A 110,509-nucleotide genomic window follows, 5' to 3' on the forward strand; every position below is an offset into this window, starting at 1 on the left:
CCCCAACGCGGCATCGCGGCTCGATGATTATCCGCACCAGTTCTCCGGCGGCATGCGCCAGCGCGTGCTGATCGCGATGGCGCTGATCGGCCGTCCCTCGCTCCTCATCGCGGACGAACCCACCACGGCGCTGGATGTCTCGGTCCAGGCGCAGGTCCTGGCGCTGCTGAAGGGCATGGTGGCGGAGACGGGGATGGCGGTGATGCTCATCACCCACAACCTCGGCGTGGTGGCGCAGAGCTGCACGCATGTCGCGGTGATGTATGCCGGCAACATCGTGGAATCCGGCCGCGTGGCGCAGGTGATCCGCGCGCCGCGGCACCCCTATACCCAGGCGCTGCTGGCGGCGATCCCGACGCGGCATGTGGTGCGCGGTGCGCTTCAGGGCCTGGCCGGCAGCGTGCCGGATCTGCTGGCGCCGCCACCAGGCTGCCGCTTCGCACCGCGCTGCGCTCTTGCTCGGGCGGAATGCGCGGTGCTGCCCCGGAGCAGAACGGTGGAGGAGGGGCACCGCGTGGCCTGCGTGCTCGCCGATGCTTGAGATCGAGGGCCTGACCAAGGTTTTCGTCCGTGCCGGCCTGCTGCGACGCACGCCGCCGGTGACGGCGCTGAGCGACGTCTCGCTTTCCGTCGCGAAGGGCGAGAGCTTCGGCCTGGTCGGTGAATCCGGTTCCGGTAAATCGACGCTGGCGCGCTGCATCCTACGCCTCGATCAGCCCAGCAGCGGCCGCATCCTGTTCGAGGGCGAGGACATGGCGCGCCTGACGCCCGCCGCCATGCGGCACCTCCGCGCCCGCATCCAGGTGGTGTGGCAGGACCCCTATGCCTCGCTCAACCCGCGCATGTCGGTGCATGACATCGTGACGGAGCCGCTGGTCGTGCATCGCGCGGCCATCGGCCTCGATTCGCGCGGGCGGACGGAACGGGCTGCGCACATCCTGGCGCAGGTGGGGCTCGGCCCGCAGCACCTGCACCGCTACCCCCATGAATTCAGCGGTGGCCAGCGGCAGCGCATCGGCATCGCGCGGGCCCTGGTGACGGAACCGTCGCTGCTGCTGCTGGATGAACCGACCAGTGCGCTGGATGTCTCCGTCCAGGCGCAGGTGCTGAACCTGCTGGTGGACCTCCAGGCCAGGCTCGGCCTGACCTACTTCTTCATCAGCCACGATCTTTCCGTCATCCGCTACATCTGCGACCGTGTCGCCCTGCTGCACCGGGGCGTGATCGTCGAACAGGGGTCGACCGCCGCGATCTTCGATGCCCCGCAACACGCAATCACGCGCACCCTGCTGGCGGCGATGCCGGAGGTGGTGGTGCCGGGCTGAAAGGGCCAGGGAATGAAGCTGCTGAGGTTCTCGACTGGGGGCGCCGCGCGCTACGGGCTGCTGGAAGGGGCGGAGGTCGTCGCCCTGCCGGCGGAGACGATGGCCGAAGCCATGGCCTGCACCGACGCCAACGGCCCGCGCTACCGGCTTTCCGCCATCACGCTGCTGAACCCTCTGCCCGATGCGCGGCTGTTCTGCATCGGCCTCAACTACCCGAAACCGCACCCGCTGGGGGGCGAGGTGAAGGGGCCGGCCAACATCTCCTACTTCCTGAAGCACCAGGCGGCCCTCGTCGGGCCCGGCCAGGCACTGCGGCTGCCTGGCGTGTCGGAGCAGTTCGACTATGAATGCGAACTGGCCGTGGTGATCGGCCGCGGCGGCCATCGCATCGCGGAAGCGGATGCGATGGATCATGTCGGCGGCTACACTATCCTGAACGATGGATCGGTGCGCGACTGGCAGGCGCACAGCGTCACCGCCGGCAAGAACTTTTTCGAATCTGGCAGCATCGGGCCCTGGGTCGTGACCTCCGACGAGGTTTCTGAGTGGCAGGACCTCACGCTGCGCACGCGGCTCAACGGGAAGGTGGTGCAGGACAGCAAGGCGGGGGCGATGTTCTTCGGCATCCCCGCGCTGATCGCCTACCTCTCTACCATCACGCCGCTGCTGCCTGGTGACGTGATCGCGACCGGTTCGCCGGAAGGCACCGGCGCCACGCAGAAGCCGCCGCGTTTCCTCCGCAGCGGCGATGCCCTGGAATTCGAGGTCGATGCCATCGGCGTGCTGCGCAACGCGGTGGGGTAGCCGCTACTCCGCATCCGGCTGCCGGTCGGGCGCTGATTGCTCGAAAGCGGGCAGCGCCATGCAGGCGGCTTCGATGCGAAGGATGGTGGGGTAGGGTGACAGGTCCGTGCCGAAGCGCCGCGCATTGCCGAGTTGCGGCACGAGGCACAGATCTGCCAGCCCGGGCGCATCGCCATGGCAGAAGATACCTGTTTCGGCTTCCGTCGCCAGGCGTTGCTCCAGCGCGGCCAGGCCGCCCGTGATCCAGTGGCGCGCGAAGGCGTCCACCGTCGGCCCTTCCTGCCCCAGTTCGCGCTTGAGATAGGCCAGCACGCGAAGGTTCTGGATGGGATGGATGTCGCAGGCGATGATCTGCGCCAGCGATCGCACGCGGGCGCGCGCCCAGGGATCGGCGGGCAGCAGCGCCGCGCCCGGCTGCGTCTCCTCCAGCCATTCGATGATGGCCAGCGATTGCGTCAGCACGCCCTGTCCTGGCACTTCCAGCGCCGGCACCAGACCCTGCGGATTCTTGGCCATGAAATCCGGTGACCGCTGTTCACCGCGCCGCAGGTGCCGCGCCACCTGCGCGTAGCCGACCCCCTTCAGGTTGAGCGCGATGCGCACGCGCCAGGCGGCGGAGGAACGGAAGAAACCCTGCAGCAACAGCCCATCCATCCCGGCATCCCCCTTGTGTGCCCACAACCTCCCACGGAATGCCGCGGCCCCGTCAAGAGGGGCGAGCGAGCATGAGGCGGATGTCGATGCCCTCCACTGGCGGGCGGTCCAGCCGCAGGCCGCGCTCGATGTCGCTCAGGTGCTTCTGCATCAACGTCACGGCGGCGCGATGACGCCGGGCGCGCATCAGCGCCACCAGCTCCCCATGGTCGTCATGCCAGCAGGCAAGGCCGGTGCGGTCCTCATACAGCGCCACCACCAGGCTGGTGCGCGCGACCAGCAGATGGACCTGTTCCTCCAGGATCGGGTTGCCGGACAGGCGGGCGAGCAGGGTGTGGAAGCCACCGGACAGGCGGATCGCCTCCCGCATTTTGCCCGCACGGCGCAGGCGGTGCTCCTCGGCCAGGTTCTCCAGCAGCAGGGCGGCGTCGCCTGGGTCGCCGCGCCGGGCCACGGCCTCCACGCAGCCGCCCTCGATCGCGCGGCGGGCGGCGAAGATGGCGCGGGCTTCCTCCGCATCCGGGGCGGCGACGAAGACGCCGCGGTTGGGGGGCGCCACCGCCAGGCGTTCCCAGACCAGGCGCTTCAGCGCGTCATTGATGGCGCGGCGACCGATATCGAAGGTCTCGACCAGCGATTGCTCGGTCAGCTTGGCGCCGGGTGGCAGGCGCTGGTCCACGATCGCCTCGAACAGATAGGCGTGGACGGCCTCGGCATCGTCCGCCTTCGGGCGGTTGGCGGCGTGGATGACGCCCACCAGGCGATGCGGGTCGCCGGCCATCTGCCGCTCCTTCGCGCAGGGGATTGCGCACAATCCTGCGCGGGATCGGGTTTTGGGGCAATCCGGGAGCCATCGGGGGCTGGCATGGCGGTTGCTGAACGATCCTCGCCATCCCGAGGAGCATCCGCCATGACGACCCGCCGTTCCCTGCTGCTCGCCACCCCCGCCATCCTGGCCGCCGGCACCGTCCGCGCGCAGGCGCCGCTGGAGGTGAAGGTCTCCCTCGCCGCGCCCTTTGATGGATCGAACGCCGCCTTCTTCCTGGCGGAGGAACGCGGGTGGTTCCGCGAGGCCGGGCTGCGCTGCAGCTTCGACAGTAGCGGTGGATCGGGTGAGGCGGTGACGCGCGTCGGTTCCGGCACCTATGAATTCGGCATCGGCGACATCAACGTGCTGCTGGAATTCAACGCCCGGAACCCGGCCTCCGCCGCGCGCTGCGTCTACATGGTCTATTACCGCAGCCCGCTTTCCGCGGCATCCTTCCCGCGCGCCGGCATCAATGAGGCGCGGGACCTCGCGGGCAAGCGCATCGGCGCGGCGCTGACGGACGGCGCCTTCCGCATCTTCCCCGCCTTCGCGGCGACCGCGGGCATCGATGCGAGCACGGTGCGCTGGCAGTATGGCGACCTGCGCCTGCGGGAAGCCTTCCTGATGCGGGGCGACGTGGACGCCATCCTCGGCTTCGACAGCACCATGTATTTCGGCCTGGTCCGCGCGGGCGCGAGGCCGGAGGACATCCGCTTCCAGTATTTCGCCGATAGCGGCCTGCCGCTCTATGGCAACGGCATCCTGGCGTCGAAGCGGATGCTGGAGACGAACCCCGAGGCCGTGCGCCGCTTCACCGCCGCGGCCGCCCGTGGCTGGCAGGCCGCCGCCGCCGATCCCGCCGCCGCCATCGCCGCGCTGCGCCGGAGGGAGCCGCTGACCGATGTGGCGCTGGAGACGGAGAAGCTGCGCTGGCTCATCACCAAGCAGATGACGACGGAGGAAAGCCGCGCCGATGGCATGGGCGGCGTGCGCGCGGACCGGTTCGCAACCTCCGTCGCCACCGTCTCCCGCGCCTTCGGCCTGACCGCGCTGATCGCGCCGGGTGATGTCTTCGATCCGTCCTTCCTGCCCTCGATGGACATCCGCCGCCTGCCGGCATAGCCAAGCGCATGACCCGCTTCGATACCGTGATCCGCGGTGGTACCGTTGCCACCGCGGCCGATGTCTTCCGCGCCGATATCGGCATCCTCGATGGCCGCATCGCCGCCATTGCGGAGCGCCTGGGCGATGCGGAGCGCAGCATCGATGCCACCGGCCGCCTGGTACTGCCCGGTGGCATCGACGCGCATGTGCATATCGACCAGGTCCAGGCACCTGGCCTTGCTTCCGCCGGTGCGCGCATGGCGGATGGGTTCCTGTCCGGCACGCGCAGCGCGGCCTTCGGGGGCACCACCTGCACGCTATCCTTCGCCGTGCAGCATCGCGGCGCGTCGCTGCGCGCGGCGGTGGAGGATTACCACCGCCGGGCGGAGGGCAACGCCTTCCTCGACTACAGCTTCCACCTGGTGCTGGCGGACCCGCGGGCGGAGGTGCTGGGCCAGGAACTGCCCGCGCTGGTGGCGCGGGGGCACCGCAGCCTCAAGGTCTACATGACCTATGAGGCGATGCGGCTGTCCGATACGCAGATCCTGGATGTGCTGGAGGTCGCCCGCGAACAGCGCGCGGTGGTGCTGGTGCATGCGGAGAATCACGAGATCATCGGCTGGCTGGCGGATCGGTTGGAGCGGCGCGGCCAGACGGCGCCGCGCTTCCACGCCACCTCGCGCCCGCTGCCCGTCGAACGCGAAGCGACCCATCGCGCGCTGACGCTGGGCGAAATCGCCGGCGTCCCCCTCGTCATCGTCCATGTATCCGGCGCCGAGCCACTCGAGGAAATCCGGAGAGCGCGGGCGCGGGGCGTAACGGTGATCGCGGAGACCTGCCCCCAGTATCTCACGCTGACGGAACAGGACCTCGACCAGCCGGACATGCTGGGCGCCAAGGTCATGTGCAGTCCGCCGCCGCGCGATACCGCATCCCAGGCCGCCTGCTGGCGGGGGATCGAGGACGGAACCTTCGAGCTGTTCAACAGCGACCACGCGCCCTACCGCTTCGACGGGGAGGGCAAGCTGCGCGCGGGGCCGTCCGCGCCCTTCCGCAAGGTCTCCAACGGTGTGCCGGGGCTGGCCACGCGCCTGCCGATCCTGTTCAGCGAGGGCGTGGTCACCGGCCGCATCAGCCTGCCGCGCTTCGTGGCGCTGACGGCGGCGAACAACGCCGCTGTCTATGGCCTCGACCGCAAGGGGCGGATCGCGATCGGCGCCGATGCCGACATCGCCATCTGGGACCCGGAGCGCCGCGTGACCATCACCAACGACCTGCTGCACCACGATGTCGACTATACGCCGTGGGAGGGCATGTCCGTGACGGGATGGCCCGAACGGGTGCTGTCCCGGGGGGAGATGATCGTGGAGCACGGCGAGTTGCGGGCGAAGCCAGGGCGAGGGCGCTTCATCGAACAATCCGTCTCCTCCGCCTTCGGACCCCGGTCATGGACCTAGGCATCCGGGGGCGTCGGGCGCTGGTGCTCGGCGGCAATCGCGGCATGGGGCTGGCGATCGCGCAGGCCCTGGCGGCGGAGGGGGCGCGCATCGCCATCGCGGCGCGGGACCCGGCGGCCACCGCGCAGGCCGTGGCGGCGCTGGGGGAGGGCGCGGCAGGCTTCGCGCTGGATCTGATGGACACCGCGGGCCTCGACGCCTTCGCGGCGCGGGTGAACGCCGATTTCGGCGCGCCGGAGATCCTGGTGAACAATACCGGCGGCCCGGCCTATGGCGGCGCCGCGGGGCGCGATCCGAAGGACTGGACGGAAGCCTTCCAGGGCATGGCGCTGGCGGTCTATCGGCTGACGGATCTGTTCCTGCCCGCGATGCGCGACGCGGGATGGGGGCGCGTGCTGACCGTTGTCTCCACCGGGGCGGTGCAGCCGCTGCCGGTTCTCGGCATCTCCAACGCCATCCGTGCCGGCATCATCGCCTGGTCCAAGACGCTGTCGGCGGAGGTCGCCAGGCAGGGTGTCACGGTGAACATCCTGATGCCCGGCCGCGTCGGCACCGAACGCGTCCACCTGACCGATGCCGCGGCCGCGGCGCGGGAAGGGATCAGCCAGGATGAGGTCCGCTCCCGGTCCTGGGCGCAGATACCGATGGGCCGCTATGCGCGGCCGGAGGAGGTCGCGGCCATGGCGGCCTTTGCTTGTTCCGCCTCCGCATCCTATGTCACGGGCACGGTGTTGCGCGTGGATGGGGGCTTCGTAAGACATGTCTGAATCCGGGCTGGCCTTTCGCCAGCTTGTGCGGGGCGGGTATCGCGGTCTCAGCGTGGGCCGCGCCCGTGGTCATGTTCAGGCCAATCTGGTGGTGCTGCCGGCGGATGCGGCGAAGGAATTCGTTCGCTTCTGCGAGGAGAATCCGGCGGCCTGCCCGCTGCTGGCCGTCAGCAGGAAGGGTGATCCGCGGCTGCCGGAACTGGGCCTGGACCTCGATGTGCGGACCGACCTGCCGGGCTACATGCTCTACCGCGACGGCGTGGCGACGCCGGTCGAGCATCTGATGGCGGCCTGGCGCAAGGACATGGTGGCGGTCGCCATCGGCTGCTGGTTCGGCGCGGAAGCCGCGCTGGTCCGCGCCGGCATCCGGATGCGGCATGTCGAGCTCGGCATCCAGGGGCCGCTGTTCCGGACCTGGATCCCGGCCGTGCCGGCGGGGCGCTTCGGCGGCAACCTCGTCGTCTCCATGCGGCCCTTTGCGCAGGAGGATGTGCGCCGCGTCTCCTTCATCACGGGGCGGCTGCCGCGCAGCCATGGCGCGCCGGTGCATCGCGGCCACGCCGCCCATCTCGGCATCCTCGATGTCCAGAAGCCGGATTGGGGGGAGGTGCTGCTGCCCGAACCCGGGGAGGAATGCCTGTTCTGGGCCTGCGGGCTGACGGCGCTGACGGCGCTCGAAGCCTCCGGCCTGCCCTACTACGCCACCCATGCGCCGGGCTGCATGCTGGTGACGGATCTGCCCGAGGGATAGACGATGGGAGAGAATTCATGGCGCTGACCCGCACCGCGACGAAGCTGACGCATGAGGCCGCGATCGCGCTGATCCGCGCCGCCGCGGACCACGCGACCTCGATGGGCCAGCCGCAATGCATCGCGGTGGTGGATGAGGGCTGCAACCTGCTGTCCTTCATCCGCATGGACGGCGCCCGCGTGCTGTCCATCGAATCCGCGCGCCGCAAGGCGGAGACCGCGGCCTCCACCGGGCGGGCCACGGGCGGGATGGGGCCGGACCTGGAGATCAAGCTGGCCATCGCGACGGATGGACGGATGACGAACCTAAAGGGTGGCGTGCCGATCATCATCGATGGCGCGGTGGTGGGCGGCATCGGCGTGGGCTCGGGCACCGGGGACCAGGACAAGGAAGTGGCCGAGGCCGCCATCAAGGCCGTGTTCGGGTAGCCCTTGCGGGCGCGGCGCGGCTTCGCCAGGGTGCGGCCCAACGCCAATCCCCGGGAGGAACCATGCTGTCGCGCCGCCGCCTGATCGCCGGAACGGGCCTCGCCGCCCTTGCTTGTCCGCCCTTGGCTACGCCTGCCCTGGCCCAGGGCGCCTGGGTGCCGCCGCGGCCCGTGACGCTGGTGGTACCCTATCCCGCCGGCGGGCCGACCGACCTGATCGCCCGCATGATGGCGCAGGAATTCTCGGCCGATCTCGGCCAGCCCATGGTGGTGGAGAATGTGGGCGGCGGCGCCGGTTCCATCGGCACCAGGCGCGTGGCGCAGGGGGTGAAGGACGGCACGCAGCTGGTCTTCGGCACCAACCAGACGCACGCCACCAACATCTCCCTCATCCCGCAGGGCGGCGGCTACCACCCCATCAATGACTTCACGCCGATCGCGCTGCTGGTGGACCTTCAGCACATCCTGGTGGTGAAGAACGACCTGCCGGCGCGGACCATGCCAGAGTTTCTCGACCTGCTGCGGGCCCAGCCGGGGAAGCTGAGCTGCGGATCGACGGGCCAGGGATCGGCGGCGCATCTGGCGCTGGAACTGTTCCGCGCGCGGACGGGCCTGCAGATGAACCACGTCGCCTACCGGGGCTCTGCGCCGCTGATGCAGGACCTGCTCGGCGGGCATATCGACGCCAGCTTCGCCACCACCCCCACGGTGCTGGCCCAGGTGCAGGCCGGGCGGGTGCGGGCGCTGGCCGTCGCCTCCCCCAACCGGTCGCCGCACCTCCCCGAACTGCCGACCCTGGCGCAGGCCGGCGTGCAGGGCGTGGAGGCCGATGCCTGGCTCGCCTTCTTCGCCCCCACGGGCGTGCCGGAGGCCGCGGTCGCGCGCTACCGGGCGCTGGCCGCCCAGGCCATGCGGAAGGAGAGCGTGCGCGCGGAGTGCATCCGGCTCGGCATGTCGCCCAATCTGAGGGAGGGCGCGGCCTTCGTTGCCTTCCTGGCGGAGGATGTGCAGCGCTGGGCGGAGGTCGTGCGCAGCGCGAATGTCACGGCCGAATAGCGTCCTCGTCACCGGCGGCGCCGGCTTCCTTGGCGGCTGCATCGCGCAGGCGCTGGAGCGATCCGGCGCCCGCGTGACGCGCTTCGACCGGGCGGCCGCGCCGGGTGTCGTGGCGGGCGATGTCGGCCGCATCGCGGAGGCCTTCCCGCCCGGCACGCGCTTCGACGCCGTCATCCACGCCGCCGCCATCACCACCCAGGCGAGCGAGGCCGATCCCGACGCGGCCTGGGCCATCAATGTGGAGGGCACGCGCGCCGCGCTGCGCTTCGCGGGCGGCGCGCGCTTCGTGCTGCTCTCCTCCATCGGCGTCTTCGGGGGCGGGGAGGCCGAGCCGGATGAGGCCAGCCCGCCGCGCCCGGCCTCCACCTACGGCATGACCAAGACGGTGGCGGAGGCGCTGCTGGCGGACACCACCCGGCGTGGCGATGCCGATGCGGTGGTGCTGCGGCTGCCGATCTCCGTCCTGCGCACGACGCGGATCGGCCCGCCCGGCGCGGGCTTCATCAGCGACCTGGTGGCCCATGCCAGGCGGGGCGCGCGCTTCACGGCGCCGCTGGCCCCGGACCACGCGCTGCCGATCGCGAGCGTGCGGGCCGGGGTGGCGCTGGCCCGCCGCGCCGCGCTGGCGGCGGACCTGCCGGCGCGGCTGCTGCATGTGCCGTCCCTGGCCGTCAGCGCCGCTGTGGCGATCGCGGCGCTGGAAGCCGAGGACGTGGCGGCAAGCGGCCTGGTGGATTTCGCGCCCGATCCGGTGGTGGAGCGCCTGGTGGCGGGGTGGCCGCGACGGCTGGCGACGCGGTTTCCGGACTTCTCCGCTGACCTGGCGGATGCGGATTTCGGCGCCATCCTGCGGAGTGTGACTTTTTAGACACTAAAGACGTTGAGCGTTTTCCTAATTTTTGAGGAAATCCGCATGAGTCCCGCAATAAATTGATATCATTAGATTTGTTGCCGGCCGCCTAAAGTGCATTTAGGTCTTTTAGTCGTTTTAGCACCTTTAGAAGGGTCTCTTCCGCCCCCGGCGCTGGCCGGATCGCGCAGCGCATGGACGTGGCGCTTTATATATGGAACATAACACGAACATAGAGGCTGATCCAGCGCTTTTGCGGTCACGCCCATTCCGCCAGCGGTCGCCGCACCGCCGCCAGCCGGTCCTCCGCCATCGGTTCCCCCGGCGCGAAGGCCACCACGATTCGCGGGGCGCCCGTCGCCTCCACCGCGAGGCGCTGCACCCCCGTATTCGGGTTCTCCGGCGGGGGGCGGGCGGCGCTATCCAGGGTGAAGGTCGCGCCGGCGGGTTCCAGGATGCGGGCATGCAGCACGGCGGCGCCTTGGCGCAGCACCGCCGCCCCGCCGGCCAGTTCCACCGTCGCCCTGGTGTGCATCTGCCAACGCAGCCGCCTGCCGGCGCTGCCCGTCACCTCATCCGCCACCACCATCACCCGCCGGTCCAGCAGCGCGATGCCGCGCCGCGCCGTCCCCAGCGCGGGATAGCCGGCGGAGAGGTCCACGACGGCCGCCGCGAAGCCCGGCGTCGACCGGAAGCTGGTGATCGCGGCGCGCGCTGCCACAGGCTGGTCCGCACCATCCACCAGCAGCGTGTTCTGCCCCGCCGTCGCGTTCCGGTAGTAGGTGAAGCGCCGGGCCGCGCTGAAATAGCCGGGCAGGGCGTAGTCATCGGCACCGAGGTCGATGGCGAAGCGCTCGCCGCCGGCCTCCATCACGAAGGTCCCGAGGTCGAGGTTCCCGTGATTGGCGGCGTTGTCGCCGCCCTTGAAGGCGATCCAGCTTGCCGCCCGGTCGCCCCAGGCGCCGCGAAGGCTTGCGACCTCGACATGGCGGAACCGGGCATCGAGGGGCAGGCCGAGCGCCGCCGGCGATTGCCCGCCCGGCTGGTACCACAGCAGCCCGGTGCCGGTGACGGCGGGCGCGCGGCCGATGAGCCAGGCATTGGCGGGGGCCTGGTAGCGCCGCGCCAGCCACATCAGGGCGGGCGTGTTGCGGACCGCCTCGCCCCCATCGGCGAAGTTGAAGACGCGCCCCGTCGGACTTTCCAGGTGCAGGCGGAACTGCCCGGCCTCCGCCAGGCCGGGCAGGGCGGAAAGCCCCTGGTCCGCCCCCAGCGCCGTGTCCAGCGCCGCCAGCAGGAACACCGCGTATTGGGTGGCGTAGTCCCAATAGGCAACGCCTTCGTCCCAGGCGCCATCGGGGGCGTAGGAAGCCAGCGCCGGCCGGGCGGCGGGCAGGGCGAGGGTGAGGATCTCGGCCGCCAGCATCGGCGCATCCTCCGCCACCGCCAGGGCGCCGCAAACCAGGCCCCCCATGCAGACCAGGGCCCAGTTGTGGGTGACGCGCGTCCAGAAGGCGCGGCCGCGGAAGCCGTCCAGCCCGGGGCGCAGGCCCTTGGTGATGATGGCGTCGCGCGCCATGGCGCGGTCGGCCTCGCTCCAGGCGGCGTGGCACCAGTCCAGCGCCAGGGCGAAGGCGGTGGTCATTTCCGCCACATCGAGGAAGTGGCTGGGGTTCCAGTCGGGATAGGCGGCCGCGGCGCGCATCTCGCCCGCCAGGCGGGCGGCGTAGCGGGGATCGGCGGTGAGGAGGAAGGCGACGCCCAGCGCTTCCGTCCGCCGCAGGATTTCCCGCGATGTCGGCAGCAGCACGGGGCGCCGGGCCTCGAAGCGGCGTTCGACGACGGGGCGGGAGAGAAGGCCATCGGCATCGCGCAACAGGGCGGCGCGCCAGCGGCGGCCCGTCTCCTCCGCCGCCAGGCTAGCGGGCAGGGTGGCGAGTTGTTCCGGCGTGGTGAGCAGGCGCGGATGGCCGGGGCGGAGCGTGGCGAGCAGCGCGCTGCCCTGGGCGCAGGCGGGGAGGATCGAGAAGGCTGGCACGGCGAGGGCCGCACGGCGGGTCAGGGCCATGCGGACAGGCTACTCCGGCCGCAGCCCCGCCGCACGAACGGAGTCGCGCCAGCGCTCCAGATCCTCCGCCATCATGGCGGCGAAGGTTTCGGGGCTTTCGGAGGGGGCGGGTTCGTTGCCGGCCTCCACCATCGCGCGGGTGACGGATGGGGTGCGCACCGCGGCGGCGGCGTCCCGGTGCAGCCGCTGGATGATGGCGCGCGGCGTGCCGATCGGCGCCAGGATGCCGTACCAGTTGTCCGCCTGGAAACCGGGATAGGTCTCCGCCACCGTCGGCACATCGGGCATGGCGGCGGCGCGACGGAGGTTGCCGACGGCCAGCGCCCTTGCATTGCCTTGCGTCACCAGCGGCAGCGCGACGCCGATGCCGAGGAAGGCCATGTCGATGCGCCCGGCGATGAGGTCCGTCAGCAGGGGCGCGGCGCCCTGGTAGGGGATGTGCAGCATCTCCACCCCGCCCCGTGCCGCGAGCGTCGCGGCGCTGAGGTGGTTGATGCTGGCGGGGCCGGCGGAGCCGTAGGTCAGCGCGCCGGGGCGGGCTTTTGCCAGCGCGATGAGGGCGGCGAGGTCGCGCGCCGGCAGGTCCTTCCGCACCACCAGCGCGGAGGGCGAGGAGACGAGCTGGCAGACCGGCGCGAAAAGCCGCTGCGGTTCCTGCGCCGCCAACCCCCGCGCCAGCGGGCTGATGGAGACGGGGCCGGGGGAGGCCACCAGCAGCGTGTAGCCATCCGGCGCGGCCTGGCTGACATGCAGCGCACCGATGGTGCCGTTGGCGCCGCCGCGGTTCTCGATGACCACGGGCTGGCCGAGGAGTTCGGCCATGCGGGCGGCGATGGGCCGCGCCGCCAGATCGATCGGCCCGCCCGGCGGCCAGGGAACCACCAGGCGGATGGGGCGGGTGGGGAAGCCATCCTGCGCGCGGGCGATGGATGGTACGAGGATCGCGCTGGCGAGGAGCGCGCGGCGCGGCGTGTTCATTCCAACGCCCCGATGGCCTTCCAGGCCTTGTCCATGCCGTAGAAGCGCATGACGTCCGCCACGCGCGCCGGCGGCGGGCGCCAGTTCTTCTGGCCGTGGCGGCTGCGCGTCAGGCCGAATTGCCGCTTCATGTCCACCATCATCTCCGCCAGCTTGTAGGTGGCGGCGATGCCGTCGATGACGGGGATGTCGTCCACGCGATGGACGCCGTTGGTGGTGAGGAAGACGTTCTGCGGCATCTCGCCGGGGATGATCACATCGCATCCCGTATTCTTCGAGAAGTCGCGTACCGTTTCCTTGAAGCGGCTGATCACCGCATCGGGCGTCGCGAAGCCGCCGAAGATCTCCTTGTAGGAGTATCCCGAGGCGACGGTGCCCGCGAAGCAGGCACCGAGGCCGATGCTGTCGAGAAAATCCTTGATCTCATTACCCAGCTGCGGCGCGAAGCGGGTGATGCCGAAGCGGTAGCCATACATGGTGGCGAGGTGCGCGGCGGCTTCGAGGTAGTTGGCGACGGGGATGTCCACCAGCGCGCGGATTTCCGGCAGCATGACGCCGGACAGGTAGCTCATCACGAAGGCGTCGTAGCCCTGCTGTTCCGCGGCATAGGCCGCCGCCATGGGCTGCGCGCGATGCATCAGCGCCAGCGGGCGGAACTGCAATTCATCGATCGGGTAGTCGGTGGCGTAGGTGCCCTTCAGGATGCCGTGCATCACGATTTCCGTGTCGGGCCGCACGACGGAGGCGAGGTGCTTCTTCGTTGCCGCCGCGTATTCCGGCAGATCCTCGAAGATCACCAGGCCCTGATGCCAGATCTTCATCGCCATGGGATTCTTCCTTTGAAGAACCATCCTGTTCACGCCTCCGGGTGCTCGGCGGCTTCGCCGCCTGCGCCCTGCGGCGACCGGATGGTTATCCGACTTTGATGCCGGTGGCGCGTGCAAGTTCGCCCCAGCGTTGGAGGTCGCTGCGGATCTTCGCGGCGTATTGCGCGGGGGTCGTTGCCTCGATGTCGAAGCCCTGGGCGCGCAGCGTGGCGGTCAGGTCGGGCGCGTGGAGCGCCGCGGCGATGTCCCGGTGCAGGCGATCCACGATGGCGGCCGGTGTGTTGGCGGGGGCCATGACGCCGTACCAGGAATTGACCTCGAAGCCCGGCAGCGTTTCCGCCACCGTCGGCAAATTGGGCAGGCCGCTGGACCGGCGTTCGGTGGAGACGGCGATGGCGCGCAGCGTGCCGGCCTGCATCTGCGCGACGGCACCGGCGAAGTTGATGAAGGCGAAGTGCAGCCGGCCGCCGAGCAGGTCCGTCACCACCGGCGCGGCACCCTGATAGGGCACGTGCAGCAACTGCACGCCGCCCATCATGGCCAGCATCTCACCGGCCAGGTGGGTGGTGCTGGCGGGGCCAACGGAGCCGTAGGAGAGCGCGCCGGGCTGCGCGCGGGCCAGCGCCAGCAATTCCGTCACGCTGTTCGCCGGCACGTCGGGCCGCACCACCAGCACGATGGGGCCGGAGACGAGCTGCGTAACCGGCGCGAAATCGCGCACCGGGTCGAAGGGGACACTCGAGGAAAAATTCGGGCTGATGGCGATGGGCCCGACATGGCTGAAGAACAGCGTGTAGCCATCCGGCGCGGCGCGGGCGACGGCGGCGGCGCCGATGGTGCCGTTGGCGCCGGGGCGGTTTTCCATGACCACGGGCTGGCCGAGGGATTCCGACAGCCGCTGCGCGACGGGCCGCGCCACCACATCCGCGGGCCCGCCCGGCGTCCAGGGATTGATCAGGCGGATGGGGCGGGCGGGCCAGGGGGCCTGCGCCCGGGCGAGGCTGGGCAGGGCGAGCGCGGCGCCCGCGCCGAGCATGAGCCTGCGTGTCGGTCCTGGCATTGCTTTGTTCCTCCCCATTGTCGCCGGCGATTCAGCGGCCGGTGAATTGCGGTTTTCGTTTTTCGCGGAAGGCCCGCGCGGCTTCGAGCCGGTCTTCGGTGTTCAGCAGATGCGTGAGAAGATCGACCTCCAGCCGCATGCCGTCGCGCAGCGGCAGGTCCTGCGCGGCGCGCACGGCTTCCTTGGCGAAGGCCATGGCGGTGGGGGGACGGGCGGCGAGGCGCATCGCCAGCGCCTCCGTCTCCGCCGCCAGGTCGGCGCGGGGCACGACGCGGGTGACGAGGCCGATTTCCCGCGCGCGCCTTCCATCGATGCGGTCGCCCGTGAGGATCATGTCCAGCGCCTGGGCCAGCCCAACCATGCGCGGCAGGCGCTGCGAACCGCCCACGCCGGTCATGATGCCGAGGCCGGTTTCCGGCAGGCCGAAGCTCGCATCCTCCGCCGCGATGCGGATGTCGCAGGCGAGCGCGACTTCGAGGCCGCCGCCCAGGCAGTGGCCATGGATGCTGGCGATGATCGGCTTCTTCGTGTGGTCGAAGGGGCTGATCCAGCTTTCCGGCACGCGGGCCTGGCGGTAGGCGGGTGGGGAGGGAACCTCGACGAATTCCTTGATGTCCGCGCCGGCGCAGAAGGCGCGGTCGCCGGCGCCGCGCACGACCACCACGCGCACATCGGGGTCGGCTTCCGCCGCGCGCATCGCGGCGGCGAGGTCGGCGCGGAGCTGGATGCTCAGGGCGTTCATCGCCTCCGGCCGGTTCAGCGTGATCCAGGCGATGTGGCCGCGGGTCTCCGTGAGGACGGTGCTCATTTCAGCAGATCCCGGGCGATGAGCATGCGCAGCACCTCCGACGCGCCTTCGCCGACGCGGTAGTGGCGGATGTCGCGGTAGAAGCGTTCCACCGGCACGCCGCGCATCAGCCCGGCACCGCCATGGATCTGCACGGCGCGATCGGCGACGCGGCCCACCATCTCACTGCATTGCAGCTTGCAGATGGCCGCCATGGTGCCGAGGTCCTCGCCCGCTGCGGCCTTGCGGAGCGTCTCGTAGAGGAAGGCACGGGAGACCTCGATCTCCGCGTGGCTGTCGGCCAGCATCCACTGGATGGCCTGGCGGTCCGCCAGGCGCTGGCCGAAGGTGCTGCGCTGCTTCGCGTGCTCCATCGACATGGCCAGCAGCCGGTCCGCCGCGCCGACGCAGGCGGCGGAAACGCCGAGGCGACCGTTGCTCAGCGATCCCATCGCGATGGCGAAGCCCTGGCCGGGATCGCCGAGCAGCGCATCATCCGGCACCACGCAGTCGGTGAAGGTGAGTTCGCCGAGCTTGATCGCTTCCGACCCGATGGTGGTGTCGATGCGCGTGACGTCGAAGCCTGGCGTGCCGCGGGGCACGAGGAAGGCGCCGATGCCGCCGCGGGCGCGCTTCGCGGGATCGGTGACGGCCATCACCATGACCACGTCGGCGGCATGGCCGCCGCTGATCCATTGCTTGCGGCCTTCGATCTTCCAGCCGCCTTCGACCTTCGTCGCACGGGTGGTGATGGCGGCGGCGTCCGAACCGGCGCCGGGCTCAGTCAGGCCGAAGGCGGCGCGGAGGCGGCCGGTGGCCAGGCCCTTCAGCCAGCGGTCCTTCTGTGCCGCCGTGCCGTGGCGGGCGATGGCGATGGGCGTCAGGCCGCTGGTCGCGTCCAGCAGCAGGGTGAAGCACCGGTGGCTGCGCGCCACTTCCTCCATCACCAGGCAGTAGGTGGGCAGGTCGGCGCCGCCGCCACCATCCTCCTCCGCCAGCAGCATGCCGAGCCATCCCTGGCCGCGCATCAGGTCCCAGGCGGCGTCGGGGATCTCCCCTTCCGCATCGATGCGGGCGGCGAGGGGTTCGAGCTGGTCGGTGACGAAGCGGCGGATCGGGCCGCGGAGCTCGGCGAGTTCGGGGGAGAGTTCAGTGCGCATCATGGGGACCTGTGGCATGGGCGGCTTCGGCGGCCTGCGCGGCGGCGATGATGCGCGCGCGCAGCGGGGCGTTCAGCCAGCGCTTGTTGGTGGCATAGGCGGTGGCGTCCATCGCGCCGAGCGCGGCGGCGCGGGATTGCGCGGCCTCATCCAGCGCGGCATCGCCATGGACCGCATCGGCGAGGCCCGCGGCTTGCGCGGCCTGCGCATCCATTGGCTGGTTCGCCTGCATCAGCCGATGCGCGGCCTGGCGGCCACCGCGCGCGCCGATGATGGTGATGCCAAGTGGCGAGGGCATGGCCAGCGCGATTTCCGGCATGGCGATGGAGGCGCCGGATTCGAGGAGCACCTCATCCGCCATCAGCGCCAGCATGGCGCCGCCGCCGACGCATTTGCCACGCACCATCGCCACCACGGGCTTCGGGCAATCCAGCACGGCGAGGATGCTGCGGAGCAGGAGGGCGCGGCGGAGCTTCTTCGCCTCCGGCACCGGCAGGCCAAGGTCTTCTCGAAGATCGGCGCCGGCGCTGAAGACGCGGCCGCCGGCGCCCGTCAGCAGCACGGCGCGCGTGGCGCTGTCCGCCGCCGCATCGGCAAGGGAAGCGACCAGCGCATCCTGCATGGCGCGGGATAGCGCGTTGGCGGCCTGGGGGCGGTTGAGGGTGAGGCGGAGGATGCCGGGATCGGCATGGTCGATGAGCAGGGTCATGCCGCAGGGTCCCGCTTCACGACCAGCGCGTCCAGCACCCGGATGCCGGAAGGCAGCGCGGCGATGGGGTTGACGTCGATTTCCTCGACCAGGTCGCCAAGGTCCGTGGCGAGCCAGGAGAAGCGGGCGATGGCCTCCGCCAGCGAAGCGATGTCGCAGGCGGGGGCGCCGCGATGGCCGTGCAGCAGGGGGGCGAGGCGGAGGGTTTCCAGCGCCTCCCGCGCATCTGCCGCGGACAAGGGTGGCAGGCGGAAGGTCACGTCGCGCAGCACCTCCACCAGCGTGCCGCCAAAGCCGATGGTGAGCACGGGGCCGAAGGTGATGTCGCGTGTCAGGCCGAGCAGCATCTCCTGCCCGCCCGACACCATCTCCTGCACCAGCACGCCCTCGATCCGGGCCTGCGGCGCGTGGGCGCGGGCATTGGCGATGATGGTGGCGAAGGCAGCGCGCACGGCATCCGCGCCCCGCAGGCCGAGCAGGACGCCGCCGGCTTCCGTCTTATGGGGGATGTCGGGGGAGAGGATCTTCAGCGCGACAGGGCCACCGATGCGGGCGGCCTGCGCCACCGCTTCATCCGCCGTCGTCGCCACGGCCTCCGCAGGGCCGTGCAGGCCGTAGCAGGCGAGGATGGCGCGGGAGGCTGATTCCGTCAGCGTGCCGCTGGGCGTGGCCTCCAGCAGGCGGCGCGCGGCAGCCTGGTCCATGGCCGCGGGGCGCGCGGGTGGCGCGGTGCGGTCGCGCAGGAAGGCGGCCCAGTCCATGCTGCGCGCCAGCGCCTGGGCGCAGGGAAGGGCGTCGCGGAAGACGGCGTGGCCTTCGCGGATCAGGCCCTCCGGCGTCAGCGTGGGATCGGCGGCGGAGCGGCCGGTCCAGAGGATGGCGACGGGCTTGTCGGAGGCCTCCGACAATGCGGTGACGGAGCGGATGTCGTCATTCGGCGCGATGGTGATGACGGGCACCAGCGCATCCACGGCCGGATCGTCCAGGATCATGGCGGCCGCCTTGGCGAAGGTGTCCTTGGTGCCGATGGCGCCGGCACTGAGGTCGGTCGGGTTGTTCACCGCGGCGAAGCCGGGGATCAGCGTCCGCAGCTTCGCCGCCGTCTCCGTCGCGTAGTCTGGGAAGGCGATGCCGACGCTGGCGGCCTGGTCCGTCAGCGCCACCAGGTTGCCGCCGGAAATCGCCAGGGCGGCGGCGCCATGGCCGGCGGGGCGCTGGCGGCGGCGGAGCAGCATCGCGACCTCATAGAGTTCGCGCGCATCATTCACGCGGATCAGGCCGAGCTGCCGTGCGGCGGCATCGAAGACCGCATCCGATCCGGTGATCGCGCCGGTGTGGGACGCGGCGGCGCGGGCACCGGCCTCCGTCCGGCCGAACTTGATCAGTGCGATGGGCTTTTCCAGCTCCGCCGCGCGCGCTGCCAGAAGGCGGAGCCGCGCGCCGTCGCGGATGCGCTCCGCCAGCATCAGCACCACCTTCGTGTGCGGGTCCTCCAGCATGAAGGCGGCGTAGTCCAGCAGGTCCATATCCGCGTCATTGCCGCTGCTGACCTGGTAGGAGATGCCGAGGCCCATCTCCTGCGCGCGCCACATGACATTGACCTGCGCGGCGCCACCGCTCTGCCCCACCACGCCGATATCGCCGGCGGCGCGGCGCGGGCCGCTGATGGTGGCCGTCGAGGTGAGGGCGAAGCCATCGACGAAGTTGATCATGCCGTTGCAATTCGGCCCCATGATCCGCACGCCGCCCGCGCGCGCCACCCGCACCAGTTCCGCCTGCGCGGCCAGCGTCGCCTCCGTGCCCAGTTCGCCGAAGCCGGAGGAGAAGACGGTGGCGTAGGGGATGCCGAGGCGGCCGCATTCGGCCACCGCATCGATGCAGGCCTTGGCCGGCAGCACGATGCCGACATGGTCGGGGCGCGCGGGCAGGGCGGACAGGTTGGGGAAGCAGGGGCGGCCGAAGACCGTCGGCCGGTTCGGGTTCACCGGGAAGACATCGCCGGCGAAGCCGAAATCCAGCATCTGCCGCAGGCATCGCCCGCCGAACTTGGCCAGATCCTCCGTCGCGCCCAGCAGGGCCACCGCTTTCGGCGCGAAGAAGGGCCGCAGGTCCGGGAAGCCATGCGCGGTCAGGGCGCCGGGTTTGAATTCGCTATGCGGATTGGCTATTTGCATCGTGGGTGGAGCGTCGCGCCGTGGCCGGCCGGCGTCAACCGGCTGCCCATGCGGTGCAGCATTACGGAACGGGGGCGTGGTGGAGGACGGGAAGGACCGGCAATTCGTGACGGCTCTGGCGCGTGGCGTGCAGGTGTTGCGCTGCTTCACCGCGGCAAGGCCGGAACTCGGCACGACGGAAATCGCGGCGATGACGGGGCTCGCGCAGTCCACGGTCTGGCGGCTGTGCCACACGCTGCAGCGGATGGGCGTGCTGGTGGCGGGGCGGGACCCCGGGCGGCTGCGGCCGGGCTTCGGGCTGCTCTCGCTCGGCTATGCCGCGCTTGCCAAGGGCGGCATGGCGGAGGCCGCGCAGCCCGGGATGCAGCGCATCGCGGATCGCTTCGGGGTGCAGCTGTCGCTCGCCACGCGGCAGGACGACATGATGCTGATCGTGGCGCGGGCGGAGGCCCCGACCATCCTGCGCCTGTCCTTCACCGTTGGCGCCACGCTGCCCATTGCCACCACGGCGCTGGGCTGGGCCTGGCTGGCGGGTGTGGACGCGGGCAGGCGCGATGCCGTGCTGGCGCGGCTGGATGCGGGCATGCGGGCGGAGATCGAGGCGGCGCTGGCCCATCATGCGCGGCACGGCTTCGTGCTGAATCTGCGGCGCGCGCATCCCGATGTGAACTCCATCGGCGTGCCGGTGGTATCGCCGGACGGCTCCCGCGTGATGGCGCTGAATTGCGGGGGGGCGGTGTCGGTGGTCACGCCGGACCTGCTGGCGGGGCCGGTGGCGGAGGCGGTGCGGGCGCTGGCGGCGAGCCTGGCGCCGGCGCTGGGGGATGCCTGACGGCATCCCCCGCGCGCGTCAGGCGGCGCGCAGCCCGCTGACCAGCGTGTTCAGTTCCTGCCGCAGCGCCTGGCCCTGATGCGCCACGCGGGCGGTGCTTTCGCGCAGGCTGACCAGCGCGCTGCCGGTTTCATGCACCCCCTCGCCGAGGCGCGTGATGTTGGCCGAAACCTCCTGCGTGCCCTGGGCGGCCTGGGTGACGTTGCGCGCGATTTCCTGCGTCGCGGCGCCCTGTTCCTCCACCGCCGCGGCGATGGCGGTCGCGATCTGGTCCACATCGCCCACGACGCTGGAGATGCCGCGGATGGTGCCGACCGCGCGTTCCGTCGCCGTCTGGATGGCCCCGATCTGGGCGCCGATCTCCTCCGTCGCCTTCGCGGTCTGTGTCGCGAGGGTCTTCACCTCGCTCGCCACCACGGCGAAGCCCTTGCCGGCTTCCCCGGCGCGGGCCGCTTCGATGGTGGCGTTCAGCGCCAGCAGGTTGGTCTGCCCGGCGATGCTGCCGATCAGGCGCACCACGTCGCCGATGCGGATGGCCGCGTCGGACAGGCCGGCGACCTCCCCGTTCGCTGCATCCACATCGTCGGAGGCGCGGCGCGCGGTCTGCGCGGCGCGTGCCACCTGCTGCGCAATTTCATCCACCGAGACCGATAGTTCCTCGGCCGCCGCCGCCACGGCCTGGACATTGGTGGTGGCCTGTTCGGCACCGGCCGCGGCCATGGTGGCGCGCTGGCTGGTCTCATCCGCCGTGGTGGACAGGCGGGCGATGCCCTGTTCCAGCACGGTGGAGGCGCCGGCGAGTTCCTGCATCACCGCACCCAGCTGGCGCTCGACGCGTTCCGCCAGGTCCACTTGCGTCTGCCGGCGCTGCACGTCGGCGGCCAGGCGCGCGGCCTCTGCCTCCTGCTCCAGCGCTCGGGCGCGGAGCGCGGTCAGGCGCAATTCGTCCAACGCGCGGGACATGGCGCCGATCTCGTCGCGCCGGTCGCGGTGCGGCACCTCGATGTCGAGTTCGCCTTTGGCGACCCGGCCCATCAGGGCCGCCGCCGCGTTGACGGGACGCGCGACGCCGATGGTGAGCGTGGCGGCCAGCAGCGCCGCGAGCAGCGCCGCGACCGTCATGCCCGCGACGATGGCGATGCGGGCAGCGTCATGCACCGCATCCGCCCGGGCCGCCGCCTGGTTGCCGCCCTGGAGGTTGTAGTCCGCCACGGCCTGCAGCGCCTGGCGCAGGCGGCCGGAGGCGGCCCGCATCTCCCCGGCATAGAGTGCGGCGGCCTGGGGATCGCCCGAGCGGGATGCGGCGAACAGCCGGTCCTGATAGCCGCGATACTGGCGCCAGGCGGCGATCGCCGTATCGGTCAGGCGCCGGTCTTCCGCATCAATGATGGTGGCTTCGTAGGCGCGCCAGGCGGTGTCGATATCGGCCGCCACGCGCGCCAGGGTCTGTTCCTCACGCTGTTTGTCCGCTGGCGTCTGGGCCAGGACATGCGCGCCTTCGAGCTGCCGGAAGCGGGTGACGGCCTCGGCGATCTGGCCGACATAGCGCGTGCCGGGCAGCCAGTTCTCCCGCAGCTCCGCTGCGGCTTCGTTGACGACGGTCAGGCGGTTCAGGGACCCGAGGCCCAGTCCAATGGTCAGGACAAGCAGCAATCCGAAGGCGGCGGCGAGTTTGCCGCGGATCGACCAGTGAACCAGGAATCGCATCAACGTTTCTCCTACAGGCGAGGCGCGTACCGGTTCCCTCGCCCGCCGCGGAAGGCCGCGACGTCCTGGCCGAACCGGAGCATGGGCCAGCGGCGGCGCCGCGTGACGGGTAAACATACTGTGCTGTTTGTTGTCGAACCGTTAGCGTCCGCCATGCGGTGCCTTCTCCGGCGGGCGCCCGTCCGGGCCTGGCCGGCATCTCCATCGTCGCGGCTGGGAGGAAAAGCGGAAGGCGGAACCGATCCTTCCCGGGTCACGAAGCGCCCTTTGCCCCGCGGATCCGGCAGCGCCGCGACGGTTGACCCAGATCAATGTTGGGTTGTGCCGCACCCGGCAGTCTGCCGCGCATAACGAAGGGCAGGTCAACGAGCCGAGCCCCATAAGCCCGGGAGACTACGATGACGACATCGATGATCACGACGATCGCCGCGCATATCCAGCCCGCGGGTGCGGCGGCGCTGGACGCGATGCTGGAAGCACCCTTCGCGCTGGCTGCTGCGCATGACGCGCATCTCACTATCCTGCTGTTCCAGGGCGACCCCCTGGCGGCGGGGGATGCCGGCGCGGCCGGGGATGAGCGGGAGGAGCAGGCGGCAGCTGGGCATGTGCGCGCCGCCGCCGCGCGCCGCGGCATCCGCTGCGAGGTGCGGTCGCGCAGCAGTTTCGCCTATGGCGTTGGTGAGGTGATGGCGGACCATCTCCGCGTCAGCGACATCGGCCTGCTGTCCCTCGCGGGTTCGACCGGGCCCGGGCGGCGCATGCTGATCGATGCCGCCGTCTTCGAGGGCGGGCGCCCGGTGCTGCTGGTGCCGGCCCAGGCGCGGCTGGCGGTGCCACCCGCGCGGGTCGTCGTGGGTTGGGACGCGACGCCGGCCGCGGTCCGCGCGGTGCAGGGCGCGATGCCCTTCATCCGGGCGGCGGCGGAGACCATCGTCGTCACCGTCAGCGACGACAAGGCGTTGCGGCCGGGCCAGTCGGGCACGGAGCTCTGCCACCTGCTCGCACGCCATGGCGCGCGCGCCAGCGTGGCCAATGTGCCGATGGCCGACCGCGGCGTGCTCCACGCGCTGGCGGCGAAGGCGGCGGAGGTCGAGGGTGCGCTCCTCGTCATGGGCGCCGTCCGCCATGCGCCGATCCGGACCATCCTGTTCGGCAGCGCGACGAGCGAATTGCTGGATTCGGGGCCGCGAGTGCCGGTGCTGATTTCGGCCTGACGGCATCGCGCCAGAATTCATCGTTGCCGGCGCGATGCGCCGGAACGCTTCGCGGACAGGATCGAAACGAGGGAGGTTTGGCCATGCGCGCCAGGGACCTGATGACCACGAATGTCGTGACGGTGACGCCGGAGGCGCGGCTCGCCGATGTCGCGGCGCTGCTGGCGGATCGCGGCATCTCCGCCGTGCCCGTGCTGGGCCCGGCGGGGACGCTGGAAGGCATCGTCACGGAGGCGGACTTGGTGCGCCGCCTGGCGGGGGAAGCCGCGGCAAGGCCGCGGGGCTGGCTGCGCGCGCTGCTGGCCGGCCGTGCGGACGATACCGCGAAGGGCTTCGCCCGGCTGCATGGCCAGCGCGCCGGCGACGTCATGACCACCAATGTCGTCGCGGTGGGGGAGGAGGCGCCGGCGGAGGAAATCGCTGCCATGATGGAAACGCGCGGTGTCAAGCGCGTACCGGTGCTGCGGGATGGCATGCTGGTCGGCATCGTCTCCCGCGCCGACCTGCTCGGGCTCGTCTTCGGCGCGGCCAAGGCGCAGGAAGTCGCGGTATCCGACGCGCGGCTACTGAAGGAGGTGCAGCGTGCGCTGCGTGGCCAGCCCTGGGCGGATGCCTATCTCGTCTTTCCCTCGGTTGAGGAAGGCGTGGTGACCTTCCATGGCTGGTGCCGTTCCAGCGACGTGCCGCGCGCGCTGCGCGTGTTGGCGGAGGGGCTGCCCGGGGTCAGGGGCGTGGAGATGGAGTTGCGCGCTCCGCCGGCCTTCATGCTGGGCGTGCCCTGACGGCGGCGACGTCCTGGGCGGGCGCCCCGCGTCCGACCCGCTGACGGCGTTCGATCGCCGGCAGGAAGTCCGGTGTGAAGACCTCCGCCACGCCTGGCTTGCGCGGCAGGTCCAGCGCCTCCGCCAGCAGCGTGATGCCCTGCGCGAGCCGGGCCGGGTGGGCGTCCCCGATGCCGAGCGACGCGGCCTCGGGGTGCCCCATTTCCCGCGCGATGGTGCCGCGCCAGCGCTTCGTCTCGATGCGGAGGTCGATCCCGGGGGCGACGCGCCGCACGGCCTCCACCCCGCGGTCCGGGTCCGCCACCGCGGCGGCGAAGCCGCGGGCGATGGCATCCACCAGCGCGCGCAGTACCTCCGGCTCCCGCTCCACCAAATGGCGGGACGCGATCAGGGCATTGCCGTAGAGGTCCGGCAGCCATTCGGCATAGTCCAGGAAGCGCAGCGATCCCGCGAGGTTGAGCCCGGCGCCCTCGAGCGCGGCGATGATGGTGTTGGCGAAGCCGAAGACGCCGTCGGAGGCATCGCCCAGGATCATCTGCCGCACCTGTTCCGCGAGCGACGCCTCCGACGGCTGGATGCGGACGCTGCGGGCATCGAGGCCGACGGCGCGGGCGAGGGCCGGGAAGGCCAGCAGCGCGGCATCCCGCGCATGGCCCGTCAGGATGCGGCCTCCGAGGTCCACGGGATGCTGCGCGGTGCCGGCGATGGGCACGGCGATGGTCAGCGGCGTGCGGTTGAAGCCGACGAACACCGCCTGCGGCCCGCTGCCCGGCGTGCTGTGGCCGAGGCGCATGACGAGGGCGGAGAGATCCCCATAGGCGAGGTCGCAGACATCTTCCGCCATGTCCGCCACCACGGCGGCGGCCCCGTTGCCCGGCATCCACTGCACCGCGATGCCCGCTTCCGCCAGCAGCCCATCGGCCTCCGCCAGCAGGAAGCCGGCATGGGGGCCGGAGAAGCCGGCATTGAGGCGGATGCGGAGGCGTCTCATCGGGCGGCTCCCAGGAAGCGGGGGGGTCAACAGGGCAGCGGGATCGGGGCGGCGTGGCAGCGGATTGTCATGCAAGGCCCGTACCGACCGGGACGGACCCCGGCTGCATGCCCCGACGCCGCCACGCTGGCGCGACCCGCCCGCTTGCAGCCGACGTGGCCGATGCGGCCGGCGCGCATGATCAACTCCTTCCCCTCCGCGCCGCTCATCGTGCCGGAGATGGCGGAGATGTTCGGTCAGAGCCTCGTCCTGGAGGATCGCCGCGGGGCGGCAAGACGCTGGCGGCGGAGGCGGTGCGGCGCGAGCCGCCGGATGGCCCCGCGCATCGCCGACAGCCCGGTGCGGGATTTCGCGCATATCGCCTATATCGGCAGCAGCTTCGGGCGCCGCGTCGCGGATCGCTTGCTGACCCTGGCGGTGCTGGTGGCCAGGGCGAAGCCCGGGACGCTCAACGCATCGACCTGACCAAGGGCGTGGTGGGGCTGAGCTTCGACGGGATCCTGGGCCTCCGGCCCACCATGGCCGCAGGGCAGTTGCCGGGCGTGTCCGTGGCGGCCGAGGAGCGGATCCCGGCGGCGCTCGACCTGCCCACCCTCCGGGAACCTGGCCATGACCCGGTCATCAGGAACCGGCACGGGCTGAGCGGGCGGGCAGGGGTTCCGCCTGCCATCAGGCAACGGCCGCAGCACGGCCGGGCGGAGAACTGCGCGGGACCTGGCGGCCGATGACCATCGCCGCCTATGCCGTGCGGCAGTGAGCCTCAGCCCACCCGCCGCACGCCCTGGTCCGCGCCCATCTTCTTCTCCAGCCAGCGCACGGCGAAGGAGATGCAGAGGATCAGCACCAGGTATTCGAGGATGAGGATGGTGTAGAGTTCCAGCGGGCGGAACACCGTCACCACCAGCTCATTCGTCTTTCGCGTCAGCTCCTGGTAGCCGATGACACTAGCGAGGGAGGACATCTTCACGACGTAGATGAACTGGTTGGCGATGGGCGGCAGCACGCGGCGGATGGCCTGGGGCAGGATGACGAAGCGCATGCGCTGCCAGGGCGACAGGCCGAGCGCCATGGCCGCTTCGCGCTGGCCCTGTTCCACGGATTGGATACCGGCGCGGAAGATCTCCGCCTCGAACGCGCTGTCGCAGATGGCGATCGCCAGCATGGCGGCGACGAAGACATCGAGCCGGATGTCGAGCACGACGGGCAGGCCGTAGAAGACCCAGAGGATCATGACCAGGATGGGGATGGAGCGGAACAGCTCCACATAGACGCGGTTGGTCCAGCGCAGCACCCGCAGCCGCGCCATGCCCAGCATGGCGACGGCGAGGCCGAGCACGACCGACAGCAGCATGGTCGCCAGGCTGAGGGAGATGGTGGCCCAGAAGCCCGACAGCATGAAGGAGAGGTTGGCCTGGCCGCGGGCGTCGCGGGGGTCCACGACGTGCCATCCCCAATTGCCGCCGCAGGCCGAAAGCAGGGGCAGCGCCACCACCAGCAGCAGGAAGGCGCGCGCCTTGAGTGTCATGCGAAGCCCTGCCATTCGAATCCCACCGCCGCGCCGAGGTGCACCCGTTGCACCTGTTCAACCGTTGTCGCACCCTTACCTGTCAAAGCAAGTCCCGACCGATCGTCTGAGGAGAACCCCATGCAACGCCGCTTCCTTCCTGCCGCCGCCGCGGCTGCCGCCGCCGTGGCCATCCCCGGCCAGGCCCTGGCCCAGGCGGCGGGATCCTCCCGCCTCCAGGCCATCCAGTCCTCCGGCCGAATCCGCTTCGGCACCACGGGCGATTTCAACCCGATGAGCTTCCGCGATCCGGCCAGCCGCGAATACCGCGGCCACCAGATCGATTGCGGCCAGCGCCTGGCGCGGGACATGGGCGTGCGGGCGGAATTCATCGCCACGGATTGGCGCACCCTCATCAACGGTCTGGTGGCGGACCAGTATGACGTCGTGTGCACCGGCACCTCCATGTCCGTTGCCCGCGCCATGGCGGCCAGCTTCACCATCCCCTGGGGTCGCAACGCCTTCGTGCCGCTGGTGCATCGCCGCAACGCCAACCGCTTCGCCAATTGGGATGCGATGAACCAGCGCGGCGTCACGATCGGCACCAACCTGGGCACTACCATGGAGCAGTTCGTGCAGCAGGGGCTGCCCAACGCGACGCTGCGCCGCGTGGAAAGCCCGGCACGGGACTGGCAGGAATTGCTCGGCGGCCGGGTGGACGCGACCATGTCCTCGATGATCGAGGCGGCGTTCCTGACCAAGGAATACCCCGACCTCGTCGCCATCTTCCAGGACAATCCCCGCAACCCCATCCCGATGGCCTTCCTGAGCCCGCTGAACGACCAGGTCTTCACCAACTTCCTGAATGCCTGGATCACGATCAGCACGGCGAATGGCTTCTTCGCCGAGACCAACGCGAAGTGGGGGATCGTGCAGGGGTGAGCCATCGGCAAAGCCACAGCACTGACCGGCCCTGGGAGGTCGCCTGCGGCTACAGCCGGGCGGTGCGTGTGGGGCCCTATGCCGAGACGGCGCTGTGCAGCCCCTGCGCGCCGGATGGCACGGTGCTGCACCCCGGCGATGTCTACCGGCAGACGCTGGTGTGCCTCGACATCATCCGGGAGAGCCTGGCGGCGGTGGGGATGACGATGGCGGATGTGGTGAAGACCCGCATCTACGTCGTCGATCCCCAGCACTGGAAGGACAGCGGCCGCGCGCATGGGGAGGTCTTCGCGGGCATCCGGCCTGCGCTGGGCTGGGTGTACATGAGCAGCTTCTTCGCCCCCGGCATCACGGTGGAGGTGGAGGCGACGGCCTACCGCGCGGGGTGATCGGGCGCGGCCTCGAAGGCCGTGAACACCTCCGCCACATCGGCCGTCGCAGCTTCCAGCAGGGCATCGCCATGTTCGGGGCGGGCGAGCGACGGATCGCTGCCGATCAGGCCGTCCGGGAACATCGCGCGGTGCCGGGCGGCGTCCAGGTGGCGGTCCCCGCCGGGGTCATGCAGCGGGTCCGCGGCCAGGGGGCGCCAGGCGGGCCAGGCTGCGGGCGGGGCGGCGAGGAGGGGGTGCAGCGCCATCGTCAGCGCGACCTCGGACGGCGTGGCGTGGAAGCCTTCCCGGTCTCCGTAGAACTCGCGCCGCAGGGCGCCGACGCGCGGGCCTTCCCACCAGGCGCGCAGCTTGATGGTGAGGGGATGCGGCGGGACGAGGCGGCCGAGCGAGATTTCCGCCATCACCTCCTGCATCGCCGCCTGGGCTGGGGCGATGTTGCCGCCATGGCCGGTCAGCAGCAGCACGCGGGTGAAGCCGCCGAGCGCCAGGCTGGTGACGATATCCGCCAGCACGGCGACCAGGGTGGAGGGACGGAGGCTCGCCGCGCCCGGACGGCCAAGGTGAAACTGTGCCTGGCCATAGGCGAGGACGGGGGCGCTGACGCCGCCGGCGCGGTCGGCCGCGCGGTCCGCCACCGCTTCCGCGCAGATCGTGTCCGTGCCGACCAGGCCGGGCGCGCCATGCTGTTCCAGGCTGCCCAGCGGCAGGATGATGCCGCGCCGGCCCTCCGCGAATCGGGTTTCGAGGGCCGAGAGGCTCATTTCGGCGAGGCGCATCGATGACTTCCCTGACGGCGCGAATCGCCGCCCTAATCGAGGATCGCACGGACCGGCCGCGGCGCATCGCCGTGGTGGGCGCCGGGGTGCTGGGTCTCACCACCGCCTGGGCGCTGGCGCGGCGCGGCCATGCGGTGACGGTGCTGGATGCCGGGCCGATCCCGAATCCGGAGGGGTCGTCCTTCGATGAGGGACGCATCATCCGCCACGCCTATGGGACTATGGAGGGCTATGCCGCGCTGATGCCCGCGGCCTTTTCCACCTGGCGCGCCCTGTTCGCGGAGACGGGGGCGGACCGCCTGGTGCCGGCGCGGGCGATCTATGCGCTGCGGGAGGAGACGCCCTGGCAGGGGGCGGTGGCGCGGACGCAGGCGCGGCTCGGGCTGGGCTTCACGGAGGTGGACCCGTCGACGATCCAGGTCCTCAACCCCGATGGCGTGATCCGCGCCATGGAGGTGGCTGGTTCGGGCATGCTGCTGGCGGCGCCGATCCTGGCCGATCTGGTCGCGCTGCTGCCGCGCCTCGGTGTGGTGCTGCGGCCGGGCAGCGCGGTGGCGGGCTGCCCGGAGGGCGGGCCCGTGCTGGCGGATGGCACGCGCGTGCCCGCCGATGCCACGCTGGTCGCGGCGGGGGCGGGGGTGCTGCGCCTGATGCCGGAGGCCGCCCGGCGATTCGGGCTGCGGGCGTCGCTGCAGACGGTCGCCTATCTGGAGCCACCGCCGGGGCTGTGGGACGACGCGCCGATGCTGCTTTGCCGGCTGCCGGGGCACCCGACGGGGGGTGTCTATGTTCTGCCGCCGCGGGCGGGCACGCGCCTGAAGATCGGGGATTACGCGACCGACGTGACCGTGGCCCCGGAGGCGCCGCGCCACCCGCCCAGCGCCCGGCGGGTGGCGGCGCTGCTGGATGCCGGGGCGCGGGCCATCGCGGGTTTCGAGGCCCATCGCGTGATCGGGGCGCGGCACTGCCTCTACACCATGGCGCCGGGGGATCGCTTCGTGCTGCGGCCCGTGGCGCCGGGCGTGACGCTCGCCAGCGCCTGTTCCGGCCATGGGTTCAAGCTGGCGCCGCTGATGGCGCTGGGACTGGCGGCGGCGGTGGAGGGGCGGGTGACGGCGGATGAACTCGCTTTCTGGGCGAGCGGGCGAGAGGGCGAGGCTTCCGCTGCAACCGCATCCGCATGATGATGCGGCGACAGGAGAAGCACCCCATGGCCTATGCGACCGCGAAGCAGATCGCCGTCAGCGAGATACCCGTCATCGACATCGCCGCGCTGGTCGCGGGCGATGCCGCCGGCAGCGAGGCCGCGGGCCGCGCCATGCGGGAGGCGAGCGAGCGGATCGGCTTCTTCTACGTCGCCAATCACGGCATCCCCCAGGCGCTGATCGACGGCGTCTTCGCCCGCGCGCGCGACTTCTTCGCGCTGCCGGAGGACGCCAAGGCCAGCGTGAAGGTCAACAAGCGGCATCGCGGCTGGATCGGCCATGGCGGCGCCAAGATGTATACGGGTGCCAAGGTCGATCTGAAGGAGAGCTTCGTCTTTGGCCTCGAACTGCCGGAGGACGACCCCGATGTCGCCGCCGGCACGCCGCTGATGGGGCCGAACCAGTGGCCGGAGGCGCTGCCCGCGCTGCAGGAGACGGTCTATCCCTATTACGAGGCGGTGCTCGGACTGGGGCAGAGCGTGCTGCGCGGGCTCGCGCTTAGTCTCGGCCGCGATGCCGGGTTCTTCGCGCAGCGCTTCGCGCGGCCCTTGGCGCGCGGATCGCTGATCTGGTACCCGCCGCAACCGCCGGACCTCGGCCAGGACCAGTTCGGCGTGGCGCCGCACACGGATTACGGCGGGCTGACCTTCCTGTATCAGGACATGACGGGCGGGTTGCAGGTTCGCAGCGCCAGCGGCGACTGGGTGATGGCGCACCCGATCGAGGGCACCTTCGTCGTGAATATCGGCGACCTGATGCATCGCTGGACGAATGACCGCTTCCATTCCAACCCGCATCGCGTGGTGAACACATCCGGCCATGCGCGCCAGAGCATCGCGGTGTTCTATGACCCGGGCTTCCATACCGTGGTCGATCCGCGCGACCTGCTGGATGATCCGGGCCAGGCAAAGCATCCGCCGGTGGCCTGCGGGGAATGGGTGGTGGGGCGCTTCGACAAGGCGTTCCGCTACCGGGCGCCGACGGGCTGAGGCGTGCCGTGGAGGAAGGGCGCACCCCGCTTCTCAAGCCGGATTTCCGTTATGTCGAGGCCCCGCGCCTGGACGCCTTCCAGCGGGAGGATTGGCAGCTGCTCGGCCGGCAGCGCCGGGTCTTCGACGCCGAATGCCAGGCGGCGCACGCGCTGCGCCTGCTGGAAGCGACCGCGGCCGATCCCGCCTTCGGCTACCAGGTGAACAACTACCGCCACAGCATCCAGGCCGCGACGGCGGCGATGCAGGATGGGCGGGACGAGGAATACATCGTCGTCACGCTGTTCCATGATGTCGGTTTCACCGTCTGCCCCGGCAGCCATGGCGCCTTCGCCGCCGCCATGCTGTCCCCCTATGTCAGCGACGCCAGCCGCTGGATCCTGGAACGCCACCAGATATTCCAGTCCCACCACTGCCACGACCATCCGGATGAGGCGGTGGACCCCGATGGCCGCGAACGCTGGCGGGGGCATGAACACTTCGCCGCCACGGCGGAATTCGTGGAGCGCTACGACATCACCACCATCGCCGCCGGGCTGCCGGAAGCGCCGCTGGCGGTCTTCGCCCCTATGGTGCGGCGCTTGCTCGCCCGGCCGCCCCGCCTGATCGCCCCGGCGTGAGGCCGCCGCCCGCCGCGGCGCGGTGGCAGGCGCGGCGCCGCGCCCTGCTCGACGTCGCGCAATTTGCCGTCTTCGCGGCGGCGCTGGTCTGGCTGGTGGTCTCCGGCGCGGCGGGGATGGGCTACAACTGGCAGTGGCACCGCGTGCCGCGGCACCTGTTCCAGGTCTTCGAGGGCGAGTTCTTCGCAGGCCCCCTGCTGAAGGGCCTGGTAGTGACGCTGGAGATCAGCGCCATCGCGTTGGTGCTGACCATCATCATTGGCCTCGGCGCCGCGATCCTGCGGCTGTCGGGATCGGTCGCTGGGCGGTGGATGGTGCTGGCCTATGTGGAGGCCATCCGGAACACGCCGCTGCTGGTGCAGCTCTATATCGTCTATTTCATCCTGGCGCCGATCCTGGGCCTGGACCGCTTCTGGGCGGGGGTGCTGGCACTGGCGATCTTCGAAGGCGCCTTCGCCGCCGAGATCTTCCGGGGTGGCATCCAGGCGGTGCGACTTGGCCAATGGGAAGCCGCCTGGACGCTGGGATTGTCCCGTGCCCAGGCCTACCGGTTGATCGTGTTGCCGCAGGCGCTGCGCGTCATCCTGCCGCCGCTCGCGGGGCTCGGCGTGTCGCTGATCAAGCATTCCGCCATCGTCAGCGTCATCGCCATCTTCGACCTGACGAATGAAGGCCGGAACGTCATCAGCGACACCTTCATGACCTTCGAGATCTGGCTGACCGTCGCGGCGCTCTATCTATGTGTCACGGTCACGCTATCGCTTGCCGTGCAGGGGCTGGAACGCCGGCTGCGCGGTGGTGCCGCCTGAACGAACCCGAAGAAGGAGAAAGAGAACCATGGGCTGGATCACGAGACGCTTCCTGGCACCCGCCGCCGCCGCCGGCGCGGCCGTTTCCATCACCGGCGCCGCGCAGGCGCAGACGGCCGATGCGCGGGCGGCGCTGGCGGCGAGTTCCGTCATCGAGGAAATCAAGCGCCGCAATTCGCTGCGCGTCGGCATGTCCACCTTCGTGCCCTGGGCCTTCCGCAACCGCGCGGGCGAGTTGATCGGCTATGAGATCGATGTCGCGACTAGGCTGGCGCAGGATATGGGCGTGCGCGTGGAATTCGTGCCCACCGCCTGGGACGGCATCGTGCCCGCGCTGTTGGCGGGACGCTTCGACATGATCATCGGCGGCATGACGGTGACGGCGGCGCGCAACCTCTCCGCCAACTTCACCAATTCCTACTCCGCCTCCGGCGTCGATCTCGCGGCCAGCCGGCGCCTGGCGGAGGGGATGACGACGATGGAGGCCTGGAACCGGCCCAACGTCACCATCAGCGGCCGTCGCGGCACCTCCGCCCTCGCCGCCGCGCAGCGCCTGTTCCCGCGCGCGACCTTCCGGCAGTTCGATGATGATGCGCAATCGGTGCTGGAAGTGGTGAATGGCCGCGCGCATGGCATGGTGGGGTCGATGCCGCGGCCGCGCTTCGCGGTGCTGGAGAATGAGGCGGCGCTGTTTAGCCCCTTCCCCCAGCCTCTCGCGCGCCAGATCGACAGCATGGCGCTGCGCAAGGGCGACCCGGATGCGCTGAACTTCCTCAACAACTGGATCGCGTCGCGGCAGCTGGATGGCTTCCTGGAGGAACGCCAGGCTTACTGGTTCCAGAACCGCGAATGGCGGGATCAGGTTCCGGGCTGATGCAGCGACCCGGTGGACCTTATGCGCGGGGCAACCCGCGCTTCGGCCTGCTGGACGCGGCTCTGCTGGCTGTCGTGGCCGGTGCGCTGGGCTGGCTGGCCTGGCGTGCCGGTACGGCGCTGGATTATCGCTGGAACTTCTGGCCTGTGCTGGGCTTCGTCGCGCGGCAGGATGCGTCAGGCGCCTGGGTCGCGAACCTGCTGCTGCAGGGCGTGATGACGACGATCCGCGTGTCCTTCTGGGCGGCGATCGTGGCGGCGGTGGTGGGAACGCTGATGGGTATCGCGCGCTGCGCGACCGCCCTGCTGCCGCGCCTCATCGCCGGTGCCTATGTGGAGACCATCCGTAACATTCCTCCGCTGGTCTTCATCTTCGTCTTCTACTTCTTCGTCACCGCGCAGATCGTGCCGGCACTGGGCATCGAGGACTGGATCAGGCGGCAGGACGACGACACGCTGCGCGTCATCGGCTGGCTCTTCGGCCCGCCGCAGCAGGCCGCGGGGGTCATCGCCGCCATCCTCTGCCTTGGCCTGTTCGAGGGCGCCTATGTCGCGGAGATCGTGCGCGGTGGCATCCAGTCCCTGCCGCGGGGGCAGTGGGAGGCCGGGCAGGCTCTGGGCCTGTCTCGCCTCAAGCTGTTCCGCCTGGTGATCCTGCCGCAGGCCGTGGCGCGGGTGGTGCCGCCGCTGGCGGGGCAGGGGATCAGCCTGGTGAAGGACAGTTCCATCATCTCCCTCGTCTCCATACAGGATCTGTCTTTCCTGGGGGCCGAGGTCGCCGCCACCACCAATCGGGTCTTCGAGACCTGGCTGCTGGTGGCACTGTTCTACTTCATCATCTGCGCCGTGCTCTCCGCCGCCGCCGCGCGGCTGGAACGGCGATTCGCCCAGAGGACATCATGAACGACGACGAGAACCCCGCCTGGATCCGCCTGGTGCCCTACGATGAGAGCGAGGGCTACCTGCGGACGCTGTATGACCGCGTGAAGGGCCCGGGCGGAAAGATCGACAACGTGATGCGCGCGCACAGCCTGCGGCCGCACACGATGGAAGGGCACAGCGCACTCTACAAATCCGTGCTGCACCATACCGGCAATTCCATGCCCGTCTGGTTCCTGGAATGCTTGGCCGTTTATACGAGCCTGTCGAACCGCTGCGACTATTCGGTGGCGCACCACTTCGCCGGACTGTCACGCCTGCTGGCGGATGAAGTCCGCGCCGGCGCCATCTACAAGGCCTTCGCCGCCGCGCAGCCGGAACGCGTCTTCCAGGACAAGGAACTCGCGCTGCTGCGCTATGTCCGGAAACTCACGCTCGACCCGCAGAACATGGTGGAGGCCGATATCGCGGCGCTGCGGGAGGCCGGGGCGAATGACGGCGAGATCCTGGAGGCCAACCAAGTATGCGCCTATTTCAACTACTCCAACCGCCTGCTCAACGGCTTGGGCGTGACGACCAAGGGGGATATCCTCGGCACGTCGCCGCCCAACACCGATTCGCTGGATGACTGGGAACACCAGTGATGCAGTTCGCCGCGACGCAGCACGCCAGGGCCAGCGATGGGCTGGCGCTGGCCTATGGCATCGCTCCTGCCCGAAAAGCCGGGGCGCCGCGCATCGCGCTGCTGCATTCGCTGGCGCTGGACCGGAGCTTCTGGAACGGCGTCGTCACGGCCATCGACGGCCAGGCCGAACTGCTGGCGATGGATTGCCGCGGCCACGGCGCCTCCGGCCAGGATGCCGGGCCGGTGCCGGTGCGACGCATGGCGGACGATTTGGCGGCGGTGCTGGACCATGCGGGCTGGGATCGCGCGCTGGTCTGCGGCTGCTCGATGGGCGGCACCATCGCGCTGGCCTTCGCCGCTTCGCATCCCGAGCGCTGCACCACCCTGGTCGCGATCGACACCACCGCCTGGTACGGGCCGGAGGCGCCGAAGGCGTGGGAGGATCGCGCCGTGAAGGCTGAGGCCGGTGGCATGGCGGCGCTGCTGCCCTTCCAGCACGCGCGTTGGCTGAGCCCCGGCTTCCGGGAATCGCACCCGCAGGTCGAGGCCGCTGCCGATGCGGTGTTCCTGGCGAATGATGTCGCCTCCTACGGCGCGGCCTGCCGGATGCTGGGCACCACGGATCTGCGGCAGACCATCACCGCCATCTGCATGCCGACGCTTGTGATGGTCGGGACCGATGACGGCGCGACGCCGCCCGCGATGGCGGAGGAGATCGCGCGGCGTATTCCCGGCGCGGTCCTACAGCCGCTGGAGGGCGCGCGGCACCTGACGCCGCTGGAACGCCCGGCGGAGATCGCTGCCGCGCTGCTGCGCCTCGTGGGGTAGCGGCGCTATTCCGCGGTGATCCGGGCGCGTGCCGCCACGTCCCGCCATTGCGGGACCTCCACCCGCATGCGCTCCGCCAGCCTGGCGGGGCCGTCCAGCAGCAGCTTGGCGCCGCTTTCCTCCATGCGGGTCGCAAGGATATTGCCGCGCGCGAGTGGCGCCATCTCCGCCGCCAGGCGCTGCACCACCGCGGGCGGCGTGCCGCGCGGGCCGAACATGGCGTACCAGATGAAGAGGTCGAAGCCCGGTGCCACCTCCGACAGGCTCGGCACATTGGGCAGCGCGGCGCTACGCTCCCCGCTTGTGATGCCGATGCCGCGCAGCCGCCCGTCCCGCAGATGCGGCAGCGCATCGATTGTGCCGGCCACGACCAGGTCGGTGTCGCCGGACAGCAGCGCGGTGGTGGCCTGCGCGGCGCCGCGATAGGGGACGTGCAGCAATTCGATCCCCGCCCGCGTTGCGAAAAGCGCGCCACCCATATGCGTGGTCGATCCGACACCGGAGGTGCCATAGGTGATCCCGTCCGGCCGCGCCTTCGCGCGCGCCACCAAGTCCGCGAGGTCGCGGATCGGGTGGTCCGGCCTGGTCATGATGACCATGGGCGCGTCACTGATGACGGTGATCGGCACCAGGTCGTTGATCGGGTCATAGCCGGGATTGCGCATCAGCGCCGGCGCGATGGCGACGCCGGAGGTGGAGACGAGCAGCGTATGGGGATCATTGGCCGCCACCACCTCTCGCGCGCCGATCGATCCGCCGGCGCCGGGCCGCGTTTCCACCAGCACGGTCTGGCCGAGGGCGCGACCGAGATGGTCCGCGAGGAAGCGCGCTGGCACCTCCACCGGGCCGCCGGCAGCGAAAGGGACGATGAAGCGGATGGTGCGGCTGGGCCAGGGGATCTGCGCCAGGGCAGGCAGGGCCAGGGTCGTGGCGCTGATGGCCATCACGGCACGGCGGGTCATTCGCATGATTGGCGTTCCTCCCTGGTGGTTGACATCATCAACCAATATCGCCGAAACCGGCAAGAGCTTACCGAGGGCCGATGATGGACAGCATGGGATTCCGGTCGCGCCTGCCGCGGCTGCTCGGCATCCGCCACCCGATCATCCAGGGCGGCATGAGCTGGGCGTCATCGAGCCCGGCCCTGGCGCTGGCGGTCAGCCGGGCGGGCGGGCTCGGCGTGATCGCGGCGGGGCCGATGCGGCCGGACGATCTGGTGGCGGCCATCCGTAGCGTGCGGGCGGGGACGGATGCGCCATTCGCGGTGAATGTGCCACTCTACAACAAGCGATCGGCTGAGTTCCTGGACATCGCGGCGGCGGAGCGCGTGCCGGTGATGATCGGCAGCCAGGGCGGGCCGCGGGGGCATGTGGAGCGCTTCCAGCGCCTTGGCGCCAGATGGCTGCATGTGGTGGCGGCACCCGAGCACGCGGTGAAGGCGGAGGCCGCCGGGGTGGATGCGCTGATCGTCGTCGGCGGGGAGGCTGGGGGCCATCCGCCGCCGAATGAGGTCTCGACGCTGGTGCTGGTGCGCGCGGTTGTGAAGGCGGTGACCATCCCCGTCATCGCCGCCGGCGGCATCGCCGATGGCGCGGGTATCTGCGCCGCCTTCGCGCTGGGGGCGGAAGGCGCTCAGCTCGGCACTCGGTTCCTGATGACGCGGGAGGCAACGGTGCATGAAGCCTACAAGGATGCGGTTCTGAAGGCGGGCATCGCGGACACGGCGCTGGTCGGCCGGCAGGGGCTGCCGATCCGGCAGTTGCGGAACGCCTTCTCCGCGGAGATGGAGGCGTCGGAGCGCGCGGGCGCGACGAAGGAAACGCTCGACGCGCTGTTCAAGGCGCGCAGCCTGAAGGATGCGGCGCTTGACGGCGATATCACCCATGGCAAGACCGAAGCCGGCCAGTCCGCGGGGCTGATTGACGATATCCCAGGCGCGGAGGAGCTGGTGGCGCGGCTGGTGAGGGAGGCCGAGGCGATGCGCCTCCGCCTGGCGGGAGACGCCGCATGAAGCCGCTGGAGGGGGTGCGCATCCTCGACCTGTCCCGCGTCCTCGCCTGCCCCTTCGCCACCATGCTGCTGGCGGAAATGGGCGCCGAGGTCATCAAGGTGGAACAGCCTGGCGCCGGCGACGAGACGCGGAGCTTCGAGCCTTTCTTCGATTTCGGCGTCAGCGGCTACTACCTCGCCTGCAACCGCGCCAAGCGCAGCATCACGGTCGACATGCGCAAGGAAGGCGGGCGCCAGGTGATCCGGGACCTGGCGGCGCGGGCGGATGTGCTGGTGGAGAATTTCCCGACGGGCGCGCTGAAGCGGCGGGGGCTCGACTACGCATCGCTGAAGTCAGTCAATCCGCGGCTGGTCTACCTGTCCTGCACGGGCTTCGGCCAGACCGGCCCCTATGCGAAGCGCAAGGGCTACGACACGGTCTTCCAGGCCATGGGCGGGCTGATGGGCCTGACGGGCGAGCGTGGTGGCGGCCCCGTGAAGCCGGGCCTTCCCGTCGCCGACCTCACCTCCGGCCTGTGGGTCGCGATCGGGCTGCTGGCGGCGTTGCGCGGGCGGGATGCGACGGGGCAGGGGGCGCATGTCGATTTCTCGATGCTGGACGGGCAGGTGGCGCTGCTGACCATTGCCGCCGCGCGACTATTCGCGCTGGGGGAGGTCCCGCCGCGTCTCGGCACGGAACACCCGGGCCGCGTGCCGACCGCGAGCTTCCGCTGCCGTGACGGCCGCTTCCTGCACATCACCGCGAGTGACCAGCATTGGGCGCCGTTGTGCAACGCGCTCGATCTGCGCGACCTTCTGGCCGATCCCGCGCTCGCGACGAATGCGGGGAGGCTCGCGCAGCGCGATCGCGTGATGGCGGCGATGACCGCGGCGATGGAGGCGATGACCCGGGCGGAGGCGGTGACCGCGCTCGATGCGGTGGATGTCCCGAACGGGCCCGTGCTGGCACTGGATGAGGTCGTTGCCGACCCGCATGTACAGGCGCGCGGCTGCATCGCAATGGTGCCGCATGGTGAGGCGACCCACCCGGCGCTGCGCCTGCCCTTCCGCTTCGATGGCTTCGATGACCCCGTGCCCGCCCCCGCGCCGGTGCTCGGCGCGGATACCGACGGCGTGCTGACCGAACTCGGCTACGACACCGCGCGCATCGCCGCGCTGCGCGAGGAATCCGCGATATGACCGATGATGTCCTGATCTACGCCAATGCCGATGGCCTGGTGACGCTGACGCTGAACCGCCCGGCCGCGCGCAACGCGCTCAATACCGCGCTGGCCGAAGCGCTCGCGTCTGCCTGCCGGCGCGCGGTGGCGGAGGCGGCACGGATGGTGGTGATCCGCGCCAATGGCGTCGTCTTCTGCGCCGGTGCGGACCTGAAGGAACGGCAGGGGATGAGCGATGACGCGGTGCGGGCGCGTCGGGTGAAGGGCTTTCTCGCTTATGAGTTGATCGAGAAACTCCCCATGCCCTCCGTAGCTGTCGTCGAGGCCCCCGCCATCGGTTCGGGCGTGGAGATCGCCGGCGCCTGCGACTTCATCATCGCGACACCCAAGGCCAGCTTCCGGACGCCGGAGGCGCTTTGGGGCACGGTGGGGGCGACGCAGCGGCTGCCGCGCATCCTCGGCAAGCGGCTGGCGAAGGACATGATGTTCACGGGCCGGACGCTGACGGCGGAGGAAGCGCTGGCGGCTGGCTTCGTGACGCGTCTCTTGCAGCAGGAGGCGCTTGAGGCGGCACTGGCGGAGGTCACGGCGACGATCCTGAAGGCGCCCGTCACTGGCCTCGCCCTGGCCAAGCGCAGCATTGATGAGGGGCTGGAACGCGACCCACGTGGCGCGTTAGCGACGGAATTGCTGGCGATCGAGGAAAGCCTAGCGGCCGCGGAGTGGCGCAAGACCATGTCGGGCTTCGGATCATGAGTTGGACGCGGCGGCTTGCCGACTTCCTCGACGCCAATGCGCGGGAACGCGGCGGGGAGGAAGCCGTGGTGGCGCGGGATGCGCGGCTGACGCATGCGGGCCTGCGTGCCGAAGCGCGCGCCATCGCACGCAGCCTGCTGGCGCGTGGCATCGGGAAGGGCGACTTCGTCGGCCTGCTGATGGGCAATGACGCGCGCTGGGTCGCCAGCTTCTATGGCTGCGCGCTGATCGGTGCCGTCACCGTGCCCATCAACACGCGCTTCAAGGCGCCAGAGATCGCCTTCGCCCTGTCGCGCGCACGCTGCAAGGCCGTGCTGCTGGCGGGAAGCTTCCTCGGCATCGATTTCGCCGCGGCGGTGCGGGAGGTGGCGCCCGGGCTGCCGGACCTGACGCATGTCATCGTCAGCGGGGAGGAATCCTGGGAAGCGTTCCGCGCCGCGCAAGCCGATGATGCCGCGCTGGATGCGGTGGTCGCAGCCGTTGGCGCCAATGATCCGCTGCTGGTGCAGTACACATCGGGCACGACGGCGCATCCCAAGGGGGTGCTGCTGACGCACCACAACATGCTGCGCAACGCCGCCGTCTGCGCCGCGAAGCTGGGCGTGCGCGGCGACGACCGCTACCTCAACTGTCGGCCCTTCTTCCATGTGGCAGGATCGACGCTGTCGCTGCTGGTCTGCCTGGTGACGGGCGCGGTGCTGGTGACGCCCCCGACCTTCGAGGCGGGGGAGGCGCTGGCCTTGCTGGAGCGCGAGCGATGCACCGTCACCTCCGGCAACGACGCCATCTTCCAGCTGATGCTGTCCCATCCCGCCTTCGGCCGCGCGTGCATCCACCTGCGCGGCGGCTGGGCGGCGGCGGGCCCGGAGACGATGCGGCGGATCGTGGAGGAGATGGGCGTGCGCGACCTCTGCTGGGCCTATGGCCTCAGTGAGGCATCGCCCAATGTTGCGCTGTCGGACCACCGGGAGCCTGTGGCTGTCCGGATCGCCGGTGGCGCCGTACCGCATGAGGGGCTGGAGGTCCGCATCGCCCACCCCGAAACCTTCGCCCCCCTCGCGCCCGGCATGGCCGGCGAGATCCAGGTGAGGGGCTGGTCGGTCATGAGAGGCTACCTGAACGACCCTGGGAATTCGGACAAAGCCTTCACGCCCGATGGATTCCTACGCACGGGCGACCTCGGCACGATGGATTCCGAGGGCCGCCTCCGCATGGCCGGGCGCATCAAGGATGTGATCCGTGTGGGCGGGGAGAATGTCGCACCGGCCGAGGTGGAGGAGGTCCTGTCCTCCCACCCCGCCGTCGCGCTGGCCCAGGTGGTGGGCGTGCCGGATGCGCGCCTCGGTGAGGTCTGCGCGGCCTTCGTGCAGTTGCGCGACGGCGCGAGCATCGAGGCGGCGGAACTTCTGGCCTGGCTCAAGCCGCAGGTCGCCAATTTCAGGCTGCCCCGGCACCTGCGTCTCGTGAAGGATTTCGAGGCCATCGGCATGACCGCCAGCGGCAAGGTGCAGAAGGTGAAGCTGCGGGCCCATGCGCTGGAGGCGCTGGGCCTCGTTCCGTGACAGATCCATGAATTCGCTGGTTGTATGCTGAAATCACGCTGCGGCCTTCATCTCCCCTTCACATCCGCCCCGTGATTCTCCATGTGGAATCAACGGGGTTCCCCGGGCCGCCGGCCCGGGGTCCGGCCTGGTTTGGGGAACGGGGCTGGCGATGCCTGATGGGGTGATACGGGGCGGCAGGCCCACCGGCGATCTGCGCCGCCAATGCGCCGCGGTGCCACTCACCGGCGGGGCAGGCGACTGGCGCGTGGTGCTGGTGACGAGCCGGGAGACGCGGCGCTGGGTCGTGCCCAAGGGCTGGGTGGAGCCGGGCGAGGAGCCGCATGTCAGCGCGGCCCGTGAGGCTTTCGAGGAAGCGGGGCTGGAAGGGGAGGCCGAGGCTGAACCGCTCGGCACCTATTCCTATGACAAGCGCAAGGCCAATGGCGTGCTGCTGCCCTGCGAGGTGCTGGTCTTCCGCTACCGCGTGACCCGCCTGCTGGCCGAATGGCCTGAACGCCACCAGCGCGAACGGCGCCTGTTCCGGCCGGAAGCCGCGGCCGCGCTGGTCCTGGAACCGGCCCTCGCCAGGCTGTTGCGCAGCCTGGCGCAGGGGTAGTGGACGTCAGGCCCCGAAGCCGTCCGGCGTGATGCCGCGCGGCTTCACCATGTCGTAGGGCCCGCGCGGCAGGAAGCGGCCGGTGCCGGGTTCCGCCTGGACCTTGCCGTCCCGCATCACAACCTCGCCCCGCCGGATGGTGCTGACCGGCCAGCCCGTGACCTCCAGCCCCTCATAGGGCGTGTAGTCGATGGCGTGCTGCATCAGCGCGTTGGTGATCGTCACCTTCTTCTTCGGATCCCAGAGGACCAAATCGGCATCGGCACCTGGCTGGATCGCGCCCTTCTTCGGATAGAGGCCCATCAGCCTCGCCGGGTTCGTGCTCGTCAGCTCCACGAACTTCTCGATGGAGATGCGGCCCTTGGAGACGCCCTCGCTGAAAATGATCGGCAGCCGCGCGGCCAGGCCCGGGATGCCGTTCGGGATCTTCTCGAAGCTTGCGTCGCGGCCTGCCGATCCCTTGCCCTTGTCGCCCTCGTAGCTGAAGCCACAATGGTCGGAGGAGACGATGTCGAGCGTCCCGCGCCGAATCATTTCCCAGATGCGGCCATGTTCAGCCGTGTCGCGCGGTGCAGGGCTGCACATGAACTTGGCGCCTTCGAAGCCCCCGTCTTTCGGGTTGGTCCGGGCCATGTCGGCGGCGGTGAGGGTGACGTATTGCGGGCAGGTTTCCCCCCACACCTTCACGCCGCGCGCCTGGGCGCGGGCGATCTCCTCCGCCGCATCCTCGCAGGATACGTGGAAGACCTGGATCGGTTGGTCCACCAGTTCCGCCAGCGCGATGGCGCGGTGGGTCGCTTCTCGTTCAACGACGCGCGGGCGTGACCAGGCGTGGTATTGCGGCGCGGTCATCCCGGCGTCCAGCAGCGCTCGGGTGCGCCAGCCGATGGCGTCAAAATTCTCGCAGTGGACGGTGACGAGGCAGCCATGCTCCCGCGCTGCCAGCAGCACCTTGATGTATTCGGCATCGCCGAGGTGCAGCGGCTCATAAGTCAGGAAGACCTTGAGGCTGCGAACCCCCTCGGCGACCAGCCTCGGCACTTCCTCCTTCATCACGACATCGGTTGGATCGCTGATGATCTGGTGGAAGGCGAAGTCCAGCATGCCCGTTTCGCCGCGCTGGCGGGCATCGACATAGCGTTCCCAGACGCCGAAGCCCTTCCATTGCGGGATGAAGCACACCACGCTGGTCGTGCCGCCGGCGAAGGCGCTGGCGGAGGCGGTGATGAAGCTTTCCTCATTCACCGTCACCTGCGGTTCACCGTCGGACATGGTGTAGCCGCCGCGCGACGTCTCCTCGATGTGGCAATGGCTGTCCACGCCGCCGGGCAGCACCAGCAGGCCGCCGGCATCGATCACCTGCGCGGCGTCGGTGATGCTTTCCGCTATGGCGGCGATACGACCATCCTTGATGCCGATGTCGCAGCGCGTGACGCCGAAGCTGGTGGCGACCTGGCCGCCGCGGATGGCGATGTCGTAGGTGCTCATGTCAAACCCCCTTACTATCGTCGGTCTGCTGCGTGGCCGGCATAGGCGCGGCCGTAGCGTTTCTCGAGCTGCCTTTGCACCAGTTCCCAGACCGTTGTCATGAGCAGATACCAGCAGGCGGCTGCGATGAAGAGTTCCAGCACCATGAACTTCTCCTGGATCAGGATCTGCGTCCGGCGCAGCAATTCCTCCATGGAGATGACGCTGGCGACCGAGGTCGTCTTCAGCAGCCCGTTCACGCTGTTGCCCAGCGGCGGGATGATGATGCGGAAAGCCTGCGGCCAGGTGATGGTGCGGAAGACCTGCGTGCGTGAAAGCCCCAGCGCCAGCCCCGCTTCGCGCTGCCCGCTGCCGACGGCGGAGATGCCCGACCGCACGATCTCGCTGAGATAGGCAGCCTCGTTGAGCGCGAGGCCGAGCAGCGCCGCCGTGGTGACGCTGAAGCGGATGCCGAAGAGCGGCAGGCCGGTATAGATGATGAGGAGCTGCACCAGCAGCGGCGTGCCGCGGAAGATCCAGCAGTAGAAGCCGGCCATGGCGGCCAGCACCTTGTTGCCGGAAAGCCGCATCAGCGCGATCAGCACGCCGAGCACGAGGCCGCAGATGAGGGAGGCGGCGGTCAGCCACAGCGTGGTGATCGCGCCTTCCAGGAGATAGGCATTGAAGAGGTAGTCGAGGAACCCCGACCAGGACCAGATATGGATGGGTGGGCTCCCCGTTGCTGGACAATTCCGGCCCCGCCTGCGCGGGGCCGGGTGGGCTTGTTATTGCGGGCCAACGATCTCGAAGGCGCCGGTCCACTTGCTGGCGCCGTAGCGGTCAAACAGCCGATCGTACCAGCCATCCGCTCGCATTTCCGTCATCACGGTGGCGACGGCATTCGCCAGCGTGCGGCTGCGGAAGTTCAGGCTTGCGGGGCTGGGATAGAGGCCGAACAGCACGCGGGAGAATTCGCCACGCTGGTCGTATTCGGCGGCGACGGCATCGACATTCGTCACCGCTTCCACCTGGCCGGCGCGCAGCGCCTGGAAGGCGATGGCGAAATTGTCGAAGGTGCGGATGTTCAGCGGCCGAAGCCCCTTCGCCTGCAGCTCCGTGCTGATCTGGCGCGTGCGCGCTTCCTCGAACCCGCCGAGTTCGACGCCGATGGTACGGCCGGCCAGGTCATCCACGCTACGGATGTTGAGCGGGTTGCCGCGCGCGGCGGAGATCGCGATGGCCTGGTTCTCGTAGCGCAGCATCTGCATGATGCGGGCGCGTTCCTCGGTGTAGAAGGTGCCGGTGTTGATCATGTCCCAGCGCCGCGCGGCGAGGCCCGGGATCATCGCGCTGAACTCGATCCGCACCCATTCCGGCGTCAGGCAGAGCCGGCGTGCGATCTCCACGCCGAGTTCGAAGCGAAGGCCCTGCAACTGGCCCTGCGCGTCCACATACTGCAGCGGGCGCAGCGTGGGGTTGATGGACATCACGAGTGTGCGCGGCTTGATGAGGTCGCTGTCGGCGACGCGGGGCGTGCAGGCGGGGGTTTGCGCGAAAGCGGGCGTGGCAAAGGCGGCGAGGGCCGCGGCAAGCAGAAGGCGACGCATGGATATTCTCCCTGTGAAGTCGTTGACGTCAGGCGGCCTGGCGGGCCCCTTCGGAAAGTAGGCCGAGCTTCTGCAGCACGGCGGAAAGCGCGGCGGTGTCGGCGCCCGGCAGCGGCAGTCGCGGCGGGCGCGGGCTCCCCATGCTCATGCCCATGAGGCGAAATCCCATCTTGGTGCCGCTGACGTAGCGTGGGCCGCCGACGAAGGGCAGCAGCGGCATCAGTTGGCGGTACAGCGACAGCGCCTTGTCCATGTCCTTGTCGAAGGCGGCGGCGTGGAACATCGCCGTGCTCAGCTTCGGAGCCAGGTTGCTGCACACCGCGACCCAGCCGATGGCGCCGAGCCAGGCGCTTTCGTAGCCCAGCACGCCAGCGAAGACTTCCATCCGGTCCCCGCAGAGATCAATGATGTCCCGCACGCGCGTGACCTCGAGCGTGCTTTCCTTGACGTAGGTGCAGTTGGGGATGCGGGAGATCTCGGCGAGCATCGCCGCCGTCATGTCCACATTCGCGGTCGCGGGATTGTTGTAGACCATGATGGGAATGCCGATCGCCCTCGCCACCGTGTCGTAGTGGTGCATCAGTTCCGGCAGCGTCGGCACGGAATAGAAGGGCGGGATGATCATGACGCCATCGGCGCCCAGTGCCTCCGCCTCCTTCGAGGTGCGCACCACCTCTCGCGTATCCTCCGCCCCGGTGCCGATCAGCACGGGCACGCGGCCGGCGGCGGTCTTCACCACCGTCTCCACGATCTGCGTCCGTTCGTCCGGGGAGACCGACAGGAATTCGCCAGTGGAGCCCAGTGGGATGAGGCCGCGTATACCTTCGCGGATCTGGAATTCCACCAACCGCTCCAGCGCCTTGACATCGACGGCGCTGCCATCTTCCGTGAACGGCGTGATCAACACCGTGTAGCAGCCGCGAAACTTCTCGCCACCCATCGATCGGCCCCCATCTCTCAGTCGGGTGCCATCCAGCCCAGATTCCGCGAAAGCATCAAGCCCACTCCATGCGCCTGACCCATCCGGACATCCATCCCGCTGCCGAAGCCGTGGGCATCACCCTCGATGGCCGCCCGATTCCCGCGCTGCCTGGCGAAACCGTGGCCGCCGCGCTGTCCGCCGCTGGCGAGATGGTGTTGAGGTATACGGCATCAGGCGCGCCGCGCGGCCTGCATTGCGGCATGGGGGCCTGCTTCGATTGCCTGGTCACCATCGATGGCCGCGCCAACCAGCGCGCCTGCCTCGCCAAGGTGGAGCCCGGCATGCGCGTGGAACGCGCCGCGCCCGAACGCCCCGCACCGCTGGCACCGGCGGCCGAGCACCAGGCGGAGCAGCGGGGCTGCGACGTGCTGGTGGTGGGCGCAGGCCCCGCCGGCCTGTCCGCTGCCATCGCCGCGGCGGAGGCCGGAGCCAGCGTGATCGCGCTGGATGAGCGTGACGCCCCCGGCGGCCAGTACCTGAAGCCGCTGGCCAAGAGCCACCGTCACGAAGCGCCGGATCGGCAGTTCCGCCAGGGCGACGCCTTGCGGGATCGCGCCATCGCCGCGGGCGTGGTCTTCCATTTCGGCGCTACTGTCTGGGGCGGCTTCGCGGAGAATGAAATCGCAGCCCTGGTGGGGGGGCGCAACGTCCTGTTCCGCCCGCGCCGCCTTGTCATCGCGGCGGGAGCCCATGAACGGCCGGTACCGATCCCCGGGTGGACCCTGCCCGGCGTGATGACAACAGGGTGCCTGCAGACCCTGGCGCGCGCCAACCGTGTATCCCCCGGTGAACGCGTGGTGATCGCAGGCAATGGTCCGCTGAACCTGCAGCTCGCCTGCGAATTGGTCGAAGGCGGCGTGAAGGTCGCGGCGGTGCTGGAAGCGGCGCCGAAGCCGGGTCTTCTGGCGTGGCGCCAGGCGCTCAGGCTGGCGGCGAAGGCGCCGGACCTCGCATGGGATGGCGCGCGCTACCTCGCGATCCTGCAGCGGGCGGGTGTACCCCTGCTGTGGGGGACGACGCCCATCGCCGCGGAGGGGGAGGGCCGCTTCGTCCGGCTTCGTGCCGCGGCGCCACAGGGCCAGATCATTATGGAGGCCGACGCCCTCGCGCTCAACCTCGGCTTCCAGCCCGAAACCGGCCTGGCCCGCGCGCTGGGCTGCGAACATCGATTCCATGACAGCGGCCTCGGGCGGCTGGAGACGATCACGGATGAGGACGGCCGCACCAGCCTGCCGGCCGTCTTCGCGGTCGGCGACGGCGCGCAGGTCGGCGGTTCGCGCATCGCACTCGCGCGTGGCCGCCTCGCGGGCCTCGCGGCGGCGCGGGACCTGCTGCCCGGTGTGGCGGATGACGCTTCCTGCCGCAGGGCGCTGACGCGGGCAGTGGGGTTCCAGGACGCGCTGTGGCGCTTCTTCGCCGTGCCCGCCTTCGATGTCACCGCCATCCCGGACACCACCCTCGTCTGCCGGTGTGAGGAGGTGACGGCTGGCGCGCTTCGAGCCGCAGCGTCCGACGGTGCGTGCTCGGTCGGTGCCGTGAAGAAGGCGACGCGCGCGGGCATGGGACGGTGCCAGGGCCGCATGTGCGGCGCTACCGTCGCCCGCCTGGTCGGCGCAAGCGAGGAGGTCGGCTGGGCCGCCCCACGCGCACCCCTGAAGCCCGTGCCTGCCATCGCGCTGGCGATGGAGAAGCCCGAATGGGAGGAGGGGCCCTCCGCCGCTCCCGGCCCTACTGCTCCCGGCCGCCGCAAGCCCCTGACGGGTGAGACCCTGGACTGCCAGGTGCTGGTCATCGGCGGCGGCGCCCTCGGCCTCTCCTCCGCCCTCGCCTGCGCCCGCGAAGGCATGGATGTGCTGGTGGTGGAGCGCGCGGAGCCCGGCCAGGGCGCGACCACCGCGAATGCCGGCAGCCTGCACGTCCAACTGCACGCCTATGACAGCGCCGGAGCGGCGGAGGGGCCCGAAAGCGCGGCGGCGCAGGTGTTGGCGATCGGTCCGGAAAGCATCCGGTTGTGGCGCCAGATCGCGGCGGAGGAGGGCGAGGCGCTCGGCATCCGCACCGAGGGCGGCATCATGCTGGCCGAGACCGCGGCGCAGGTTCGGGCGCTGGCGGACAAGGTGGCGATGGAGCGGCAGTTCGGCGTCGCGAGCGAGGTGCTCGGCCCCAACGAGCTTTATGCGATGGCTCCGTACCTCGCCCCCGGCTTCGCCGGCGCTGCCTTCTGCCCGGATGAGGGGCAGATGGATCCCCTCCGCGGGCTTTCCGTGCTGCTGCGCGCCGCGACCCGGGCCGGGGCGCGCATGCGCGGCGCTACCGCGATCGCCGCCGTGGCGCGCGAGGGCGCGGGGTTTGTCGCGGAGACGACCGACGGCATCCGTATCCGCGCTGGTCAGGTGGTGAACGCGACCGGGCCCTGGGCCGGGCAACTCGGCGCCATGATCGGCGCGCCGATCCCGGTGAAGGCGGCCGTGCAGCAGGTGATGGCGACGGAGGCGTCAGGCTCCGAGATCATGCGCCACCTTATCCTGCATGCCGGGCGCCACCTGTCGGTGAAGCAGGGCGATGCCGGCCACCTGGTCATCGGCGGTGCCTGGCCTGGCGTGACAGACAGCGCCGGCCGCCCGCGCAACTTGCGCGCCTCGATCGAGGGTAACCTTTATGTCGCCCGCACCGTTCTGCCCGCCATCGCCGGGCTGCATGTGATCCGTGCCTGGACCGGGGTGAACGTCCAGGTGCCGGGCCCCATCATCGGCGCCGATGCGCGGGTGCCCGGCCTGCATCACGCCGTGACCTTCAATGGCTGGACACTCGGACCGATCGCCGGGCAACTTGTGGCGGAGGGCGTCCGGGGGCGGACGGGCACGCCAAGGGTCTTCTCACCCAACCGCTTCTGATTGTCGCTTGTGCAACGGCGTCGGCGTGCCGATGCTGCACCGCATGATCGACCCGCATTTCGACCTTCTCATCATCGGCCATGGAATCGTGGGCCTCGCCCATGCACTGAAGGGTGCGCGGGCCGGGCTGACGGTGGGCGTACTGGACCGGGATGTGCGGGCGAATGGCGCTTCGATCCGCAATTTCGGCTTCGTCACCGTCACCGGCCAGGGCAGCCCCGATACCTGGCGTCGCGCCCGGCACGCCCGCGATGTCTGGGCCGATGTGGCGCCCCGGGCCGGCATCCCCGTCATCCACCGCGGCACGCTCATGGCGGCGCGGCGGCCGGAGGCCGTGTCGGTGATCGAGGAATTTGCCGCCGGGCCGATGGGGGAAGGCTGTACGGTGCTGCGCCGCGAAGCCCTGCCGGCGCCGCTGCGGCAGGACGGCGCCGTCCTGGCCGCGTTGCATTCCCCGCATGAACTTCGGGTCGAGAGCCGTGACGCCATCCCCAGGCTCCGCGCCTGGTTGGCGACGCAGGGCGTCACCTTTTTCCCCGGGCGCGCCGCGCTGGCCATCTCTACGGGGCGGGTGGAGACGCCGCAGGGCCCGTTGTACGCCGACCGCATCGTGGTCTGCCCCGGCACGGACCTCGTCAGCCTTTTCCCCGACGCCTTCGCCAAGCGCCAGGTCACGCTCTGCAAGCTGCACATGCTGCGCCTCGCCGATCCCGGCTGGCGCCTGCCGGCGGCGGTGATGAGCGACCTCGGCCTGCATCGCTATCGCGGCTACCATGGCTGCCCATCGCTGCCGGCACTGCGTGCCGAACTCGCGCGTGACCAGCAACCGCATCTCGACAACGGCGTGCATCTGATCGTGGTGCAGTCCGCGGACGGGTCACTGGTGGTGGGGGACAGTCATCACTACGACCCGACGCCAGACCCGTTCCAGCCGGAAGCCGTGGATGCCCTGATCCTCGACGAATACGCGAAAGTCCTGGGCATGCCGCCGCCGGTGATCGATCGCTGGATCGGCGTCTATCCCTCCGGCCCCGAGGATGCCTTCTTCGAGGAAGTGACGCCTGGTGTGATGCTGGTGTCCGTCACCTCCGGCACCGGGGCCTCCACCGCCTTCGGCCTGGCCGCCGATGTCTTCACCGCATGGGGTCTGCCCGCATGATCAAGGCTGTTGTTCTCGACTGGGCCGGCACGGTGCTGGACCATGGCAGCCGCGCCCCCATGGGCGCCTTCGTGGAGGCTTTTCGTCAGTTCGGCGTCGCCATCTCCATCGCCGATGCGCGCGGGCCGATGGGCATGGCGAAAGCCGACCACATCCGCTTGGTCGGCGCCGCCGTGAACGATGCCTGGCGCGCGCAGCATGGACGCGATTTCGGCGAAGCCGATGTCCAGGCGATCTTCGACGTGTTCGAACCCCTGAACATCGCGGCGGTGGAGGCCCACAGCGCCCTGATCCCCGGGGCGCGCGAAACCCTCGCCACGCTGGCCGAGCGCGGCATCCGCGTGGGCTCCACCACCGGCTACACCCGCCCCATCATGCAGCGCCTCGCCCCCCTGGCCGCCGCGCAGGGCTTCGCGCCGGAGATCATGGTCTGCGCCGGCGACCTGCCCGCCGGGCGCCCCGCGCCGCTGCAGATGTGGAAGGTGCTGGCGGAGATGGGCATCTGGCCCGCTTCCGCCGTGGTGAAGGTGGATGACACGCCGCCGGGGATCGGTGAGGGCCGTCAGGCCGGCACCTGGACCGTCGGCCTGGCGCTTTCCGGCAACATCGCCGGCCTCTCCGCGGAAGACCTTGCCGTCCTGCCCGAATCCGATCGCGACGCCATCCGTACCCGCGCCACGGCGGAACTGGTGGATTCCGGCGCCCATCTGGTAATCGACAGCATCGCCGACCTCCCCTGGGCCATCACCGCGATCGAGGAACGGATGGCGGCCGGCGAGGGGCCTTGATCCCGCATTGACGCACGCCATCGAACTGAAACAGTATCGTCATCACCGCGACGCCAGATCGCGATAGGGCAGGAGACGCACGCCAGGGAAGGACCCCACCGTGATGCGTTCCGCCTATCTTGCCGCCGGCCTTCTGGCCTTCATGCCGTTTGCCGAAGCCGAGGCGCAGTCCCGAACCCGGCTTACCGTCTATACGGCGCTGGAGAATGAGCAACTTGCCCCGTTCAAGGCGGCCGCCGAAGCTGCGGTTCGGGATATCGAGATCGTCTGGGTCCGTGATTCCACAGGCGTCATCACGGCCCGCCTGATCGCTGAACGGCAGAACCCCCGAGCGGACGTGGTCTGGGGGCTGTCCGTCTACTCGCTGCTGCAGATGGAAGCACTGGAGATGCTGGAGGGCTACACGCCCGCCGGCACCGATGCGCTGCGACCCAACATGCGCAGCGACCGCAGCCCGATGACCTGGACGGGCATGGATGCCTTCGTCTCCACCATCTGCTTCAACACGGCCGTCGCCGCGCAGCGCAACCTGCCGCGTCCCTCGACCTGGGCGGACCTGCTGGATCCTCGCTTCCGCAACCAAGTCGCCATGCCCAACCCGTCTTCCAGCGGCACTGGGTTCCTGACCGTCGCGGGCTGGATGGGCGCGATGGGGGAGGCGAATGCCTGGTCCTACATGACCCGCCTTCATGACAACGTGCAGGTCTACACCCATTCCGGAAGCGCCCCCTGCAACAATGCCGCGCGTGGTGAATACGGCGTCGGCATCTCGCTCGACATGCGCGCCGTGACGCTGCGCAACCAGGGTGCGCCGATCGAGGTGATCGTCCCGACCGATGGCGTGGGCTTCGATTTGGAAGGCACTGCGATCCTGCGCGGCACGCGCAACCTGGATGCGGCGAAGCGCCTTGCGGATTTCGCTGTCTCGCGCCCCGCCATGGAACAATACGGCCGTTTCTACGCCATGCTCGCGCTGCCGGGCGTCGATGCGACGGTGCGCAACTACCCGCCGGAATTCGCGCAGCGCCTGGTCAATGTGAATTTCCGGGAAACGGCGCTGCAGCGTGACCGCATCCTGCGCGAGTGGTCGCAGCGCTTTGACGGCAAGTCGGCGCCGCGCTGAGCACGCCCGCATGACCGCCCTCGATACGCTGTTGCAGGGCGGCATCCGCCACGCGGCAACGCAGGCGCCCTATCTCGACCTGTCGGCGGTGGGGAAGCAGTTCGGCGGCTTCGTCGCGCTGAAGGATGTCAATCTCTCGATCCGGGAAGGGGAGTTCATCTCCTTCCTCGGCCCTTCGGGCTGCGGCAAGACGACGCTGCTGCGTGCCATTGCGGGGCTCGATCCGGCGACGACCGGCGTGATCCGCCAGGCCGGGCGGGACATCACCGGCCTGCCGCCGGCGGCGCGGGATTTCGGCATCGTCTTCCAGTCCTACGCGCTTTTCCCCAATTTCAACGTCACCGACAACATCGCCTATGGCCTGCGCGGGCCTGCCTGGCGGATGCCGCGGGTGAAGGCGCGCGTGGCCGAACTGCTCGACCTCGTCGGCCTTGCGGAACACGCAGCCAAGTATCCAGCGCAGCTCTCTGGCGGGCAGCAGCAGCGTGTGGCCCTTGCCCGTGCGCTGGCGCCCGAACCGGGCCTGTTGCTGCTGGATGAGCCGCTCTCTGCCCTCGATGCCATCGTGCGCCTCCAACTGCGGCAGGAGATTCGAGACCTTCAGAGGCGACTCGGCGTCACGACCATCATGGTGACGCATGACCAGGAGGAGGCGATGGGAGTCTCGGACCGGATACTGGTCATGAGCCGCGGCCATGTGCAGCAGGTCGGCACGCCGGAGGAGGTCTATCGCACACCAGCCACCGCCTTCGTCGCGTCCTTCGTCGGCCGGTCCTCCGCCTTCGATGCGGTGGTGCAGGCGGTGCCTGGCACGATCTCCGCCGGCGGAACTGTCCTTTGGGCGGATGCTGCGCGCGGCATGCTGTACGGCACAGCGCTGCGCGCCTTCGTGCGGCCGGAGGAGGTGCGTCTTGGCGCGGCGGCAAACGGCTTGCCGGGCGCGATGCCGATGGTGGTGACGCATCTGGAGTATCTGGGCCCGACCTGTCGGCTGTCGCTGGAACGCGGCGCCTTCCGGCTGGAAGCGGAAGCGGCGCCGGATCTGGTGCGGGCCGTCGGCGCGCTGCCGGGGGCGGAAGTGGTGGCCGCCATTCCGCCCGACCGCGTGATGGTCTTTCCCGGAGATGAGTGAGGCGATCGCTGGCCGGCAGGTGCGGATAGAGGCTTCCGTCGACCAGCGTTTGATTCGTGCGGGGCTCTGGCTCGCGGGCGGCTTCCTCCTGCTGGCGCTCGGGCTGCCGATGGCGGTGCTGCTGTCACGGGCCTTCGAGGACCAGGCCGGTCAGTTCGTGGGCCTGGCGAATTTCGTGACCTATGTCAGCACGCCCGTGCTGCTGCGATCCGCCTGGAACAGCATCTGGACCGCGGCGCTGACGATGGTGATCGTGGTGCCGATGGCCTTCACTTATGCCTACGCGCTGACGCGGTCGCGCCTGCCTTTCAAGCCGGCGTTCCGGGCGGTGATGCTGCTGCCCATCCTGGCGCCGTCGCTACTACCGGCGCTGTCCCTGATCTATCTTTTCGGCAACCAGGGCATGCTGCGCTGGATGCTGCCGATGGAGAACATCTACGGCGCACCCGGCATCATCGTGGCCCAGGTGTTCAGCACCTTCCCCTCCGCGGCGATCATCCTTTCGGTGGCCTTGGCCACCGCGGATGCGCGGCTGTATGAGGCGGCGGAGGCGTTGAAGGCCGGCCGCGCGCGCATCTTCGCGACCGTCACGCTGCCCGGCGCACGCTTCGGCCTTGTCTCCGCCGCCGTAGTCGTCTTCACTGGGGTGGTCACGGATTTCGGCATCCCGAAGGTCATCGGCGGGCAGTTCCCGGTGCTGGCGACCGACGTCTACAAGCAGGTCGTCGGGCTTCAGGACTTCAACATGGGTGCCGTCGTGGGGCTGGTGCTTCTGCTCCCGGCGCTTGCGGCATTCGCGCTGCAGCGTTGGGCGGAGGGCAAGCGCGCGGCAACGTTGACAGGCCGTGCCGTGCCGCTCGCACCGCGCCCGCGCCTTGCACGCGACCTGCCACTGGCGCTGTTCTGCCTTGCCGTGGCCTTCATGCTGGTCGGCATCGTCGCCGTCGCCGCCTGGGGTTCGCTGGTTCGGTTCTGGCCCTGGAACCTGGCGCTGACGCTGGACAATTATGATTTCGGCCGCTTCGATTCATCGGGCTGGGGCGCGGTCGGCACCTCCATCCGCATGGCGCTGGCCACGGCCTGCATCGGTACCGTCATCGTGTTCCTCGGCGCCTATGTCATGGAACGCGCGCCGCGGCTGTCCCGCGTGGATGCGGGCCTGCGGAGTGCCGTGGGGCTGCTGGCGACGGTGCCGTTGGCGATCCCGGGTCTGGTGCTGGGGCTCGCCTACATCCTGTTCTTCAACCACCCTGCCAATCCGCTAGGGTTCCTGTATGGCACCCTGGCGATCCTGGTCCTGAACTCGCTGGTGCATTTCTACACCGTGGGTCATCTGGCGGCGACAACGGCGATCCGCCAATTGGACCCGGAGTTCGAGGCGGTAGGGGCTAGCCTGAAGGTCCCGGTGTGGGAAACCTTCCGGCGTGTGACGCTGCCGATCTGCCTGCCGGCGATCCTGGAAATCTGGGTCTATCTTTTCGTCAACGCCATGGCGACGGTCAGCGCCGTGATCTTCCTCTACGGGCCCGACACCAAGCCGGCCTCCGTTTCCGTGGTGCACATGGATGAAGCCGGGCAGGCCAGCGCCGCCGCCGCCATGGCCTGCGTGCTGCTCGGCGTCTCGATCATGGCGAAACTGGCGCAGATGGTGGTGGGGGCGCTGACGGCACGGGCCACGCAGGGATGGCGGAGGCGGTAGGCGCCGCCGTTCAGTGCAGGCGCGGTGCCTTCATGAAACTGGTGCGATCCGCGCTCGTGACGGGCAGGCTGAAGCGCCTGCCATCCCGTTCCACCGAGACCTGGACCATGACCCCCGCCTGCCCGAGCGACCACAAGCGACGCCACAACGCCGCTAGATCAGCGGCATTCTCACCCTCGATGCCGATGATGCGATCACCGGGCTTGATGCCGGCTTTGTCCGCGGGCCCCTTGCTGGCGACGGAGGCGACGATGATCCCTTCCTCCTGGTCCGCGCAGTAGAGGCCGAGCCAGGGCCGCGCCGGCTTGTTGACCCGCCCGTAATTCGTCATGTCGTCCAGGATCGGGTGCAGCAGCCCGATCGGCACAGCCATGTTGAGGTCCAGCCGCCGTCCCTTCGAGTCCCGGTGCTGCAGCACCAGGGACCCGATGCCGATCAGGGCCCCGTCCTCCCCGATCAGGGCGGCGCCACCCCAGGACGGATGGGCGGGGGCGGTGAAGAGCGCCTCCTCCAGCAGGTATTCCCAGTAGCCGGCAAAGGGTTCCTTGGCGACGATGGAGCAGGCCAGCGCGCCGCCTTCCGCGGCGTTGCGACCGGAATGCGGGGCTGCGGCCAGGATGGTATTGGCACCGGCCTCCGGCAGCGCAGCGGTCCCGAGCGGCATGGTGGGTGCGTCCAGCCGCCCCAGCGCCTGTACCAGGCCGAAGCCGGTCTCGAAATCATAGGCTAGGCCGTGGCCCTGGACGACTCGGCCAGTGGAGGTGGTTATCCAGATGCTGTCGGCTTCGCCGATCAGGTAGCCGATGGTCAGCACCAGCCCCTTGGCACCGATCACCACGCCGCTGCCTTCGCGCTCCGTGCCCAGCGTCCGGGCGGAGAAGGCGTCGGCCGGCACGCGCGACTTGATCGACACCACGGAAGCCAGGGTGCGCGCCACATCGAAGCGGTATTCGGCCGGGTCAGGCCGCATTTCCGCGGGGATCGTCCAGTCCTCGTCCGCCATCACTGCTTCCGCTGCCAAGGAGGCATTCTAGAAGAGGCCGGGGCTGGTGGGAACGCCCCGGCGGTTTCGCAAGATTGCGGCCGGCGGCTCCGGGGCGGGGGGCAGGTCAAGAGGAGAAACCAGGGGCGCGACCAGTGCTTCCGCGACCGGGTCCGGAATGACCCGCGGGCACCGGAAGGCGATGCGGTATTCGTTCGGCCAGATCTCGCTGCGCACGATGTCGAAGCCCCTGTCCCGATCGGCGCAGAAGCGCTGCGCCTGTTCCACACCGCGCCGCGCTGCCGTGGCGGGCGTCGAGGCGTGGGTGGTCAGGCCGAAGACCTCCGGCGACAACTCGACGACCGCCGAGGTGGTGGCGCAGGCGCCGAGAAGGGACAGCAGCAGGACGGCGTATCGGGCCAGGGTGGCTCTCCGCAGTGTGATCGCGCGGCGAGGCTAGGACACCCTGCGGGGCACCACCAGCCAGGGAATGGCGCGGCGGCACGCCGGGAAACCCCGTCTCCCCGCCCGGTTTCCCGGACGGGGAGTGGGTTGGAGGGCGGGGTGGCTACGGGGCCGCCTTCGCCTCGCGCCGCCGCCGCGTCAGGATGAACTCCGTATAGCCGTTCGGCTGCGTTGCGCCATCGAAGACCAGGTCGCAGGCTGCCTTGAAGGCCGGGCCGTCGAAGCCCGGCGCCATGGGCTTGTAGAGCGGGTCGCCGGCATTCTGGCGATCGACCACCGCGGCCATGCGCTTCAGTGTCTCATCCACCTGGGCTCGGGTCACGATGCCGTGGCGCAGCCAGTTGGCGATGTGCTGGCTGCTGATGCGCAGCGTGGCGCGGTCTTCCATGAGGCCGACATCGTTGATGTCCGGGACCTTGGAGCAGCCGACGCCCTGGTCCACCCACCGGACGACATAGCCCAGGATGCCCTGCGCGTTGTTGTCCAGCTCCGCCTGCACATCCTGCGGTGCCCAGTTGGTGTTGGTCGCGACGGGTACGGTCAGGATGTCGTCCAGCCTGCCGCGCGGGCCACCGGCGACGATCTCCGCCTGGCGCGCCGGGACATCCACCTGGTGGTAGTGCAGCGCATGCAGCGTCGCGGCGGTGGGGGAGGGGACCCAGGCCGTGTTGGCGCCGGCCTTGGGGTGGCCGACCTTCTGGTCCAGCATCGCGGCCATCATGTCGGGCATCGCCCACATGCCCTTGCCGATCTGTGCGCGGCCGCGGAGGCCGGCGGCGAGGCCGACATCGACGTTCCACTCCTCATAGGCCTTGATCCAGGGCAGGCCCTTCATGTCGTTCTTGCGGACGACGGGGCCGGCTTCCATCGCGGTGTGGATCTCATCCCCCGTACGGTCCAGGAAGCCGGTGTTGATGAAGACCACGCGGTCCTTCACGGCGCGAATGCAGGCGGCCAGGTTCACCGTGGTGCGGCGTTCCTCGTCCATGATGCCGAGCTTGGCGGTGTAGCGCGGCAGGCCAAGCGCATCCTCCACCCGCTTGAACAGCAGGTCGGCGTGGCGGACCTCATCGGGGCCATGCATCTTCGGCTTGACGATGTAGACGCTGCCGGTGCGGCTGTTCATCCGCTTGCCGCGGCCGGGCGGCTGGATGTCGTGCAGCGCGATCGCGACGGTCACCATCGCGTCCAGTGCCGTTTCCGGGATCTCGGCGCCGTCCAGCGTGACGACATCCGTCATCATGTGGTGGCCGACATTGCGCACCAGCATGACGGAGCGGCCATGCAACGTGATCGCGCCGCCGGCCGGCGTCTTCCAGACCCGGTCGGCGTTGAGGCGGCGGGTGATGGTCTTGCCGCCCTTCTCGAGGTCGGCGGTCAGGTCGCCCTTCATCAGGCCGAGCCAGTTGCGATAGACATCGATCTTGTCGGCGGCATCGACAGCGGCGACGCTGTCCTCGCAATCCATGATCGTGGTCAGCGCGGATTCCATCACCAGGTCGCTGACGCCGGCCGGATCCTCACGCCCGATCGCACTGCCGCGGTCGATGTGGAGTTCCATGCGTAGCCCGTTGTTGCCGAGCAGGATGGCGTTGGGCGCCCAGGTCTCCCCCTGGTAGCCCATGCACTGGCCGGGGCGGGCGAGGTGGACCTTGCTGCCATCCTTCAGGGCGACAACGAGGGTCCCGCCCTCGATCGCGTAGCTGGTGCTGTCGGCATGGCTGGCGCCGCCGGCGAGCGGCACGGCCTGGTCGAGCACCTTGCGCGCGAAGGCGATGACCTTGGCGCCGCGCTTCGGGTTGTAGCCGCGGCCCTTCTCGGCGCCATCCGCCTCCGGGATCGCATCGGTGCCGTAGAGCGCGTCATACAGGCTGCCCCAGCGGGCGTTGGCGGCGTTCAGCGCGTAGCGGGCATTCGAGACGGGGACGACGAGCTGCGGGCCGGCCATGGTCGCGATCTCGGCGTCGACATCGGTGGTGCCGACGGAGAAGGGCTCGGGCTCCGGCGCCAGGTAGCCGATCTCCTGCAGGAAGGCGGTGTAGGCGGGCAGGTCCACGGGGCGCGCGGGGTTGGCGCGGTGCCAAGCATCGATCTTCGCCTGCAATGCATCGCGCGTGGCAAGCAGTTCCGCGTTCCGCGGCGCCCACTCGCGGAGGATGGATTCGAATGAAGACCAGAAACGCGCGGGTTCGATCCCGGTGCCGGGCAGGGCTTCGTCCTCGATGAAGGTGCGGAAGGCACCCTCCATGCCAAGGTTGCCGATCTTAACGGTCTTTGCCATCGAACCTTCTCCTCGCCTGCAAGCCCCGGCGCCCTCGGGGCCGTTCGCGGGCCATCTGCGGGCATTTGCCCTATGTGGCAAGGGGGACGACCCGCGCAGGCCATCCCCCCAGAGGGTCCCTACCGGTCCAGCACCGCGCGGTCGTTCTTCGCGGTCAGGGTGCGGAAATGCGGCTCAAGCTCCGCTTCGCTCAACCCGAAGGCCTGGACAAAGCCCATGACCAGGCGCTGCTCCTCCGGCTCGGCCTGGCCGTCCGACATGGCGCTGTCGATCATGTTCAGGACGATGCAGAGCCTCTGGTCGTGGCGCAGCTTGGGCGCCGCGGCAGCGGCGAACTGCTCGGCCGGCGTGGCACGGCAATAGCGAAGCGCGTTATCGAGGGCCTGCCGCGTGGCATTGGGGCCCATGACGGACAGGAGATGGCCGATCTCCTCCTGGTCCATCTCGCCGTCGGACGCCATGCAATAGAGCAGGCTGGCGACGAGGCAGTTGCGAGGCGTGAGGTCGAAGGCAGGCGCCTGGGCCTTGAACATTCCGAACATCGATGTGTCTCCCGGCAGGGTTGTGGCGGCGCGCCGGGCACTCTCGCGGTGCCGGTCGCGCCGTCGCGCAACAGCCAGGGATTCGGCCATTCGGCAAGAGGGTTTACTGTTGCAGAAATGAGACACTGCGGTGTTACCGCAATAGTGGCATCGGGGCTGGCAAGGAAGAGGCTTACCGAACCAATAGATTGAATTTAGACTGGATACGATTGACCGAGGCCCCCCGCATCGTGATCACGCTCTCTCCCGACGTCGTTGAAGCGCCGCCTCTCGACGTTGCCTCGGATTCCCGGCGCCTGTCGCCAGTGCAGCCGCGCACCATGGTGGAACAGGCCGCCGAGGCCATCGTCGCCGCCGCCGCCCGCGGCATCTTCCTGCCTGGCGATCGTCTGGTAGAGGCTGAGATCGCCCGCGACCTCGGCATCAGCCGCGTCCCGGTGCGGGAGGCGCTGCGCCTCCTGGAAAGCCAGGGTATCGTCGTCAGCACGCCCTACAAGGGCATGCGGCTCATGCAGATCACCAACCGCAACGTGGCGGAGTTGATGCGCGTCCGCACGGCGCTGGAAACACTGGCCCTGCGGGAGATCTCGGCCAGCGGCCCCGCGAATCCGGAACGCCTGGCGCCGGCCTGGCGGGCGGCGGAGCGGTATGAGGCCGTGTCCAGCGGGCCGGACGCCGCGGCAATTGTCGCGGCCGATGAGGCTTTCCACGGGGAACTCTGCCGGCTGTCCGGCAACGGCGTGCTGCACGGACTCTGGCTCAGCGTCGCGCGGCAGCTATCGGTCGTCTGGGGCCTCGGCCATGATGTCCGGCCAAAGCCGCGCATCGCACAGGAACACAGGGAGATCCTGGATCGCCTGTCCCGCGGCGATGCTGCAGGCGCACAGGCGGCGCTCGACGCCCACCTCGCCTGGCATGAGGATCTGGACTTCGAACGCCAGGTCGAACGCCGGCGGCTGGGCAAGAACCGCGCCTGACGACCCGCCGGCGATCCTCGCCCGCGGCACTGGCAGAGGAGGATCGCGGCATGTTCCAGATTGGGCAGAAAGTCTGGCATCGCGACGGCAAGCGCAGCGGCGTTGTCCTGGATTGCGATGGCGACCGCGTCTTCATCGAACAGGAGAACGGCGCGGAACTCGATTTCCCCGCCCGCGAACTGAGCGTGACGGCACCTGCCGCGGCGACGCCGGCGCATCGGGCTGCCGCCTCCGTTCCTTATTCCATGGTGGACCGCACCCTGGTTGCGTCGGACATCACGCCGGAACATGTCCGGGTGCTGGGCTTGATTCCCCAGCGTACCGTCCAGGCCGTGGCGGCGGTGTACGAAAAGCGGCCGCGGGCGGGCAAGTTCAGCGCTCTGGATGTCGCGCAGAAGCTGAACCTGATCGCGGAAGTCACCGATGTGCCCTACCGCACCATGCGCACCTACAGTGACCGGCCCGGGGAGATGGGGCTGCTGATGGGCAAGGGGCTCGCCGACAGCCAGAAGGGCTGAACGGGCCGGCGAGGCATCGGGGTCAGGCGCAGCCCGCCGCGCCGATGCGCCGTGTCGCATCCTCCTGCTCCTCTGGCGGCAGGAAGGCGCTGCGTGCCGGCCAGGGCGCGGGCGATGTCAGAACCGCCCGCAGGGCGGCAGCCATGCTGGATGCATCCTCGAACCGCTCTGTGGCGGCCTTGGCGGTCGCCCGCGCCACGATGGCCGGAAGTGCCGCCGGCAGGCCGGGCACCAGGCTGTCGAGCGCCGGGGTCGGGCGGTGGACGATCGCATGGGTCAGGGCGAAGAAGTCGGCAGGTGGCCGGAAGGGATGCCGGCCCGCCAGCATCTCGAACAGCACGATGCCAAGGCCCCAGAGGTCGGCACGTGCATCGGCGGCTTCGCCGCGCAACTGTTCGGGGGCCATGTAGGCGGGTGTCCCGGCCATCGTGCCGGCCATCGTAAGGTCGCTCGCCTCCGTGCGGGCGATGCCGAAATCCGTCAGCTTCGGCGTGCCGTGCCCGGCATTCTCGCTCATCGTCAGCAGGATGTTGGCCGGCTTCACGTCGCGGTGGACGATACCGCGGGCATGCGCATGGGCCAGCCCGTCCAGCAGTTCCACCACGATCTCCACCGCCTGCCGCGGCGAGATCTCCCCGCGCCGCATGGGTGCGCCCAGCGGCTCCCCGATCACCAGTTCCATGACGATGTAGAAGAGGCCCTCATGCATCCCCGCATCATGCACGGTGACGAGGTTGCCGTGATTGAGGCGGGCTGAGACCTGCACCTCCCGCAGCATGCGTTGGTGTTCTTCCGTGCTGGTGCGCCCGCGCATCATCTTCAGGGCAACAAGGCGGCCCAACCGGCGGTCAACGGCTTCAACCACCACGCCGGACGCCCCTTGGCCGATGATCTCACGCAACTCGTAGCGATCGGCGATGAGTGCAGGCATCCAGTAACCTCGGCTGCATAGACAGGCGCTGCCGCGGGAAAGGCGCCGAAGGATCACGCTGTGCCGCGCGGGGCCGGCACCGCAGCACTGTAGGGCGCCCGTGGAAGACAGGAAATGCCCGGATCGGTCGACATGCAGTTTCCACCTCGCCGAACTTTCGTTGCCATGGCGAGGAACATTGCAACGGCGGCGGTTTTTTGCCCCGCCCGCGGGATACGCCGGCGCCGGGGTTGTCGATCGCGCCTTGCGGGTCGATCCTGGGATCTCCGGAGGACATGCCTGATGCCGCTCACCTACACCCCGCCTGTTCACGTCAGCCAGCACTGGCAGGTCGCCAAGCCGGCCGCGCAGGGCAGGCGCGGCATGGTCGCCAGCCAGTCACGCGATGCGGCCGAGGCCGGGATCGCCATTCTGGAGGCGGGAGGCAACGCGGCCGATGCGGCGGTCGGCATGGCCTTCGCGCTGGCGGCCATGGAGCCCTGGAACAGTGGCCTTGGCGGCATCGGCTTCGCGCAGGTGGCAGCCCCTGGCGGCCCGGCGGAGACCATCGATTTCGGTCCCGTCTCCCCTGCCGGACTCGACGCCAAGGACTTCCCCACCACCGGGCGGATGAAGCAGGACCTGTTTGCCTGGCCGGAGGTGGTGGGCGACCGCAACATCCATGGCCCGATGAGCTTCGTCATCCCGTCCTCCGTCGCCGGCTATGCGCTGCTGCACGAGAAGCGTGGCCGCCTGCCGGCGCGCGACGTGCTGGCGCCGGCGGTGGCGCTGGCGAAGCGGGGCCTGGCGCAGGACTGGTTCACCACGCTGAAGATCGCGAACGCGGCTTCCACCCTGAAGCTCTATGCCGAATCGGCGCGCATCTACCTGCCGGGCGGGCTGCCGCCCGTGGCGCCCTACCAGGGCACGCCGGGCTTCTTCCAACTGGGCAATCTGGCGGCGACGCTCGAGCGCCTGCAGTCGGCAGGGTTCCGTGACTTCTACGAGGGCGAGATCGCAGCCTCCATCGCAGCGGATGTGAAGGCGATGGGCGGCGTGCTGTCCGCCGCCGATCTCGCGGGCTGCCGCGCGCGGGTGCTCCCGGCGGTTGCCGTGCTCTGGCGGGGCCGTACGCTCCACCTCTCCAACGGGCTGACCGCCACGCCGACCTTCCGGCGTGTGATGGAGTTGATGGAAGGGGCGGACTGGTCGGGCACGGAGCCCGGCACCGCCTGGCACATCGCCTTCGCGGAGGCGATGAAGGCCGCCTATGCGGAGCGGCTGGAGGGCCTTGGCGATGCCGAGCCCAAGGGCGCGGACAGCTGCACCACCCACCTGACCGTCTGCGACGCGGACGGGATGATGGTGGCGATGACCACCACGCTGCTGTCCTCCATGGGCAGCCGTGTGGTGCTGCCGGGCTCCGGCGTGCTGATGAACAACGGGGTCATGTGGTTCGACCCGCGGCCGGGTTCCCCCAACCAGATCGGTCCGAACAAGCGGCCGCTGACCAACATGTCGCCCGTGCTGGTTTCCGACGGGGTGGGGGTGCCTGAGATGGCGCTCGGTGCCTCCGGCGGGCGGCGCATCCTGGCGGCGGTGTTCCAGACCCTCGCCCTCGTCGCAGGCTTCGGGCTGGATGCGGAGGCCGCCGCGCATTTCCCGCGCATCGATGTGAGTGGCCCGGAAGGCGCCACCGCCGACCGCCGCCTGCCCCAGGCGACGCTGGATGCGCTGGCGGCGATGGGGCCGCTGGAGGTCGTGGAGCACGCCGTGCTGCCGGTGAACTTCGCCTGCCCGAACCTGATCCGCATCGCCCCCGACGGCACGCGCCAGGGCATCACCGACGTGATGTCGCCCTGGTCCGCCGCGCTCGCGCAGGGCTGAGGCCGATGGACGGCGTGCTCAGCCTGGGCGAGGAGATCACACTCCTTTCACTGGATGACGAGACCGGGCGGCCGGTCGGCCGTGCGGGCATGGGGCCCGACCGCGCGCTGGCCGGCGCGCTGCTGATGGAACTGGCGCTGGCGGGGCGGCTGGATACGGACCGGGACCGGCTGATCCTGGTGGATGCGGCGCCGACCGGCGATGCGGCGCTGGACGCTGCGCTGGCGCGCCTTGCCGCACCCGGCGCGCCCACGGATGCCCGCGGCGCGATCCCGCTGCTGGCGCGCGATATAGCGGCGGCGCGGGCCGTGATCCTGGACCGGCTGGTGGCGCGCGGCGTCCTGCAGCGGGTCGATGAACGCCTTCTGTGGATCCTGCCCGACCGCCGCTATCCCAAGGCGCCGGGTCGGGCGGAAGTGACGGAGGCGCGCGCCCGGCTGCGCGCCTTGTTGCTGGAGGGCGAGATCCCCGATCCGCACGACGCGCTGCTGCTCGGCCTGGCGAGGGCGGCGGGCCTGCTGCCGCTGATCTTCTCGGCGGCGGAGCTGTCGGGGGTACAGCCCTGGCTCGAGGTCGTCACGCGGATCGAGAGCCTGAACCGATCCCTTGCGGTGGCGGTGGCCGATATCCGCGGTGTCGGGATGGGGACCGCGCAGCGGGAAGCGTGAAGTGGAGGCGCTGACACGCCATGGCCATCTGCGCGGCATGATGTTTGCCTATCATGCGGGCAGGTAAGGGCTATCGCATGCGGTGCTGGGTGATGTGCCCAGAAATTGTGCGGTTGCCCGGCCGGTTCTGATCGCTGGGAGCGCATCCATGCTGCAACGTCGTCATCTGCTCGGCCTGACCGCCGGCGCCGTCGGTACCCTGGCCGCGCCGGCCGCGCTGCGTGCCCAGGGCGCCTGGCCCAGCCGCGGCACCATCCGCCTGGTCGCCCAGTTCCCCCCGGGGGGGCTGGTGGACACCGTCGCGCGCCTGATGGCGCCGGCCATGTCCCAGGCCCTGGGCCAGAACATCGTGGTGGAGAACCGCCCGGGTGCCGGCGGCATCATCGGTACCGACATGGTCGCCAAGGCGCCGGCGGATGGCTACACGCTGCTCGTCAGCCATGCCTCTGTCCAGGTGTTCAGCACGGCGACCCGGCCGAGCCTGCCCTTCGACCCGATCAACGACTTCACCCACATCATGCAGTTGGTGGAGGCGCCGAACATCATCCTGGTGCGCGCCAATTCCCCCTTCCAGACGCTGGAGCAACTGCTGACCGCGGCGAAGACGCGCCCCGTCCGCTACGGCTCCTCCGGCATCGGCTCCGCGCCGCATCTGCTGGGGGCGATGCTGTCGGCGGAGGCGGCGGCGCCGAACCTTGACCACATCCCCTATGCCGGCAGCGCGCCGGCCATGCAGGACGTGCTGGCGGGCAACATTGAATGCATGGTGGACCCCATCACCACCAACACGCAGCAGATGCGGGACGGGTCGCTGCGCGCGCTTGCTGTTTCCACCGCCCAGCGGCTGGCGATGTTCCCGAACGTGCCGACCTTCGCGGAACTCGGCTATCCCAAGCTGACCTCCGCGCAGTGGCTCGGCCTGTCCGGACCGAAGGGCCTGCCGGCGCCGATCGTGGAGCGCCTGACGGCGATCATCCCGCCGATCCTGGCGCGGCCGGAACTCGCCTCCCGCTTCGTCGAGCTGCAGACCATGCCGCGCAATCCGCCGCCGGCGGGGGCGGACTTCATCGCGCTGATGCGGCGAGAGATCACCGAATGGACCGCCGTCGCCCGGCAGTTCAACATCACGGTGAGCTGAACAGGCGGGCAGCTGAGAAAGAGCCTTCGGTGGTGAGCGGGGGGCGGCCTGACGGCCGCCCCTTTTCGTTGCACACTCCATCACAATGCCCGGGATGGATGCGATGGCGCTGACGATGCCGGAGGAGATTCTGCTCCTCCTCCTTGATGACGAGACGGGCAAGCCCGTGGGGCTACCGGGACCGGCGGGCGACCTGGCGGTCGTGGGCGCCATCCTGATGGAACTGGCGCTGGCGGGACGGATCGACACGGACCTCGACAGCCTGACAGTGGTGGACCCGCGGCCCATCGGCGACCCCGTTTTGGATGGCGTGCTGGCACGGCTGGCGGAGCCGGGTGCCGCGCGCACCAGCCGTGGCTGGATCCAGGACTTCGCCAAGGGTGCCGGGCTGCTGCGCCCGCAATTGCTGGAACGCCTGGTGCAAGCGGGCGTGCTGCGGCGGGTGGAGGACCGGTTCCTGTGGGTCTTCCCGGAGCGCCGCTACCCCAAGGCGGAGGCGAGGGTGGAGGTCGAGGAGGTTCGCGCACGTCTGCGCCATGTGCTGCTGGACGACAGCATCCCCGAACCCCGCGACGCGCTGCTGATCGGACTCGCCCGCGCCGCCAGCCTGGTGCCGCTGCTGGTGTCGCCGGATGAAGCGGTGCGCGCCGCGCCGCGGGTGGAGCGGATCGCGGCGCTGGAGGAATTGTCGCGGTCACTCGGTGCCGCGACGCGGGACATATACGCCGCGCTGATGCGCCAGGGCGCCATCCACTGAGTCAGTAGGCGGGTGAGGCCTCCGTCACCGAGACATGGGCTGAGACGACTTTCCAGCCGAGGCCCGGAAAGCGCACCCAGGTCTGGCTCTGCCGGCCGGTCGTGGCGCGGCCGCGCATGTCGAATTCCAGGTTCACGGTGGCGAAGTCGCGCCCCAGCGTCGTGATCACCAGGCGGCGATGCGCCAGCTTGATGCCGGGGCCGGGTGGGCGGCGCACGCGGTGTGCGTGGATTTCCTCGAACCCGTAGCCGTTCTCATGAACGGCGTAGCGAATGGTGTGCGGGCTGTTCCAGAAGGTGACGTCCAGCACGTCCACATCCTTGTCGATCAGCGCCTTTTCGTAGCGTTCGAACAGGGTGCGGATCTCCTCCACCACCTCGGGGATGTTGACATCCATCAGATACTCTCCAGGGCCAGGGCGGTGCGCACCAGCATGGCATCGGCGCCGCGTGCGGCAAGCAAGGACAGGCCGATGGGGCGGCCATCGACGGTGGCGCCGGGGATGCTGACTTGCGGGTGGCCGGCCAGGCCGCCATGGGCGCAGAGCACGTTGATGGCGGATCGCAGTCCATCCAGTTCCGACAGCGGGAGCCCGACCTTCGGCGCCGCGAAGGGCGTGGTGGGGATCGCCAGCACGGTGCCTGGCGGCAGCAGGTGGCAAAGTCGCCCGCGGGCTTCCCGCCGCACCAGCGCCGCCCAGCCGAGATCGGCTTCCGGCGTCATCGCCGCCATCACCAGGCCGCGGGCGACACTGAAGGCGAAGCGCGGGTTGTCGCGCTCCACCCACTCGCGAAAGGTGTCCCAGGCTTCCACGGGTTGCAGGGTGCGCTGGGCGCGGGACCAGGTTGTGAGGCCCTGGGGCGCCATCACCTCCTCCCGCCAATCCGGCACCAGGCGCTTCAGGCGGTCCAGCACGGGGGCCAGGGCTTCCGCAGCCGCCGGGTCGGCGAAGCCGAAGGCATCGGTCGCGACCAGCAGGCGCGTCGGCAGCGCATCCCCGATCGCCTCACGCAGCAGCACGGTGGAGATTCGGGCGAAGGTCGCGGCATCGCGCGCGAACCAGCCCGTGGTGTCAGAGGATGGAGCCTGCGGCAGCATCCCCGTCGGATCGAGCCGCCCATGCGTCGGGCGGATGCCGAAAAGTCCGCAGAAGCTGGCGGGGACGCGGACGGAGCCGCCGGTATCGGTGCCCAGCGCCATGTCGCATATCCCCTGCGCGACAGCGCTGGCGGAACCGGAGGAGGAACCGCCCGGGACATGGCCGGGTGCCGCGGGGTTGAGCGGCGTGCCCTCGAAGGCATTCTCGCCGAGGATGCCAAGCGAGATCTCATCCGTGATGGTCTTGCCGACCAGCGTGGCGCCGGCGTCCAGCAGTGCCTGCACAGCCCAGGCATGCCGCGTGGGGACCGGGTTCTGGCGCGCCCAGTCCGGGTTGCCGCCGCCAGTCGGGAGGCCGGCGACATCGAACAGATCCTTGGCCGCAAAGGTCAATCCGGTGAGCTGGCCGCCCGGCGTGCCGGGAAGACGGACCATCGTGCCGGGGACGAAGGGGGAGGACATGGATTCTCCTGGAAGCCGGGATTGAGCGCGGGGATGCAGGAAGCACGCCATCATCCCATCCGCGGAGGCTTCCACGCGAAGGCCAGCGCTGCCATCCGCGTGACCACGCAGCCGATGACGGCGACGATCACCGCGGGCGCCACCTCATCGATCTCGATCGCCGGGCCCCGCGCCATCAGATAGGCCGTCAGCGCCAGGGACCAGATCACCGCGACTTCACCGTAGAAGCCCGTGGTCAGGTTGGGGATGCTGCCACCGCCGCGCAGCACATCCCGGATGATGCCGCCCCCCGCGCCGGTGATGGTGCCGAGCAGCGGTCCCCAGAGCCATAGCGGGTCCGCCCCCATGCCGAAGGCGATGGTGACGCCAAGCACGGTGGAGGCGCCGAGGCCGAGCGCATCGGCGAAGTCGAACAGCCAGCGATCCGCGCGACGCCGACGCATGGCCACCGCAACCTGCGCGATCCAGAAGGCCAGGATGGCGCGCCCGCGCAGCAATGCCCAACCATGCATCATCGCCCAGACCACCAGGACGGTGCCGAGGATCAGCTGCAGGAACAGTGGGTTGCGCAGGATGCCCAGGGGGTAGCGCCCGACCAGCAGGTCCCGCAGAACGCCGCCGGCCGCGGCGGTGATGGCGGCCAGCACGAAGGCGCCGAACAGCGACCAGCCGCTGTGCCGCGCCGCCAGCGCGCCGGCCAGGGCGCTGGCGACGGCACCCGTGATCTGCAGCACCAGGAACCAGCGCCCCTCGATGGACAGCGACAGCAGGATCGGGAAGCGGAAGCGCGCCGCGATGCGGTCCAGCGTGCCGTCCTCCGTCAGCATCTCGATTGCCGCGTCGAAGCGGCCGAGCATCGCGGGCGTCACCGTGCCCGGGCTGAAGGCCAGGTGCAGCGGGATAAGGATTCGCATCTGCGCTTCCTCCACCCTCGTCGCGGCGCCGAGGCTGGTGATGATGAGCGCGACGGACAGGCGTTCCGCCAGGAAGCCATCGATCTCCCCGGCCAGAAGGCGGCGGATATTGGTCGCGTCGTCATTGGCGGGGCGTACGCGCCCGGAAATGGAGGGGGAGGCGATGAAGGTGTCCAGCGCCGCGTTGTAGTACGAGAAGCCGGCACGGACGCCGAGGCGGAACTGCCGGTCCTGGGCGAGGAAACTCGCAAGCCCATCGGCATCGCTGAAGCGCAGTCGCGCACCTTCTCCGCGCCGGACCACCAGCACGTTGACGTCGTGGCGGTACGGCAGGGAGAAGGCGTAGCGCCGTGCTCGCTCCTCCGTCTCCGGGATGCCTGTCGCGACATCCATCCGGCCTGCCGCCACGGCCTCCAGCAGCGGCAGGTAGCCCATGGGGACGAAGCGGACCTCCTCCCCGGCCTGGCGGGCGATGGCGCGCACCATCTCGATGTCGAGGCCGGTGAGTTCCCCCTGGCGCAGGTATTGCTGCGGCTCGCTCGCGTACCAGCCGGCCTGCAGAACGCGGTCCTGCGCCCTGGCAGGGGCTGCCACGAGCAGCGCGATCAGCGCCGCCAGCAGCAGCCGCCAGGGCCGCGAAAGGAGACGAGCGTGGGTATCACGGCCGGCTGGTATCGATCGAACCATTCCCGCAACGCACCACTTTCCGATCCCCATGCACAAGCTCTCATTCAGCGACGGTCAGGCGGTGCCGCCATGGTCCTTGCACCACTGCGCGGCCTGGGCATGGGTCGCGAACCACACGCCCTCATGCTTCTTCATCCGGGTTATGAGGCGGTCGAGAAGCGGCAGGCGTGACCGGTGGCCGATGATGTGAGGATGCATGGTCAGCAGGAACATGCCGCCTTCCGCATAGGCGCCGTCGAACTCCGCCGCGAAGATCTCCTCCACGGAGGACGGCGGCGTATAGGGGCGCAGCCCGCTGAAGCGGAGCATGTTGAAATAGACCGCATCGTCGCGGATCCACTCCGGCGGCAGTTCCACGATGCCGGTGGGCTCGCCCTGGTCCAGCAGTTCATAGGCATCGTCATCGGCCATGAGCGAACTGTCGTAGAGCAGCCCCAGCTCTTTGATGATCGACAGCGTGTCGATGGAGAAATCCCAGGAGGCGGTGCGGATGCCGACGGGGCGCTGGCCAGAAAGCTTTTCCAGCATATCGGCTGACCGGAGCGTCAGGTCGCGCTCCACGCCCTGGGGCAGCTTCGTATTGGCCTCATGAATCCAGGAATGGATGCCGATCTCGTGGCCTTCATCGGCCACCGCTCGGATCTCCTCGGGGTGCAGCATGGCGCTGACGGCGGGGTAGAAGAAGGTCGCGGGGATGCCGTGCTTGGCCATCAGGGCCCGGATGCGCGGAATGCCCTGGCGGCTGCCATACTGGCCCTGGCTGATGCGCATCGGACTGTCATCGGAGTCGCGCAGCGGGCCGGTCTCATGGTCCGCATCGAAGGACAGCGTCACGCAGCAGCGCGCGCCGCCGGGCCAGGAGGCGGGGCGCAGGCTGCGGCCGGCGCGGGCGCGGCCGACGATCTTCCGCCACTCGGGCTCGGTCAGTTCCCAGGGAGGGGGCGGCTCGGACATCGGGGTTTCCTCGAAGGCTATGGGGCGCCATGCTGCCCGGCACCGAGCCCCCCTGGAAGCCCCGCATGACGATACCGACCGATCCCGCGCTGATGACCGCGGAACAGCTTCTCTCGCTCTATGCGCGCCGCGCGCTGTCCCCGGTCGAGGCGCTGAAGGCGGTGACGGAGCGGATCGCCCGCTACAACCCATGGGTGAACGCCTTCGCCGCCATGAACCCGCGGGCGCTGCGGGAGGCCGGGGAGAGCGAGGCGCGCTGGGCCGTGGGCCGGCCGATGGGCATCCTGGATGGCGTGCCCTGCACGGTGAAGGATTTGCTGAATATCGCGGGCTTTCCGACGCGCCGCGGCAGCCTGGTGACGGACACCACGCCGGCGACGGAGGACGCGCCGGCCGTGGTCGGGCTGAAGGCGGCGGGGGCCGTCATCATCGGCAAGACGACGACCACCGAATTCGGCTGGAAGACGCCGGGCGATTGTCCGCTGCACGGCATCACCCGCAATCCCTGGAATCCGCAACGCACGCCGGGGGGCAGTTCGTCGGGCGCCGGGGCCGCGGGGGCGGCCTGCTTCGGGCCCCTGCATATCGGTACCGATGCCGGCGGGTCCATCCGCATCCCCGCCGCCTATTGCGGCCTGGTGGGCGTGAAGCCGAGCTATGGCCGCATCCCGCAATGGCCGCATGGCGCCTTCTCCGCCGTCGCCTGCGCGGGGCCGATGACGCGGAGCGTGGGGGATGCCGCGCTGATGATGTCCGCGATGGCGCGGCATGACCTGCGCGACCCCGTCTGCCTGCCGGATGATCCGCGGGACTGGCGGGCGGGCATGGACCAGGGCGTGGCGGGGCTGCGCGTGGCCGTGGTGCGGCGCCTGGGCTTCGAGCCGCCCTTGGATGAGGAGGGGGAGGCCGCGCTGCAGGTGGCGGCGAAGCTGCTGGCCGAACAGGGCGCGATCGTCGAGGAAGCGGACCCCCAACTCCCTGATACGCGCGCCATCTTCTCCCGCGTCTGGGGCGTGGCCATCGCCCGGATCTGGACCGGCACGGCGGAGGACAAGCGCGGCCTGCTGGATGCGGGGATCGAGGAAGTGGCGCGGAAGATGGGCGACATGGGCGCGGCCGATTTCCTCGGCGCCGACATGCTGCGCGTGGAATGCGGGCACGCCATGGCGCGCTTCCACCAGCGCTACGACCTGATCCTGACGGCAGCGACGCCGACCGCGGCGCTGGACGCGGATGCGCCGACCATCCGCCCGGTGGAGGCGCTGTGGCGGGACTGGGCGCCCTGGACCTTCGCCTTCAACCTGACCCGCCAGCCCGCCATCGCCGTGCCGATTGGCCTGGACGATGCGGGGATGCCGCGCGGCGTGCAGGTGGCGGCGGCGCTCTACCGGGACGACCTCGCCTTTCGCGCGGCACGCGCGCTGGAGACAGCGGCTTCTCTCCCCCTGGCCAACCCGTCGGAATCCGGGCAGATGCGCGCCAAGCTCAACTGACCGGAGGACCCGCGCGATGCGGCTGGTGACATTCAGGGATGCCAAGGGCACGCGCGTCGGCGCGATGGACGCGGCGGGCCAGTTGCTCGATATCACTGCCGTGGATGCGGGGCTGCCGCATGACATGATCGGGCTGATCGCGGCGGGTGCCCTGGCGGGTGCCCTGGCGGCGGCGGCGAAGGCGCCGGTCGTGGAGGGGGGCAAGCTGCTCGCCCCCATCCCTCGCACGCCCAAGAACATCTTCTGCGTGGGCAAGAACTATCACGAGCACGCGAAGGAATTCGCGGGATCTGGCTTCGATGGCGGCGCCAAGGATGTGGTGCCCCCGTTCCCCGTCGTGTTCAGCAAGCCGCACACCAGCATCATCGCGAATGGCGAGCCGATCCTGAGCGCGATGGATCCGACCGGGGGGCTCGACTACGAGGGCGAACTGGGCGTTGTCATTGGCGCGGGCGGGCGCGGGATCCGCAAGGCAGACGCGCTGAAGCACGTCTTCGGCTACACCATCGTGAACGACGTGACCGCGCGGCACCTGCAGAAGCGCCACAGCCAGTGGATCCTTGGCAAGGGCCTTGACACCTTCGCGCCCATGGGCCCCGCCATCCTGACGGCCGATGAATGCCCGGACCCCAAGAAGCTGGTGCTGACCACCTGGCTGAATGGCGAGAAGCGGCAGCAGGCGCCCGTCTCCGACCTCATCTTCGATATCCCGACCCTGATCGAGGCGATCAGCGCCGCCATCACGCTGGAACCCGGCGACGTGATCGCTACGGGCACGCCAGCGGGCGTCGGGATCGGATTCAACCCACCGAAATTCATGAAGGCAGGCGATGTGGTGCGGATCGAGGTGCCAGGTATCGGCGTCCTCGAGAATCCGGTCGCCTGAGACGTGATTCATGCTCCCCCGTGCTGGCGGGGGAGAGCCGGGGCGGGGGCCGCGCCCCCGCAGCTTTTCGGGAGGAACAACAAGATGCTCGATCGCCGCACCCTGCTGGCCGCCACCACGCTGGCGCCCTTCGCCGCGCAAGCGCAGTCCGTGGACTACCCCAACCGCGTCATCAACCTGATCGTGCCCTTTCCGCCGGGCGGCCAGGCGGATCTGGCGGCGCGCCCCGTGGCCGCGGCGCTCGAGAGGATCTTGCGCCAGCCCGTCGTCGTACAGAACCGCGGCGGCGCTGCCGGGGCCATCGGCAACGGCTTCGTGGCCCGCAGTGCGCCAGACGGCTACACTCTGGTTATGGCGTTGTCCTCGCTGGCCGTCATCCCGGAAGCGGAGCGGCTGTTCAACCGGGCGCCGCCCTACACCGCCGACCAGTTCGCGCCCGTGGCACTGGTGAATGCCGACCCGACCATGCTGGCGGTACCGGCCTCTGCCCCGTGGCGCACCATGGAGGAGTTCATCGCGGCGGCGAAGGCCAGCCCGGGGAACATCCCGTATGGCTCCTCCGGCACCTATGGCACGCTGCATGTGGCGATGGAGATGCTGGCGGCATCGGCGGGCATCCGTCTGCTGCATGTACCTTTCACCGGCGCGGGCCCTGCCATTACGGCGCTGCTGGGCGGCCAAATCCAGGCCCTGGCCTCCGCGCCCGGTACCCTGACGCAGCATGCGCGGGATGGGCGCATCCGAGTGCTGGGCTGCTGGGGCAGGGACCGCGTGGCTGCGTTTCCGGACGTGCCGACCTTCATCGAGAAGGGTTTCGCCGATGTTGAATTCTACATCTGGGCTGGCATGTTCGCCCCCGCCGCCACGCCCGCACCGGTGATCCGGGTGCTCCGCGACGCGATGCGCCAGGCGGTGCAGGACCCGCAACTGGTGCAGGCCTTCACCGCCGCGGGCGCCCCCGTGCGCTACATGGACGCGCCCGAATTCGCCGCCTTCTTCGCGGAGGACAGCGCCAGGCTCGTGCGCGCCGTGCAGCGTATCGGAAGGGTCGAGTAGCTTCCGCTCCGTGGCGGGAGGCGCTTGAATGCGCCCCCGCTGATGGAGAGTAGCGCATGTCGTCCGAGACCGAGATCCTCGCCTGGTTGTCGCAGCAGCAGGACGCGATGGTCGCGACCCTGCGCGAGATGGTCGACACCGACGGCGGCAGCTACGACAAGGAAGGCGTGGACCGCGTCGGCGCCCAGGTGCAGCGCTTCATGGAAGCCCAGGGCATCCCGACCGAGGTTCTGCCCCAGCGGAAGCATGGGGATTGCATCCGCGCCGTCGTCGAAGGCGGCGACCTGACGCGGGGCGGCAACGCCCGTGAGAACATCGTGCTGATGGGGCATCGCGACACCGTCTTCCCGAAGGGGGAGCCGGAGCGGCGCCCTTTCAAGGTTGAGGGCGGCCGGGCCTACGGCCCCGGCGTCGCCGATATGAAGGCCGGCCTGGTGATGAACATGTTCGTCCTCGCCGCTTTCCGGAAATTCGGCGGTGCGCCGGGGCCGCTGGTGGCGCTGTTCACGGGTGATGAGGAGATCGGCAGCCCGGAGGGCCGCCCGGTGATCGAGGCCGAGGCTCGCGCGGCCCGCGTGGTGTTCAACTCCGAGCCCGGAAGGCCGACGGGCGGCATTGTCACGGGCCGCAAGGGCGGCGTCTTCTCCGTCTTCGACATCGAGGGCAAGGCCGCGCATTCCGGCGGCAATTTCGAAGCGGGGATCAGCGCGATCGGCGAACTGGCGGCGAAGATCACGGCCATCCATGCGCTGACCGACCTCAAGCGCGGGATCACGCTGAATGTGGGGCTCGTGGCCGGCGGGCAATCCGTGAACACGGTGGCGCCCTGGGCGCAGGGGCAGATCGACCTGCGCTACGTGGAACCCGCGGACCGCGACGAGGTGATGGCGAAGATCGAGGCCATCATCGCCAGGAGCTTCGTCCCCGGCACCCGTTCGACGCTGACCATCAAGGGGGAATTCCTGCCCCTTACCCAGTCGCCCGACGCCAGGCGGCTGTTCGACCTGTACCGCGAGGCGGCAAGGGAGACAGGGTTCGAGCCGGAAGGTGAATTCAGCGGCGGTTGCGCCGATAGCGGCTTCACCGCGGCCATGGGCGCGCCGACCCTCTGCGCCGTCGGTCCCGTCGGTGGGCGGGCGCATACGCCAGACGAATACCTCGAAATCGCGAGCCTGGTGCCGCGGGCCCAGGCCATGGCGCGGGCGATCCTGCGCCTTGGCCCGAACTGAATGCCGGAGGGTGTCAAGTTGACTTGCGGATTCTGTCCGACGCCGTCATGCGAGCTTGGCGGTGGGCGAGGCGTGGGAGTTGGGTGCCTGGTGGATTGATTTTGACAACCGAGCGCCCGGCTGCGTGATTACGCCTGACCTGGATGAGGCGCTTTGCATCGCGGAGGAGGAAACGGGTGCCCTGCCCCTGGCTGTGGCGCTCATCCAGCGCCCCAGCTTTCCGCTGCTCAACTGTGCCGGCCCGATGCAGCGGGGAGGGATGATGGGCCATTGCCTGCCTTCCCATGCCCCGCAGTGCGTTCGGGAATGTCCCTTGAAGTCCCTCTGAGGCTCCGTTGCAGCGCACCGTCGAGGCGCCCTGCAATGATCGATGCAAGGCAGCGTGCCCGTGCTGCATGAGGGGCGCGATGGCGTCGATCGGCGTTGACGGGATGGCTGCTGTTCCACCCGCCGGCCGTCCGCCACCCGCACGATGCAGGCTGATGCGTTCAGTGGTGCAGGCGCCTGCCTCCTGCTGACGCGGAAAGCCGCGCCAGGGTGGGCGCCGTTCACACATTGATGCGATCCGGCTGGTATCGCATTGCCATGGCTCGCAACCCCCGCCTGATGACCCCGGAAACCCGCCTGGCCGCGATGCAGGCCGCGGATGCCGCTCGCCGCGCTGCGGTGAAGGTGTGCGCGGAAGCGCCGATCGGCAGCGCCCAATACCGCGCCGCGGTGCGCATCCTTGATGCGCTGTGCGATTTGGCAATGGCGCTTTCCCAGGCGACCATCGTGCCATCCAGGCACGCCTCCATGGCCGACAGCATCGGCATGCTCCGTCCAGGGGTGCATTGACGCAGGACGCTCCGGCAGGATCGCTCTCTGAATCGGGGCCTGTCGCGTGACGACGATGCAAGGGCGACCAGCGGCGTTGTCACGGCGCGCGCTGATTCCCCCTGGCGACTTCGTCAGAGATCATCCAGCAGCCGTTGGTCCCTTGCGATTCGTTGGCGGCGTGCTGCCTGCTTCCGCCGCTGCTGCTCGTCCAGGATGACCTGTTCCGCAAGCTTGGTTGCGACCAGCCGCTGCTGAGCAGCGACGGCGGCGGCCTCCTGCTCGCGGAGGTGGCCTGTCAGAACGTCCAGCCTGGCCTGGGCGGCGGGCATCCAGACGGCATAGGAACCGGGTGCGGCGGATTGCCTTTCTCTCGAAAGGGCGCCCGCCAGGGTGCCAACGGCGTCCTCCGCCTTCTGGCGCCGATCGAACACGGCCGCCGCCTGCTGCCGCGCAGCCTCGAGTTCGCTGCGACGCAGCAGGCGAAGAATCGCCAATGAATCAGGACGGCTCATCATTCACTGCCTGGGAAAGTGCGTTGAATGCTGCCTGCAGGGAGCTGGTCTCGCCTTTGCTCTGGCTCAGCACGGCGTCGACCCGTGGTGCGATCCGGAGTGCAAGGTCGGTTTCCGCATCGGCCCCGACGCGGTACGCGCCAAGCCGGACGAGATCGGCGACGCCATCGCGCAGCGACAGCAGGCGGCGTGCCTGCACTACAAGGGCCGCCTGCTCCGCGGTCTGGCAGCCAGGCACTGATCGGGAGAGGCTTCGCAGCACGTCGATGGCGGGATAGCGCCCGCCCTCCGCGATCCGTCGGTCCAGCACCACATGGCCGTCAAGGATACCCCTGACGGCATCGGCGACGGGTTCATCGTGGTCGTCGCCTTCCACCAGCACGGTGATCAGCGCGGTGATGGTCCCGGAACCCGGGCCGCCGGGGCCAGCGCGCTCCAGCAAGGCGGGCAGTTCCCGGAAGACGCTGGGCGGGTAGCCACGTGTGGCCGGGGGTTCGCCGGCCGCCAGCCCGATCTCTCGGCACGCATGGGCAAATCGCGTGACTGAGTCGAGCAGGAGCAGGACGCGCTGGCCACGGTCACGGAAGTGCTCCGCGACAGCCATCGCCGCGTATGCGGCCTCCCTCCGCACGGCAGCGGCGGCGTCGGATGTGGCGCAGATGACGACACTGCGCGCGAGCCCGGCCGGGCCCAGATCATCCTCGACGAATTCGCGGACTTCGCGCCCGCGTTCCCCGATAAGGCCGACTACCGTCACGTCGAAGTCGTCGGACCGCGCCAGTGTCGCGAGAAGCGTCGATTTGCCGACGCCCGACGCGGCGAAAAGCCCAAGCCGCTGGCCTTCCCGGGTCGTGCAGAAGCAATCCAGGGCCCGCACGCCGAGCGATACCGCGGGGCCAAGCCGCTGGCGCGTGCCCGGCGGTGGCGGTGCGCGCCGGGTTGGACAACGGCAGAAAGATGGTGGGGGTTCGCCCCCCCCATCCAGTGGCTTCCCCATCGGGTCCAGTACCCGTCCCAGCCATGCATCGCCGACGCTCAGCCCCTGCGCGGGTTGGGTGCGTGCCGCAGCGCCCTCCGCCAGGCCGTCGCTGTCGCCGAGTATCGCAGCCCTTGCCTGGCCGTCGCTTGTGCCGACGATCTCTGCCAGGACAGCACCATGGCTACGGTCGATGACGACCACGCGGTCGCGCAGGGCGAGAGGGGGGCGGAACCCGGCAAGCAGGACCCCATTTGGGTCCACCGCGGCAACGCGCCCTTGCTGCTGGGTTAAGGCGGCGGGGCACATTAACGCTTCGGCGGAGGCTAATCGCTGTGCCAGGGAAAATGTCATTTTTATTCGATCTTTCGCTATTTTTTTAGACCATCTCCTAAGATGATCCATTTTTCGGATGAATCAGCTCTTCACATGTCGCGTAAAGGTGGTATCTCTACACGCATCAGGTGTGTGGAGCCGGCGCATGCGTGTCCTTCTGGTTGAAGACGATACAATCGTAGCGCGTGGAGTTGCCTTGGCACTCAAGGCGGCTGCCATGATCATCGATACAGCCGATACGGGAGAAGAGGCGCTGGAGCTCGCGCGCCTCTACGACTACGACATCGTGGTCCTCGACCTGATGCTGCCGGACATGGAGGGCTACGAGGTGGTCCGCCGGCTTCGAGCGGCGAGGGTGGAGACGCCGGTGCTGATCCTGTCAGGCCTCACGCGGCCGCAGGCCAAGGTGCGCGGCTTCGGCATGGGCGCCGACGACTACATCACGAAGCCCTTCGACCAGCAGGAGCTGGTCGCCCGTATCCAGGCGATCGTCCGCCGCGCCAAGGGCTTCAGCCAACCGACGCTGTCCGTGGGTCCGCTGACCCTTAATCTCGGATCGCGCGAGGTCCTCGTCGATGGACGCGCCGTTCATCTGACCGGAAAGGAATACGCAGTCCTGGAACTGCTGACGCTGCGCAAGGGCGTCGTACTGACCAAGGAAGCGTTCCTGAACCACCTCTACGGCGGCATGGACGAACCGGAGGTGAAGATCATCGACGTCTTCATCTGCAAGCTGCGCAAGAAGCTGGCCAATGCTGGCGCAGCCGAGTTGATCGGCACCGTCTGGGGTCGCGGCTATGTCCTGCGAGAGCCGAATGGTGCGATCAGGCTTGCCGGCCCGCCAGACCACCGCGACGGCCCGGCTTCGGCCGCGGCCTGAAACGCGGTGCGCCACGCCGGCGCTCTGTCGTCGGTCGTGCGGGCGTGACTGCCCTCCGTGGCAGCGATCCGCCGAAGCGGGGATGAAGGGGGCCGAATTTCCCGCGTTCACGTCGCGGATGAATGGGGCCAGTTCTCCGTGAGGCCGCGCAAACGGCCGTGACGGTAGCGCCGAGGGCAGGGAGCCCTCAGCCTGTCCCGCTTCAGCCTTGGCTTATCTTCCGCACATCCTCCCGCTTCTGAAGCCACCAGGCGTAGGGCCTGGGCAGTTGCTCATGAGGCTTTTCAAGGCCGAGGGCGGCCGCCGCATGTGTCGGCCAGTTCGGGTTCCACATCATCTCCCGCGCGAGCGCCACCAGATCGCACTGGCCGGCCTGGAGGTATCCTTCCGCCTGATGGGCATCGGTGATCAGCCCGACCGCCATGGTGGGGATGCCCGCTTCCGACCGGATGCGTTCTGCAAAAGGGACGTGGTAGCCGGGAACGCGCGGGACCAGATGCAGCGTGAGCGGCCCTTCGATCCCACCGGATGAACAGTCCAGTACATCGACGCCACGCGCCTTCAATTCGCGCGCCAACACGACCGTATCGTCCAGGCTCCAGATGCCGCCCTTGCCGTCGACGCAGGAGGCACGGAAGAACAGCGGCAGGCCCGCCGGCCAGGCAGCCCGCACAGCCTCCATCAATTCCAGCCCGAAGCGCATCCGGCCCTGGATGTCGCCGCCGTAGCCATCCTTGCGGTGGTTGGTGATGGGGGAGAGGAATTGCTGGATGATGTAGCCATGCGCCCCATGGATCTCGAGGATGCCAAATCCGGCATCCCGCGTCCGCTTCGCGGCCTCCACGTGCAGCGCGATGACGCGACGGATATCGTCGGCGTCCATTTCCTTCGGCACCATGGCGCCATCCTTGAACGGGATCGGGCTCGGCGCGATGCCGGCCCAGGGCGGCCTGCGAAGCGCCGCATCCTGATCGCCGAGCGGCGCAAACCCGTCCCAGGGTGCGCGGGTGGCCACCTTGCGTCCGGCATGGCCGAGCTGCATGGCCGCGATGGCGCCCTGGCCCCGGATGAAGTCGGTGATGCGCCGCCACGCACGGACCTGGCCTTCCGTGTAGATGCCGGGACAATCGTAGGTCTTGCGGGACTTCTCGGAGACGGAGGTCTCCTCGCAGAACACCACGCCGGCACCGCCCATCGCGAACTTCCCCAGATGCACCAGGTGCCAGTCGGTGGGCTCGCCATCGACCGATGAGTACTGGGACATCGGCGACACGACGATCCGGTTCTTGAGGGTCAGCCCGCGCAGAGTCAGCGGTGTGAACAGCAGGGGGTGTGCAGGCGCATCACTCATCGACATCTCCAGGCATCACGGCAGGCGGCGAATTGGCGCAGCCTTGTCTTGAAGGGCATAGTCGGCGCAAGCATCATCGACGGCAACCAGCCCGGATGGTCGGGCATGACCCCTGGCGTCCGGAACGCAGGCGCTGGAAAGTCGCACCCTAGCCGCATGAGAGATGAGACAATGAGGTCGTCCTGGGCCCCGACACGCCGCCGCCTGCTGGCCGCCGGCACCGCTGCCGTTCTGCTGCCGGCCATCGCGGACGCGCAGCCAGCCTGGCCGGACCGCCCCATCACGCTGGTCGTCCCCTTCGGCGCCGGCGGCGGCAACGACATCACGGCGCGGACGCTGGGCCAGTTCCTCGAACGGGAACTCGGGCAGCCATTCATTGTGCAGAACCGGCCCGGCGCCGGCGGCGAGATCGGCATCAATGCCGTCGCCGATTCACGGCCTGACGGCTACACCTTCGGCATCCTCAATACGCCGGGCCTCGTCACCATCCCGATCGAGCGCAGCCCCCGGTGGTCGCTGGACAGCTTTTCCTTCGTCGCCAGCCTGGTGGATGACCCGGCCGTGATCGGCGTCCATGCCCAATCCGGTGTCCCTACCCTGTCCGACCTCATCGCCGCCGCGCGACGCGAGCCCGAGATCATCACGATCGCGACCCAGGCGCGCGGATCAACCAGCTTCCTGAGCGTCCGGATGCTGGAGATGGCGGCGGGCATCAGCCTGACGCCCGTGATCTACAATGCCCTGCCGCCGGGCGTCCTCGCCGTCGCTCAGCGCGAGGTGCGGGGCGCCGCAGCCAATCTCGGCGAGGCGCTCGTCATGACTGCAAGCCAGCCCTTCCGGATGCTGGGCGTGATGGCGGATGAACGGTCGAGCCTGGACCCCACGCTGCCTACTTTCCGTGAGCAGGGAGTCGATGTCGCTATCGGAAGCCTGAGAGGCTTTGTCGGACCGCGCGTTATCCCGGCGCCGATCCTGGCGCGGCTGACGGCCGCCATCGACAAGGTCTCGAAGGATCCGGAGTATCTGGAGGTCTGCCGCCGCACGCAGCAGCCCCTGCGCATCATGCTCGGCGACGCCTATGTGGCGCATCTGCGCGACGCCGATACCCGCTTCCGGGCGATGTGGCGGCAGAAACCCTGGATCTGACGGGGCGCTTCTACCGCCGCGAAGGCGTCGGCCGTCGCCGGGCCTTGGGGTCCGGGCGTTCCGGTGCGTGGCGGCCGCCGCGCGCGGGGCTGCTCGCCAGCACCGCTTCGATCCAGTCATTCACGCGGTTGCTCTCCCGCGCTGCCACATCGGCGGCGACGTAGATGTCGGGAAAGCGCATGGAGAGCCAGCGCCAGGCGACCAGGCGCTTGTAGGTTTTCTCGGCCCGTTCGAGTTCGAGGGGGCCGGCCGTGTCGGGCCGGGGGAGGGGGCCGGCTTCGGGTGGCCGCACCTTGTGGCCCCGCGCATGGTCCAGCGCCCACCGCGCCAGCCTCTCAATCCCGTAGTCCCGCGAATCAACGGGGCACAGCGCGTAGGTCCAGCGCGTCGCGAGTGGGAGGTCGAGCTTGTCGATCTCGGCGGCGATGGTGATCTGCGCGGAGATGTCGGCCAGGCGATAGGAGGGGTCATCCGGCCGCAGCACGGCTCTCTGCAGGCGCGTCAGCGTGGCGTAGAGCGATGTCGTCCCCATCTCCCGTGCCACGGCGGAGACGATCGCCAGGTCGGGCGCCACGCGCGGCCGCAGATCCGCCGGCGCGACGGGCACGGTACCCAGCGCCAGCTTGATCGCCGCCGGCCTCCCCGCACCGACGAGCACGGCGACGACGCCTTCCTCATGATGCCCGAAGCGCCCGGCCCGGCCCCCGATCTGCCTGACCTCCGAGGCATTGAGCGCCCGGCGCGCCGTGCCGTCCCACTTCTCCAGCGTGGAGAACACGATCCGCGAGATGGGCAGGTTGAGCCCGAGCCCGATCGCATCGGTGGCGATGAGGATATCGGCCTCCCCGGTCTCCCGGAACCGCCGAGCCTCCGCGCGCCGCACCTCCGGGCTCAGGGCGCCATAGATCGTTGCGACGCGGCGGTTCCGCCGCTGCAATTCACTGCGTAATTCCAGGACATCGCGGCGGGAGAAGGCGATGAGCGCATCGCCCTTCTGCAGGTCGCCGAGTGCCACCGGCTCATCGGCCGCCCGCAGGGGGGATTTGCGTTCGAGGGTAATCTCCTCGACCGGCTCATCCGTCAGCGTCGCGATCCGGCGGACGAGTGGGATGCAATCCGGCGATCCCAGCACGATGACCTCGCGCGCCGGAACGCCCATGATGGCGGCGGTCCAGGCATGGCCGCGGTCCGGGTCGTTCAGCAACTGTGCCTCGTCGATCACCGCCACATCGACCGGCGTGTTGAAGGGGCACATCTCCACCGTCGCGGCGGTGAAGCGGCTGCCGGGCACCGGGTCGCGCTCCTCCCCCGTGACGAGGCTGGCGTGAATCCCGCGCGCCGCCAGGGCCTCGCGGAATTCGTGGGCCAGCAGACGAAGTGGGGCGAGTGCGATCCCGCTCTCGGCCTTGGCCAGTCGATCGAGTGCCTGGTGGCTCTTGCCGGAATTGGTGGGGCCGGTGATCAGCGTGATGCGGCGGTCCAGGGCGCGCGCCGTCGTGAAGTGACTGACGAAGCGGTCCATGGCCGCCGCTTCCGCCAGGGCGGCGTTGTCCACCCGGCTTGGTGCTTCCTCCGCGGCTACGATGCGCGGGTTGGCTGGCTGGCGGCCCCCCGGTGTGCGTTCCTGCCGCCAATCCGGGACCTGGGCGCGGAGCGTGGAGAGGACGGCGGGATCGAACTGCAGCATCTCCGCCCGACCGCCCCGGCTCATCGCCACGCGGCGCGCTACTGGGATGCGCCTGGCGCGTATCCAGGCTTCTGCCTCCGCCACCGAACAGCCCAGCAGGGGCGCGACGGCATCCCGCGTGACCAGGCTCGCTTCCCATTCCCGCTGCTGGCGATCGGCCTCGGCCCGAGCCTCGCGTGCCGCGATGGCGGCATCGCGCAGCGCCTTCCGGCGGGCGCGCTCCGCCTCCATCGTCTTTTCGACGAAGGTGGCCTCGGCCGCGGGGTCCAGCCCGAAGGCCTCCGCGGCAAGGCGCGCACAGGCCGCGATGCCCTCCAGGGTCGCTTCCGGCTTGCCGAGTTGGGTCGCCAGGTCTTCCGCCGCCACGATGGCCGCGGCCTCAGCCGACCCCGCACCGCGGAGACGCCGGTGAATGGCGCCGCGGAGTGCCACGAGCAGCGCCTCCGCCGTTGTCCCCACTTCCGTGAGGGCTTCCAGTGCCGCTTCCACATCCGTCTTGCGCGCTGGCAGCAGCGGGTTCTCCGCCATCACCGCCGCCAAGCCGGCCCGCAGCGCCGGGCGTCGCAGGGCGTGCAATGCCTTGGCCAGGGCCGTCGGGGTGGGGGGGGGCTGGGTATCGAAGCGCCGGGCGAGCAGGGCAGTCTCCGCCGGCGTTGCGATCACCGCCATGGCGGCGAGCATCCGCTCCACCGCCCCGACCGCCTCCGGTGAAAGCTCGGGCAGGGCGGGGGGGATGCCGCCATTTGCCCTCAGGTTCAGCAGCGCCGCGGAGGCTTCCTCCAGCGTCGGCTCCAGCGCGCCAACCTGGGCCAGCATCGTCGCCACGAGGCGTGCCTCGCCCCGTTGCGGCGGCATGTTGGCGCGGGACAGCAGGGTGGAGATGCGTCCTGCGCTGATCTCAGGGGCTACGGGCTGACGCTCGGACGAAGGGGGCATCGGCGAGACATGCGGCCTATCTCGCCGCGGTGCAACAAGGATGCCTGCCGGCTCACCGCATCGATAGCAGCACAGGCAACTCATGCGCCCGCATGGCGGGCGGATCGGCAGGGGCCGCTTCGACCTCCACCAGGCAGGTCTGGGCAATGCAGCCCTGGGAGAGGCCAGAGGCGCCAATATCCAGCGTCAGGACATTCGGATTGCCATGCCGTTCCAGGCCGCTGTCATCCAGCGACGGGTCGAACCAGGCGCCTGTCGAGAGCCGCGCGACGCCCGGCATCACCGCATCGGTCACGCGCAGCCCTGCCAGGCAAGCGCCCCGGTCATTGAAGACCCGAACGACCTGCCCGTCTTCCAGCCCGCGGGCCTCGGCATCCCGGGGATGCAGGCAGATGGGTGCACGCCCCGCCACCTTGTCCGCCACGCTCAGCGGGCTGGCATCGAGCTGGCTGTGCAGCCGCGTCACCGGCTGGTCCGACAGCAGATGCAGCGGATGCCGTCCGGCCTCCGGCGCCCCCAGCCATTCGGCGGGCGCCCGCCAGACCGCATGGCCGGGGCAGTCCGGGATGCCGAAGCCGGCGATGGTCTCGCTGAAAATCTCGATCAGTCCTGTCGGGGTCGGCAGCGCATGGGCCTCCCGGTCCTCGCGAAACTCGGACAGGAAGATGGGGGCGGTGGCGGGTGCCCGGATCGCGGCCAGGCCGGCCTGCCGCAGCCCATCCCAATCCGGCAGGGTCACGCCTGCCTTCGCCGCGCGCTGACGGCTTTCCTCGTAGATGTGGCGAAGCCACACCCCGGCTTCACGACCTTCGGTGAAGCGTGCGGCTGCGCCGAGCCGCTCCGCCAGTGCCGCGAAGATGGCGTAGTCGTCGCGCGCCTCCCCGGCCGGGCGCTTCACCGCCGGCATGTGGATGATATGGCTCTCGCGGTTCGCGTAGCCGATATCCTCCCGTTCCAGGGTTGTGGTGGCAGGAAGGACGATGTCGGCCATCCGCGCCGCGGGCGTCCAGTACTGCTCATTCACCACGACGGTTTCCGGCGCTTCCCACGCCTGCATCAGGCGGTTGAGGTCCTGGTGATGATGGAAGGGGTTGCCGCCGGCCCAGTAGACAAGGCGGATGTCGGGATAGGCATGGGTCCCGCCATTATAGGTGAAGGGCGCGCCCGGGTTCAGCAGCATGTCCGCGATGCGAGCCACCGGGATGAAGTCGCGCACGGGGTTGTGGCCCTGCGGCAGCGTCGGCCCGCTGAAGCGGGCATTTGGGCTGCCCATGAGGTTGGTCGCCCCGTAGCCGAGGCCGAAGCCGCCGCCGGGCAGCCCAACCTGGCCGAGCATGGCAGCCAGTGTCACCAGGGCCCAGAAGGGTTGCTCGCCATGATGCGCGCGCTGCAGTGACCAAGCGATGTTCAGCATGGTACGTGCTGCCGCCATCTCCCGGGCCAGCGCTTCGATGCGACCGCCCGGAATACCGGTGATGGCGGCGGCCCAGGCCGGGGTCTTGGGTTGTCCGTCGGCCACGCCGGTCAGGTAGGGCAGGAACCTGTCGAAGCCGGCGCAATGCGTGGACAGGAACGCCTCGTCATGCAGTCCCTCGGCGTGCAATACCCAGCACAGCGCGAGCATGAGCGCTGTATCGGTGTTCGGGCGGATCGGCAGCCATTCGAAGGTCGCACCGGTTTCCAGGTCATCGCGTGCCGGGCTGATGTTCACGAAGCGGCATCCTGCCTCCGCCATGCGCCGCAGCCCGCCGGGGATGCGATGTTCGATCGCGCCGCCCTGGCTGATCTGGGCGTTCTTCGCCGGCACGCCGCCGAAGGTGACGAACAGGCGCGTATGCTGTTCCAGCACTGACCACGCCGTGTGCCGCGCCATCAACTCATCCATCGGGGCGACGATGTGGGGCATCAGCACGCGGGCGGCGCCCAGGCTGTAGCTGTCCGTGCTCCGGACGTAGCCGCCGATGCTGTTGAGGAAGCGGTGCACCTGGCTCTGTGCATGGTGGAAGCGGCCGGCGCTGGACCAGCCGTAGGAACCGCCGAAGACGGCGCGGTTGCCATGGGTATCGATCACGCGCCGCAATTCACCCGCTGCGAGGTCGAGAGCCTGGTCCCAAGACACCTCCACGAACGGCTCCCGCCCCCTGCCGCTTTTCGCGCGCCCTTCCAGCCAGCCCTGGCGAATGGCGGGCCGTCGGATGCGCAGGCGGTCCAACCCGGGCGCCAGCATGTGAAGGCCGATCGGGGAGGGGTCCGGATCGTCGCGGAAAGGATGGAGCGCCACAGCCTCGCCCCCGGCCATCTCGACCTCATAGGCGCCCCAATGCGTGACGGTGAGAATGGCCATCGCTGCGCTCCCTGGCGGACGGGCCCTGGCCCGTGGCGTCATGGGGCCCAGCAGGCCCGGGTGCCGTCAAGCGGGTGCGGCCCGCGCACCCCCCACGCTTTCGTGCTTTACCGCGCTAAGGCGTCGTGCCACCCTCGCCGTGCCGGTAGCCTCCTGGCGGCAAAAGAAAAGGCGGTGCCTTGCGGCACCGCCGAGTTTAGGGAGGAAACGTCCAAGAAAGACAGCGCGCTAACGCGCTGCTGCGGTGCACAATAAGGGACAGTGTCGTTGACGTGCAAGGGGTGTCGTGCCCCCTGCGCGGTTTTTTCGTTGTCCCGATCCCCGTCCCCCGGTCAGTCCGGCCTAGCGCCCGAAGCCCGGACGATCGGGGTCCACTTCGCGGTCTCCGCCCGGATGAAGGCGGCGCATTCCTCTTGAGTCGAAGGCGTCGCCTCGATCTGCCGGAGCGCGAAGGCGGCCAGCACCTCGGGGTCCCGCAAGGCGGAGGTGGCCGCGTGATGCAGCGCCTGCGCGATCGGGGCGGGCAGGTTGCGCGGCGCCATCACGGCGCTCCAATCCACCATGTCGAAATCCGCGAGACCTGGTGTCTCGGCGATGGCAGGCAGGGCCGGGAGAAGGGGGCTTCGCGCCTTCCCCGTCACCGCCAGCATCCGTAGGCGCCCCGCCTCCGCCTGGGGCCCCGCGCCGGAGGAGGGGGTGAAGGCGCTATCGATCTTGCCGGTGATCAGGTCCGTGATCAGCGGCGCACCGCCGCGATAGGGCACGTGGATGTTCCGCAGCCCCGCCATGAGGTTCAACTGCTCCCCCGCCAGGTGGCCAGCCCCGCCGGCGCCGGAAGATCCGAAGGTCAGCGGATCCCGCCTGGCCGCCGCCACATAATCCCCGACGCTCCGCCACGGCCGGTCAGCCGGCACGGCCAGGACGTTGACGATCATGCCGACCCGCGTGATCGGTTGCAGGTCGGTCTGCGGATCGAAGGTCAGGTTGCCGTAGAGCGTCTGGTTGATGGCAAGGCCACCGATCGTCCCCATCAGGATCGTATGCCCATCCGGTGCCGATCGCACGACGAAGTCGGAGGCGATGTTGCCATGGGCGCCCGTGCGGTTCTCCACCACGACGGGTTGGCCGAGTAACGCCTGCATCTTCGGCGCCATCAGCCGCGCCGCCAGGTCCGTGGTGCCGCCCGGCGGAAACCCGACGACGAAGCGGATGGGCCTGTTGGGAAAGCCGGTCTGCGCCCAGGCAGGCGCCGCCAGCAGTGCCGGCGCCGCGACCAGCAGAGTGCGACGAAGCATCAAGCATCTCCTCCTGAAACAGAAAGCAGCGTGTCACGAAGCCAGGCCGCGATGGCGCAGGAATCGGCATCCCGATCCACGAAGCCCGCGAGTTGCAGGCCGAGCGGCAGGCCCTCCGCCGTCAGCAGCGGCAACGCGAAGGCGGGTCCGCCCACGAGGGTCCATGGCAGCGCGTAGTTGCGGGATCCTGTGAACCCATGGTCCTGGATGGCAGGGCCGCTGGAACACAGCATCAGGAAGCCATCCGCGCGTGCCGCCAGCGCGGCCACGCGGGCGCGCAGCCTTTCGCGGTCTACAACGGCCCGTGCGTAGCGTGCCGCATCCATGGTGGCCGCGCGGCCGAGCAGATCCTGGATGCGGCTTCCGACCATGGCGGCGCCATGGTTCCTATAGCTCGCCAATGGCCAGCGCGATTCCCACGCCAGCAGATCGTTGGCGAAGTCGCCGATGTCGCGCAATTCGCTCTCGAGCGCCGAGACCTCGTCGTCGTTGCCGGCATCAATGATCTCGACGCCCGATGCGGCGATGGCGGCGACTGCGGCTTCGAACGCGATACGCGACGATCCCGGCGTCTCTTCCCATCCCAGCGTAGCAAGCCGCACGAGGCGACTGGGCTTGCGCGCCGGCGGCACATCCATCGGCCCGCTGATGCCGGGGTGCGGCGGTGTGCCGCCGACCAGGCGGGAGATCACCATGGCCGATGCCCAGACATCCTCCAGGCTCGCGCCGATCAGCCCGAGGTGGTCGAGCGTTGCGGCCAGCGGCGTGACGCCGCCGGCATGCAGAGCGCCATGCGTCGCCTTCAACGCATAGGCACCGCAATAGCCTGCCGGCCGGATGGTGGAGGCATGGGTCTGCGTCCCGAACCCCATGCTGGCCATCCCCGCGCCGACCGCCGCTGCGGAACCGGAGGAGGATCCCCCGGGCGTCCGGCTCGTGTCATAGGGATTGCGCGTCGGCCCCGAATTGCCGCAGGCGAACTCCGTTGTGACGGTCTTGCCCAGGACGATCGCGCCGCCCTGGCGCAGAGCGTGCACGCCGGCCGCATCGCGCCGCGACGCCCATCCCGCGTAGATCGGATTGTTCATCTGCGTCGGCAGGTCGATCGTCTCGATCATGTCCTTGACGACGATGGGCATGCCATCGACCGGGGACAGAGGCGCGCCCGCACGCCAGCGCGCTGCCGACGCATCGGCGGCCCAGCGCGCGGCCACGGTATCGTGGGTGACGAAGGCCGCAATGGCTGGCTCATCGCGCTCCATCGTGGCGATACAGGCTTCCAGGAAGTCCCGTGGTGTCGACGTGCCGGCGCGGAACGCCTTCGCCTGCGGGACGTAGGGCCGCAGCAACGGTGACGCCGGGGAATAGGGGATGCGCCGCTGGGGCGCGGTGGGCTCCAGGGGAGTGACGGGCAGGAAGGTCACGCAGAACTCCGGGACAGTCTGACGTCAATGCATCCCCGCACGGCGTCGGGATCAACCGTTGATCCCAGCCATGCGCCATTGATTCTGCGGACTTCAGACGCGCCAAGGACAAGAACGGGGCGTTCGCGCCGATGTCTGCTCAACCCTGGTGCAAAGCGGCCCCGGTTTGCGTGCGCGGCCGGAGGATTGACCCGAAGCGCGCCGAACGGCTGCCTGCCCGCCAAGCGCCTCGCCGTTGTCCGCGATCCGTCCATTGAGCCGCACGACCACAACCCCGTCCTGCGGCTCTGTGTGTGCAAGCGCCGTCTCGCTCGCATGCGCCGGGGCTCGCCACGATTTCTTGGCGCCATATATTGCGAATGACTCTCAGTCGCGTTAAATGCATCCGCGAACGCCAAGCCAGCCAGCCCCGGGCCGATGCCCCAGCGCGCCAGCCAGGCACCGACCTCGATCGGGATGCCCCATGGAAACGCGAAACCTGCTTGCTGCCACCTTGGCGCTGATGGCGGCCAACCCCGCCCTCGCCCAGACGACGGACGCAGCCGTCCCGGCGGCGACGCCACTCGATGCTGTCACCACCACGGCCACGCGCACGCGGGCTGTGGCAGGCGATCTCGCCATTCCCACCACAGTGGTGATCCGGGAGGAAATCGAACGGCGCGACGCCCGCAGCGTCCTCGATTTGGTCCGGGATATCCCGGGCGTCGAAAGCTCCGGCGTGCCGCGCACCACGGCGATGCAGCCCGTGATCCGCGGTCTGGGGGATGAGCGGATCGTGCTTCGCCTCGACGGCGCGAGGAACAATTTCAATGCGGGCCATCGGGGTCGCACCTTTGTGGATCCTGAACTGCTGCGTCAGGTGGAGGTGCTGCGCGGCCCTGCCAGCACGCTCTACGGCTCAGGTGCACTCGGCGGTGCCATCGCGCTCCGCACCATCGGCGCGGATGACATCCTGCAGCCGGGTGCCGGCTTCGGCGGTATCGCCAGCATGGGCTGGCAAAGCCAGGGCAGTGGTCCCCGTGGCAGCCTGGCGCTGGGCGCGCGGGCTGGGGAATTCTCCATCCTTGGTGCAATGGCGGGCTTCACCAACGGCAACTTCACCGACGGACGCGGCACCACCATCCCCTATTCGGAGGACGAAGCCACCTCCGTGCTCGGCAAGCTCGGCTGGAATCCCGGCCATCATCGCTTCGAACTCTCCGCGATGCGGTTCCAGGACAACAACACCTTGCCCATCGCCGCCAGCACCGCGACCACCACCAGCATCACGGACCGCGAGACGGTGCAGGAAACGCTGAGCCTGCGCTGGTCCTATGATGATCCGTCCATGCCGCTGCTGGCGCCCCAGGTGGTGATCTATCGCAACCATGTCGACATCCAGGAAAGGCGCCTCACCGGCACGCGCGCCGTGGACGGCACCACGCTGACCACGACCGGCATCGATGCGCAGAACACGTCCCGCTTCAGCGGCTTCGGAAGCCATGCGCTGACCTATGGCTTCGAATATTATCGTGACGAACAGGAAGGGACGAGCAATGGCGCCGCGCGCAGCCAGTTCCCGACCGCGCAGCAAGCCGTCCTGGGCCTTTTCGCGCAGGACGAGATAACCTTCGGTGCCTTCACGTTCACGCCCGGGGTGCGGCTTGACCGGTTCGAGCAGGAAAGCCCCAACGGCCTCAACGACCGTAGCGTTGACCGGGTCTCCCCCCGTGTCTCGCTCGGCTGGCAGGTCCTGCCCTGGATGCAGCCCTATGTCAGCTATGCCGAGGGTTTCCGCGCGCCATCGCTGACGGAACTCTATGTCGGCGGCCAGCACTTCCCCGGCAACGTCTTCGTGCCGAACCCCAACCTGCGGCCGGAGGTGTCACGCAACAAGGAAGCGGGCATCAACCTTCGCTTCGCGGACGTCCTGCGGGATGGCGACCGGCTGCGTATCCGCCTCAGCGCCTTCCGCAACGACATCGACGATTTCATCGAGCAGACCGTGCTGGCCAGGACGACGGTCACCCGCAACATCGGCCAGGCCCGCATCACGGGCGTGGAGGCCGAGGCGCAGTACGATGCCGGCACCTGGTGGCTCGGCCTCGGCGCCGCTGCGCTGAAGGGCGATAATCTCGAGACGAACGAACCGCTCGCTTCCATTCCTGCCCATCGCGTCTCGGTCAATGCCGGGTATCGCTTCCTGGACCAGGGCGTGACGGTCGGCGGCCGCGTCACCGCGACGGCGGAGCAGGACCGTGCGCCCTCGACTGCCGGCGTCGCGCAACAGACCTCGGGCTACGGGCTGCTCGACCTGTTCGCGAGCTGGACGCCCGCCGCGGCTCCAAACCTCCGCGTGGCGCTGGCGGTCGACAATGTCTTCGACCATGCCTATCGCCGTTCCACCTGGAACAGCGATCCGGTGCCGGCCTTCTACGAGACCGGCCGCAATATCCGCGGCAGCCTGCGCATCGCGTTCTGACCGGTGATGAGCGCGGCGGCATCCCAACGGCGAGGCGCGCTGGGCGCCTCCCTCGTGCTGCACGGTGCCATCGCCATGGCCGCTGTGCTGCCGATACTGGACGCGCCGCCCTCCCCGGCATCGGGACCGCTGATGGCGGTGACGCTTGTCTTCCCAGCCGTGCTGCCGCAGCCAGCGGAATCGGGTGCCGAGGCGCCGCCGCACCAGGCAATGGCGGGACCGCAGGAAGCGCCGGCGGCCGGGCCGCTTGCCGAGACGCCGCTGCCGCCGTCGCCGCCTGATCTGGCTCAGGCGGAAGCGGTGCCCGCAGGTCCTGAACTGCCCACCATCACGGAGGCGCTGCGACCCGCTGCCGCGCCCCGTCCTGCGCCGTCCCCCTCCGCGTCGCCAGATCCGGTGGCGCGTCCAGATCCCCCAGCCCGGCCCGTTATCCGTCCCCTCGCGGCCGCGGCTGGGGGCAGCGGGGCGGCCGCGCCCACGGCTGCCTCGGCGGCGGCCATCCTACCGGCGGCCGCATCGGCTGCCGCGATGGCCGCCGCCACCCCGCCCGGCCCGATCCTCGTTACCGCGCCGCGGTACCGCCTGCCGCCCACGCCACCTGCCTATCCCCCGCGTGCCGTCGAATTCGGCCTCACGGGCACCGTCGTCGTCCGCGCCCGCGTGACCCCCGATGGCAGCACGGAGGAGACGCGCCTTTGGCGCTCCTCCGGCCATGCGCTGCTCGATGCCGCGGCGCTCGCCGCCGTCCGGCGCTGGGCCTTCGAGCCGGCCTCGGTCGAGGGGCGCCGGGTCGAGGCCTGGGTCGAGGTTCCCGTCCATTTCCGTCTGAACTGAGGAATATCCCATGCCCAGTCTTCTCGAACGCCACCAGGACCTGACCCGCATCGCGGGTGCGCTGCGCGCGCGGGACGCAGCGGAAAGACTTGCTACGACTGAAGCCGCCCTGGTCGCCTGCGGCGCCTTCGGCCCCGCCTGTGCGCTGCGCCCCGATTGGGCGGGATTGATCGGCGCCCTGCCTGGCGCCGGCCGCGTGATGGCGCTGACGCGCAACGACCATGCCGTGCATGAACGCCATGGCGTCTACACCGATGTCTCCATTGGTCCGGGGCACATCCTGGTTCTTGGCCCGGAGATCGACCTGCGGCTGTTCCCCGCCCGCTGGTCGCACGCCTATGCCCTGGCGGGTGACCGTCCCTCCATCCAGATCTTCGGTCGGGACGGCGCATCCGTGCACAAGGTCTTCGCCACGGACGCCACATTCCGCGAAGGCTGGGACGGCATCATCGCCGACTTTGGCATCGATGCCGTGGAGGCCCCCCCGGAACTGCCCACGCCCTTCCGCGCGGCGTCGGAAGGTCCGGTCGATGGCGTGGCGCTGCGCGAATCCTGGCTGGCGCTCAAGGACACGCACGACTTCTTCCCGATGCTCCGCCGCCATCGCGCGTCCCGCCGGCAGGCCTTCCACCTGGCCGGCGACGATCTCGCGCTCCGGCTCGACCCCCGTGCCGGCAGCGCGATCCTCGAAGGTGCCGCAAGCGGTGACGTGCCGGTGATGGTGTTCGTGGGCAATCCCGGTGGCATCCAGATCCACACCGGCCCGGTGCGACGCCTGCGCGCCACCCCCGGCTGGTTCAACGTCCTCGATCCCGATTTCAACCTGCACCTCCGCGAAGCCGGTGTTTCTTCCGCCTGGCGCATCGTGAAGCCGACCGAGGATGGCGCCGTCACCTCCATCGAATTGCTGGATGAGGGTGGGGAGGTCGTGGCCCTGCTCTTCGGCGCCCGCAAGCCCGGCCAGCCCGAACGGGAGGATTGGCGGGCCTTGGTCGCCGAGGTGGCGGAGCGCCATGTCGCGGAGGCTGTCGCATGATCCGCCGCCATGTGCTGGCCGCCGGCCTGGCGGGCCTCCTGGGCCCGTCGCAACCTGCCCGGGCCTCCGCGGGGCGCTTGGTGACCATCGGTGGGGCCGTGACGGAAACGGTATTCGCCCTGGGCCAGGGCGGTCGCATCGTCGCCGTGGACAGCACAAGCCGCTTCCCAGCACAGGTCGGTGCCCTGGCTCAGGTCGGCTATCTGCGGGCCCTGGCGCCGGAAGGGCTGATGGGTCTGGCGCCGGACCTGATGCTGGTGTCGGAGGAAGCGGGGCCAGCCCAGGCGCTCTCCGTCCTTCGCGCCGCCGGTGCGCCCCTTGCCATGGTCCCGGATGAGGCGGGGATCGAGGCCGTCAACCGCAAGATCCTGGCCGTGGCGCAGGCGCTGTCGGCCGATGGCGGCGCGCTGAACGAGGCGGTCACGTCGGACTGGCGGCGCCTGGATTCGCCGATCGCCTCCCTGCGTCCCGTTGTCGCCGTATTCATCCTGTCCGTCGCGCGCGGTGCCCCGCTCGTGGCCGGGCGCGATACCCATGCCGATGCCATGCTCCTGGCCGCCGGTGCCCGCAACGCCGTTCGGAGCTTCGCCGGCTATCGGCCCCTGTCCGCTGAAACGGCGGCGTCTCTGGCGCCGGACGCCATCGTGATGATGGACCATGCCTTGATCGAGGCGGGTGGCGTCGATGCCGTGCTGCGGATTCCGGCGCTGGCGGTGACGCCGGCCGCCAGGACGCGCCGCGTGATCGCGCTGGATGGCGCCTACATGCTGGGCTTCGGTCCGCGCGCCGCGCATGCGAGGCGCGATCTCGCTCGGCTGCTTCACCGGGATGCCGACCTGCCAGCTCTGCCTGCCAGGTCCTGGACATGAACGCCACCGTCGCCTCGCCGGCGCCGCCTCAGCGATTCAGCCTTCCGCTTTTCCCCGTCGGCATCGCCGTTCTGGGCGGTGCCATGCTGGCTGGATTGATGCTTGGCCCGGCACGCATCGGCACCGATGGCCTGCTGGCCGTGCTGGCACATTGGCTGGGCGCGCCACTGCCGTCGGAATACACGCGCGATGCGGCCGTGATCGGCGTCATACGGGCGCCGCGTGTCCTGCTGGCCGCCCTGGTCGGTGCCGGGCTTGGCGCGGCGGGTGCGACGATGCAGGGCCTCTTCCGCAATCCTCTGGCGGATCCCGCCCTGATCGGTGTCTCCAGCGGCGCGGCGCTTGCGGCTGTTGCCGCCATCGTCCTTGCCGGCCCGGTGTTCGGTGCCGCAGCCGGCACGCTCGGCCTCTGGTTGCTGCCGATCGCCGCCTTTGCCGGGGGCTGTGGCGCCACCCTTGTCATGGCGCGGCTGGGTCGTGTCGGCGGTGCGGCCTCCGTCGCCACGCTATTGCTGGCCGGCGTTGCCGTGAACGCCCTGGCGGGCGCGATTACAGGCCTCCTCATCTTCATGGCGGACGACCGGCAGGTGAGGGACATCACCTTCTGGACACTCGGCAGCCTGGCTGGCGCCAGGTGGCACCACCTTCCCATTGTCGCGTTGCTGGTGGGCCTGCCGGCCTTGTTGCTCTGCGCCCTGGCCCGACCGCTCAACGCCCTCCTGCTCGGGGAGGCGGAGGCCTACCACCTTGGCGTGTCTGTCGAGGCGCTCAAGCGAGCCGCGATCCTGCTCGCTGCCATCGCCGTCGCCGCGGGTGTCGCATTCACGGGCTTGATCGGCTTCGTCGGTCTCGTGGTGCCGCATCTCGTCAGACTGGCCTTCGGGACGGACCATCGGATCGTGCTGCCGGGTGCGGCGCTGTTCGGCGCCGCACTCCTGGTGCTGGCAGACCTGGCCGCCCGCAGCCTCGCTGCCCCGGCCGAACTGCCGGTCGGCGTCGTCACCGCGCTGATCGGTGCGCCCTTCTTCCTGTGGCTCCTGCGGCGATCGGGTGGGGAGCAGGGTGCATGATCGCTGCCCATTGCGTCACCATGCGTTCCGGCAGGCGCCGGATGCTGGACAACGTGTCCCTGGAACTGCGGCCCGGTGAGGTGGTGGCCGTCGTCGGGCCCAATGGCGCAGGCAAATCCACATTGCTGAGGGCCATGTCGGGCGAATTGCGCCCTTCTGCCGGCACCGTCACCCTCGATGGCCGCCCGCTTGCCGCCTGGCACCCCGTCGATCTCGCACGGCGCCGCGCCGTGGTCAGCCAGGCCGTCTCCCTGGCATTCCCCATGACGGGCCGGGAGGTCGTCGCGCTTGGACGTCTGCCGCTGCACGCCACCGCACAATCGGCCCGGGATGGGCTGGCCGTGGACATGGCCCTGGAAGCTGTCGGCGCTGCCAGCCTCGCGGCACAGCGTTACGCAACGCTGTCAGGCGGCGAACGGCAGCGCATCCAGATCGCGCGCGCCCTTGCCCAGTTGGATGGCGCGACGAAGCCGGCAGCATTGCTGCTGGATGAGCCTACAGCCAGTCTCGATATCCGCCATGTCGGAGTGGTGCTGCGCCTTCTCCGCCGCTTGGCAGAGCAAGGCGTCAGCATGATGGTGGTCCTGCATGACCTGAACGAAGCCGCCTTCGTTGCCGACCGGGTCCTTGTGATGGCGGGGGGGCGGCGCGTGGCGGAAGGGGCCGCCGCGACGATCCTGCGGCCGGGCGTGCTTGGTGCGGTCTACGACATACCCTTCCGAAGCGGGGGCGACGCCCTGCTGCCCGATTTCGCAGCCCGCTCCCCGGTGGTTCAATCATCGGCATAGGGCGCGTTCGATACCGGATCCCGGCAGGCAGTCATGACTGCCCAGGCCGTCTGGCCCATGCGTGGCAGTCATCCGGGGCGCTGAGTTCCGCTTCACGCTGTCACCGACTTATCTCGACGATGGGTCTTTCCAGCCCGCTCCCGCCTGCTCTACCGTCCGGCGGAGCGGAGGAAGCAGTGGGCAGCAGCGTTGAGGTTGTGGACCTTTCGGTATCCTTCGGCCGCACCCCGGTGCTGCACGGGATATCGCTTTCGGTCACCGCGGGCGAATTCGTGGCGCTGCTGGGTCCGTCCGGCTGCGGCAAGACCACATTGCTGCGCTCCATCGCTGGTTTCGTGGCGCCGGGTAGCGGGCGCATCCTCGCCGGCGGGATGGACATAACCGCGGCGCCGCCGGAACAGCGCGGCGCGGCGATGGTGTTCCAGTCCTATGCGCTGTGGCCGCATATGTCGGTGGCCAAGACCATCGGCTACGGCTTGAAACTTCGCGGCTGGGATCGCGCACGGATCGACGCCAAGGTGGAGGAGATGCTCCGCCTTCTGCGCCTGGAGGGCCTTGGCGCCCGACTGCCTGCTCAGCTCTCCGGCGGCCAGCGGCAGCGGGTGGCGCTGGGCCGCGCGCTCGCGGTCGATCCCGCGATCCTGCTGCTGGATGAGCCCATGTCCAACCTCGACGCCCGTGTGCGGGAAGGGGTGCGCCATGAACTTCGCGCGCTGCAGCAGGCGCTGAACATCACCGCCATCCATGTGACGCATGATCGGGAGGAAGCGATGATTCTTGCCGACCGCATCGTCATCCTTCAGGAAGGGCGCATCGCGCAGCAGGGCACGCCAGAGGACCTCTGGGCGCGACCCGCCAGTGCCTATGTCGCGGATTTCCTGGGCGCCACTAACCGCCTGCCCGTGCGCATCCGTGATGCGATGGCGGAGGCTGCGCCCGCGGAGCCACCCCTTCGCCTGGCGCCTGGGCGCGCCCCGCCGCCTGGCCCTGCCATGGTGCATTTCAGGCCGGAGGAAGCACGGGTGCTGGCGCCCGACGAATCGCTCGATGGGCTGGTCTTCCACGGCACCGTCGCACTCTCCGCCTATCCCGGCGGCCGCTGGCGCGCCTCCATCCGCATCGGCCGCGATGACGTGCTGGTGGATGTGCCGGACCGCCTGCCGGAAGGTGCGCCCATCCGGCTCGGTATTCCCTCTCCCGCGGCGCATGTCTTCGCCGCCACCGCCTGAACGAAGAACGGAGGAAACCACCCATGGACCGCAGGACATTTCTGGCCACCACGGCCGCTCTCGCCGCGACGCCCGCCCTGGCGCAGCAGCGGGTTACGTTGAATGTGCTGACCGCCGGCGACCAGAACATGGTCGACTACATAACGGATTATCTCGGCCCCATGTTCCAGCGCCAGAACCCTGGCGTCACCGTGCGGGCGCTCGGCACCGGCCCCGGCGATGCCGGCAGCCAGCGCATCTGGGAAAGGCTGGAAGCCCAGCGCCGCGCCAACGCCAACAGCGTGGACGTCGACGTCGCCGTGGTCCACCAGACCATGGCAGGCCGCATGGTGGCGGAGGGCCTCCTCTCCCGCTTCCGGGACCAGGCCTCCACGGGCCAGCTTTCCACGAGCGATGTCACCCGCAACGCGCTCGGCCAGAATGTCGATGGCTTCGTCCTGCCGATGTTCAACAGCCAGATCGCCTTGGCCTACAACCCCGCCCGCGTCGCCAATCCGCCCCGTACCTTCGCGGAGTTGGAGACCTGGGTCAGGCAGAACCCGCGTCGCTTCGGCTACAACGGCATCCGAGGCGGCATGTCCGGTGTCGGCTTCGTCTTCGGCTGGGCCTACGCCTTCGGCCCTGACCAGAAGCGCCTCATCGAAGGCCCCTTCGATGCCGAGGCTGTCACCGCGCTGACGCCTGCCTTCCAACGCCTGCGGGAATTCAACCGCAACGTCGTCATCACCCCGGGCAATGCCGGTACGCTGGATGCGATGAACCGAGGCGAGATCGACATCGGCCCGGTCTGGATGGACATGTTCTACAGCTGGCAGGCGGAAGGGCGCCTCAACCCTGCCTATCGCCTCGTGCTGCCGGAATCCGGCATGCCCGGCCAGCCCATGTATTATGTCATCCCCGCCAGGGCTGCGAACAATGATGTCGCCCGCCGCTTCATCGAACTTGCCACCAGCCCGCCCGTGCAGGCCGAAGGCATCGTTCGCCGCTTCAACTGGCTGCCTGGGATCGACGCCCAGCATGTCCGCCAGCACCTGGACCAGCAGACCTGGGACCGCCTGTTCCGCGACGTGGGTCCCGATCAACTTGCCCGAGGCGCGCGCCCGATGCCGCAGGCCGATTTCATGCGTGCGCTGCAGGAAGCGTATGAACGCGTCGTGCTGAACTGACGCGGTGCTGCCTTACCTCCTTCTTGCGCCGGCGCTGTTTGTCGTCGGCGCTTTCTTCCTGGTGCCGCTGGCCTTCTCGGTCATCGGCGCCTTCGAAGGTCCGCAGGGGCCGACGCTCGCGAACCTCACGAATGCGGCTTCGCTGTACCGCATGGACGTGGCCTTCACCCTGCTCATCGTGGCGGCGTCCACCGCTTTGACGGGGCTGGGCGCCGTAGCCATCGGCGGCTACCTCACGCTCGGGCGGTCCAGGCTGGCATTGCGGTTGCTGGGCGCGATGTATCGCTGGCCCCTGTTCATTCCCTTCATCGTGGCTGCGCAGGCCATGCGCGGCTTCATCGGCCAGAATGGCCTGATGAACAACACGCTGATCTGGATCGGCCTGATGCCGCAGGAATGGGCGCAGAGTTTTCTGGACTGGCGCGGCATCGTCATCACCTTCGTCTGGAAGCAGCTTCCCTTCGCAACCCTGCTCGTCGCTGGCGCGATGGCCGCGCTGGACCGTTCGGGGATCGAGGCCGCGCAGAATCTGGGCGCCGGGCGACTGCGGATCCTGCTTGGCATCGTGCTGCCGCAGGTCGCGCGCAACATCATGGTGGCGCTTGTGCTGTCCTTCGTCACGATGATGTCCGTGCTCTCGGTTCCCATGATGATCAGCGGGCAGAGCCCCACCATGCTGACGGTTGCCATGGCCTGGCGGATCAACTCCTTCGGTGATTACGGCACAGCCAATGCCCTCGGCCTCGTCTCCTGCATCCTCACCGGGCTTGTCGCCTGGATCTGGCTGCGACAGGCGGCGGCGGAGCGCGCACGATGAGCCGTTCCCTGATGTGGTGGCTGCCTCGCGGCATGCTCCTCGGCCTCTTCGCCTTCTTCGTCTTCGGCCCGTTGGCCAACCTGGTGCTTTGGTCCGTGGCGGAATCCTGGTTCTGGCCCAACCGGCTGCCCAGCCAATACGGCTTCCGCTTCTGGGAGCGGGTTTTCCGGCCGGAGGGCCAGGCGATGGAAAGCCTATGGCTGTCCATCTGGATCGCGGCGCTGACCACGTTGCTGTGCCTGGCCGTGTCGGTTCCGGCCGCCTGGGCATTGGCCAAGGCGGATCTGCGGTGGCGTGCGGCCATCCTGCTTCTGTTCCTGCTGCCCCAGGCCTTCCCCAACCTTCCAGTCTACATCAACGTCGCTCGCATCTTCTTCTCCCTGAACCTGAACGGCACGGTCATCGGCGTGGTGCTGGTCCATGCCGCGCATGGCCTGGTCTATTCGATCTGGATCGCGACTGCTGCCTTCGCCGCGGTGGATGACGATCTGGAACTCGCCGCGCGCAACATCGGTGCTGGCGCCTTCACGGCGTTCCGCACCATCACGCTCCCGCTCGCTGCGCCCGGCATTGCCGCCAGCGCCGTCTTCGTTTTCCTGGAATCGCTGGATGAGTTCACCGCCAGCTATTTCGTCGGCGCTCCGGAAGTCCGCACCTTGCCGCTGTTGCTGTTCAGCGCCGCGGCCGGCGGCAACATGCAGGTTGCCGCCATTACTGCCCTGATCCTGCTGGTACCGAGCGTATTGTTCATGCTCATCGTCGAACGCTTTCTCCGGGCCGAGGTCCTTGCCAAGGTCGGCAAATAGGTCACGCCATGCCCACGATCCTTCAGATCAGCGATACCCACCTCTCGCCGCGCAACGGCCTGTTCCTGGACAACATCGCCGCCCTGCGCCGCGTGGCGCAGGAACGCCGCCCGGACCTCACGGTCTTCAGCGGCGACCTGTCGCTGGATGGCGCGGATCGCGACGACGACCTGGCCTTCGCGGGGGATCTGTTGCGTGCCTTCCCAGGCGAGAACCTCTTCATTCCCGGCAACCATGATACCGGCAGCCACCCCATCGGCATGCCGCATCAGCCCGTCAATACCAAACGAATGGCCCGCTATCGCCGCTTCTTCGGCGATGGCTTTGGCGCCGTGGACCTGTCGGGTTGGCGCGTCATCGGCCTCAACACGGAGATCATGGCTACTGGGGTTGAGGAGGAGCTTCAGGTCGCCTTCATCGCCGGAACGGCTGCAACCCTCGGTGATCGCCGCATCGCGCTGTTCCTGCACAAGCCTGTCTTCGTCACGCGGGCAGACGACCCGGCCATCGATGTCTGGTCTGTCCCCCCCGCGGCACGCGCCGGCCTGTCACCGTTGCTCTCGCATCCCTCGCTCCGCCTCATCGCCTCCGGCCACCTGCACATGTTCAGGCAGGAGATCGAGGGCCGCGTCAGCCGGGTATGGGCCCCCGCCGCGTCCTTCGTCATGACGCCGGACCAGCAGGATGGGCTGCAGGGCGAACGGCGCTGCGGCGCGCTTCTGCATCATTTGTCGACCGATGGCGTGACGACGGAGAGGCTGCACCTGCCGGACACCTGGGCCGCCGATATCAAGCACCTGACCTATCCCGCTTGAGCGCGCCGCAGCGCCACCGCCAGGATGGTCGCAGGTGTCGGCTGCAACTGGAGGAAGCGCCAAGCCGGGACTGGCCCCGCGCTTTCCGGCGCAAAGGCGAGGGCAGGGGCCCTGCCCAGCGTGAAGCCGAAGCTGTCGAGCCCCATGGCGATGCCCTCACCCGTCGCCTTCACGAAGGCTTCCTTCAGCGTCCAGATGCGGAGGAAGGCTTCATGTCGCTGCTCGCGTGGCAGCGCCGCAATGAAGGCGGCTTCACTGGGCGCAAAGAAGCGCTCGGCGATCCCCTCGGCAGCTTCGCGTCGTTCCAGGTCTTCCACATCCAGTCCTACGTCGTCCGTGCAGGTGACGGCGCAGGCCACGAGGTTGCGTGTGTGGCTCAGATTGAAGCGCAGCCTGGGCAGCCCATGCGTCGGCGCCAGCTCCGGCTTCCCGGCGGCGCCTTCGATAAAGCGCCAGTCAGTGGGTGCCAGCCCCCCGGCCTCGGACAGCATGCGTCGCGTCAATGCGTGCGCCGCGATATAGGCGTGCCGGTCTGCTTCCCGGTGGAACCGCGCTGCCCGCGCCTGCTCCGCCGGTTCCAGTAGCGCATGCCAACAGGCCATCGTCGCAGCGTCCGCGCCCTGCGGCAGCAGCCAGCGCAGGCGGATGGTGCCGCGCCGAAGCACCTAGTCCAGCTTGATGCCGAGGTCCCGGATCAACGGCCGCCAGCGAGCGATCTCGGAACGCATCTGCGCGTTGAAGGCCGCCGCATCGCCTGGTACCGCTTCCGCGCTCAAATTCCTGATGACCTGCGCTACCTCATCGCTGGCGATGGCCTGGTTCAACGTGGTGTTCAGCCGCGCCACCGAGGCCGTCGGCGTCGCGGCGGGCACGCTCATGCCCATCCACGCATAGGCCTCAGCATCCGAAAGCCCGAGTTCCTGCAATGTCGGCACCTCCGGCAATGCCGGGATGCGCGCCGGCGACATCACCGCCAGTGGCCGTGCCTGGCCCTGCCGGATGGCGCCCATGGAGGATGCGCTATCGGTCAGCATGCAATCCACGGAGCCCGCCAGCATGTCCTGCAAGGCCGCGGGGGAGTTCCTGTAGGGCACGTGCGTCGCATCAAAGCGGGCGACGCGCGCCACATACTCCATGGCCAGGTGCTGGGGGCTTGCCACCGCACCGCTGCCGAAGGTTGGTGCCTTGGCGCGCGCCGCCGTCAGGAACTGCGCCCAGTCCCGGATGGGGCTTTCCGTCCGCACGATCAGGATGAGCGGGAAGCGCGCGATCAGGCCGACGCCGGTCAGCGCAGTATCGGGGTCATAGGGGAGGCGTGCGTAAAGGGCGGGGCTGTAGATCGCCATGCCGTTGTCCACCATCAGCATCGTGTGCCCGTCCGCCGGGGCCTGGAGCACCGTCTCCGTCGCCAGCACGCCGCCGCCGCCTGGCCGGTTGTCCACCACCATATTCTGGCCCAGGCGCGATGCCATCTGCCGTCCGATCAGCCGCGCAAATTGGTCCGAGGGCCCGCCCGCCCCATAGGCGATGACCCATCGCAACTGCCGCTCCGGAAAGGATTGCGCCCGCGCCGTACCACCCAGGGCAGGCAAGGCGAGCGTGGCAAGGCCAAGCGATCGACGGGTCAGCATAGGCACCAATCCTCCGGCAGCGGGTGAAGGTTCGCAGAGCGGCATGGGCAAGACAAGCGCCTGGATTTCTGCCTAACCTTGCCGCCATGCCGTACCGATCCCGCATCACCATCGATGGCCTCGACCGGGCCTCCCACCGCGCCTTCTACCGGGCCATGGGCCTGTCGGAGGATGACCTTGGCAAGCCGATGATCGGCATCGTCTCCTTCAAGGGGGACCAGACGCCGTGCAACCAGACTCACGGCTTCCAGGTGGATGCCGCAAGGCTTGGCGTGGCGGCGGCGGGTGGCGTGCCGCGCGAGTTCGTGGCCCCCTCCGTCTCCGACGGCCTCAGCATGAACCATGAGGGCATGAAGTTCAGCCTGGTCAGCCGGGAACTCGTCGCCGATACGATCGAGGCCACGGTCCATGGCCTGGCCTATGATGCGCTGCTGGGCTTCGGTGGGTGTGACAAGACGCTGCCTGGCGTGATGATGGGAATGCTGCGCGTCAACGTGCCCTCGATCTTCCTCTACGGCGGCTCCGCGCTGCCCGGCCGCTACAAGGGTCGCGACCTGACCGTGCTTGACAGCTACGAAGCCGTCGGCGCCGTGATGGCCGGAACGATGGACGCCGCGGAGGCCGCGCGCATCGAACATGCCTGCCTGCCCACGGTGGGCTCCTGCGGCGGCCAGTTCACCGCCAATACGATGGCGATGGTGGGAGAGGCATTGGGCCTCTCCATCCCCAACTCCTCCATGGTCCCCGGCGTCTATTCCATCCGGGCCGCCATCGCGCAGCAGGCCGCGAAGCGCCTGCTGGCCATGCTGGAACAGGGCGGCCCGCTGCCGCGTGACATCGTCACCTGGGAGGCGCTGGAGAATGGTGCGGCGATCGTCGCCGCCACCGGCGGTTCCACCAATGCTGCCATGCACCTGCCCGCCATCGCGAATGAGGCCGGCATCCGCTTCACCATGGACGATGTCGCCAGGGTCTTCGCCCGCACGCCGCTGATCGGCGATCTTCGCCCGGGTGGCCGCTTCACCGCGAAGGACGTGCATGATGCCGGCGGTGCCGCCATCATTATCGGCGCCCTGATCCGCAGCGGTCACATGCATGGCGATTGCCTGACCATTACTGGCCGTACCATGGCCGAGGAATACGCAGGTGCCGATGCCCCCGATGGCGAGGTGGTGCGTGAACCTGCCACGCCTATCGCCCCGGACGGTGGTGTCGCCATCCTGCGCGGCAACCTCTGCCCGGATGGCGCCGTCATCAAGGTGGCCGGCCTCAAATCGCTGGTCTTCGAGGGCGTCGCACGAATCTTCGAAGGCGAGGACGAGTGCATCGAGGCGGTGCGCGCCCGCGCCTATGAAGCCGGCCAGGTCCTGATCATCCGGGGGGAGGGGCCGGTCGGCGGCCCAGGGATGCGGGAGATGCTGGGCGTCACCGCGCTGATCTATGGCCAGGGCATGGGGGAGAAGGTGGCCCTCATTACCGATGGCCGCTTCAGCGGCGCCACGCGCGGCATGTGCATCGGCTATGTCGCGCCGGAAGCCGCCATCGGTGGACCGCTGGCCCTGGTGCGCGATGGCGACCGCATCCGCATCGATGCCAGGGCCATGCGCATGGATATCCTCGTTCCGGACAGTAAACTCGCCGAACGGCGTGCCGCCTGGACGGCGCCCTTGCCGCGCCATCGCGCCGGTCTTCTCGCGAAATACGCGAAGCTGGTCGGCCAGGCGCCTGGTGGGGCCGTGACGCATGAGGGGCCAGCCGAGTGGCCGCTGTGAAACTCGCCTTCCTTGGCCTCGGCCTCATGGGCGCCCCTATGGCGCGGCGGCTGCTGGCTGCCGGCCATGACGTCACAGTCTGGAATCGCAGCCCCGCCAAGGCGGCGCCCTTCGCAGCAGCCGGCGCCCGCATCGCTGGCACCCCCGCTGATGCTGCGGCCGAGTGCCGCATCGTATTCCTCAACCTGATCGACGCCGCGGCGACGGAAGCGGTCTGCTTCGGCCCCGGCGGAATCGCCGAAGCCGGGCACGAGGACCGCATCGTCGTCGACCATGCCTCAATCGCGCCCGACCGCACCCGTGCCATCGCCGCGCGCCTGCTGGCCGCGAATGGCACGCGCTGGGTCGATGCCCCGGTCTCCGGCGGGACGCGCGGTGCCACCGATGGCACGCTGGCCGTCATGGCCGGCGGCGATGCCGCGGACATCGAGGTGATCCGCCCCTACGTCCTGGCCATGGCCCGCAACCTGACCCATCTCGGCCCCCTCGGCGCCGGACAGACGGCGAAACTCTGCAACCAGATCATCTCCGGCAGCCTGATGAGCGTGATCGCGGAGGCCGTTCGCCTCGCCCAGAACGCCGGCATCGACGCCGCCCGCCTGCCGGAAGCCTTCGCCGGTGGCTTCGCGGATAGCCTGCCGTTGCGCCTGTTCGTTCCCCGCATGGCCAGCGGCAACCACGAGCCGCCCATCGGCAGCGCGGCCTCCATGGTCAAGGACCTCGAAGCCGTCCTTCATCTGGCGGCGCAGACCGGCACCCCCGTGCCCATGTCCGGCCTGGCGTTGCTGATGCTGCGCCTGACAATGGCGCGCTTCGGTGCCGATGCCGAAGCCCTCATGGTCCATTCACTGAGCGAGCACGCATGAAGATCGCGGTCCTGGGCGGCGGTAATGGCGGCTTCGCTGCCGCCGCGGATTTCACCGAGGCCGGCCATGAAGTCCGCCTCTGGCGCACCAGTGCCGAGGAGGCTGCGCGTCAGGCTCCCTCCATCACGCTGAAGGATTCCCGCGGGCAGCGCAGCACGACGCCTACGCTCATCACCGCAGACCTGGCGGAGGCCATCGCTGGCGCTGCCCTGATCCTCGCCCCCGCACCCGCCACCACCCATGCCGCGCTGGCGCCACGCCTCGCGCCGCTGCTGGAGGATGGTCAGGTTGTCTTTCTCACCCCCGGCACGCTTGGCACCGTCATCCTCGCCCGCGCCTTGCACGCGCATCGTCCCGGTGCCCGCGTGGCCTTCGCGGAAACCGGCACACTTCCCTGGCTCGCCCGCAAGCATGGGCCCGATCTCGTTGCCATCACGGTGCGTGCGAAGCGCCTGCCGGTCGGTGTCTTCCCGCTGGCGATGGCGGATCATGCCCTTGCCGTGATCGGCACGGCCTTTCCCGGCGTGATCGAGCCCTGCGGCGATGCACTGTCCGGCGCGCTGATGAATGCGGGGCCCATCATCCACCCGCCTCTCATCACCATGAATGCAGGCCCGCTGGAGCATTTTCCGAAATGGGACATCCACAAGGAAGGCACGCAGCCCAGCATCCGCCGTGTGACGGATTCGCTGGACGCTGAACGCATGGCGGTGCGGGCGGCGCTGGGCTACGGCGCGCCGCATTTCCCCCTCGCGGACCACTACGCGAAGGAGGGTCCGGAATGGTGCTACGGCCGCGGCAGTCATGACCGGCTGACGGATAGCGGCGACTGGCGTGAGAACATCGTGCTGACCGAGCACCGCTACATGCTGGAGGATACGCGTCTCGGCCTGTCGCTGATCATCGATGTCGGCGTCGCCGCCGGAGTCGCGACGCCGCTTGCACGAGCCTTCCTCGCCATCGGCAGTGCCATCTGCGCCGAGGATTTCCTCCCGTCCCGCACCCTTGCGGCCTGCGGCCTTCCCTATGACGCGACGGCGCGCAGCAAGGTGCTCCGCCATGGCTTCTGACCGCATCCCGATCGGCTGCCTGGGCGCTGGCCGCATGGGTCGCGGCATCGCCGTGCAGTTCGCCTATGCCGGCCATGACGTCACTCTCTTCGACCTCAAGCCCCGTCAGCCGGAAGATTTCGCGAAACTCGCGCAGGCCGCGCACGCCGAGGTCGAGGGCACCCTCGCCATGCTCGCTGATCTGGGCCTTGGTGATCCCGCCGCCGTGCCCGCCATTGCCGCCCGCGTCACCATCCTGCCCGCCGCCGAAGCCGGTGCGCTGCGCAACCTGCCCGTGGTGTTCGAGGGCGTTCCCGAAATCCTCGCCCTGAAGCGGGAGGCTTTGGCCGAGGCCGCCGCGCTGATGGCGCCGCACGCCATCCTCGCATCCACGACCTCCACCATCATGGTGGATGACCTGTCCCCCGCCGTGCCGAACCCGTCGCGCTTCCTCAACGCGCATTGGCTCAACCCGGCCTATCTCGTGCCGCTGGTTGAGATTTCGCCCGGTGCAGCCACGGACACCGGTGTCACCGCGCGCCTGATGGAGTTGCTCGAATCCGTCGGCAAGGTCCCCGTCCGCTGCGCCCCCAGCCCCGGCTTCATCATCCCCCGCATCCAGGCACTGGCAATGAACGAAGCCGCGCGCCTGGTGGAGGAAGGCGTCGCCAGTGCCGAGGATGTTGACCGTGCCCTTCGCTACGGCTTCGGCTTCCGCTTCGGTGTGCTCGGCATGCTCGAATTCATCGACTGGGGCGGCGTTGACATCCTGCACCACGCCAGCCGCTACCTGGAATCTTCCCTCGGCGATGCCCGCTACCGCGCGCCCGCCATCGTTGGCCAGCACATGGAGGAAGGCCGGCTCGGCATGGGCACAGGCAGTGGCTTCCTGCCCTGGGGCGAGATGGACATTCCCGCCCATAAGCGCCGCCGCCTGGGCGAGATGATTGCCCGCCTGCGCGCCGAAGGGCTGGCGCGGCCCCCCATTCTGCCCCCAGCATGACAAGGTCAGCCCCAGGAGGCCCCATGATGCTCCGCCGCCGCGCCCTGCTCGCCACGCCCATGGCCCTTGCCGCAGCCCCCGCCCTCGCGCAGGGCGCCGCTTGGCCGGACCGCCCCACGCGCTGGATGGTGGCCTATGGTGCCGGCGGTGCCTCCGACCTCTTCGCGCGGATGATCTCGCGCGCGCTCGCCGCGCCCGGGGTGCCGCCCGTGGTCGTGGAGAATCGGCCGAGTGGCGGCGGCATCGTGGCGACCGAGGCCGTGCTCTCCTCTCCTGCCGATGGCAGCACCGTTTTGCATGTCGATAACGGCATGGTTGTCTACAACCCCGCGCTCTACAGCCGACTGCCCTTCGATCCTGACCGGGACCTGGTGATGGCGGGCTTCATCGCGCGCTTTCCGTTCTTCGTCCTCACCCGTCGCGAAAGCCCGCTGACGACCTTCGAGGAACTGCGCGCCGCGGGCCAGCGCCAGGCGCTGACCTACGCCACCCCTGCGGTCGCCAGCCCGCACCACATGGCGATGGAATTGCTGCGCCTGCGCGCCGGCTTCCAGGTGGAACACGTTCCTTACCGCGGCATGCCCGCGGTGCTGCAGGACCTCATCGCCGGCCGCGTCGATTGCGCCGTCGCGGATGTGACGAACGCGCTGCCGCTGCTGTCCACAGGCCGTGCCCGCGCCCTGGTCACCTTCGGTGCCAATCGCGCCCGCGCCGTGCCGGATGTCCGCACCGCGACAGAGGCGGGCATCGCGGATTGCGTCGCCGATGGGTGGCAGGGCGTCGCGCTGCCGCACAGCGCATCGCCCGATGTTATCCAGCGCGTGAACGCCGCGATCCGCACCGCCATGGCGAGCCCGGAGGTTGTGCGCCAACTCGGCACCACGGGCGCCGAGACGGAGCCGCTGAGCGTCACGCAATGCGCCGAGCTCATCCGACGGGAGAATGCGGTCTGGCGCCCGCTGATCCGCGACCTCGGCATCCGCCTGGAAAGCTGAGGCGGATGGCGCTGCCTCAGCTCAGCGGCAGCGCCACATACCGCTGGAAACCTGGCCGTGCCGCCAGCGCGTCGTGCCACCGGCGCAGATGCGGCATCTCCTGCCGCTCAATCGGCAGCAGCAGCCAGCGATAGGCGTAGATGCCCAGGGCGATATCGGCCAGCGTCAGCGCATCGCCGCACAGGAATTCGCGGCCCGCCAGCCGGTCGTCCAGCATGCCGAACAGCCCCTCCACCTGCGCCTTCGCGGCGTTGAAGGCCTGCCAGTCCCGCTCCGCTTCCGGAATGCGAAACAGGGTGAAGTAGACAGTCACCAGCGGCGGGTTCAGCGCCGTCTGCTGCCAGTCCATCCAGCGATCGCAATCCGCCGCCGCGCGCAGGTCGGCCGGATACACCGGATGCCCCGGCGCGCGTGACCGCGCCAGGTAGCGCAGGCAGGCGTTGCTCTCCCACAGCACGAAGCCGTCGGCGTCCTCGATCACCGGCACCAGCGCATTGGGATTCTTCGCGAGGTAGGAGGCCTCCCGCGTCCCGCCAAAGGGGCCGCCGACATCGACCCGGCCGAAAGCCAGGCCCAGTTCGTCGCACAGCCACAGCAGCTTCATCACGTTGGAGGATGTGGCGCGGCCCCAGATGCGCAGCATGGTGCGAACTCCGTCAGGTGGTGGTCAGGAAAGTCGAAGCAGGCCCCGCAGCCAGGCCAGGACGTCACGTCGCAGCGCGGCGCCTGCCATCGCGTTGCCACCGACATGCACATCGGTTGCGACACAGGGATCGGCGTAGCTGAAGGGCAGCCCTGTTGCCGCATTCACCAGCAGGCCCGGTTCCCGCTCCTCAATCCGGCAGTTCCGGACGCTCTGCGATCCCACCACCAACGCGGCGCCGGGGCTCAGTGGATTGTCGAAGCCGTGGTGGGCGTGGTCGTATTCGATGATCCCGGCGTCATGCCCCGCCTCCCGCAGCCGCGCCACATGGTCCCGCGCGGGGCCGATCGGGTTGAAGTCGTCCGGCCTTCCATGGAAAACCCGCAGCGGAGCCGGCAGCATCGCGGTGTCACCGATGTACCGTGTGCCGCAATCCGGATAGACGGCAGCAGTGCCGATCGGCGTGACGCCGCTTGCGTTCCACAGGCGGTGGAAACGCTCCATGCCTGCATACAGCGCGCCCTGGCCGCCGCGGGAGAAGCCCAGCAGCGCGATCCGGGCTGGATCGACCGCGGGATGCACCGCCAGCACGGCCAGAGCGCGGTAGATGTCCAGGACGAAGGCCAGCCGACCGAGGCTGCCCTGATCCCCCGCGACGGAAACCAGCCCCCGTCCCGTGAAGCCGTCCAGCAGGAAGGCCGCAGCCCCCATCGAATTCACCTGCCGCTGCCAGAGCGCGATGGAAGCCCCGATGCCGCCCGACCCATGCACCATCACCACGACGGGCTGCCGGCCTTCGCCCTGCGCCAGGCTCAGCAGCCCCGTGATCGCGGTGTCCCGCCCCTCCGTCTCCCCCAGCAGGAACTGCCGGTCGGTCAGGGTGAGGGTGCGGATGGCGTGAAGCTCCATCCGCGTGGGCAGGTCCTGCATGCTGTCTTCCGATCCAATGGCAGGGCCATCCTAGTCCAACGGCCCCCCCTGCGAAGCCTTGACCCTGGACGCACCCGCTGCCCAGCGGCTACCGACACCTACCCCACCACGGACGGTCGGATGAGCCAGGCGAGCGAAGTCGAGAAGGTGAAGGCCCGCATCCGCGCGCTGGCTGCCAAGACCATCGAGCGCGGCTGTTCTGAGGCCGAGGCCATGGCCGCCGCCCAGAAGGTCGGCCAACTGCTGGAAGTCTATGGCCTCAGCATGTCGGAGGTCGAATTGCGGGGTGAAACCTGCATCCAGCGGGAGATCATCATCGACGGGCCGCGCGTCCAGGCCGTCGGCGCGATCTTCCTTGCCATCATCCGCCTGACGGAGACCAAGGGCTGGACCGCCGGCCGCGGCACCTTCGTGCTGTTCGGCCTGGAGCCCGATGTCCTGATGGGCGAATACCTGATCCACCTGGTCGCCGGCGCGGTGGATCGGGAGGAGGCGGACTTCCGCGCCAGCGACGCCTATCGCCGCAGCCGCCTGCAACCCCAGGCCCGCCTTCGCAGCTTCCGCTACGGCTTCGCCGAGAGGGTGTCGGAGCGACTGGAGGAATTCGCCCGCCACCGGCGCGAAACCGCCGCCGCTGCCCAGGCCACCACCAGCACGGGGACCGCGCTGGTCATCGCCAAGGAACGGCAGGTTCACGCTGCCTTCAAGGATCTCGGTATCCGCCTGGTATCCCGCAGCACCACTCGCCGCGTGAGGGACGGCACCGCCTTCCGCCACGGCCAGGAAGCCGGCGGCCGGGTCGGGTTGGACCGCCCGGTGGGCGCCGGCGCCGGCGCCAGGACCCTTCGCGGCAAGCCGTGAGCCGCGACCAGCCACGGGCGTGGCGCGTCTATGCGTGGGAGGATCGGGTGGTCGCCCCCCTCGATCGGTCGCTGGTGCCTTTCGCGCGCATGCAGGCGCTGGTGGATTACGTCTGGGCCGAAGCGGGTCTCCGCTGGCCGCCCCGGATCCATCGCAAGCGGCCGTCGAAGCGGATCATGGCCACCGGCAGCCGCCTGGCCATCGAGGCTCCGGCCGAACTCCCCAGCTGGGTCCTGCTGCATGAGATCGCCCATGCGATGACGGCGGACCATGACGGGGCAGGGGATGGCCATGGCCCCGCCTTCATGGGCGTCTATGTCGGCCTGCTGGTGCGCCATGTGCGGCTGGACCAGGCGCACCTCGCCGCCACGCTGGCGGCGGCCGGCATACCCTGGGACCCCGCCGCACGGCCGGTGTTCCTCGACCCTATCCCGGCGGCAGGCGCAGTCCCGAAAAACGGATGAGGCCATCGGGCGAGGGCTCGAACCCCGTCATGCCCGCCCGCAGACCCCAGAACCAGCGATAGTGGTACAGGATCAGCAGCGGCCGGTCCGCCTGCCATTGCGCCGCGGCATCCCGGTACAGGC

At 69.6% G+C, this 110,509-nt stretch carries 105 protein-coding genes and 1 pseudogene (2 of these 106 cut by a window edge); 66 read left to right on the forward strand and 40 right to left on the reverse strand.

The window, feature by feature from the left end; genetic code table 11:
- The 3 genes in view from ACTIE5_RS18680 to ACTIE5_RS18690 are tightly spaced (at most 12 nt apart) and all read left to right on the forward strand, a layout consistent with a single transcriptional unit that may run on beyond the window.
- Positions 1-541: the 3' portion of an ABC transporter ATP-binding protein gene (locus ACTIE5_RS18680; protein WP_439551221.1), read on the forward strand. It extends 452 nt beyond the left edge of the window; only the last 541 of its 993 coding nucleotides appear in the window; the start codon falls outside the window, past its left edge; it ends in the stop codon at positions 539-541.
- Positions 534-1,325: an ATP-binding cassette domain-containing protein gene (locus ACTIE5_RS18685; protein WP_439551222.1), complete on the forward strand. Its 792-nt coding sequence runs from the start codon at positions 534-536 to the stop codon at positions 1,323-1,325. The genes ACTIE5_RS18680 and ACTIE5_RS18685 overlap by 8 nt, the downstream gene beginning before the upstream one ends.
- Positions 1,326-1,337: 12 nt before the next feature.
- The gene (locus ACTIE5_RS18690; RefSeq protein ID WP_439551223.1) at positions 1,338-2,129 is read left to right on the forward strand and encodes a fumarylacetoacetate hydrolase family protein; all 792 of its coding nucleotides are present in this window, start codon (positions 1,338-1,340) and stop codon (positions 2,127-2,129) included.
- Between the two features lie 3 nt (positions 2,130-2,132).
- Here the strand turns inward: ACTIE5_RS18690 and maiA are convergent, their stop codons facing one another.
- On the reverse strand, positions 2,133-2,783 hold the full coding sequence (gene maiA, locus ACTIE5_RS18695; protein WP_439551224.1) for a maleylacetoacetate isomerase: 651 nt from the start codon (positions 2,781-2,783) through the stop codon (positions 2,133-2,135).
- Positions 2,784-2,835: 52 nt separating this feature from the next.
- A complete protein-coding gene (locus ACTIE5_RS18700) occupies positions 2,836-3,564 on the reverse strand; it encodes a GntR family transcriptional regulator (RefSeq protein ID WP_439551225.1) in 729 nt (242 codons plus the stop codon).
- 129 nt (positions 3,565-3,693) lie between these two features.
- Here ACTIE5_RS18700 and ACTIE5_RS18705 point away from each other — a divergent pair, with 129 nt between their 5' ends.
- From ACTIE5_RS18705 to ACTIE5_RS18735, 7 genes are all read left to right on the forward strand, one after another.
- A complete protein-coding gene (locus ACTIE5_RS18705; protein ID WP_439551226.1) occupies positions 3,694-4,713 on the forward strand; it encodes an ABC transporter substrate-binding protein in 1,020 nt (339 codons plus the stop codon).
- Positions 4,714-4,721: 8 nt separating this feature from the next.
- A complete protein-coding gene (gene hydA / locus ACTIE5_RS18710) occupies positions 4,722-6,152 on the forward strand; it encodes a dihydropyrimidinase (RefSeq protein ID WP_439551227.1) in 1,431 nt (476 codons plus the stop codon).
- Entirely contained in the window at positions 6,143-6,919 is a 777-nt protein-coding gene (locus tag ACTIE5_RS18715) for an SDR family oxidoreductase (RefSeq protein ID WP_439551228.1), read from the forward strand. Before hydA (ACTIE5_RS18710) ends, ACTIE5_RS18715 begins: the two co-directional genes overlap by 10 nt.
- The gene (locus ACTIE5_RS18720; RefSeq protein ID WP_439551229.1) at positions 6,912-7,670 is read left to right on the forward strand and encodes a D-glutamate cyclase family protein; all 759 of its coding nucleotides are present in this window, start codon (positions 6,912-6,914) and stop codon (positions 7,668-7,670) included. Before ACTIE5_RS18715 ends, ACTIE5_RS18720 begins: the two co-directional genes overlap by 8 nt.
- A gap of 17 nt (positions 7,671-7,687) precedes the next feature.
- Positions 7,688-8,098: a GlcG/HbpS family heme-binding protein gene (locus ACTIE5_RS18725; RefSeq protein ID WP_439551230.1), complete on the forward strand. Its 411-nt coding sequence runs from the start codon at positions 7,688-7,690 to the stop codon at positions 8,096-8,098.
- A 62-nt stretch (positions 8,099-8,160) separates the two neighbouring features.
- Positions 8,161-9,153 (forward strand): Bug family tripartite tricarboxylate transporter substrate binding protein, encoded by a 993-nt coding sequence (locus ACTIE5_RS18730; RefSeq protein ID WP_439551231.1) that lies wholly within the window; start codon positions 8,161-8,163, stop codon positions 9,151-9,153.
- Positions 9,137-10,021, forward strand: coding sequence for an NAD-dependent epimerase/dehydratase family protein (locus ACTIE5_RS18735; RefSeq protein ID WP_439551232.1), 885 nt, complete (start codon positions 9,137-9,139; stop codon positions 10,019-10,021). The genes ACTIE5_RS18730 and ACTIE5_RS18735 overlap by 17 nt, the downstream gene beginning before the upstream one ends.
- 241 nt (positions 10,022-10,262) lie before the next feature.
- Here ACTIE5_RS18735 and ACTIE5_RS18740 read toward each other — a convergent pair whose 3' ends face one another.
- From ACTIE5_RS18740 to ACTIE5_RS18775, 8 genes are all read right to left on the reverse strand, one after another.
- The gene (locus tag ACTIE5_RS18740; protein ID WP_439551233.1) at positions 10,263-12,071 is read right to left on the reverse strand and encodes a heparinase II/III domain-containing protein; all 1,809 of its coding nucleotides are present in this window, start codon (positions 12,069-12,071) and stop codon (positions 10,263-10,265) included.
- Positions 12,072-12,080: 9 nt separating this feature from the next.
- Entirely contained in the window at positions 12,081-13,049 is a 969-nt protein-coding gene (locus ACTIE5_RS18745; protein ID WP_439551234.1) for a Bug family tripartite tricarboxylate transporter substrate binding protein, read from the reverse strand.
- A complete protein-coding gene (locus ACTIE5_RS18750; protein WP_439551235.1) occupies positions 13,046-13,876 on the reverse strand; it encodes an aspartate/glutamate racemase family protein in 831 nt (276 codons plus the stop codon). Before ACTIE5_RS18750 ends, ACTIE5_RS18745 begins: the two co-directional genes overlap by 4 nt.
- Positions 13,877-13,961: 85 nt before the next feature.
- Positions 13,962-14,936: a Bug family tripartite tricarboxylate transporter substrate binding protein gene (locus tag ACTIE5_RS18755; protein WP_439551236.1), complete on the reverse strand. Its 975-nt coding sequence runs from the start codon at positions 14,934-14,936 to the stop codon at positions 13,962-13,964.
- 31 nt (positions 14,937-14,967) lie between these two features.
- Positions 14,968-15,744: an enoyl-CoA hydratase/isomerase family protein gene (locus ACTIE5_RS18760; protein ID WP_439551237.1), complete on the reverse strand. Its 777-nt coding sequence runs from the start codon at positions 15,742-15,744 to the stop codon at positions 14,968-14,970.
- Positions 15,741-16,901, reverse strand: a complete 1,161-nt coding sequence (locus tag ACTIE5_RS18765) for an acyl-CoA dehydrogenase family protein (RefSeq protein ID WP_439551238.1) — start codon at positions 16,899-16,901, stop codon at positions 15,741-15,743. Before ACTIE5_RS18765 ends, ACTIE5_RS18760 begins: the two co-directional genes overlap by 4 nt.
- A complete protein-coding gene (locus tag ACTIE5_RS18770) occupies positions 16,873-17,592 on the reverse strand; it encodes an enoyl-CoA hydratase/isomerase family protein (RefSeq protein ID WP_439551239.1) in 720 nt (239 codons plus the stop codon). The genes ACTIE5_RS18765 and ACTIE5_RS18770 overlap by 29 nt, the downstream gene beginning before the upstream one ends.
- Positions 17,589-19,766 carry an acetate--CoA ligase family protein gene (locus tag ACTIE5_RS18775; RefSeq protein ID WP_439551240.1) on the reverse strand — a complete coding sequence of 726 codons (2,178 nt, stop codon included), beginning with the start codon at positions 19,764-19,766 and terminating at the stop codon, positions 17,589-17,591. The genes ACTIE5_RS18770 and ACTIE5_RS18775 overlap by 4 nt, the downstream gene beginning before the upstream one ends.
- Before the next feature lie 79 nt (positions 19,767-19,845).
- Between ACTIE5_RS18775 and ACTIE5_RS18780 the strand changes: the two genes are divergently transcribed.
- Positions 19,846-20,598: an IclR family transcriptional regulator gene (locus ACTIE5_RS18780; RefSeq protein ID WP_439551241.1), complete on the forward strand. Its 753-nt coding sequence runs from the start codon at positions 19,846-19,848 to the stop codon at positions 20,596-20,598.
- A gap of 18 nt (positions 20,599-20,616) precedes the next feature.
- Here the strand turns inward: ACTIE5_RS18780 and ACTIE5_RS18785 are convergent, their stop codons facing one another.
- Positions 20,617-22,305 carry a methyl-accepting chemotaxis protein gene (locus ACTIE5_RS18785; RefSeq protein WP_439551242.1) on the reverse strand — a complete coding sequence of 563 codons (1,689 nt, stop codon included), beginning with the start codon at positions 22,303-22,305 and terminating at the stop codon, positions 20,617-20,619.
- 398 nt (positions 22,306-22,703) lie between these two features.
- Here ACTIE5_RS18785 and ACTIE5_RS18790 point away from each other — a divergent pair, with 398 nt between their 5' ends.
- Together ACTIE5_RS18790 and ACTIE5_RS18795 are read left to right on the forward strand one after the other, a co-directional pair.
- A complete protein-coding gene (locus ACTIE5_RS18790; RefSeq protein WP_439551243.1) occupies positions 22,704-23,519 on the forward strand; it encodes a universal stress protein in 816 nt (271 codons plus the stop codon).
- A gap of 83 nt (positions 23,520-23,602) precedes the next feature.
- Positions 23,603-24,301, forward strand: a complete 699-nt coding sequence (locus ACTIE5_RS18795; protein ID WP_439551244.1) for a CBS domain-containing protein — start codon at positions 23,603-23,605, stop codon at positions 24,299-24,301.
- Here ACTIE5_RS18795 and ACTIE5_RS18800 read toward each other — a convergent pair.
- Complete coding sequence (locus ACTIE5_RS18800) at positions 24,282-25,292, reverse strand: ABC transporter substrate-binding protein (protein WP_439551245.1); 1,011 nt, start codon at positions 25,290-25,292, stop codon at positions 24,282-24,284. The two genes, ACTIE5_RS18795 and ACTIE5_RS18800, sit on opposite strands and share 20 nt — an antisense overlap.
- Before the next feature lie 177 nt (positions 25,293-25,469).
- Here ACTIE5_RS18800 and ACTIE5_RS18805 point away from each other — a divergent pair, with 177 nt between their 5' ends.
- On the forward strand, positions 25,470-25,757 hold the full coding sequence (locus ACTIE5_RS18805) for a hypothetical protein (protein ID WP_439551246.1): 288 nt from the start codon (positions 25,470-25,472) through the stop codon (positions 25,755-25,757).
- A gap of 295 nt (positions 25,758-26,052) precedes the next feature.
- Here ACTIE5_RS18805 and ACTIE5_RS18810 read toward each other — a convergent pair whose 3' ends face one another.
- Positions 26,053-26,817 carry an amino acid ABC transporter permease gene (locus ACTIE5_RS18810; RefSeq protein WP_439551247.1) on the reverse strand — a complete coding sequence of 255 codons (765 nt, stop codon included), beginning with the start codon at positions 26,815-26,817 and terminating at the stop codon, positions 26,053-26,055.
- A gap of 120 nt (positions 26,818-26,937) precedes the next feature.
- Between ACTIE5_RS18810 and ACTIE5_RS18815 the strand changes: the two genes are divergently transcribed.
- Positions 26,938-27,738 carry a transporter substrate-binding domain-containing protein gene (locus ACTIE5_RS18815; protein WP_439551248.1) on the forward strand — a complete coding sequence of 267 codons (801 nt, stop codon included), beginning with the start codon at positions 26,938-26,940 and terminating at the stop codon, positions 27,736-27,738.
- Positions 27,735-28,127: a Rid family hydrolase gene (locus tag ACTIE5_RS18820; protein WP_439551249.1), complete on the forward strand. Its 393-nt coding sequence runs from the start codon at positions 27,735-27,737 to the stop codon at positions 28,125-28,127. Before ACTIE5_RS18815 ends, ACTIE5_RS18820 begins: the two co-directional genes overlap by 4 nt.
- Here ACTIE5_RS18820 and ACTIE5_RS18825 read toward each other — a convergent pair.
- Entirely contained in the window at positions 28,112-28,906 is a 795-nt protein-coding gene (locus ACTIE5_RS18825) for a creatininase family protein (RefSeq protein ID WP_439551250.1), read from the reverse strand. The two genes, ACTIE5_RS18820 and ACTIE5_RS18825, sit on opposite strands and share 16 nt — an antisense overlap.
- A 2-nt stretch (positions 28,907-28,908) precedes the next feature.
- On the opposite strand from ACTIE5_RS18825, the gene ACTIE5_RS18830 reads away from it, so the two are divergent.
- The 8 genes from ACTIE5_RS18830 to ACTIE5_RS18865 are packed head-to-tail and all read left to right on the forward strand — an operon-like array spanning position 28,909 to position 35,734.
- A complete protein-coding gene (locus ACTIE5_RS18830) occupies positions 28,909-30,090 on the forward strand; it encodes an NAD(P)/FAD-dependent oxidoreductase (protein ID WP_439551251.1) in 1,182 nt (393 codons plus the stop codon).
- A 26-nt stretch (positions 30,091-30,116) separates the two neighbouring features.
- The gene (locus ACTIE5_RS18835; protein WP_439551252.1) at positions 30,117-31,100 is read left to right on the forward strand and encodes an isopenicillin N synthase family dioxygenase; all 984 of its coding nucleotides are present in this window, start codon (positions 30,117-30,119) and stop codon (positions 31,098-31,100) included.
- Between the two features lie 8 nt (positions 31,101-31,108).
- Positions 31,109-31,720: a hypothetical protein gene (locus ACTIE5_RS18840; protein ID WP_439551253.1), complete on the forward strand. Its 612-nt coding sequence runs from the start codon at positions 31,109-31,111 to the stop codon at positions 31,718-31,720.
- Positions 31,717-32,529, forward strand: a complete 813-nt coding sequence (locus ACTIE5_RS18845) for an amino acid ABC transporter permease (RefSeq protein ID WP_439551254.1) — start codon at positions 31,717-31,719, stop codon at positions 32,527-32,529. Before ACTIE5_RS18840 ends, ACTIE5_RS18845 begins: the two co-directional genes overlap by 4 nt.
- A gap of 28 nt (positions 32,530-32,557) precedes the next feature.
- Positions 32,558-33,403, forward strand: coding sequence for a transporter substrate-binding domain-containing protein (locus tag ACTIE5_RS18850; protein WP_439551255.1), 846 nt, complete (start codon positions 32,558-32,560; stop codon positions 33,401-33,403).
- Complete coding sequence (locus tag ACTIE5_RS18855; protein WP_439551256.1) at positions 33,403-34,305, forward strand: amino acid ABC transporter permease; 903 nt, start codon at positions 33,403-33,405, stop codon at positions 34,303-34,305. The genes ACTIE5_RS18850 and ACTIE5_RS18855 overlap by 1 nt, the downstream gene beginning before the upstream one ends.
- Positions 34,302-34,925: a carboxymuconolactone decarboxylase family protein gene (locus ACTIE5_RS18860; protein WP_439551257.1), complete on the forward strand. Its 624-nt coding sequence runs from the start codon at positions 34,302-34,304 to the stop codon at positions 34,923-34,925. Before ACTIE5_RS18855 ends, ACTIE5_RS18860 begins: the two co-directional genes overlap by 4 nt.
- A complete protein-coding gene (locus ACTIE5_RS18865) occupies positions 34,925-35,734 on the forward strand; it encodes an alpha/beta fold hydrolase (protein WP_439551258.1) in 810 nt (269 codons plus the stop codon). The genes ACTIE5_RS18860 and ACTIE5_RS18865 overlap by 1 nt, the downstream gene beginning before the upstream one ends.
- A 5-nt stretch (positions 35,735-35,739) precedes the next feature.
- Here ACTIE5_RS18865 and ACTIE5_RS18870 read toward each other — a convergent pair whose 3' ends face one another.
- Positions 35,740-36,702: a Bug family tripartite tricarboxylate transporter substrate binding protein gene (locus ACTIE5_RS18870; protein WP_439551259.1), complete on the reverse strand. Its 963-nt coding sequence runs from the start codon at positions 36,700-36,702 to the stop codon at positions 35,740-35,742.
- An 86-nt stretch (positions 36,703-36,788) separates the two neighbouring features.
- On the opposite strand from ACTIE5_RS18870, the gene ACTIE5_RS18875 reads away from it, so the two are divergent.
- The 5 genes from ACTIE5_RS18875 (at position 36,789) to ACTIE5_RS18895 (ending at position 41,820) form a co-directional block, all read left to right on the forward strand.
- Positions 36,789-37,745: an NAD(P)H-dependent flavin oxidoreductase gene (locus tag ACTIE5_RS18875; RefSeq protein ID WP_439551260.1), complete on the forward strand. Its 957-nt coding sequence runs from the start codon at positions 36,789-36,791 to the stop codon at positions 37,743-37,745.
- Positions 37,742-38,923 (forward strand): CaiB/BaiF CoA transferase family protein, encoded by a 1,182-nt coding sequence (locus ACTIE5_RS18880; protein ID WP_439551261.1) that lies wholly within the window; start codon positions 37,742-37,744, stop codon positions 38,921-38,923. The genes ACTIE5_RS18875 and ACTIE5_RS18880 overlap by 4 nt, the downstream gene beginning before the upstream one ends.
- Complete coding sequence (locus ACTIE5_RS18885) at positions 38,920-39,660, forward strand: enoyl-CoA hydratase/isomerase family protein (protein WP_439551262.1); 741 nt, start codon at positions 38,920-38,922, stop codon at positions 39,658-39,660. The genes ACTIE5_RS18880 and ACTIE5_RS18885 overlap by 4 nt, the downstream gene beginning before the upstream one ends.
- Entirely contained in the window at positions 39,657-41,222 is a 1,566-nt protein-coding gene (locus ACTIE5_RS18890; RefSeq protein WP_439551263.1) for a class I adenylate-forming enzyme family protein, read from the forward strand. The genes ACTIE5_RS18885 and ACTIE5_RS18890 overlap by 4 nt, the downstream gene beginning before the upstream one ends.
- A gap of 151 nt (positions 41,223-41,373) precedes the next feature.
- Positions 41,374-41,820: an NUDIX hydrolase gene (locus tag ACTIE5_RS18895; RefSeq protein WP_439551264.1), complete on the forward strand. Its 447-nt coding sequence runs from the start codon at positions 41,374-41,376 to the stop codon at positions 41,818-41,820.
- A 6-nt stretch (positions 41,821-41,826) separates the two neighbouring features.
- Here the strand turns inward: ACTIE5_RS18895 and hydA (ACTIE5_RS18900) are convergent, their stop codons facing one another.
- The 4 genes from hydA (ACTIE5_RS18900) to ACTIE5_RS18915 are packed head-to-tail and all read right to left on the reverse strand — an operon-like array spanning position 41,827 to position 45,834.
- Positions 41,827-43,308 (reverse strand): dihydropyrimidinase, encoded by a 1,482-nt coding sequence (hydA, locus tag ACTIE5_RS18900; protein ID WP_439551265.1) that lies wholly within the window; start codon positions 43,306-43,308, stop codon positions 41,827-41,829.
- Between the two features lie 14 nt (positions 43,309-43,322).
- On the reverse strand, positions 43,323-44,012 hold the full coding sequence (locus tag ACTIE5_RS18905; protein ID WP_439551479.1) for an amino acid ABC transporter permease: 690 nt from the start codon (positions 44,010-44,012) through the stop codon (positions 43,323-43,325).
- 60 nt (positions 44,013-44,072) lie between these two features.
- Positions 44,073-44,894 carry an ABC transporter substrate-binding protein gene (locus ACTIE5_RS18910; RefSeq protein WP_439551266.1) on the reverse strand — a complete coding sequence of 274 codons (822 nt, stop codon included), beginning with the start codon at positions 44,892-44,894 and terminating at the stop codon, positions 44,073-44,075.
- A 28-nt stretch (positions 44,895-44,922) separates the two neighbouring features.
- The gene (locus ACTIE5_RS18915; RefSeq protein ID WP_439551267.1) at positions 44,923-45,834 is read right to left on the reverse strand and encodes a dihydrodipicolinate synthase family protein; all 912 of its coding nucleotides are present in this window, start codon (positions 45,832-45,834) and stop codon (positions 44,923-44,925) included.
- A 68-nt stretch (positions 45,835-45,902) separates the two neighbouring features.
- Here ACTIE5_RS18915 and ACTIE5_RS18920 point away from each other — a divergent pair, with 68 nt between their 5' ends.
- The 6 genes from ACTIE5_RS18920 (at position 45,903) to ACTIE5_RS18945 (ending at position 54,671) form a co-directional block, all read left to right on the forward strand.
- Positions 45,903-48,770 carry an FAD-dependent oxidoreductase gene (locus ACTIE5_RS18920; RefSeq protein WP_439551268.1) on the forward strand — a complete coding sequence of 956 codons (2,868 nt, stop codon included), beginning with the start codon at positions 45,903-45,905 and terminating at the stop codon, positions 48,768-48,770.
- Positions 48,771-48,777: 7 nt separating this feature from the next.
- Positions 48,778-49,929, forward strand: a complete 1,152-nt coding sequence (locus tag ACTIE5_RS18925; protein WP_439551269.1) for a TIGR03364 family FAD-dependent oxidoreductase — start codon at positions 48,778-48,780, stop codon at positions 49,927-49,929.
- Positions 49,926-50,717, forward strand: coding sequence for a phosphonoacetaldehyde hydrolase (phnX, locus tag ACTIE5_RS18930; RefSeq protein WP_439551270.1), 792 nt, complete (start codon positions 49,926-49,928; stop codon positions 50,715-50,717). Before ACTIE5_RS18925 ends, phnX begins: the two co-directional genes overlap by 4 nt.
- A 103-nt stretch (positions 50,718-50,820) precedes the next feature.
- Complete coding sequence (locus ACTIE5_RS18935) at positions 50,821-51,840, forward strand: putative 2-aminoethylphosphonate ABC transporter substrate-binding protein (RefSeq protein WP_439551271.1); 1,020 nt, start codon at positions 50,821-50,823, stop codon at positions 51,838-51,840.
- Positions 51,841-51,850: 10 nt separating this feature from the next.
- Positions 51,851-52,972 carry an ABC transporter ATP-binding protein gene (locus ACTIE5_RS18940; RefSeq protein ID WP_439551272.1) on the forward strand — a complete coding sequence of 374 codons (1,122 nt, stop codon included), beginning with the start codon at positions 51,851-51,853 and terminating at the stop codon, positions 52,970-52,972.
- Positions 52,965-54,671: a putative 2-aminoethylphosphonate ABC transporter permease subunit gene (locus ACTIE5_RS18945; RefSeq protein ID WP_439551273.1), complete on the forward strand. Its 1,707-nt coding sequence runs from the start codon at positions 52,965-52,967 to the stop codon at positions 54,669-54,671. Before ACTIE5_RS18940 ends, ACTIE5_RS18945 begins: the two co-directional genes overlap by 8 nt.
- 10 nt (positions 54,672-54,681) lie before the next feature.
- Here ACTIE5_RS18945 and ACTIE5_RS18950 read toward each other — a convergent pair whose 3' ends face one another.
- The 4 genes from ACTIE5_RS18950 to ACTIE5_RS18965 all read right to left on the reverse strand — a co-directional run bounded on the left by ACTIE5_RS18950 (position 54,682) and on the right by ACTIE5_RS18965 (position 58,941).
- Positions 54,682-55,674 carry a S1C family serine protease gene (locus ACTIE5_RS18950; RefSeq protein ID WP_439551274.1) on the reverse strand — a complete coding sequence of 331 codons (993 nt, stop codon included), beginning with the start codon at positions 55,672-55,674 and terminating at the stop codon, positions 54,682-54,684.
- Positions 55,675-55,701: 27 nt separating this feature from the next.
- Positions 55,702-56,007, reverse strand: a complete 306-nt coding sequence (locus tag ACTIE5_RS18955; RefSeq protein WP_439551275.1) for a hypothetical protein — start codon at positions 56,005-56,007, stop codon at positions 55,702-55,704.
- A 214-nt stretch (positions 56,008-56,221) separates the two neighbouring features.
- The gene (locus ACTIE5_RS18960) at positions 56,222-58,399 is read right to left on the reverse strand and encodes a malate synthase G (protein WP_439551276.1); all 2,178 of its coding nucleotides are present in this window, start codon (positions 58,397-58,399) and stop codon (positions 56,222-56,224) included.
- Positions 58,400-58,518: 119 nt separating this feature from the next.
- Positions 58,519-58,941 (reverse strand): TerB family tellurite resistance protein, encoded by a 423-nt coding sequence (locus ACTIE5_RS18965; protein ID WP_439551277.1) that lies wholly within the window; start codon positions 58,939-58,941, stop codon positions 58,519-58,521.
- Between the two features lie 209 nt (positions 58,942-59,150).
- On the opposite strand from ACTIE5_RS18965, the gene ACTIE5_RS18970 reads away from it, so the two are divergent.
- Together ACTIE5_RS18970 and ACTIE5_RS18975 are read left to right on the forward strand one after the other, a co-directional pair.
- Entirely contained in the window at positions 59,151-59,918 is a 768-nt protein-coding gene (locus ACTIE5_RS18970) for a GntR family transcriptional regulator (RefSeq protein WP_439551278.1), read from the forward strand.
- 50 nt (positions 59,919-59,968) lie between these two features.
- Positions 59,969-60,436, forward strand: coding sequence for a hypothetical protein (locus ACTIE5_RS18975; protein WP_439551279.1), 468 nt, complete (start codon positions 59,969-59,971; stop codon positions 60,434-60,436).
- Between the two features lie 22 nt (positions 60,437-60,458).
- Here ACTIE5_RS18975 and ACTIE5_RS18980 read toward each other — a convergent pair whose 3' ends face one another.
- Complete coding sequence (locus ACTIE5_RS18980) at positions 60,459-61,367, reverse strand: serine/threonine-protein kinase (protein WP_439551280.1); 909 nt, start codon at positions 61,365-61,367, stop codon at positions 60,459-60,461.
- A gap of 282 nt (positions 61,368-61,649) precedes the next feature.
- Here ACTIE5_RS18980 and ACTIE5_RS18985 point away from each other — a divergent pair, with 282 nt between their 5' ends.
- The 4 genes from ACTIE5_RS18985 (at position 61,650) to ACTIE5_RS19000 (ending at position 65,796) form a co-directional block, all read left to right on the forward strand.
- Positions 61,650-63,233 carry a gamma-glutamyltransferase family protein gene (locus tag ACTIE5_RS18985; RefSeq protein WP_439551281.1) on the forward strand — a complete coding sequence of 528 codons (1,584 nt, stop codon included), beginning with the start codon at positions 61,650-61,652 and terminating at the stop codon, positions 63,231-63,233.
- Between the two features lie 5 nt (positions 63,234-63,238).
- On the forward strand, positions 63,239-63,901 hold the full coding sequence (locus ACTIE5_RS18990; RefSeq protein WP_439551282.1) for a GOLPH3/VPS74 family protein: 663 nt from the start codon (positions 63,239-63,241) through the stop codon (positions 63,899-63,901).
- Positions 63,902-64,049: 148 nt separating this feature from the next.
- Positions 64,050-65,039, forward strand: coding sequence for a Bug family tripartite tricarboxylate transporter substrate binding protein (locus tag ACTIE5_RS18995; protein ID WP_439551283.1), 990 nt, complete (start codon positions 64,050-64,052; stop codon positions 65,037-65,039).
- Between the two features lie 103 nt (positions 65,040-65,142).
- On the forward strand, positions 65,143-65,796 hold the full coding sequence (locus ACTIE5_RS19000; protein WP_439551284.1) for a GOLPH3/VPS74 family protein: 654 nt from the start codon (positions 65,143-65,145) through the stop codon (positions 65,794-65,796).
- A 1-nt stretch (position 65,797) separates the two neighbouring features.
- On the opposite strand, the gene hpxZ is transcribed toward ACTIE5_RS19000, so the two are convergent.
- The 4 genes from hpxZ to ACTIE5_RS19020 are packed head-to-tail and all read right to left on the reverse strand — an operon-like array spanning position 65,798 to position 69,911.
- A complete protein-coding gene (gene hpxZ / locus ACTIE5_RS19005; protein ID WP_439551285.1) occupies positions 65,798-66,193 on the reverse strand; it encodes an oxalurate catabolism protein HpxZ in 396 nt (131 codons plus the stop codon).
- Positions 66,193-67,356 (reverse strand): amidase, encoded by a 1,164-nt coding sequence (locus tag ACTIE5_RS19010; protein WP_439551286.1) that lies wholly within the window; start codon positions 67,354-67,356, stop codon positions 66,193-66,195. The genes hpxZ and ACTIE5_RS19010 overlap by 1 nt, the downstream gene beginning before the upstream one ends.
- 50 nt (positions 67,357-67,406) lie before the next feature.
- Positions 67,407-68,957 carry a transporter substrate-binding domain-containing protein gene (locus tag ACTIE5_RS19015; RefSeq protein WP_439551287.1) on the reverse strand — a complete coding sequence of 517 codons (1,551 nt, stop codon included), beginning with the start codon at positions 68,955-68,957 and terminating at the stop codon, positions 67,407-67,409.
- A 54-nt stretch (positions 68,958-69,011) separates the two neighbouring features.
- Entirely contained in the window at positions 69,012-69,911 is a 900-nt protein-coding gene (locus ACTIE5_RS19020) for a polysaccharide deacetylase family protein (RefSeq protein WP_439551288.1), read from the reverse strand.
- A 65-nt stretch (positions 69,912-69,976) separates the two neighbouring features.
- On the opposite strand from ACTIE5_RS19020, the gene ACTIE5_RS19025 reads away from it, so the two are divergent.
- The 5 genes from ACTIE5_RS19025 to ACTIE5_RS19045 all read left to right on the forward strand — a co-directional run bounded on the left by ACTIE5_RS19025 (position 69,977) and on the right by ACTIE5_RS19045 (position 75,412).
- The gene (locus tag ACTIE5_RS19025; protein WP_439551289.1) at positions 69,977-71,404 is read left to right on the forward strand and encodes an amidase; all 1,428 of its coding nucleotides are present in this window, start codon (positions 69,977-69,979) and stop codon (positions 71,402-71,404) included.
- Positions 71,405-71,420: 16 nt separating this feature from the next.
- Positions 71,421-72,290, forward strand: coding sequence for a fumarylacetoacetate hydrolase family protein (locus tag ACTIE5_RS19030; RefSeq protein ID WP_439551290.1), 870 nt, complete (start codon positions 71,421-71,423; stop codon positions 72,288-72,290).
- A gap of 84 nt (positions 72,291-72,374) precedes the next feature.
- The gene (locus ACTIE5_RS19035) at positions 72,375-73,346 is read left to right on the forward strand and encodes a Bug family tripartite tricarboxylate transporter substrate binding protein (RefSeq protein ID WP_439551291.1); all 972 of its coding nucleotides are present in this window, start codon (positions 72,375-72,377) and stop codon (positions 73,344-73,346) included.
- 56 nt (positions 73,347-73,402) lie between these two features.
- Entirely contained in the window at positions 73,403-74,575 is a 1,173-nt protein-coding gene (locus tag ACTIE5_RS19040) for a M20 family metallopeptidase (protein WP_439551292.1), read from the forward strand.
- 585 nt (positions 74,576-75,160) lie between these two features.
- Positions 75,161-75,412: a hypothetical protein gene (locus ACTIE5_RS19045; protein WP_439551293.1), complete on the forward strand. Its 252-nt coding sequence runs from the start codon at positions 75,161-75,163 to the stop codon at positions 75,410-75,412.
- Between the two features lie 113 nt (positions 75,413-75,525).
- On the opposite strand, the gene ACTIE5_RS19050 is transcribed toward ACTIE5_RS19045, so the two are convergent.
- Positions 75,526-75,906: a hypothetical protein gene (locus tag ACTIE5_RS19050; RefSeq protein WP_439551294.1), complete on the reverse strand. Its 381-nt coding sequence runs from the start codon at positions 75,904-75,906 to the stop codon at positions 75,526-75,528.
- The gene (locus tag ACTIE5_RS19055; protein ID WP_439551295.1) at positions 75,893-77,236 is read right to left on the reverse strand and encodes a FliI/YscN family ATPase; all 1,344 of its coding nucleotides are present in this window, start codon (positions 77,234-77,236) and stop codon (positions 75,893-75,895) included. The genes ACTIE5_RS19050 and ACTIE5_RS19055 overlap by 14 nt, the downstream gene beginning before the upstream one ends.
- Positions 77,237-77,363: 127 nt before the next feature.
- Between ACTIE5_RS19055 and ctrA the strand changes: the two genes are divergently transcribed.
- On the forward strand, positions 77,364-78,098 hold the full coding sequence (ctrA, locus tag ACTIE5_RS19060; protein ID WP_439551296.1) for a response regulator transcription factor CtrA: 735 nt from the start codon (positions 77,364-77,366) through the stop codon (positions 78,096-78,098).
- A 202-nt stretch (positions 78,099-78,300) separates the two neighbouring features.
- On the opposite strand, the gene ACTIE5_RS19065 is transcribed toward ctrA, so the two are convergent.
- On the reverse strand, positions 78,301-79,449 hold the full coding sequence (locus ACTIE5_RS19065) for an NADH:flavin oxidoreductase/NADH oxidase (RefSeq protein WP_439551297.1): 1,149 nt from the start codon (positions 79,447-79,449) through the stop codon (positions 78,301-78,303).
- Between the two features lie 171 nt (positions 79,450-79,620).
- Here ACTIE5_RS19065 and ACTIE5_RS19070 point away from each other — a divergent pair, with 171 nt between their 5' ends.
- Positions 79,621-80,595 (forward strand): Bug family tripartite tricarboxylate transporter substrate binding protein, encoded by a 975-nt coding sequence (locus ACTIE5_RS19070; protein ID WP_439551298.1) that lies wholly within the window; start codon positions 79,621-79,623, stop codon positions 80,593-80,595.
- A gap of 10 nt (positions 80,596-80,605) precedes the next feature.
- Here ACTIE5_RS19070 and ACTIE5_RS19075 read toward each other — a convergent pair whose 3' ends face one another.
- From ACTIE5_RS19075 to ACTIE5_RS19090, 4 genes are all read right to left on the reverse strand, one after another.
- Positions 80,606-83,218 (reverse strand): helicase-related protein, encoded by a 2,613-nt coding sequence (locus ACTIE5_RS19075; protein ID WP_439551299.1) that lies wholly within the window; start codon positions 83,216-83,218, stop codon positions 80,606-80,608.
- Positions 83,219-83,270: 52 nt separating this feature from the next.
- Positions 83,271-85,562, reverse strand: coding sequence for a molybdopterin guanine dinucleotide-containing S/N-oxide reductase (locus tag ACTIE5_RS19080; protein ID WP_439551300.1), 2,292 nt, complete (start codon positions 85,560-85,562; stop codon positions 83,271-83,273).
- Between the two features lie 332 nt (positions 85,563-85,894).
- On the reverse strand, positions 85,895-86,857 hold the full coding sequence (locus ACTIE5_RS19085; RefSeq protein WP_439551301.1) for a Bug family tripartite tricarboxylate transporter substrate binding protein: 963 nt from the start codon (positions 86,855-86,857) through the stop codon (positions 85,895-85,897).
- Positions 86,857-88,281, reverse strand: a complete 1,425-nt coding sequence (locus tag ACTIE5_RS19090; RefSeq protein WP_439551302.1) for an amidase family protein — start codon at positions 88,279-88,281, stop codon at positions 86,857-86,859. Before ACTIE5_RS19090 ends, ACTIE5_RS19085 begins: the two co-directional genes overlap by 1 nt.
- Positions 88,282-88,744: 463 nt before the next feature.
- Here ACTIE5_RS19090 and ACTIE5_RS19095 point away from each other — a divergent pair, with 463 nt between their 5' ends.
- From ACTIE5_RS19095 to ACTIE5_RS19145, 11 genes and pseudogenes are all read left to right on the forward strand, one after another.
- Positions 88,745-90,742 (forward strand): TonB-dependent hemoglobin/transferrin/lactoferrin family receptor, encoded by a 1,998-nt coding sequence (locus tag ACTIE5_RS19095; protein WP_439551303.1) that lies wholly within the window; start codon positions 88,745-88,747, stop codon positions 90,740-90,742.
- Positions 90,743-91,270: 528 nt separating this feature from the next.
- Entirely contained in the window at positions 91,271-91,576 is a 306-nt protein-coding gene (locus ACTIE5_RS19100; RefSeq protein WP_439551304.1) for an energy transducer TonB, read from the forward strand.
- Positions 91,577-91,586: 10 nt separating this feature from the next.
- Positions 91,587-92,612, forward strand: a complete 1,026-nt coding sequence (locus tag ACTIE5_RS19105) for a hemin-degrading factor (RefSeq protein ID WP_439551305.1) — start codon at positions 91,587-91,589, stop codon at positions 92,610-92,612.
- Positions 92,609-93,481, forward strand: coding sequence for a heme/hemin ABC transporter substrate-binding protein (locus ACTIE5_RS19110; RefSeq protein ID WP_439551306.1), 873 nt, complete (start codon positions 92,609-92,611; stop codon positions 93,479-93,481). Before ACTIE5_RS19105 ends, ACTIE5_RS19110 begins: the two co-directional genes overlap by 4 nt.
- Positions 93,478-94,551, forward strand: a complete 1,074-nt coding sequence (locus ACTIE5_RS19115; protein ID WP_439551307.1) for a FecCD family ABC transporter permease — start codon at positions 93,478-93,480, stop codon at positions 94,549-94,551. Before ACTIE5_RS19110 ends, ACTIE5_RS19115 begins: the two co-directional genes overlap by 4 nt.
- A gap of 56 nt (positions 94,552-94,607) precedes the next feature.
- Positions 94,608-95,339: pseudogene (locus tag ACTIE5_RS19120) on the forward strand (heme ABC transporter ATP-binding protein); the annotation flags it as partial.
- A gap of 176 nt (positions 95,340-95,515) precedes the next feature.
- Positions 95,516-96,568, forward strand: a complete 1,053-nt coding sequence (locus tag ACTIE5_RS19125) for an ABC transporter ATP-binding protein (protein WP_439551308.1) — start codon at positions 95,516-95,518, stop codon at positions 96,566-96,568.
- 23 nt (positions 96,569-96,591) lie between these two features.
- Positions 96,592-97,734 carry an extracellular solute-binding protein gene (locus tag ACTIE5_RS19130; RefSeq protein WP_439551309.1) on the forward strand — a complete coding sequence of 381 codons (1,143 nt, stop codon included), beginning with the start codon at positions 96,592-96,594 and terminating at the stop codon, positions 97,732-97,734.
- Between the two features lie 4 nt (positions 97,735-97,738).
- On the forward strand, positions 97,739-98,551 hold the full coding sequence (locus ACTIE5_RS19135; protein ID WP_439551310.1) for an ABC transporter permease: 813 nt from the start codon (positions 97,739-97,741) through the stop codon (positions 98,549-98,551).
- On the forward strand, positions 98,548-99,357 hold the full coding sequence (locus ACTIE5_RS19140; protein WP_439551311.1) for an ABC transporter permease: 810 nt from the start codon (positions 98,548-98,550) through the stop codon (positions 99,355-99,357). The genes ACTIE5_RS19135 and ACTIE5_RS19140 overlap by 4 nt, the downstream gene beginning before the upstream one ends.
- Before the next feature lie 8 nt (positions 99,358-99,365).
- Positions 99,366-100,172: a metallophosphoesterase family protein gene (locus tag ACTIE5_RS19145; RefSeq protein WP_439551312.1), complete on the forward strand. Its 807-nt coding sequence runs from the start codon at positions 99,366-99,368 to the stop codon at positions 100,170-100,172.
- Here ACTIE5_RS19145 and ACTIE5_RS19150 read toward each other — a convergent pair.
- Positions 100,160-100,837: a 4'-phosphopantetheinyl transferase family protein gene (locus ACTIE5_RS19150; RefSeq protein ID WP_439551313.1), complete on the reverse strand. Its 678-nt coding sequence runs from the start codon at positions 100,835-100,837 to the stop codon at positions 100,160-100,162. The genes ACTIE5_RS19145 and ACTIE5_RS19150 overlap by 13 nt on opposite strands.
- Positions 100,838-101,848, reverse strand: a complete 1,011-nt coding sequence (locus tag ACTIE5_RS19155) for a Bug family tripartite tricarboxylate transporter substrate binding protein (RefSeq protein WP_439551314.1) — start codon at positions 101,846-101,848, stop codon at positions 100,838-100,840.
- Between the two features lie 41 nt (positions 101,849-101,889).
- On the opposite strand from ACTIE5_RS19155, the gene ACTIE5_RS19160 reads away from it, so the two are divergent.
- Genes ACTIE5_RS19160 through ACTIE5_RS19180 form a run of 5 tightly spaced genes read left to right on the forward strand, consistent with a single transcriptional unit; the run spans position 101,890 to position 107,488 of the window.
- Positions 101,890-103,575: a dihydroxy-acid dehydratase gene (locus ACTIE5_RS19160; protein ID WP_439551315.1), complete on the forward strand. Its 1,686-nt coding sequence runs from the start codon at positions 101,890-101,892 to the stop codon at positions 103,573-103,575.
- Positions 103,563-104,441 (forward strand): NAD(P)-dependent oxidoreductase, encoded by an 879-nt coding sequence (locus ACTIE5_RS19165; RefSeq protein WP_439551316.1) that lies wholly within the window; start codon positions 103,563-103,565, stop codon positions 104,439-104,441. The genes ACTIE5_RS19160 and ACTIE5_RS19165 overlap by 13 nt, the downstream gene beginning before the upstream one ends.
- Positions 104,438-105,511, forward strand: coding sequence for an NAD/NADP octopine/nopaline dehydrogenase family protein (locus ACTIE5_RS19170; RefSeq protein ID WP_439551317.1), 1,074 nt, complete (start codon positions 104,438-104,440; stop codon positions 105,509-105,511). Before ACTIE5_RS19165 ends, ACTIE5_RS19170 begins: the two co-directional genes overlap by 4 nt.
- Positions 105,501-106,493 carry a 3-hydroxybutyryl-CoA dehydrogenase gene (locus ACTIE5_RS19175; RefSeq protein WP_439551318.1) on the forward strand — a complete coding sequence of 331 codons (993 nt, stop codon included), beginning with the start codon at positions 105,501-105,503 and terminating at the stop codon, positions 106,491-106,493. The genes ACTIE5_RS19170 and ACTIE5_RS19175 overlap by 11 nt, the downstream gene beginning before the upstream one ends.
- Positions 106,494-106,516: 23 nt before the next feature.
- Positions 106,517-107,488, forward strand: a complete 972-nt coding sequence (locus ACTIE5_RS19180) for a Bug family tripartite tricarboxylate transporter substrate binding protein (RefSeq protein ID WP_439551319.1) — start codon at positions 106,517-106,519, stop codon at positions 107,486-107,488.
- A 16-nt stretch (positions 107,489-107,504) separates the two neighbouring features.
- Here the strand turns inward: ACTIE5_RS19180 and ACTIE5_RS19185 are convergent, their stop codons facing one another.
- Both ACTIE5_RS19185 and ACTIE5_RS19190 read right to left on the reverse strand, forming a co-directional pair.
- Positions 107,505-108,131 carry a glutathione S-transferase family protein gene (locus ACTIE5_RS19185; RefSeq protein ID WP_439551320.1) on the reverse strand — a complete coding sequence of 209 codons (627 nt, stop codon included), beginning with the start codon at positions 108,129-108,131 and terminating at the stop codon, positions 107,505-107,507.
- 24 nt (positions 108,132-108,155) lie between these two features.
- Positions 108,156-109,061, reverse strand: a complete 906-nt coding sequence (locus tag ACTIE5_RS19190; protein ID WP_439551321.1) for a dienelactone hydrolase family protein — start codon at positions 109,059-109,061, stop codon at positions 108,156-108,158.
- A 120-nt stretch (positions 109,062-109,181) separates the two neighbouring features.
- Between ACTIE5_RS19190 and ACTIE5_RS19195 the strand changes: the two genes are divergently transcribed.
- Complete coding sequence (locus ACTIE5_RS19195; protein WP_439551322.1) at positions 109,182-109,922, forward strand: DUF2786 domain-containing protein; 741 nt, start codon at positions 109,182-109,184, stop codon at positions 109,920-109,922.
- The gene (locus tag ACTIE5_RS19200) at positions 109,919-110,386 is read left to right on the forward strand and encodes a hypothetical protein (RefSeq protein ID WP_439551323.1); all 468 of its coding nucleotides are present in this window, start codon (positions 109,919-109,921) and stop codon (positions 110,384-110,386) included. The genes ACTIE5_RS19195 and ACTIE5_RS19200 overlap by 4 nt, the downstream gene beginning before the upstream one ends.
- Here the strand turns inward: ACTIE5_RS19200 and ACTIE5_RS19205 are convergent.
- A protein-coding gene (locus ACTIE5_RS19205) for an ABC transporter substrate-binding protein (RefSeq protein WP_439551480.1) crosses the window boundary here: on the reverse strand, positions 110,349-110,509 show its final stretch. It continues 1,303 nt past the right edge of the window; only the last 161 of its 1,464 coding nucleotides appear in the window; the start codon falls outside the window, past its right edge; its stop codon occupies positions 110,349-110,351. The genes ACTIE5_RS19200 and ACTIE5_RS19205 overlap by 38 nt on opposite strands.

Source organism: Falsiroseomonas sp., assembly GCF_051859025.1.
Classification (GTDB): domain Bacteria; phylum Pseudomonadota; class Alphaproteobacteria; order Acetobacterales; family Acetobacteraceae; genus Falsiroseomonas.

Excerpts from the sequence above, each read along its gene's own strand:
- ACTIE5_RS18875 (WP_439551260.1), top strand. The coding sequence starts at position 36,789 with ATGGGATTCCGGTCGCGCCTGCCGCGGCTGCTCGGCATCCGCCACCCG.
- ACTIE5_RS18800 (WP_439551245.1), bottom strand. The coding sequence starts at position 25,292 with ATGAGACGCCTCCGCATCCGCCTCAATGCCGGCTTCTCCGGCCCCCAT.
- ctrA (WP_439551296.1), top strand. The coding sequence starts at position 77,364 with ATGCGTGTCCTTCTGGTTGAAGACGATACAATCGTAGCGCGTGGAGTT.
- ACTIE5_RS19110 (WP_439551306.1), top strand. The coding sequence starts at position 92,609 with ATGATCCGCCGCCATGTGCTGGCCGCCGGCCTGGCGGGCCTCCTGGGC.
- ACTIE5_RS19015 (WP_439551287.1), bottom strand. The coding sequence starts at position 68,957 with ATGGTTCGATCGATACCAGCCGGCCGTGATACCCACGCTCGTCTCCTT.
- ACTIE5_RS19010 (WP_439551286.1), bottom strand. The coding sequence starts at position 67,356 with ATGTCCTCCCCCTTCGTCCCCGGCACGATGGTCCGTCTTCCCGGCACG.
- ACTIE5_RS18720 (WP_439551229.1), top strand. The coding sequence starts at position 6,912 with ATGTCTGAATCCGGGCTGGCCTTTCGCCAGCTTGTGCGGGGCGGGTAT.
- ACTIE5_RS18960 (WP_439551276.1), bottom strand. The coding sequence starts at position 58,399 with ATGGCAAAGACCGTTAAGATCGGCAACCTTGGCATGGAGGGTGCCTTC.
- ACTIE5_RS19130 (WP_439551309.1), top strand. The coding sequence starts at position 96,592 with ATGGACCGCAGGACATTTCTGGCCACCACGGCCGCTCTCGCCGCGACG.
- ACTIE5_RS18860 (WP_439551257.1), top strand. The coding sequence starts at position 34,302 with ATGAACGACGACGAGAACCCCGCCTGGATCCGCCTGGTGCCCTACGAT.
- ACTIE5_RS18715 (WP_439551228.1), top strand. The coding sequence starts at position 6,143 with ATGGACCTAGGCATCCGGGGGCGTCGGGCGCTGGTGCTCGGCGGCAAT.
- ACTIE5_RS18815 (WP_439551248.1), top strand. The coding sequence starts at position 26,938 with ATGCAACGCCGCTTCCTTCCTGCCGCCGCCGCGGCTGCCGCCGCCGTG.
- ACTIE5_RS19100 (WP_439551304.1), top strand. The coding sequence starts at position 91,271 with ATGGCCGCCGCCACCCCGCCCGGCCCGATCCTCGTTACCGCGCCGCGG.
- ACTIE5_RS18855 (WP_439551256.1), top strand. The coding sequence starts at position 33,403 with ATGCAGCGACCCGGTGGACCTTATGCGCGGGGCAACCCGCGCTTCGGC.
- ACTIE5_RS19185 (WP_439551320.1), bottom strand. The coding sequence starts at position 108,131 with ATGCTGCGCATCTGGGGCCGCGCCACATCCTCCAACGTGATGAAGCTG.
- ACTIE5_RS19160 (WP_439551315.1), top strand. The coding sequence starts at position 101,890 with ATGCCGTACCGATCCCGCATCACCATCGATGGCCTCGACCGGGCCTCC.
- ACTIE5_RS18690 (WP_439551223.1), top strand. The coding sequence starts at position 1,338 with ATGAAGCTGCTGAGGTTCTCGACTGGGGGCGCCGCGCGCTACGGGCTG.
- ACTIE5_RS18985 (WP_439551281.1), top strand. The coding sequence starts at position 61,650 with ATGCCGCTCACCTACACCCCGCCTGTTCACGTCAGCCAGCACTGGCAG.
- ACTIE5_RS18750 (WP_439551235.1), bottom strand. The coding sequence starts at position 13,876 with ATGGCGATGAAGATCTGGCATCAGGGCCTGGTGATCTTCGAGGATCTG.
- ACTIE5_RS18790 (WP_439551243.1), top strand. The coding sequence starts at position 22,704 with ATGACGACATCGATGATCACGACGATCGCCGCGCATATCCAGCCCGCG.
- ACTIE5_RS18975 (WP_439551279.1), top strand. The coding sequence starts at position 59,969 with ATGTTCCAGATTGGGCAGAAAGTCTGGCATCGCGACGGCAAGCGCAGC.
- ACTIE5_RS19115 (WP_439551307.1), top strand. The coding sequence starts at position 93,478 with ATGAACGCCACCGTCGCCTCGCCGGCGCCGCCTCAGCGATTCAGCCTT.
- ACTIE5_RS18885 (WP_439551262.1), top strand. The coding sequence starts at position 38,920 with ATGACCGATGATGTCCTGATCTACGCCAATGCCGATGGCCTGGTGACG.
- ACTIE5_RS18865 (WP_439551258.1), top strand. The coding sequence starts at position 34,925 with ATGCAGTTCGCCGCGACGCAGCACGCCAGGGCCAGCGATGGGCTGGCG.
- hydA (WP_439551227.1), top strand. The coding sequence starts at position 4,722 with ATGACCCGCTTCGATACCGTGATCCGCGGTGGTACCGTTGCCACCGCG.
- ACTIE5_RS18895 (WP_439551264.1), top strand. The coding sequence starts at position 41,374 with ATGCCTGATGGGGTGATACGGGGCGGCAGGCCCACCGGCGATCTGCGC.
- ACTIE5_RS18910 (WP_439551266.1), bottom strand. The coding sequence starts at position 44,894 with ATGCGTCGCCTTCTGCTTGCCGCGGCCCTCGCCGCCTTTGCCACGCCC.
- ACTIE5_RS18770 (WP_439551239.1), bottom strand. The coding sequence starts at position 17,592 with ATGACCCTGCTCATCGACCATGCCGATCCCGGCATCCTCCGCCTCACC.
- ACTIE5_RS19050 (WP_439551294.1), bottom strand. The coding sequence starts at position 75,906 with ATGAGCCGTCCTGATTCATTGGCGATTCTTCGCCTGCTGCGTCGCAGC.
- ACTIE5_RS18990 (WP_439551282.1), top strand. The coding sequence starts at position 63,239 with ATGGACGGCGTGCTCAGCCTGGGCGAGGAGATCACACTCCTTTCACTG.
- ACTIE5_RS19195 (WP_439551322.1), top strand. The coding sequence starts at position 109,182 with ATGAGCCAGGCGAGCGAAGTCGAGAAGGTGAAGGCCCGCATCCGCGCG.
- ACTIE5_RS18915 (WP_439551267.1), bottom strand. The coding sequence starts at position 45,834 with ATGGGTGGCGAGAAGTTTCGCGGCTGCTACACGGTGTTGATCACGCCG.
- ACTIE5_RS19045 (WP_439551293.1), top strand. The coding sequence starts at position 75,161 with ATGGCTCGCAACCCCCGCCTGATGACCCCGGAAACCCGCCTGGCCGCG.
- phnX (WP_439551270.1), top strand. The coding sequence starts at position 49,926 with ATGATCAAGGCTGTTGTTCTCGACTGGGCCGGCACGGTGCTGGACCAT.
- ACTIE5_RS19075 (WP_439551299.1), bottom strand. The coding sequence starts at position 83,218 with ATGCCCCCTTCGTCCGAGCGTCAGCCCGTAGCCCCTGAGATCAGCGCA.
- ACTIE5_RS18785 (WP_439551242.1), bottom strand. The coding sequence starts at position 22,305 with ATGCGATTCCTGGTTCACTGGTCGATCCGCGGCAAACTCGCCGCCGCC.
- ACTIE5_RS19095 (WP_439551303.1), top strand. The coding sequence starts at position 88,745 with ATGGAAACGCGAAACCTGCTTGCTGCCACCTTGGCGCTGATGGCGGCC.
- ACTIE5_RS19035 (WP_439551291.1), top strand. The coding sequence starts at position 72,375 with ATGCTCGATCGCCGCACCCTGCTGGCCGCCACCACGCTGGCGCCCTTC.
- ACTIE5_RS19085 (WP_439551301.1), bottom strand. The coding sequence starts at position 86,857 with ATGCTTCGTCGCACTCTGCTGGTCGCGGCGCCGGCACTGCTGGCGGCG.
- ACTIE5_RS18755 (WP_439551236.1), bottom strand. The coding sequence starts at position 14,936 with ATGCCAGGACCGACACGCAGGCTCATGCTCGGCGCGGGCGCCGCGCTC.
- ACTIE5_RS19055 (WP_439551295.1), bottom strand. The coding sequence starts at position 77,236 with ATGACATTTTCCCTGGCACAGCGATTAGCCTCCGCCGAAGCGTTAATG.
- ACTIE5_RS18850 (WP_439551255.1), top strand. The coding sequence starts at position 32,558 with ATGGGCTGGATCACGAGACGCTTCCTGGCACCCGCCGCCGCCGCCGGC.
- ACTIE5_RS19000 (WP_439551284.1), top strand. The coding sequence starts at position 65,143 with ATGGCGCTGACGATGCCGGAGGAGATTCTGCTCCTCCTCCTTGATGAC.
- hydA (WP_439551265.1), bottom strand. The coding sequence starts at position 43,308 with ATGAGCACCTACGACATCGCCATCCGCGGCGGCCAGGTCGCCACCAGC.
- ACTIE5_RS18965 (WP_439551277.1), bottom strand. The coding sequence starts at position 58,941 with ATGTTCGGAATGTTCAAGGCCCAGGCGCCTGCCTTCGACCTCACGCCT.
- ACTIE5_RS18760 (WP_439551237.1), bottom strand. The coding sequence starts at position 15,744 with ATGAGCACCGTCCTCACGGAGACCCGCGGCCACATCGCCTGGATCACG.
- ACTIE5_RS18735 (WP_439551232.1), top strand. The coding sequence starts at position 9,137 with ATGTCACGGCCGAATAGCGTCCTCGTCACCGGCGGCGCCGGCTTCCTT.
- ACTIE5_RS19065 (WP_439551297.1), bottom strand. The coding sequence starts at position 79,449 with ATGAGTGATGCGCCTGCACACCCCCTGCTGTTCACACCGCTGACTCTG.
- ACTIE5_RS19180 (WP_439551319.1), top strand. The coding sequence starts at position 106,517 with ATGATGCTCCGCCGCCGCGCCCTGCTCGCCACGCCCATGGCCCTTGCC.
- ACTIE5_RS18740 (WP_439551233.1), bottom strand. The coding sequence starts at position 12,071 with ATGGCCCTGACCCGCCGTGCGGCCCTCGCCGTGCCAGCCTTCTCGATC.
- ACTIE5_RS19040 (WP_439551292.1), top strand. The coding sequence starts at position 73,403 with ATGTCGTCCGAGACCGAGATCCTCGCCTGGTTGTCGCAGCAGCAGGAC.
- ACTIE5_RS18805 (WP_439551246.1), top strand. The coding sequence starts at position 25,470 with ATGATCAACTCCTTCCCCTCCGCGCCGCTCATCGTGCCGGAGATGGCG.
- ACTIE5_RS19025 (WP_439551289.1), top strand. The coding sequence starts at position 69,977 with ATGACGATACCGACCGATCCCGCGCTGATGACCGCGGAACAGCTTCTC.
- ACTIE5_RS19140 (WP_439551311.1), top strand. The coding sequence starts at position 98,548 with ATGAGCCGTTCCCTGATGTGGTGGCTGCCTCGCGGCATGCTCCTCGGC.
- ACTIE5_RS18950 (WP_439551274.1), bottom strand. The coding sequence starts at position 55,674 with ATGGCGGACGAGGACTGGACGATCCCCGCGGAAATGCGGCCTGACCCG.
- ACTIE5_RS18765 (WP_439551238.1), bottom strand. The coding sequence starts at position 16,901 with ATGCCACAGGTCCCCATGATGCGCACTGAACTCTCCCCCGAACTCGCC.
- ACTIE5_RS18730 (WP_439551231.1), top strand. The coding sequence starts at position 8,161 with ATGCTGTCGCGCCGCCGCCTGATCGCCGGAACGGGCCTCGCCGCCCTT.
- ACTIE5_RS19020 (WP_439551288.1), bottom strand. The coding sequence starts at position 69,911 with ATGTCCGAGCCGCCCCCTCCCTGGGAACTGACCGAGCCCGAGTGGCGG.
- ACTIE5_RS19070 (WP_439551298.1), top strand. The coding sequence starts at position 79,621 with ATGAGGTCGTCCTGGGCCCCGACACGCCGCCGCCTGCTGGCCGCCGGC.
- ACTIE5_RS18745 (WP_439551234.1), bottom strand. The coding sequence starts at position 13,049 with ATGAACACGCCGCGCCGCGCGCTCCTCGCCAGCGCGATCCTCGTACCA.
- ACTIE5_RS19145 (WP_439551312.1), top strand. The coding sequence starts at position 99,366 with ATGCCCACGATCCTTCAGATCAGCGATACCCACCTCTCGCCGCGCAAC.
- ACTIE5_RS19190 (WP_439551321.1), bottom strand. The coding sequence starts at position 109,061 with ATGCAGGACCTGCCCACGCGGATGGAGCTTCACGCCATCCGCACCCTC.
- ACTIE5_RS18825 (WP_439551250.1), bottom strand. The coding sequence starts at position 28,906 with ATGCGCCTCGCCGAAATGAGCCTCTCGGCCCTCGAAACCCGATTCGCG.
- ACTIE5_RS18725 (WP_439551230.1), top strand. The coding sequence starts at position 7,688 with ATGGCGCTGACCCGCACCGCGACGAAGCTGACGCATGAGGCCGCGATC.
- ACTIE5_RS18945 (WP_439551273.1), top strand. The coding sequence starts at position 52,965 with ATGAGTGAGGCGATCGCTGGCCGGCAGGTGCGGATAGAGGCTTCCGTC.
- ACTIE5_RS18890 (WP_439551263.1), top strand. The coding sequence starts at position 39,657 with ATGAGTTGGACGCGGCGGCTTGCCGACTTCCTCGACGCCAATGCGCGG.
- ACTIE5_RS19170 (WP_439551317.1), top strand. The coding sequence starts at position 104,438 with ATGAAGATCGCGGTCCTGGGCGGCGGTAATGGCGGCTTCGCTGCCGCC.
- ACTIE5_RS18980 (WP_439551280.1), bottom strand. The coding sequence starts at position 61,367 with ATGCCTGCACTCATCGCCGATCGCTACGAGTTGCGTGAGATCATCGGC.
- ACTIE5_RS18940 (WP_439551272.1), top strand. The coding sequence starts at position 51,851 with ATGACCGCCCTCGATACGCTGTTGCAGGGCGGCATCCGCCACGCGGCA.
- ACTIE5_RS19175 (WP_439551318.1), top strand. The coding sequence starts at position 105,501 with ATGGCTTCTGACCGCATCCCGATCGGCTGCCTGGGCGCTGGCCGCATG.
- ACTIE5_RS19080 (WP_439551300.1), bottom strand. The coding sequence starts at position 85,562 with ATGGCCATTCTCACCGTCACGCATTGGGGCGCCTATGAGGTCGAGATG.
- ACTIE5_RS18810 (WP_439551247.1), bottom strand. The coding sequence starts at position 26,817 with ATGACACTCAAGGCGCGCGCCTTCCTGCTGCTGGTGGTGGCGCTGCCC.
- ACTIE5_RS18705 (WP_439551226.1), top strand. The coding sequence starts at position 3,694 with ATGACGACCCGCCGTTCCCTGCTGCTCGCCACCCCCGCCATCCTGGCC.
- ACTIE5_RS19155 (WP_439551314.1), bottom strand. The coding sequence starts at position 101,848 with ATGCCGCTCTGCGAACCTTCACCCGCTGCCGGAGGATTGGTGCCTATG.
- ACTIE5_RS18935 (WP_439551271.1), top strand. The coding sequence starts at position 50,821 with ATGCGTTCCGCCTATCTTGCCGCCGGCCTTCTGGCCTTCATGCCGTTT.
- ACTIE5_RS18775 (WP_439551240.1), bottom strand. The coding sequence starts at position 19,766 with ATGCAAATAGCCAATCCGCATAGCGAATTCAAACCCGGCGCCCTGACC.
- ACTIE5_RS19030 (WP_439551290.1), top strand. The coding sequence starts at position 71,421 with ATGCGGCTGGTGACATTCAGGGATGCCAAGGGCACGCGCGTCGGCGCG.
- hpxZ (WP_439551285.1), bottom strand. The coding sequence starts at position 66,193 with ATGGATGTCAACATCCCCGAGGTGGTGGAGGAGATCCGCACCCTGTTC.
- ACTIE5_RS19105 (WP_439551305.1), top strand. The coding sequence starts at position 91,587 with ATGCCCAGTCTTCTCGAACGCCACCAGGACCTGACCCGCATCGCGGGT.
- ACTIE5_RS18830 (WP_439551251.1), top strand. The coding sequence starts at position 28,909 with ATGACTTCCCTGACGGCGCGAATCGCCGCCCTAATCGAGGATCGCACG.
- ACTIE5_RS18685 (WP_439551222.1), top strand. The coding sequence starts at position 534 with ATGCTTGAGATCGAGGGCCTGACCAAGGTTTTCGTCCGTGCCGGCCTG.
- ACTIE5_RS18700 (WP_439551225.1), bottom strand. The coding sequence starts at position 3,564 with ATGGCCGGCGACCCGCATCGCCTGGTGGGCGTCATCCACGCCGCCAAC.
- ACTIE5_RS18835 (WP_439551252.1), top strand. The coding sequence starts at position 30,117 with ATGGCCTATGCGACCGCGAAGCAGATCGCCGTCAGCGAGATACCCGTC.
- ACTIE5_RS18920 (WP_439551268.1), top strand. The coding sequence starts at position 45,903 with ATGCGCCTGACCCATCCGGACATCCATCCCGCTGCCGAAGCCGTGGGC.
- ACTIE5_RS18795 (WP_439551244.1), top strand. The coding sequence starts at position 23,603 with ATGCGCGCCAGGGACCTGATGACCACGAATGTCGTGACGGTGACGCCG.
- ACTIE5_RS18870 (WP_439551259.1), bottom strand. The coding sequence starts at position 36,702 with ATGCGAATGACCCGCCGTGCCGTGATGGCCATCAGCGCCACGACCCTG.
- ACTIE5_RS18995 (WP_439551283.1), top strand. The coding sequence starts at position 64,050 with ATGCTGCAACGTCGTCATCTGCTCGGCCTGACCGCCGGCGCCGTCGGT.
- maiA (WP_439551224.1), bottom strand. The coding sequence starts at position 2,783 with ATGGATGGGCTGTTGCTGCAGGGTTTCTTCCGTTCCTCCGCCGCCTGG.
- ACTIE5_RS18880 (WP_439551261.1), top strand. The coding sequence starts at position 37,742 with ATGAAGCCGCTGGAGGGGGTGCGCATCCTCGACCTGTCCCGCGTCCTC.